This window comes from Natronosalvus sp. KLKA75 (assembly GCF_059736265.1).
Genome location: NZ_JCAQIC010000002.1, coordinates 57672 through 173014, shown reverse-complemented (window position 1 = coordinate 173014; position 115343 = coordinate 57672). Strand labels below are relative to the sequence as shown.

General features: G+C 57.1%; 89 protein-coding genes and 16 pseudogenes (2 of these 105 cut by a window edge). 35 read left to right on the top strand and 70 right to left on the bottom strand.

Annotated elements, in window-relative coordinates:
• A protein-coding gene (locus AC6I65_RS12730; protein ID WP_497903255.1) for an ABC transporter ATP-binding protein crosses the window boundary here: on the top strand, positions 1–232 show its 3' portion. It extends 521 nt beyond the left edge of the window; the window shows 232 of its 753 coding nt (coding positions 522–753); its start codon lies beyond the left edge, outside the window; its stop codon occupies positions 230–232.
• A gap of 43 nt (positions 233–275) precedes the next feature.
• On the opposite strand, the gene AC6I65_RS12725 is transcribed toward AC6I65_RS12730, so the two are convergent.
• Positions 276–1619, bottom strand: a complete 1344-nt coding sequence (locus AC6I65_RS12725) for an aminotransferase family protein (RefSeq protein WP_497903254.1) — start codon at positions 1617–1619, stop codon at positions 276–278.
• A 163-nt stretch (positions 1620–1782) separates the two neighbouring features.
• Positions 1783–3276: an aldehyde dehydrogenase gene (locus AC6I65_RS12720; RefSeq protein WP_497903253.1), complete on the bottom strand. Its 1494-nt coding sequence runs from the start codon at positions 3274–3276 to the stop codon at positions 1783–1785.
• A 166-nt stretch (positions 3277–3442) separates the two neighbouring features.
• Between AC6I65_RS12720 and AC6I65_RS12715 the strand changes: the two genes are divergently transcribed.
• A complete protein-coding gene (locus tag AC6I65_RS12715; protein ID WP_497903252.1) occupies positions 3443–3817 on the top strand; it encodes a cupin domain-containing protein in 375 nt (124 codons plus the stop codon).
• A 148-nt stretch (positions 3818–3965) separates the two neighbouring features.
• Complete coding sequence (locus AC6I65_RS12710) at positions 3966–5249, top strand: ABC transporter substrate-binding protein (RefSeq protein WP_497903251.1); 1284 nt, start codon at positions 3966–3968, stop codon at positions 5247–5249.
• A gap of 254 nt (positions 5250–5503) precedes the next feature.
• Here the strand turns inward: AC6I65_RS12710 and AC6I65_RS12705 are convergent, their stop codons facing one another.
• Together AC6I65_RS12705 and AC6I65_RS12700 are read right to left on the bottom strand one after the other, a co-directional pair.
• Positions 5504–7588 carry an acetate--CoA ligase family protein gene (locus tag AC6I65_RS12705; RefSeq protein ID WP_497903250.1) on the bottom strand — a complete coding sequence of 695 codons (2085 nt, stop codon included), beginning with the start codon at positions 7586–7588 and terminating at the stop codon, positions 5504–5506.
• A complete protein-coding gene (locus AC6I65_RS12700) occupies positions 7575–8693 on the bottom strand; it encodes an acyl-CoA dehydrogenase family protein (RefSeq protein WP_497903249.1) in 1119 nt (372 codons plus the stop codon). Before AC6I65_RS12700 ends, AC6I65_RS12705 begins: the two co-directional genes overlap by 14 nt.
• Positions 8694–8937: 244 nt before the next feature.
• Here AC6I65_RS12700 and AC6I65_RS12695 point away from each other — a divergent pair, with 244 nt between their 5' ends.
• On the top strand, positions 8938–10566 hold the full coding sequence (locus AC6I65_RS12695) for a class I adenylate-forming enzyme family protein (protein ID WP_497903248.1): 1629 nt from the start codon (positions 8938–8940) through the stop codon (positions 10564–10566).
• Between the two features lie 113 nt (positions 10567–10679).
• On the opposite strand, the gene AC6I65_RS12690 is transcribed toward AC6I65_RS12695, so the two are convergent.
• The 4 genes from AC6I65_RS12690 to AC6I65_RS12675 form a co-directional block, all read right to left on the bottom strand.
• Complete coding sequence (locus AC6I65_RS12690; protein ID WP_497903247.1) at positions 10680–12008, bottom strand: LLM class flavin-dependent oxidoreductase; 1329 nt, start codon at positions 12006–12008, stop codon at positions 10680–10682.
• A 717-nt stretch (positions 12009–12725) separates the two neighbouring features.
• Complete coding sequence (locus AC6I65_RS12685; protein ID WP_497903246.1) at positions 12726–13490, bottom strand: IclR family transcriptional regulator; 765 nt, start codon at positions 13488–13490, stop codon at positions 12726–12728.
• A gap of 280 nt (positions 13491–13770) precedes the next feature.
• On the bottom strand, positions 13771–14766 hold the full coding sequence (locus tag AC6I65_RS12680; protein WP_497903245.1) for an LLM class flavin-dependent oxidoreductase: 996 nt from the start codon (positions 14764–14766) through the stop codon (positions 13771–13773).
• 183 nt (positions 14767–14949) lie between these two features.
• Positions 14950–15723, bottom strand: a complete 774-nt coding sequence (locus AC6I65_RS12675; protein WP_497903244.1) for an enoyl-CoA hydratase/isomerase family protein — start codon at positions 15721–15723, stop codon at positions 14950–14952.
• Positions 15724–15858: 135 nt separating this feature from the next.
• Between AC6I65_RS12675 and AC6I65_RS12670 the strand changes: the two genes are divergently transcribed.
• Complete coding sequence (locus AC6I65_RS12670; protein ID WP_497903243.1) at positions 15859–16440, top strand: flavin reductase family protein; 582 nt, start codon at positions 15859–15861, stop codon at positions 16438–16440.
• Between the two features lie 16 nt (positions 16441–16456).
• On the opposite strand, the gene AC6I65_RS12665 is transcribed toward AC6I65_RS12670, so the two are convergent.
• Genes AC6I65_RS12665 through AC6I65_RS12655 form a run of 3 tightly spaced genes read right to left on the bottom strand, consistent with a single transcriptional unit; the run spans position 16457 to position 20480 of the window.
• Positions 16457–16618, bottom strand: coding sequence for a hypothetical protein (locus AC6I65_RS12665; RefSeq protein WP_497903242.1), 162 nt, complete (start codon positions 16616–16618; stop codon positions 16457–16459).
• Positions 16615–18423 (bottom strand): hydantoinase B/oxoprolinase family protein, encoded by a 1809-nt coding sequence (locus AC6I65_RS12660; RefSeq protein WP_497903241.1) that lies wholly within the window; start codon positions 18421–18423, stop codon positions 16615–16617. The genes AC6I65_RS12665 and AC6I65_RS12660 overlap by 4 nt, the downstream gene beginning before the upstream one ends.
• Positions 18420–20480: a hydantoinase/oxoprolinase family protein gene (locus AC6I65_RS12655; RefSeq protein WP_497903240.1), complete on the bottom strand. Its 2061-nt coding sequence runs from the start codon at positions 20478–20480 to the stop codon at positions 18420–18422. The genes AC6I65_RS12660 and AC6I65_RS12655 overlap by 4 nt, the downstream gene beginning before the upstream one ends.
• A 467-nt stretch (positions 20481–20947) precedes the next feature.
• Here AC6I65_RS12655 and tcuA point away from each other — a divergent pair, with 467 nt between their 5' ends.
• A complete protein-coding gene (gene tcuA / locus AC6I65_RS12650; protein WP_497903239.1) occupies positions 20948–22297 on the top strand; it encodes an FAD-dependent tricarballylate dehydrogenase TcuA in 1350 nt (449 codons plus the stop codon).
• Positions 22298–22651: 354 nt separating this feature from the next.
• Positions 22652–23143 (top strand): flavin reductase family protein, encoded by a 492-nt coding sequence (locus tag AC6I65_RS12645; RefSeq protein WP_497903238.1) that lies wholly within the window; start codon positions 22652–22654, stop codon positions 23141–23143.
• 110 nt (positions 23144–23253) lie between these two features.
• Here the strand turns inward: AC6I65_RS12645 and AC6I65_RS12640 are convergent, their stop codons facing one another.
• From AC6I65_RS12640 to AC6I65_RS12625, 4 genes are all read right to left on the bottom strand, one after another.
• On the bottom strand, positions 23254–24012 hold the full coding sequence (locus AC6I65_RS12640; RefSeq protein WP_497903237.1) for a CoA-transferase subunit beta: 759 nt from the start codon (positions 24010–24012) through the stop codon (positions 23254–23256).
• Positions 24012–24923: a CoA transferase subunit A gene (locus AC6I65_RS12635; protein ID WP_497903236.1), complete on the bottom strand. Its 912-nt coding sequence runs from the start codon at positions 24921–24923 to the stop codon at positions 24012–24014. The genes AC6I65_RS12640 and AC6I65_RS12635 overlap by 1 nt, the downstream gene beginning before the upstream one ends.
• 136 nt (positions 24924–25059) lie before the next feature.
• Positions 25060–25749, bottom strand: a complete 690-nt coding sequence (gene ribB, locus AC6I65_RS12630; protein ID WP_497903235.1) for a 3,4-dihydroxy-2-butanone-4-phosphate synthase — start codon at positions 25747–25749, stop codon at positions 25060–25062.
• Positions 25733–26425, bottom strand: a complete 693-nt coding sequence (locus AC6I65_RS12625; RefSeq protein WP_497903234.1) for a DUF120 domain-containing protein — start codon at positions 26423–26425, stop codon at positions 25733–25735. The genes ribB and AC6I65_RS12625 overlap by 17 nt, the downstream gene beginning before the upstream one ends.
• A 279-nt stretch (positions 26426–26704) precedes the next feature.
• On the opposite strand from AC6I65_RS12625, the gene AC6I65_RS12620 reads away from it, so the two are divergent.
• Both AC6I65_RS12620 and AC6I65_RS12615 read left to right on the top strand, forming a co-directional pair.
• On the top strand, positions 26705–27238 hold the full coding sequence (locus AC6I65_RS12620) for an HIT family protein (protein ID WP_497903233.1): 534 nt from the start codon (positions 26705–26707) through the stop codon (positions 27236–27238).
• 141 nt (positions 27239–27379) lie between these two features.
• A pseudogene (locus AC6I65_RS12615) lies at positions 27380–27556 on the top strand (acetyl-CoA C-acyltransferase); the annotation flags it as partial.
• A 49-nt stretch (positions 27557–27605) separates the two neighbouring features.
• On the opposite strand, the gene AC6I65_RS12610 reads toward AC6I65_RS12615, so the two are convergent.
• Entirely contained in the window at positions 27606–29120 is a 1515-nt protein-coding gene (locus AC6I65_RS12610; protein ID WP_497903232.1) for a zinc ribbon domain-containing protein, read from the bottom strand.
• A complete protein-coding gene (locus AC6I65_RS12605) occupies positions 29117–30289 on the bottom strand; it encodes a thiolase domain-containing protein (RefSeq protein ID WP_497903231.1) in 1173 nt (390 codons plus the stop codon). The genes AC6I65_RS12610 and AC6I65_RS12605 overlap by 4 nt, the downstream gene beginning before the upstream one ends.
• Positions 30290–31070: 781 nt before the next feature.
• Between AC6I65_RS12605 and AC6I65_RS12600 the strand changes: the two are divergent.
• Positions 31071–31205 (top strand): annotated as a pseudogene (locus AC6I65_RS12600) (IS5/IS1182 family transposase); the annotation flags it as partial.
• Between the two features lie 540 nt (positions 31206–31745).
• Here AC6I65_RS12600 and AC6I65_RS12595 read toward each other — a convergent pair.
• The 7 genes and pseudogenes from AC6I65_RS12595 to AC6I65_RS12565 form a co-directional block, all read right to left on the bottom strand.
• Positions 31746–32930, bottom strand: a complete 1185-nt coding sequence (locus AC6I65_RS12595; protein WP_497903230.1) for an MFS transporter — start codon at positions 32928–32930, stop codon at positions 31746–31748.
• Between the two features lie 392 nt (positions 32931–33322).
• A pseudogene (locus tag AC6I65_RS12590) lies at positions 33323–33665 on the bottom strand (IS200/IS605 family transposon protein TnpB); the annotation flags it as partial.
• Between the two features lie 131 nt (positions 33666–33796).
• Positions 33797–34999: a Cdc6/Cdc18 family protein gene (locus tag AC6I65_RS12585; protein ID WP_497903229.1), complete on the bottom strand. Its 1203-nt coding sequence runs from the start codon at positions 34997–34999 to the stop codon at positions 33797–33799.
• A gap of 1208 nt (positions 35000–36207) precedes the next feature.
• Positions 36208–36531, bottom strand: a complete 324-nt coding sequence (locus tag AC6I65_RS12580; protein ID WP_497903228.1) for a DUF6788 family protein — start codon at positions 36529–36531, stop codon at positions 36208–36210.
• 679 nt (positions 36532–37210) lie between these two features.
• Positions 37211–37483, bottom strand: a pseudogene (locus tag AC6I65_RS12575) (zinc ribbon domain-containing protein); the annotation flags it as partial.
• Positions 37484–37686: 203 nt separating this feature from the next.
• Positions 37687–39375 carry a DUF8612 domain-containing protein gene (locus AC6I65_RS12570; protein WP_497903227.1) on the bottom strand — a complete coding sequence of 563 codons (1689 nt, stop codon included), beginning with the start codon at positions 39373–39375 and terminating at the stop codon, positions 37687–37689.
• An 87-nt stretch (positions 39376–39462) separates the two neighbouring features.
• Positions 39463–41754, bottom strand: coding sequence for an MBL fold metallo-hydrolase (locus AC6I65_RS12565; protein WP_497903226.1), 2292 nt, complete (start codon positions 41752–41754; stop codon positions 39463–39465).
• Between the two features lie 203 nt (positions 41755–41957).
• On the opposite strand from AC6I65_RS12565, the gene AC6I65_RS12560 reads away from it, so the two are divergent.
• On the top strand, positions 41958–43895 hold the full coding sequence (locus tag AC6I65_RS12560) for a pentapeptide repeat-containing protein (RefSeq protein WP_497903225.1): 1938 nt from the start codon (positions 41958–41960) through the stop codon (positions 43893–43895).
• Positions 43896–44129: 234 nt separating this feature from the next.
• Here the strand turns inward: AC6I65_RS12560 and AC6I65_RS12555 are convergent, their stop codons facing one another.
• Positions 44130–44654, bottom strand: a complete 525-nt coding sequence (locus tag AC6I65_RS12555; RefSeq protein WP_497903224.1) for a hypothetical protein — start codon at positions 44652–44654, stop codon at positions 44130–44132.
• A gap of 411 nt (positions 44655–45065) precedes the next feature.
• On the opposite strand from AC6I65_RS12555, the gene AC6I65_RS12550 reads away from it, so the two are divergent.
• Positions 45066–45446 carry a helix-turn-helix domain-containing protein gene (locus tag AC6I65_RS12550; RefSeq protein WP_497903223.1) on the top strand — a complete coding sequence of 127 codons (381 nt, stop codon included), beginning with the start codon at positions 45066–45068 and terminating at the stop codon, positions 45444–45446.
• A gap of 103 nt (positions 45447–45549) precedes the next feature.
• Here AC6I65_RS12550 and AC6I65_RS12545 read toward each other — a convergent pair.
• The 3 genes and pseudogenes from AC6I65_RS12545 to AC6I65_RS12535 form a co-directional block, all read right to left on the bottom strand.
• Positions 45550–45900: pseudogene (locus AC6I65_RS12545) on the bottom strand (hypothetical protein).
• Between the two features lie 33 nt (positions 45901–45933).
• Positions 45934–46863 carry a M78 family metallopeptidase domain-containing protein gene (locus AC6I65_RS12540; protein WP_497903222.1) on the bottom strand — a complete coding sequence of 310 codons (930 nt, stop codon included), beginning with the start codon at positions 46861–46863 and terminating at the stop codon, positions 45934–45936.
• Positions 46864–46968: 105 nt separating this feature from the next.
• Positions 46969–47301 (bottom strand): annotated as a pseudogene (locus AC6I65_RS12535) (DUF8013 domain-containing protein); the annotation flags it as partial.
• Between the two features lie 216 nt (positions 47302–47517).
• Here AC6I65_RS12535 and AC6I65_RS12530 point away from each other — a divergent pair.
• The 3 genes from AC6I65_RS12530 to AC6I65_RS12520 all read left to right on the top strand — a co-directional run bounded on the left by AC6I65_RS12530 (position 47518) and on the right by AC6I65_RS12520 (position 50209).
• The gene (locus AC6I65_RS12530) at positions 47518–47904 is read left to right on the top strand and encodes a hypothetical protein (protein ID WP_497903221.1); all 387 of its coding nucleotides are present in this window, start codon (positions 47518–47520) and stop codon (positions 47902–47904) included.
• A gap of 432 nt (positions 47905–48336) precedes the next feature.
• A complete protein-coding gene (locus AC6I65_RS12525) occupies positions 48337–49179 on the top strand; it encodes an HFX_2341 family transcriptional regulator domain-containing protein (protein WP_497903220.1) in 843 nt (280 codons plus the stop codon).
• A 535-nt stretch (positions 49180–49714) separates the two neighbouring features.
• Entirely contained in the window at positions 49715–50209 is a 495-nt protein-coding gene (locus AC6I65_RS12520; RefSeq protein ID WP_497903219.1) for a restriction endonuclease, read from the top strand.
• A 167-nt stretch (positions 50210–50376) separates the two neighbouring features.
• Here the strand turns inward: AC6I65_RS12520 and AC6I65_RS12515 are convergent, their stop codons facing one another.
• Together AC6I65_RS12515 and AC6I65_RS12510 are read right to left on the bottom strand one after the other, a co-directional pair.
• Positions 50377–51792: an ATP-binding protein gene (locus AC6I65_RS12515; RefSeq protein ID WP_497903218.1), complete on the bottom strand. Its 1416-nt coding sequence runs from the start codon at positions 51790–51792 to the stop codon at positions 50377–50379.
• A gap of 482 nt (positions 51793–52274) precedes the next feature.
• Entirely contained in the window at positions 52275–52523 is a 249-nt protein-coding gene (locus AC6I65_RS12510; RefSeq protein ID WP_497903217.1) for a HalOD1 output domain-containing protein, read from the bottom strand.
• A 261-nt stretch (positions 52524–52784) separates the two neighbouring features.
• Here AC6I65_RS12510 and AC6I65_RS12505 point away from each other — a divergent pair, with 261 nt between their 5' ends.
• A complete protein-coding gene (locus AC6I65_RS12505) occupies positions 52785–52994 on the top strand; it encodes a DUF7979 domain-containing protein (protein ID WP_497903216.1) in 210 nt (69 codons plus the stop codon).
• On the opposite strand, the gene AC6I65_RS12500 is transcribed toward AC6I65_RS12505, so the two are convergent.
• Positions 52991–53263, bottom strand: a complete 273-nt coding sequence (locus AC6I65_RS12500; RefSeq protein ID WP_497903215.1) for a PadR family transcriptional regulator — start codon at positions 53261–53263, stop codon at positions 52991–52993. The two genes, AC6I65_RS12505 and AC6I65_RS12500, sit on opposite strands and share 4 nt — an antisense overlap.
• A gap of 539 nt (positions 53264–53802) precedes the next feature.
• Entirely contained in the window at positions 53803–53973 is a 171-nt protein-coding gene (locus AC6I65_RS12495; RefSeq protein WP_497903214.1) for a hypothetical protein, read from the bottom strand.
• A gap of 238 nt (positions 53974–54211) precedes the next feature.
• On the opposite strand from AC6I65_RS12495, the gene AC6I65_RS12490 reads away from it, so the two are divergent.
• Positions 54212–55573 (top strand): hypothetical protein, encoded by a 1362-nt coding sequence (locus tag AC6I65_RS12490; RefSeq protein ID WP_497903213.1) that lies wholly within the window; start codon positions 54212–54214, stop codon positions 55571–55573.
• Between the two features lie 119 nt (positions 55574–55692).
• Here AC6I65_RS12490 and AC6I65_RS12485 read toward each other — a convergent pair.
• Positions 55693–56611, bottom strand: a pseudogene (locus AC6I65_RS12485) (transcription initiation factor IIB).
• Positions 56612–56869: 258 nt separating this feature from the next.
• Between AC6I65_RS12485 and AC6I65_RS12480 the strand changes: the two are divergent.
• The gene (locus tag AC6I65_RS12480) at positions 56870–58555 is read left to right on the top strand and encodes a DUF262 domain-containing protein (protein WP_497903212.1); all 1686 of its coding nucleotides are present in this window, start codon (positions 56870–56872) and stop codon (positions 58553–58555) included.
• 54 nt (positions 58556–58609) lie between these two features.
• On the opposite strand, the pseudogene AC6I65_RS12475 reads toward AC6I65_RS12480, so the two are convergent.
• The 3 genes and pseudogenes from AC6I65_RS12475 to AC6I65_RS12465 form a co-directional block, all read right to left on the bottom strand.
• A pseudogene (locus tag AC6I65_RS12475) lies at positions 58610–58807 on the bottom strand (TFIIB-type zinc ribbon-containing protein); the annotation flags it as partial.
• 218 nt (positions 58808–59025) lie between these two features.
• Positions 59026–59133, bottom strand: a pseudogene (locus AC6I65_RS12470) (DNA-binding protein); the annotation flags it as partial.
• Positions 59134–59173: 40 nt separating this feature from the next.
• Positions 59174–59701 (bottom strand): RidA family protein, encoded by a 528-nt coding sequence (locus tag AC6I65_RS12465; protein WP_497903211.1) that lies wholly within the window; start codon positions 59699–59701, stop codon positions 59174–59176.
• A 693-nt stretch (positions 59702–60394) separates the two neighbouring features.
• On the opposite strand from AC6I65_RS12465, the gene AC6I65_RS12460 reads away from it, so the two are divergent.
• Complete coding sequence (locus AC6I65_RS12460) at positions 60395–60877, top strand: hypothetical protein (protein ID WP_497903210.1); 483 nt, start codon at positions 60395–60397, stop codon at positions 60875–60877.
• A gap of 167 nt (positions 60878–61044) precedes the next feature.
• Here the strand turns inward: AC6I65_RS12460 and AC6I65_RS12455 are convergent.
• Both AC6I65_RS12455 and AC6I65_RS12450 read right to left on the bottom strand, forming a co-directional pair.
• Positions 61045–61221: pseudogene (locus tag AC6I65_RS12455) on the bottom strand (DNA-binding protein); the annotation flags it as partial.
• Positions 61222–61554: 333 nt separating this feature from the next.
• A complete protein-coding gene (locus tag AC6I65_RS12450) occupies positions 61555–62550 on the bottom strand; it encodes an HNH endonuclease (protein ID WP_497903209.1) in 996 nt (331 codons plus the stop codon).
• 287 nt (positions 62551–62837) lie between these two features.
• Here AC6I65_RS12450 and AC6I65_RS12445 point away from each other — a divergent pair, with 287 nt between their 5' ends.
• Positions 62838–62978 (top strand): hypothetical protein, encoded by a 141-nt coding sequence (locus AC6I65_RS12445; protein WP_497903208.1) that lies wholly within the window; start codon positions 62838–62840, stop codon positions 62976–62978.
• A gap of 1660 nt (positions 62979–64638) precedes the next feature.
• On the opposite strand, the gene AC6I65_RS12440 is transcribed toward AC6I65_RS12445, so the two are convergent.
• The 11 genes and pseudogenes from AC6I65_RS12440 to AC6I65_RS12390 form a co-directional block, all read right to left on the bottom strand.
• On the bottom strand, positions 64639–65046 hold the full coding sequence (locus AC6I65_RS12440; RefSeq protein WP_497903351.1) for a hypothetical protein: 408 nt from the start codon (positions 65044–65046) through the stop codon (positions 64639–64641).
• A gap of 435 nt (positions 65047–65481) precedes the next feature.
• Positions 65482–66462 carry a homing endonuclease associated repeat-containing protein gene (locus AC6I65_RS12435; protein WP_497903350.1) on the bottom strand — a complete coding sequence of 327 codons (981 nt, stop codon included), beginning with the start codon at positions 66460–66462 and terminating at the stop codon, positions 65482–65484.
• Between the two features lie 223 nt (positions 66463–66685).
• The gene (locus tag AC6I65_RS12430; protein ID WP_497903349.1) at positions 66686–67582 is read right to left on the bottom strand and encodes a DNA-binding protein; all 897 of its coding nucleotides are present in this window, start codon (positions 67580–67582) and stop codon (positions 66686–66688) included.
• A 925-nt stretch (positions 67583–68507) separates the two neighbouring features.
• The gene (locus tag AC6I65_RS12425) at positions 68508–68675 is read right to left on the bottom strand and encodes a hypothetical protein (protein WP_497903348.1); all 168 of its coding nucleotides are present in this window, start codon (positions 68673–68675) and stop codon (positions 68508–68510) included.
• Entirely contained in the window at positions 68675–68905 is a 231-nt protein-coding gene (locus AC6I65_RS12420) for a DUF8150 family protein (protein ID WP_497903347.1), read from the bottom strand. Before AC6I65_RS12420 ends, AC6I65_RS12425 begins: the two co-directional genes overlap by 1 nt.
• A complete protein-coding gene (locus AC6I65_RS12415) occupies positions 68883–69494 on the bottom strand; it encodes a hypothetical protein (protein ID WP_497903346.1) in 612 nt (203 codons plus the stop codon). Before AC6I65_RS12415 ends, AC6I65_RS12420 begins: the two co-directional genes overlap by 23 nt.
• A gap of 69 nt (positions 69495–69563) precedes the next feature.
• Positions 69564–70142 carry a DUF7437 domain-containing protein gene (locus tag AC6I65_RS12410; protein ID WP_497903345.1) on the bottom strand — a complete coding sequence of 193 codons (579 nt, stop codon included), beginning with the start codon at positions 70140–70142 and terminating at the stop codon, positions 69564–69566.
• Positions 70143–70193: 51 nt separating this feature from the next.
• Positions 70194–70530: pseudogene (locus AC6I65_RS12405) on the bottom strand (DUF7558 family protein).
• The gene (locus AC6I65_RS12400) at positions 70530–70820 is read right to left on the bottom strand and encodes a DUF8069 family protein (protein ID WP_497903344.1); all 291 of its coding nucleotides are present in this window, start codon (positions 70818–70820) and stop codon (positions 70530–70532) included. Before AC6I65_RS12400 ends, AC6I65_RS12405 begins: the two are co-directional and overlap by 1 nt.
• A 915-nt stretch (positions 70821–71735) precedes the next feature.
• Positions 71736–71936, bottom strand: coding sequence for a hypothetical protein (locus AC6I65_RS12395; protein WP_497903343.1), 201 nt, complete (start codon positions 71934–71936; stop codon positions 71736–71738).
• Positions 71937–72253: 317 nt separating this feature from the next.
• Positions 72254–72813: pseudogene (locus AC6I65_RS12390) on the bottom strand (hypothetical protein).
• A 218-nt stretch (positions 72814–73031) separates the two neighbouring features.
• Here AC6I65_RS12390 and AC6I65_RS12385 point away from each other — a divergent pair.
• From AC6I65_RS12385 to AC6I65_RS12375, 3 genes are all read left to right on the top strand, one after another.
• Positions 73032–73295 (top strand): hypothetical protein, encoded by a 264-nt coding sequence (locus tag AC6I65_RS12385; RefSeq protein WP_497903342.1) that lies wholly within the window; start codon positions 73032–73034, stop codon positions 73293–73295.
• Positions 73296–73414: 119 nt separating this feature from the next.
• On the top strand, positions 73415–73918 hold the full coding sequence (locus AC6I65_RS12380; protein WP_497903355.1) for an MOSC domain-containing protein: 504 nt from the start codon (positions 73415–73417) through the stop codon (positions 73916–73918).
• 99 nt (positions 73919–74017) lie between these two features.
• On the top strand, positions 74018–74410 hold the full coding sequence (locus AC6I65_RS12375; protein ID WP_497903341.1) for a MaoC/PaaZ C-terminal domain-containing protein: 393 nt from the start codon (positions 74018–74020) through the stop codon (positions 74408–74410).
• Between the two features lie 17 nt (positions 74411–74427).
• Here AC6I65_RS12375 and AC6I65_RS12370 read toward each other — a convergent pair whose 3' ends face one another.
• The 4 genes and pseudogenes from AC6I65_RS12370 to AC6I65_RS12355 form a co-directional block, all read right to left on the bottom strand.
• Positions 74428–74862: a toxin-antitoxin system TumE family protein gene (locus AC6I65_RS12370; protein WP_497903340.1), complete on the bottom strand. Its 435-nt coding sequence runs from the start codon at positions 74860–74862 to the stop codon at positions 74428–74430.
• 8 nt (positions 74863–74870) lie between these two features.
• On the bottom strand, positions 74871–75404 hold the full coding sequence (locus tag AC6I65_RS12365; RefSeq protein ID WP_497903339.1) for a DUF7342 family protein: 534 nt from the start codon (positions 75402–75404) through the stop codon (positions 74871–74873).
• A 657-nt stretch (positions 75405–76061) separates the two neighbouring features.
• On the bottom strand, positions 76062–77705 hold the full coding sequence (locus AC6I65_RS12360; RefSeq protein WP_497903338.1) for a restriction endonuclease: 1644 nt from the start codon (positions 77703–77705) through the stop codon (positions 76062–76064).
• A 273-nt stretch (positions 77706–77978) separates the two neighbouring features.
• Positions 77979–78291 (bottom strand): annotated as a pseudogene (locus AC6I65_RS12355) (hypothetical protein); the annotation flags it as partial.
• A 244-nt stretch (positions 78292–78535) separates the two neighbouring features.
• On the opposite strand from AC6I65_RS12355, the gene AC6I65_RS12350 reads away from it, so the two are divergent.
• Positions 78536–78856 (top strand): hypothetical protein, encoded by a 321-nt coding sequence (locus AC6I65_RS12350; RefSeq protein WP_497903337.1) that lies wholly within the window; start codon positions 78536–78538, stop codon positions 78854–78856.
• Between the two features lie 31 nt (positions 78857–78887).
• Here the strand turns inward: AC6I65_RS12350 and AC6I65_RS12345 are convergent, their stop codons facing one another.
• Positions 78888–79397: a hypothetical protein gene (locus AC6I65_RS12345; protein WP_497903336.1), complete on the bottom strand. Its 510-nt coding sequence runs from the start codon at positions 79395–79397 to the stop codon at positions 78888–78890.
• Positions 79398–80024: 627 nt separating this feature from the next.
• Here AC6I65_RS12345 and AC6I65_RS12340 point away from each other — a divergent pair.
• The 5 genes and pseudogenes from AC6I65_RS12340 to AC6I65_RS12320 all read left to right on the top strand — a co-directional run bounded on the left by AC6I65_RS12340 (position 80025) and on the right by AC6I65_RS12320 (position 87964).
• Positions 80025–80150 carry a hypothetical protein gene (locus tag AC6I65_RS12340; RefSeq protein WP_497903335.1) on the top strand — a complete coding sequence of 42 codons (126 nt, stop codon included), beginning with the start codon at positions 80025–80027 and terminating at the stop codon, positions 80148–80150.
• 86 nt (positions 80151–80236) lie between these two features.
• Positions 80237–81856 (top strand): annotated as a pseudogene (locus AC6I65_RS12335) (PD-(D/E)XK nuclease family protein); the annotation flags it as partial.
• Positions 81849–84728 carry a UvrD-helicase domain-containing protein gene (locus AC6I65_RS12330; RefSeq protein ID WP_497903334.1) on the top strand — a complete coding sequence of 960 codons (2880 nt, stop codon included), beginning with the start codon at positions 81849–81851 and terminating at the stop codon, positions 84726–84728. The pseudogene AC6I65_RS12335 and the gene AC6I65_RS12330, both read left to right, overlap by 8 nt.
• Before the next feature lie 149 nt (positions 84729–84877).
• Positions 84878–87367 carry a UvrD-helicase domain-containing protein gene (locus tag AC6I65_RS12325; protein WP_497903333.1) on the top strand — a complete coding sequence of 830 codons (2490 nt, stop codon included), beginning with the start codon at positions 84878–84880 and terminating at the stop codon, positions 87365–87367.
• Positions 87368–87406: 39 nt separating this feature from the next.
• Entirely contained in the window at positions 87407–87964 is a 558-nt protein-coding gene (locus AC6I65_RS12320) for a hypothetical protein (RefSeq protein ID WP_497903332.1), read from the top strand.
• A gap of 43 nt (positions 87965–88007) precedes the next feature.
• On the opposite strand, the gene AC6I65_RS12315 is transcribed toward AC6I65_RS12320, so the two are convergent.
• Positions 88008–88484: an ArsR family transcriptional regulator gene (locus AC6I65_RS12315; protein WP_497903331.1), complete on the bottom strand. Its 477-nt coding sequence runs from the start codon at positions 88482–88484 to the stop codon at positions 88008–88010.
• Between the two features lie 67 nt (positions 88485–88551).
• Here AC6I65_RS12315 and AC6I65_RS12310 point away from each other — a divergent pair, with 67 nt between their 5' ends.
• Positions 88552–88674: a DUF8170 family protein gene (locus AC6I65_RS12310; RefSeq protein WP_497903354.1), complete on the top strand. Its 123-nt coding sequence runs from the start codon at positions 88552–88554 to the stop codon at positions 88672–88674.
• Positions 88675–88808: 134 nt separating this feature from the next.
• Here the strand turns inward: AC6I65_RS12310 and AC6I65_RS12305 are convergent, their stop codons facing one another.
• From AC6I65_RS12305 to AC6I65_RS12290, 4 genes are all read right to left on the bottom strand, one after another.
• A complete protein-coding gene (locus tag AC6I65_RS12305; protein ID WP_497903330.1) occupies positions 88809–93731 on the bottom strand; it encodes a PDDEXK-like endonuclease domain-containing protein in 4923 nt (1640 codons plus the stop codon).
• 549 nt (positions 93732–94280) lie between these two features.
• Positions 94281–95624, bottom strand: a complete 1344-nt coding sequence (locus AC6I65_RS12300) for a HEAT repeat domain-containing protein (protein ID WP_497903329.1) — start codon at positions 95622–95624, stop codon at positions 94281–94283.
• Complete coding sequence (locus tag AC6I65_RS12295; RefSeq protein WP_497903328.1) at positions 95621–96055, bottom strand: adaptin protein; 435 nt, start codon at positions 96053–96055, stop codon at positions 95621–95623. The genes AC6I65_RS12300 and AC6I65_RS12295 overlap by 4 nt, the downstream gene beginning before the upstream one ends.
• The gene (locus AC6I65_RS12290) at positions 96055–98130 is read right to left on the bottom strand and encodes a vWA domain-containing protein (protein WP_497903327.1); all 2076 of its coding nucleotides are present in this window, start codon (positions 98128–98130) and stop codon (positions 96055–96057) included. The genes AC6I65_RS12295 and AC6I65_RS12290 overlap by 1 nt, the downstream gene beginning before the upstream one ends.
• A gap of 328 nt (positions 98131–98458) precedes the next feature.
• On the opposite strand from AC6I65_RS12290, the gene AC6I65_RS12285 reads away from it, so the two are divergent.
• Positions 98459–100024 (top strand): ATP-binding protein, encoded by a 1566-nt coding sequence (locus AC6I65_RS12285; protein ID WP_497903326.1) that lies wholly within the window; start codon positions 98459–98461, stop codon positions 100022–100024.
• Positions 100025–100228: 204 nt separating this feature from the next.
• Here AC6I65_RS12285 and AC6I65_RS12280 read toward each other — a convergent pair whose 3' ends face one another.
• The 6 genes and pseudogenes from AC6I65_RS12280 to AC6I65_RS12255 form a co-directional block, all read right to left on the bottom strand.
• On the bottom strand, positions 100229–101563 hold the full coding sequence (locus tag AC6I65_RS12280; RefSeq protein WP_497903325.1) for a DUF8159 domain-containing protein: 1335 nt from the start codon (positions 101561–101563) through the stop codon (positions 100229–100231).
• A gap of 56 nt (positions 101564–101619) precedes the next feature.
• The gene (locus AC6I65_RS12275; RefSeq protein WP_497903324.1) at positions 101620–102141 is read right to left on the bottom strand and encodes a hypothetical protein; all 522 of its coding nucleotides are present in this window, start codon (positions 102139–102141) and stop codon (positions 101620–101622) included.
• A gap of 508 nt (positions 102142–102649) precedes the next feature.
• A complete protein-coding gene (locus AC6I65_RS12270; RefSeq protein WP_497903353.1) occupies positions 102650–103741 on the bottom strand; it encodes a BREX system ATP-binding domain-containing protein in 1092 nt (363 codons plus the stop codon).
• A gap of 63 nt (positions 103742–103804) precedes the next feature.
• A pseudogene (locus AC6I65_RS12265) lies at positions 103805–104026 on the bottom strand (DNA-directed RNA polymerase subunit H); the annotation flags it as partial.
• A 215-nt stretch (positions 104027–104241) separates the two neighbouring features.
• On the bottom strand, positions 104242–105354 hold the full coding sequence (locus AC6I65_RS12260) for a BREX system ATP-binding domain-containing protein (RefSeq protein WP_497903323.1): 1113 nt from the start codon (positions 105352–105354) through the stop codon (positions 104242–104244).
• Positions 105355–105450: 96 nt separating this feature from the next.
• Positions 105451–107616, bottom strand: a complete 2166-nt coding sequence (locus tag AC6I65_RS12255) for a hypothetical protein (protein WP_497903322.1) — start codon at positions 107614–107616, stop codon at positions 105451–105453.
• 412 nt (positions 107617–108028) lie between these two features.
• On the opposite strand from AC6I65_RS12255, the gene AC6I65_RS12250 reads away from it, so the two are divergent.
• From AC6I65_RS12250 to AC6I65_RS12240, 3 genes are all read left to right on the top strand, one after another.
• Positions 108029–108265, top strand: coding sequence for a hypothetical protein (locus AC6I65_RS12250; protein ID WP_497903321.1), 237 nt, complete (start codon positions 108029–108031; stop codon positions 108263–108265).
• A 569-nt stretch (positions 108266–108834) separates the two neighbouring features.
• A complete protein-coding gene (locus AC6I65_RS12245) occupies positions 108835–109080 on the top strand; it encodes a hypothetical protein (protein WP_497903320.1) in 246 nt (81 codons plus the stop codon).
• Positions 109077–109751: a hypothetical protein gene (locus AC6I65_RS12240; RefSeq protein ID WP_497903319.1), complete on the top strand. Its 675-nt coding sequence runs from the start codon at positions 109077–109079 to the stop codon at positions 109749–109751. Before AC6I65_RS12245 ends, AC6I65_RS12240 begins: the two co-directional genes overlap by 4 nt.
• 414 nt (positions 109752–110165) lie before the next feature.
• Here AC6I65_RS12240 and AC6I65_RS12235 read toward each other — a convergent pair whose 3' ends face one another.
• From AC6I65_RS12235 to AC6I65_RS12215, 5 genes and pseudogenes are all read right to left on the bottom strand, one after another.
• Positions 110166–111299: a hypothetical protein gene (locus AC6I65_RS12235; protein ID WP_497903318.1), complete on the bottom strand. Its 1134-nt coding sequence runs from the start codon at positions 111297–111299 to the stop codon at positions 110166–110168.
• A 164-nt stretch (positions 111300–111463) separates the two neighbouring features.
• Positions 111464–113185, bottom strand: coding sequence for a HEAT repeat domain-containing protein (locus AC6I65_RS12230; protein WP_497903317.1), 1722 nt, complete (start codon positions 113183–113185; stop codon positions 111464–111466).
• Positions 113185–114093: an ADP-ribosylglycohydrolase family protein gene (locus tag AC6I65_RS12225; RefSeq protein ID WP_497903316.1), complete on the bottom strand. Its 909-nt coding sequence runs from the start codon at positions 114091–114093 to the stop codon at positions 113185–113187. Before AC6I65_RS12225 ends, AC6I65_RS12230 begins: the two co-directional genes overlap by 1 nt.
• A 43-nt stretch (positions 114094–114136) precedes the next feature.
• Entirely contained in the window at positions 114137–114406 is a 270-nt protein-coding gene (locus AC6I65_RS12220; protein WP_497903315.1) for a DUF8110 family protein, read from the bottom strand.
• A gap of 62 nt (positions 114407–114468) precedes the next feature.
• Positions 114469–114816: pseudogene (locus AC6I65_RS12215) on the bottom strand (DUF8165 family protein); the annotation flags it as partial.
• A gap of 112 nt (positions 114817–114928) precedes the next feature.
• On the opposite strand from AC6I65_RS12215, the gene AC6I65_RS12210 reads away from it, so the two are divergent.
• Positions 114929–115343 carry the 5' portion of a GTP pyrophosphokinase gene (locus AC6I65_RS12210; protein WP_497903314.1) on the top strand. The gene runs 155 nt beyond the window's last position, so only the first 415 of its 570 coding nucleotides appear in the window; the start codon lies at positions 114929–114931; its stop codon lies beyond the right edge, outside the window.

Here is a 115343-nt window from a genome sequence, read left to right as displayed (position 1 = left end):
CGACGAGCCGACGATTGGTCTGGCACCGGTCATCATCGACGACATTAGCGACACCATTGAGGAGATCCTTGACCGCGGGATCACGATCCTATTGGCGGAACAGAACGTGACGTTCGCGATGGACCACGCCGACAGGATCTACCTCCTCGAAAACGGGACGGTCCAACGTGAGGGTGATCCAGAGTCGTTCGAAGGCGACGAGGAAATTCAGGAGGTCTATCTGGGCGGTTAGGTCGGTCCGTAACGGACGCCTTTTTTCGTTTTTCGAACCCTCGTCAGGAGAGGTCGTCGTAGACGGTTCGTACGGCGTCGTCAACGACCGACGCAATTCGATCGATGGCCTCGTCGCTTGTCGGTAACGGCGGCGCGAGCATACAATGGTCGCCTGCGACTCCGTTGACTGATCCGGTGCCGGGGTAGGTGTAGACGCCGTCGGCCAGCGCCTCCCGAAAGACGCGTTTGGCCACTTTTCGATCGGGATCGAACGGTCGTTTCGTCTTGCGATCCGCGACGAACTCGAGACCGAGCATAAGGCCGCAGCGCCGGAAATCGCCGACCATCGGATGATCTGCGAGTGGCGCAAGCGCCGCCTCGAGACGCCGCCCGTTCGCCCGCCCCGCTTCGAGCACGTCGTCCGTGTACTGTTCGAGGACGTACAACGCAGCAGCAGCGGAAATTGGGTGGCCGGAGTAAGTGTGACCGTGATCGAACGACCCGTCGGCCGCGGCGTCGAAGACGGATGCGACGTGCTCCCGGACGACCGACGCGCTGATTGCTGCGGTTCCGGCGGAGAGTCCCTTCCCGACGACGAGGATGTCCGGCACGACGTCGTAATGCTCGCAGGCGAACATCGGACCGGTCCTGCCGAAGCCGGTCATGACTTCGTCGGCGACGAAGAGGACGTCGTACTCGTCGCAGATACGCCGAACCTCCTCATAGTACGTGGGATGGGGTCGGGCGGCTGGAATGCTGGCACCCGAAACCGGTTCGGCGATAAACGCAGAGACGTGCTCTTCGCCCTCCTGAACGATCGTTCGTTCCAGTTCCCGCGCAGCGGCCCGCGCCTGTTCCTCGGGCGTTCCCTCGTACTCCCAGCGATAGGGGTAGGCTGGCGTGATCTTCGGCCAGTCCTGCAGCAGCGGCCGGTAGGGCGTCCGTCGAGTCGTGTTCCCGCCAGCGGAGAGCGCGCCGAGCGTGGCGCCGTGGTAGGATTGCCACCTGGAGATAACGACGTGTTTGTCCGGATTCCCCGTGTTCCGGTGGTATTCCCGGGCGAGTTTGATCGCGGATTCGACGGCCTCGCTCCCCGATCCGGTGAAGAAGGCTGCCGACAGATCGCCGGGAGTTCGGTCCACGAGTTGGTCGGCAAGTCGCTCGGTCGTCTCGTGACTGAAGTACGACATCGAGACGTAGTCGACGGACTCAGCCTGTTCGGCGAGCACGTCGGGCAGCCCCTCAATGTTGTGACCGAGGTTGGCCACTGCGGCCCCTGCAGCGGCGTCGATTATCCGGTCGCCGGACTCGGTCGTGAGGTACTCGTCTTCGGCGTCGACGATTCGCGGGTGATCGGGATCGATTCCACCGCCCCATTTGTAGAACATACTGTCGGTGTTCGTCATACAAACCACCACGAATCGAGTAGTGTTGAATATTTGGGTGTCAGAGGCCGCGAGTCGAAATTCGAAGTCGCAGTCGTGGCGAAAACGGCGTTTCGTACCGTGCTGAAAAACGAAGACGCATAGTACGTCGAAAAACTAAATCGCGTCGGACCCGAGCCGTTTCTCAGATGAACTTGAACGGATCGGAGACCTCGCCTTCGGTCTCGATCCAGACGCTTTTCGTCTGGAGGTATTCCTCGATCCCTTCGACCCCCTTCTCGCGGCCGATTCCGCTCTTCTTGTAGCCGCCTGATGGCGTCGTGAACGAGGATTTTCGGTAGGTGTTGACCCAGACGACGCCCGCCTTGATTGCCTCGGTCATGCGCATGGCCCGCCTGAGATCGTTCGTCCAGACGCCCGCAGCCAGTCCATACTCAGAGTCGTTGGCCATCTCGACGAGTTCGCTTTCGTCTTCAAACGGAATGACCGAGAGAACCGGTCCGAATACCTCCTCTTGGGCGATCCGCATATCGTTGGAAACGTCGGTCAGGACCGTCGGCGGATAGAAGAGGCCGCCAGGGAGGTCGTCTCGTGGCTCGCCGCCGGTGACAACGGTAGCCCCCTCCTCGCGGGCGATGTTGACGTACTGATCGATCTTTTCGAACTGGTCCTCGAAGGCGATCGGGCCCATCTCAATATCTGGATCGATCGGATCGCCGAGTTCGATCGCCTCGGCACGCTCAACGAGCGCGTCGACGAACTCATCGTGTATGGGCTCGTGGAGGAACAGCCGGGAACCGGCGATACAGCTCTGTCCCGCGGCCGCGAAGATCCCCTTCACTGCGCCGGTTACGGCCTCGTCGAAATCGGCGTCCTCAAACACGATGTTCGGACTCTTGCCGCCGAGTTCGAGCGTCACGGGGACGATCCGCTCGCCGCCCGTTTGTGCGACTTTCGATCCGGTCTCCAGGCCACCGGTGAACGAAATTTTGTCGACGTCGGCGTGGTTAGTCAGGGCTGCTCCGGGCTCCCCGAAGCCGGTGACGACGTTGAGTGCGCCGTCGGGCAGGCCTGCCTCACTGGCGAGTTCGACGAGTCGGATCGTCGACACCGGCGACACCTCCGAGGGCTTGAGCACGACCGTGTTCCCCGCCGCGATTGCGGGCGCGATCTTGTAGAGGGCGAGTGTGAGCGGCGAATTCCAGGGCGTGATCGCACCGACCACGCCATACGGTTCTCGCCTGGTGAACGTGAACATCCGTTGCTGCTCGATCGGGATGGTCTTTCCGTGTACCTTGTCTGCCAGCCCAGCGAAGTAGCGAAACCAGTCCGGAAGCCCCTCCGCCTGCCCTTGCATCTCGCGGAGCAGTTTCCCGTTTCCGTGGGTATCGAGCGTCGCCAGTTCCTCGCTATGTTCCTCGATTGTATCGGCGAAATCGTGGAGTAACTTGCCACGATCGGTAGCCGACAGTGACTGCCACTCGTCGCTCTCGAAACATCGACGCGCGGCGGCAACCGCTCGATCGATGTCCTCGGCCGTCCCGTTGGGGACAGTCGCCCACACTTCTCGCGTATACGGGTACTCGATCTCGAATCGTTCGCCGGACGACGACGTGACGGACTCACCGTCGATGACCATGTCGTACGCAGCCGGCTCGCCGGAAGTTAGCTCCGTCATGTGTGTTAGCGTTTGGCGAATGCTACAATAACTCTTGCGTCTCGGCGAGTGACCGTGTCTGATCGTCAATCGTCCTCGGATCGAACCACGTGAGCGTTCCGGAGCGGTAGTGGCTCAGCGTAAAAACCACAATCGATTTGGCGCGATATGTTCATGGTTCCCACGTATGCCTTCGAACTACGCGTTCCTCAATCCATCGGAAGTCGACCCGACCCCCTCGGCAGTGTCCGGAACGCCCCAAATTGACGTCGCGGGCGAACTCGGCTGTGAGAAAATGCGGCCGCGATTGTGGTACGTCGGACCTGGCGACGAGATGAGCCATCACCGCCAGACCGAGCAAGAGGAGGTCTACTTCGTCGTTCAAGGTCCGGGTCGGATCTCGATCGACGGCACTGATCGCGACGTTCCCGAGGGGACGCTATTACGGATCCCGCCAGAGACGCCGCGCCAGATATTCAACGACACGGCGGACGAGCACGTCTGGTACGTCGTCGGCGCGCCGGCCGTCGAAGACGACGGTCGACCCCCGTACGACGAATGAGGCCGCGAGTGGGAGGTATAACGATCAAAATACCGATATTTAGGGATCCAGGCGGTCCCATTAGTGATCGTGTGTTATAAATCCACGAACGTGTTCTGTGACCAAATACCATACTTTTTTGTTAAGGAGATACGTACGATTGTCTGGAATGCCATCACATAGCAGTAATTGGCGGAGGCGCCAGTTCCTGAAAACGACCTCCGTAGGTATCGGTGCTGGGACACTCGCAGGGTGCCTTGGTGGAGACGACGACGAAGGAGTCGGCGACCAGGTCACGATCGGCGCAGTCGCGCCACTCGACGACCCAATCGGACAGAACATCGAGACAGCAGCCGAGATCGCAGCTGAGGAGCTCAACGAAAACGGTGGAATCGCCGGTGCTGATGTCGAAATCGACATCAGAAACAGCAATTACGAAGTACAGGGGACGCGGTCCCGGTATCAGGAATTGATCCAGGAAGCCGGGGCAGCTATGACAATGGGCCCGTACGTGAGCGAGAATCAGCTCGCCATCATGGACAATATCGCTGACAGCCAAACGATCCATATGGGAGTCGCGTCGGGTACGCCCGGGACGACGGAGCTTCTCGCGGACGACTACGAACGGTACAAGTACTACTTCCGCGTCGGACCGCTGAACGGCTACTTCCGCGGTGAAGAACTACTCAAATTTGCCGAAAACCACATTAGCGACCTTGGCTGGGAGCGAATCGCCATCCTGGTCGAAGACTACGAGTGGACAACGCCAATCTCCGAGGTGATCGACGGGCAGATCGGCGAGGTAACCGACGCAGAGGTCGTCATGAACACACGGTTCTCGGGTGACACCGAGGACTTCTCGCCGCTGTTTGACGAGGCCGAGAGCGCGGACGCAGACGGCATCCTGACGGCGATCGCCCACATCGGAACGGACATGATCGTTCAGTGGTACGATCAAGAGCGGCCGATGGGGTTGGCCGGTACGACCGTACCGGCCGAGGATCCGAACTACTGGGACGACCTTGACGGGTCATGTGCGTTCGTCGCCGGGAGCCTCTTTGGCGGAGTCCAGGGCGCATACCTCACCGAACGCGGCGAAGAGTTCGCCCAGACGTTCGCAGAAGCCGACGGCCCCGGCGTCTCGCCGATGTACCCCGCTTTCCACACGTACGACGCGATGTACATATTCGCCGAAGCGGTCGAAGAGGCCGACGACTCGCTCGACCCTGAGGATCTGATCCCGGTCCTCGAGGAAACATCACACGACGGCTCGGCGGGAACCATCGAGTTCTACGGCCAGGATCACGAGTTTCCGCACGACGTCAAACATGGCGACGACCTCCTGCGCGAAATGCAGTACCAGTGGCAGCCCGATGGCGATGGCGGAGAGCAGGTCGGTATCGCGCCGGAAGAAATTGCGACCGGTGAGTATCAGCAGCCGGACTGGATTTGAACGAATAGGCCCACACGATTCAAGCCGTTCAAGTCGTCGGCGACCGGTCCAATCACCATCAGCGATTTTTCACGCTGCGTCGGTGCCGCTGTAGCTATTGGCTTCTGCCGCAATTGATCGTCGCCGAGCGTTCCCGTCGATCGAGCGCTACAGCTCGACACGCGTGAGTAGACAGCGTCGAATAGTCCGCTACGGACAAGAAATCGGAACGTCGAGGTTCGCCACTCGACGCCGACATTGTCTACGGAGGGCTGTTACTCGACGACGATATCGACCACGAGGGGGCCGTCCTCCGTCACGATGATCGGATTGAACTCAAGTTCCGTGACGTCGTGTTCCGTATACACCCGAGAGACGTTCGATATGACGCGGGCGAGCGCCTCTTTGTCTCCCGCGGGGTACGATCGGTAGCCCTCCAAGAGCCGTCCGGCGGCGGTCTCTTCGATCATCTCCATCGCCATCGACTCAGTGACGGGCAGCGCCCGGTAGGCGAAGTCGTCGAAGAGTTCGACGAAGACGCCACCGGGTCCGAACAGCATGATCGGCCCGAAGTCCGGGTCGTCCGTGAGGCCGATCAGAAACTCAGAACCAGTGACCATTTTCTGGACGAGCACCGATGAGTTTCCGTCAATCGCCGCCAGTTCGTCGAAGGCGTGACGGACAGCGTCCGGAGAATCGAGATCGGGTTTGACGCCTCCGACGTCTGATTTGTGCGCGGTCTGGAGAGGATTGAGTTTGCAGACGACCGGATAACCGATCTCGTCAGCCGCGTCAACGGCCGCCGCCGCGTTGTCGACGATCCGAGTCGGGGCGAACGGAATATCGTATTCGGTGAGTCGTGAGACGGTTTCCTCCCAGCCCTCATCCAATCCCGGCGCCGCCGCGGGTCGCGGCGACGGGAGCGACGGAAGGTCCGCCGCGAGGTACTCCCCGCGCGTCGCAAGATTGTCTAGCGTCTCGACAGCGCGGACAGGATCCCGGAACAGCAGGATGCCTGCGTCTTCAAGGTACGACTGCGTTTCGGCACTCGGCTCGCTTCCGGTGAAGACCATGGCGATCGTCGCGTCCGTATCCCAAGCGACCGCGGCTAGTTGCTCCTCGATTGCCTCGGCCACGGAACCTCCGGTGTTGCCGAACTGGACAATGAGTCCGGATACGTCGTCCTCTAGGACGGCCTGGATACAGCCGACGAAGACGTCGGGATCCCGCAGCGCTGAGGCGGTCAGATCGATCGGATTCGTCTCAGATCCGTACGGCGGGATCTCCTCGGCGATCCGATCACGGGTAGATTCGGAAAGGGAGGCGAGTGGGAGGTCCGATCGTTCACAGGCGTCGGCGATCACCACGGCTGCCCCACCAGAGATGCTGACGACGCCGATCCCGTCTTCCCGGGTTGGATATGCGCTCGACGAAACCCGGGTTGAGGCCTCGACCACGTCGACCAGTTCGTCGACGCTGAAAACGCGGGTGATGCCCGCCTGCTCGAAGACGGCATCATAGATCTCGTCGTCCGTTGCGATGCTTCCAGTATGAGACGCGGCCGCCTCCTCACCTGTGGGTGACGCGCCCGCCCGGATCGCAATGATATCGGTGTCTGTCTCGGCAGCGCGTCGACCGAGTTCGAGCAGTCTCCGTCCCTGTTGGAGTCCTTCGACGTACGTGACGATCGTCTTCGTGTCGGGATCCTCAACGAAGTACTCGAGGAAGTCGATCGCCGTCAGGTCGAGCTCGTTTCCGGTGGAGATCCACTTGCTCGTCCCGATCCCCAGATTCTGCGAGAGCTGGAAGATTGCGCCGCCAAACGCGCCGCTTTGGGTGACGAAGCCGACCGGTCCAGGTTCCAAATCGTCACGTTTCAGGATCGACGAGAACGAGAGCGGTACCGTGTCGCTCAGATTCACGAATCCCTCGGAGTTCGGCCCGACGAGCCTGACACCCGCTTCACGAGCCGCCGTTTCGAGCTCCGCCTCCAGTGATTCACCCTCTGCGCCCGTCTCGGAGAAACCTGACGCGATTACGACCGCATAGGGAATCCCTCGTTCGCCACACTCCCGGATCACCGACGGGGTGAACTTCGCCGGCAACAGCACCATCGCTAGGTCAACGGCCGCCGGGAGATCTGAGACGCTGTCATAGCAGGGTTGGCCGTCGATCTCGTCCGTGTTTGGATTGACGAGATATACGCCTCCGGGGTAGCCGTACTCGTCTAGAAACCGGTACGGTCGCCCGGAGAGTTTGTCCGGATCGGAGGAGGCGCCGACGAGAGCGATCGACTCTGGCGCGAACAATCGGTTGAGCGGGGCATCGGCCGCCTGTTCGAGTGACTCAGTCGAATCCATATTTCTTAAGCTGTGACGCGATCGTATTCTGCTGTACTTCGACCGTTCCACCGGCGATCCTCCAACCGCGGACGAGGCGGTAGAGATATTCGAGCGGTGACTCCTTCATGTAGCCACTCGCCCCATGAATCTGGAGTGATTCGTCGACGGCCATCTGACCGGCCTCGTTGGCTTTGACTTTGGCGATCGAGGTCTCCATTCGCGTCGGTTGCGCCTTGCTCGCGGCCCGGTAGATGAGGAGACGAGCGGCGTCGAGTTCTATAGCCATCCGTGCCAGCTTCCACTCAATCCCCTGGAACTCGGCAATCGGCTGGCCGAACTGGACGCGCTCTTTCCCGTGATCGAGCGCCTTATCGAGCGCATTGAGGCCGCACGCTACGCACATCATCGAGTTGTGACAGCGCTCAACGTTGAACTCCTGGAGTAGTTCCTTGAACGCCTCGGTGCCGTGAGCGAGGACGTGCTCTTTGGGGACGCGACAATCGTCGAGGAACAGATCAGTCTGGATGTGACCGGCCATGTTCTCGTAGCCGTCGCCGACGGTCATGCCCGGTGCGTCGGCGTCAACCATCACGGCGCCAATGTTGTCGTCCTCGAAGCGAGCGTAGACGAGAAATCCGTCGGCGATCAATCCCTTGGTGATCCACGCCTTGCGACCGTTCAACACGACCTCACCGTTCTCGCGGCGCGCGGTCGTGGACATGTTCGAGGCGTCAGTTCCGGCCTCTGGTTCCGAGATCGCGACAGAGAGCACCGCATCACCGTCACAGACACGTTCCAAGTATCGCTCCTTGAGGTAGTCGTTGCCTAGTTCGGCGATAACCCGCGGCGGTCCCATCGAGGAGCGCGAGAGCACGTGTGCCGTGTCGGGGCAGACGCGCCCGACTGCCTCCTGAGCCAGCACGACTTCTAGGGGAGAAAATCCGCCACCACCGTACTCTTCGGGAAGTGCGATCCCGAGCAGTCCGTTTTCAGCCAGCGTTTCCACGTTCGATTCGGGGAACTCGTCGTTCCAGGTGAAGGCGTCGTCAGCGAACTCTCGTTCGGCGATTTCCGACGCCGTTTTCCGAATCATCTGCTGTGTCTCGTCGAATTCGAAGTCCATAGTTCGAGTCTATTGTGTGAGTTAGTCTGATATGCACGGCCCGCCCTGCGAACGAACCGTGCATCTACCAGCATCTACTCGCCGATGCATGCTAACCATTTCGTTATAAGCGACTACATTGACTTATAGTTTCTTTCTATCGTCGGTCGAGCGTCGGAATCCATCCGGTAGCGTCTGGCGATGGAACCAGGTGCACAGCGAGATGAGCCGAACTATTATATCAGGCATGATCCTATTCCGATCCATGGACGCGTGGTTCGATACGACGATATACCTCGGTCTCGCCGCGATAGCCGACAAACGCGGAGACCGACCCGCCTTGATCGCCGGCGACGACGAGATCACGTACGACGACCTATGCGGGGAAGCCCGACGATTGGCCGCCGGGCTGTCCGAACTCGGGGTTTCAACCGGTGACACAATCGGTCTCTGGCTCTCGAACCGCCGCGAGTGGATCGCGACGCAGCTCGCCGCCTCGTGCCTCGGGGTTAGCGTCGTCGCCGTCAACACTCGGTATCGCGCCCACGAGCTCGAGTATATGCTTCGTGATGCGAACTGCGCGGCGCTCGTGACCGAGTCGACCTTCCTGGACATCGATTTCCTCGAGATACTGTCGTCGGTCGTTCCGTCGGTAGGCGAGGTCGATCCCGAATCGTTCGATCCGGACTCGTTCCCCGCGCTCGAACACGTGATCACCGTCGACGAGGGGGACGGGCACCCAGCGACACGCGAATACGCGGACGTCCTGGACGGGGGAATCGATCGCGACGCGATCGAACCCGAGACCGATCCCATGGCCGTCGCAAGCATCTTTTACACGAGCGGTACGACGAGCGATCCGAAGGGATGTCAGCAGACGAACCGATCGCTGATTGCTCACTCCCACGCCGTTGGGGAACATCTCGGTCTGACCGGCGACGACGTCAGTATCGGCGCGCTCCCCTTCTGTGGCGTCCTCGGCTACAACGCGCTGTTTAGCGCACTAACCAGCGGGACGCCGGTCGTCCTGCAGAGTCACTTCGATCCGGCTGAGACGATCAGGCTGATTGACGCCCACGACGTGACCTTTCTGAACGCGATCGGCGCGATGTACTCCCGGATGATCGACGATGACGGGTTCGACTCGGACGCGATGTCGTCGCTCCGTCGGGCCGTGGTCACGTTCATGAACGGGTTCGACGCGACGGAATTCGATCGAATTGAGGACGCGATCGGCGCGCCCCTCGTCCAGCCGTACGGTCTTTCCGAGGCGAACAGCCAGGTGTTCGTGGGCGATCCGACCGACCCGCGTGAACAGCGCAAGCAGGTCGGGGGGCCGCTCGTCGATCCGGGGCGACAGGACGCGCGCATCGTCGACCCCTCGACGGGTTCCGAACTGCCGGCGGGCGAGCGAGGAGAATTACAGCTGAACGGGTACAATGTGATGACCGGCTATCTGAACAAACCGGATCAGACCCAAGCGGCGTTCACGGAGGACGGCTGGCTCCGGACCGGAGATCTCTGTCACCGCGACGAACAGGGATACTTCTACTACCACTCGCGAATGGACGATACGATCCGCGTGCGGGGATTCCTGGTCTCGCCGGCCGAAATCGAAAGCGCCATCCAAGATCACGACGCCGTCGTTGAGGCGCAAGTCGTCGGCGCCGACCACCCCCACCACGGACAGGTACCGGTCGCGTTCGTCGTGTCGAGGACGGAGGATTTCGACGTAAGCGATCTAGAAACGTACCTTGTCGATCGAATCGCAGACTACAAGCGTCCCGCTGCAATCGAGTTCGTTGACGAGTTCCCGCGGACCGAGAGTCCACACGGCGAGAAGGTGCAGAAAGGAAAGTTACGCGAACGGGCGGGATCGGTACTCGGCAGCTGAGAAGCCCGGGAACGAATTACCGTTGTCCCACTCGCCGTTCGGGTGGTGCGTCGAACTACGTCGATATGGTGCCTCTGATTCGATGGGTGACGCCGAGGGAACGACTCTCTTGCTTATAGTTCTTCGTGGAGGTACGGGAGCACGTCCTCGCCGAAGGCCCGGAGTTGCTCGTTCGCTTCTTCGGCGGTGATGCCGGGCACTTCGAACGAAATGTCGATGCTGTAATCTTCGAATCCGAGATCCTCCTTCGTCCGGGAGATCTGATCGATCAGTTCTTCCGAATCGCCGACGAGGACGATGTCCCGCTCAATGAACGTCTCGATGTCGAGGGGAACGTCGGCCGGATCCTCCCCGGGTTTGGCGACCGCCTTGGCGAAGCCGAACGGTCCGAAGAAGTCCCAGCGCTGCTCGACGCCGTCCTTCCAACGCTCGAAGACGTCCGCATCGGAGGCCCCAGTGTTGAAGACGAACCGGCGAAGGGAGAGACCCCGCTTTCGCTCCTCGTCCCAGCCGTAGCGGAAGGGTTCGCCGTCGTACTCGGGTCGGTGATCGGGCCATCCCGCTTCTTCCGACGCCTCGTAGTAGACGTCGGCAATTCGCTCAAGAATCTCGGTCGTCCCGGTCGTCAGATAGCCGTTGATCGCGTTCCGCGCGGCGAACTTGGTTGATCGGGGAGAGGTGACGGGTTCCCAGACCTGTGGATGGGGCTGCTGTTGCGGCTGTGGGAAGACTGGAAGCTTCTTGAGCGTCGAACCACCCTTCAGTACCGGATTGTCGCCCGGATCCGGATCGGCGTCTTCGTCCCAATCTATGAGATCCTCGACTTGGTACTCGGTCACGTCGTCGTTCAGGTAGCCGTAGTCCTGTTCGTGATGCCAGCGCGTGTACGACGGTGGAACGGTGTGAAACTCGCCTTCGTAAGAGAGGACGTCCTCCGTCCAGGCCTTCTTCAGCAATTCGAACTTTTCTTCGAAGCTCCGGCGATTTCGTTCTTCGTCCTGTATCGTTCCACTCCAGTATTGGCCGAGCGTCTCGTTTTCACGGGGCTGGTAGCCGCGACCCACGCCAATTTCTGCCCGCCCATCGCTGATAATGTCGAGCATCGCGGTCTGTTCGGCCAGACGGACCGGGTCGTGCCACGAGAGAATGTTCGCCACCTGGCAGAGAGTAATCTGCTCGGTCCGGGAAGCTACGGCTGTCTGGGCCAGGATCGGGCTCGGGCTGTGTTCGGAGCCGGTGAGTTCGAAGTGGTGCTCAGTGAACACCGCGCGATCAAACCCGTACTCGTCCGCGAGTACGGCGTGTTCAATCTGGTCTCTCGTCACCTGTTTCAGGTCTTCGTGCATTTCTCGAACCGAACCATCGGCAATTATTGATCCGTTCTCGGCGCGCTTGAGCGGGATATTCGTTCCCCCATTGTGGAATACACCAACGTCTGTCATGGTACTGTGTGTGGATGGCACAGAGACAATATTAAACCTTTCCTCTGAGCGGCGTCAGGGCAGCGGTTTCGCAGGCACCGGAACGGCAACCTTTGGTGACCACCCGTGGGGAAGCACTACGACGGAAACGTAATCGTGTGACCGTGATCGTCTAGCGTTCGCCCCTCCCGAATTTTATATTTCCTCCATTTCGACTACGCCGATCAGTCCGTCGAATTCATCCCCTGGAAGGTCAAGATGGCGGTTCGGTTGAGGCTACGGAACTTCGAATCAACGTGCTGTTCTACGGCTCAATAGGCGCATTCATCTGTGGTGAATATTTTAAGTTATTACGGGTGTTGAATCCCGTCTCCCAGTCGTTCGCTGTAGCGTTGTGGGTTATCATGATATCCCACTATCGTTTACATCATTACATATGTAATTGTCCGGTGCGAGAGATTTACCTCCGTGCAATTAGAATATAGTATTTCTACCAATTACAAACATAATTTTGTAATGAAGAACTTCGGTGCTCGTTCTTACCTATAACGTAATACTCAGTAATGCTCATAAATCCGTGAGGCGGCCAATAGCGTCGATATGAGCAAGAGGATGTACTACGGTCATCAGTCCGAGAGGCTGGTATCTCGGTCGTCGATTCGATTCTGATGGATGCAGGTGCGATGGGGCGACGCAGGCCCGGTGTCAACGCGAACCGATGAGCGGACGACAATGGGGTCAGGAGTACATAATGTTCAGTTCCAGTTCGTTGGACGTCGCCAGGAGCATATTCGGCAGTTCTTCTTCGTACCAGTCGCCTTTCATCCGATGGACAGGACCGGAGACGCTGAACGCGCCGACCACGCGATCGTCCGGTCCGAGTACGGGTGCACCGATGGCGTTGACGCCTTTAATGTGTTCCTCCCGATTGAACGCGTAGCCACGCTCGCGGATCTCCGCTAGTTCGTCGAACAGGGCATCGGGATCGGTGATCGTGTGCTCGGTTTCCTGCTCCAGGCCACATTCGTCAATTATCTCTTCAACCCGCTGTTCGGGAATGAATGCCAGAATGGACTTCCCGGCCGCGGCGACGTGGAGATTGACCCGTTTACCGACGCTCGAGTACGCTTTCACGGCTTTCTCCCCTGTACTCGTGTACAGGTAAACGCCCCGGCCGTGCTCCTCTACGACGAAGTGGGCTCGCCCGCCGGTTTCTTCGGCGAGTTGCTTCACCTTAGGCTTGGCGTGGATGTACGACTCAGAGTTGTTGCGGACGTACTCGCCCAGGGTCAGGAACCGGAGACCGAGGTAGTAGATGTCTCCCCGCTTAACGACGAATTCGTTCTGTTCGAGCGTCGCGAGATGGCCGTGAACCGTGCTGGGCGCCATATCAAGCTCCGAAGCCAGCTGCGTCACGCGAGCACCGTCCAATGCCTTGAGTGCGTTGATGATTCGCAGGGACGTTTCGGTCGTTTGCAGCCCGCCTTTGGGTTCAGTTGCCATGGTCAATGTTTACACGAGACCCCTTATAAAATTCACTATGGCGGAATCTCTATTCGGCACGCGACATCAATACATTGTTCCAGCCGAATTTTCGGCCTAGCGGTTGAACGGTGGTTTCGTCGGGCTGTTACTCCGCATCTTGTCATCATTTAGCGTGGGCCATCGTGGCGTGTTATCACGTGTTTAGCGAAACATTTGCCGTGTCAACGCCGGACCGGTATAACATTCGCCAGCATCGAAAGAGCGAGTTTCGGCTGCGGCGATTGGATCGGGCGCTCTCCTATGATGAGATTTGCGGTATGACCTCGCTTCCCACTGTCTCGACCGCAGACGCGAGGACGTCGTAGGAGAGGCCCGGGTGGTCCATCCGTAGGATAATGTGATCTTCGGCACCTAACAGGTCGTCAAACTCGAGGAGCTGGCGCACAAGCTCGTCGGGAGAACCATAGAGGGCCTCCTCGCGCCACTTGGCTTCGGGATCGTCTGCGCGCGAGAACTCGTCGGAAGATTCGGCGAACCACTTCGCGTAGACGCCCTTAGTGTGAGCCAGCCCGTCAACCATCTTCTCCCAGGCGTCCTCGGCGGAGTCGCCCACGAATGCGTCCCGGAGGAGGTAGGTCGGGAACGACTCGTCAGCCTCATCCGCGATCCAGCCGAACTGCCGTTCGACGACGTCCTTGCTGTCGCCCCCAGCGATGTAGCCGTCGGCGATCCGGGCTGCGCGTCGTACGCCTGGTTCAGCATACGAACCGATGAGGATTGGGAGATCGGTTCCCTGTACCGGCGTCGGCGTAACGATCGCGTCCTCGTATTCGAAGATGTTGCCGTCGTAGGAGAACGGTTTGCCGGTCCAGGCGTGATTGCAGACGCGAACGCAGTCGACTAGACGGGCAACACGCTCCTCCTTCGGCACGCTGAAGGTCTCGAATTCAGGGTCTCGGTATCCAATCCCCAAACCGAGTTGGAAGCGGCCGCCAGAGAGCAGGTCAACGACGGCAGCGTCCTCGGCGAGCCTGATCGGATCGTAGAACGGTGCCAGTGCGAGCGACGTCCCGATCGTTATCGTGTTCGTTGCCTCGGCGAGCGCCCCGCACATCGGAAACACCGACGGAAGGTACTCGTCGTCGGTGCCGTGATGCTCGGATACCCACGCCGAGTGGAATCCCTCGCGTTCGGCGAGTCGAACGAGGTCCACCGTCTGTCGATAGCGCTGGCGCGTCGATCGCGCATCTTCTTGCGGTCGCTGCGTCGTGAACAGGCCAATTCCTACGCGCATACGACTATCGTTCGCATGGGAGAGTAAAAGGTTTGTTCCGCGAGCGGTCGAACCGTCATCGCCGTCGAGGCACCGGTCGGCAGGAGCACACCGCCTCCGTCGACAGATACAATCTGAAGGCGATTCGCAGGTCCAGCCACGATCGATCGGCAAGCGCAATTAGGGGTCGGACCGCGGTCGAGATCAGGGTTCGTACTCGGCTGGACCGAACTCCGGATCGCGATCCTCTAGGAACGCGGCCGCGGCTTCTTGCGTGTTCGGTACCTGCCGGAGTTCGGCGATGTGATCACGCTCGAGCCGGTACTCCTCGATCGGTTCCGCTGGCTGGCACTCCCGGACGACCGCTCGCGCCGCATTGACGGCGTCGGGACTCTTCGACGCAATATTGGTAGCCAGATTGACGGCACGCTCGCGCGGATCTTCGACGAGTTCCGAGACCATCCCCAGATCGTACGCCCGGTCGGCCGGGAGGGGGTTGCCGGTGTAGAGCATGTGCCTCGCGACGCCGTCGGGGAGGAGTCGCCGCAGCGGGCCGTAGCCACCGACGATTCCGACGGTGATCTCCGGGATCGCGAACGACGCGCCCGCCGAGGCGACACGGAGGTCGCACAGCGACGCGATGATGGCCGCGGCGCCGACGGCTGGTCCGTCGACGCCGACCACGATCGGTAGAGGGTGGTCGTAGACCGTTTCGAGCAAATTCATGTAGACCTCGTCGCGGTACGAGGCGGCGTCGGGATCGTACTCGCGAAACTCCGTGACGTCGTGGCCTGCAGAGAAGGTCCGGTCGCCCCCAGTGGTCAGCGCGATAACGCGCTCGTCCTCCCGCGGGAGCGAGTCGAGCAGGTCGGTCAGCGCTTCGAGATCCTGGTACCTGAGCGCGTTGACCGGCGGTCGATCGATTGTGACGACGCCGACGGCGTCGTCGACTTCGTACGACAGGATTTCCTTGCTCATCGTTGATCGTCCTCCTGGAGTGGATGTATGCAGTCGTCCATACCGTTCCATTTCGGCACCGCCAGCATCAATCTAGTGGTCGAATCGCGATCGATCCGTACCTTCTTAGCTGAGTACTCCCAACGAGGGGTCGTCATGGAAGCCACGCCGGACGAACTGTCCACCTACCGAACGCTTTCGGGGGCCGTCGTTCCGCGGCCGATCGCCTGGACGTCGAGTCGCGACGCCGACGGACGAGACAACCTCGCGCCGTACAGTTTCTTCACCATCGCGTGCGTCGATCCACCGATTCTGGCCGTGTGTCCGATGAACTTCGAACCCGACCTGAAGGATACGCCCGCGAACGCGATCGAGACCGGTGAGTTCGCGATCAACGTGGTCACCGCGCCACACGCGAAGGTGATGAATGAATCTAGCGAGGCGATCTCGTCTGGGGAGAACGAGTTCGATCACGTCGGCGTCGAAGCGGCGGAGTGTACGGTCGTCGACGCGCCGCGTGTCGCGGACGCGCCGGTGACGTTCGAGTGTCGGCTGTACGACGCCGTCGAGTTACCGACGTCGATCCTGCTCCTCGGCGAGGTCGTCAACGTCCACCTCGACGAGTCCGTGCTGGTCGACGGAAAACTTGACGTCGAGAAGATCGACGCGATCGGTCGTCTCGCGGGCGGCTACTACGCGTACACGAGGGATCGCTTCCACATGGAGCGACCGGGGTGACTCGCCCAAACCACGTTTAGTCGGAGAGCCGGTTCTTCCGATAGTAGTCGGCACACCAGTCCGAACAGACCTCGCTTCCCTCGACGGACTGAGTCTCGTCTGGATCATCGAGGAGGAGTTTGCCGCAGTTCTCGCACTTGCGGTTGACGCGACCGAGGAACGGTTCGATCCAGGTCACGCACTCTCACCCCCGTTGCGGCCCGATCGATCGGGATCGCCGTCCGTCGATCCCTCGTCGTCGGTTCCGCCGTCCGAGACGACCCGTTCGCCGTGTTCGACGTCGACGCCGTAGACTTGCTGTGCGCGTTCCGGGGAGACGTAGCCGCGTTCGACGTCGCGGAGCACCGCGTCGATGTCCCTGTCGGTCGGGTCGCCGTATCCGCCACCGCCCGCGGTGCGGATCGAAACGACGTCGCCCTCGGAAAGCGCCACGTTCGAGAACTTCGACGGGGAGACGGCGTCCTCGCGCTCGTCGACAGGAGCGGCGTCGTCGTCCTCGCTGCGCTGCAGGAGGATCTCGTTGGGTGCCGCTGAATCGCCGCCGTGGACGCCCCACGGCGGACGGGTCACGCGGTCGGCGAGCGCGTTGACCGACATCTCGCCCTCGGCGAGTTCCATCTCCCAGACCACGCCGAGACCGCCGCGGTACTCGCCGGGCCCTTCCGAATCTTCGCGCAGGCCGTACCGCCGCATCAGGAACGGGTACTTCCGTTCCAGGATCTCGATCGGCTGGTTTTTCGTATTCGATATTTGCGATTTTGCGGCGCTGATACCGTCGTGGGTCGATCGACCACCCCAGCCACCCTCAATGAACATATAGAAGGCAAAGTTGCCGTGCGTCTCGGTTGATCCGCCGCCGGTGAAGTTGAGACTGGTTCCGATGTTCGCGCCGGTGACTCGTTCGGGCAGCGCGTCAGCGAACGCACGGATGATCGCGTCGATGACGCGCTTTGACGTCTCCGTGTTACCGCCGAACGTGGCCGCTGGGTGATTCGCGTTCAGCACCGTCCCCGGCGGAACGAGGATGTGGACGGGACGGAAACAGCCCTCGTTGAACGTGATGTTCGGGTCGGTGAGATGGTAGAGTGCGATGTAGACGCCCCCAGCGGTCACCGTCCACGGACAGTTGATCGGCCCGTCCGTCTGTTCGTCCGTCCCCTCGAAGTCGAAGATGATCTCGGAGCCGTCGACGGTGACTTCGACCTCGATCCGGACAGAGTTGTCCGTGATCCCGTCGTCGTCCATGTAGTCGACGCCGCGGTAGGTGCCATCCGGGATCTCCTCGATCTCGCTGCGCATCAATCGTTCAGAGTGGTCCCGGAGAGCGGCGCAGGCGTCCTCGAACGTCTCCCTGTCGTACCGATCGATCAGTTCGTAGATGCGCCGCTCGCCGGTCAGGTTCGAAGCGATCTGGGCGCGCATGTCGCCATGAGTCGACTTCGGGATTCTGACGTTCGAAAGCATGAACTTCCAGAGGTCGCGACGCTCCTCGCCGCCTTCCCAGATCTTCACCGGTGGGACGCGGATTCCTTCCTGATAGGCATCCGTCGCGTCGCCGGCGAATCCGCCCGCACTCATCCCGCCGAGGTCGATTTGGTGGGCCCGGTTGGCCGTGAACGCGATCAGATCCTCCGTCTCGCGATCGAAGACGGGCCTGATGACCGTGTGGTCCGCGATGTGGGTTCCCCCGCGGAACGGATCGTTGTGCATCAGCATGTCGCCGGGTTCTAGGTTCTCCCGACCGATCTCCTCGACTGCCCACTCGACGGAGTACTGCATCGATGCGATGTGGATCGGCACATAGTCGGCCTGACCGACGATGTTGGCGTCGGCGTCGAAGACGCCCGTCGAGAAGTCTTTCGCGATGAGGATCGACGAATAGGCTGTCCGCATCATCGTCACCCCCATCTCGTTGGCCGTCGATCGTAGGTAGTTCCCGACGACCTCCTGGGTCACCGGATCCACGTCGTATTTGTCACTCATTTCGATCCCTCCTCAATGACGACGTTCCCGATTCTGTCGACGTGTGCCTGCTGTCCGGGCGGCACGACAGTTGTCCCCTGGGGTTCTTCGATCACGAACGGTCCCGCGAGTTCGTGACCCGATTCGAGTCCCGTTCGTTCGTAGACTTGCGTCTCGTACTCGCCGTCGTCGAAGACGATCGGCCGCACCTCCGCGAGTGCGTCGTCGAGCGAACCGGGATCGGTTTCGTCGGTGCTCTCGACGGATAACGCGTCCGGGACGGGCCGGAAGCCGACGATGTCGACAAGCACGTTGACGATTTCGACCGGATCACTCTCGCTGCTATGACCGTACAGTTGCTCGTGGCGGTCGTGGAACCGAGTTTCCGCACGATTGAGGACGTCGCGATCGATCGGCGGTTCCGTTTCGAGGGGAACCGTAACCTCGTAGGCCTGTTCCCGGTAGCGCAGGTCGACCGAGAGTCGTGCGGCCACCTCCGTGACGTATTCGTTCTGGTCGTCGATGACCGCAATTCCGTCTGTGATCATCTCCTCGAAGACGGCGTCCAGTTCCGATAACGTCTCGCCGCGTACCTCGTCGAGCGGGTGGAGGAACGACTGGAGCTGGTCGTACTTGAAGTCCGTCGTCACCATCCCTGCGGCTGAGAGCACGCCCGCGTTGGGCGGCACGATGGTCCGGGGGATGTTTGCAACGCCCATCACGCCCGGGGCGTGCATCGGTCCCGCGCCGCCGAACGCGACGAGCGCGAACTCCCGGGGATCGTACCCTCGTTCGACCGTTACCGTCCGGATTGCCTGTGTGAGCGTGTTCATCCCGATCTCGAGGATGCCGAGCGCGGTCTCGCGGACGCCCATATCCAGTTCCCCACCCAAATCGGCGATTGCCTCGCGTGCTGCCTCGACGTCGAGGTTCATCTCGCCGCCGATGAACTTGTCCGGGTTGAGTCGACCGAGGACGAGGTTCGCATCTGTGATCGTCGGTTCGGTGCCCCCTTGGCCGTAACAGACCGGCCCCGGGTCCGCCCCGGCCGATCGCGGGCCGACCTTGAGGAGGCCGCCGTCGTCGATCCACGCGATCGATCCGCCGCCAGCGCCGACGGCTTCGATGTCGATCTGCGGGAACTGGACGGGGATGCCCCACTCAATCTCCCCTTCCGTCGAGGTGATGGGCTCGCCGTCGACGATCAGCGAGACGTCACAGGAGGTCCCGCCCATATCCATCGTGATGAGGTTCGGTGAGTCGGCGCTGCCGTAGTGGTTCGCCCCAGATACGCCGCCCGCTGGACCCGAAAAGAGCGTCTTGGCGGGGACGCGAGAGACGTCTTCGACCGGGAGTAATCCCCCGTTCGATTGCATGATGTTGATCGGGACGTCGATACCCAGGTTCTCGAGGTCCCGCTCCAGTCGCTCGACGTACCGGCCGGTCTTCGGTTTGACGTACGCGTTAGCGATCACCGTGCTCGCGCGCTCGTATTCCTTGGCCTGCGGGAACACGTTGTGGGAGGTGCTGACGGCCGCTTCGGGGTGGTGCTCGTCGATCAGTTCGGCGAGTCGTCGCTCGTGGGACGGATCGAGGAACGAGTACAGCATCGAAACGGCGTACGAGACGTCCTCGTCCAGCGCTGCGTAGGAACGGATAACGTCGACGGCTACCTCCTCATCCAGCGGTTCGTGCTCGGTGCCGTTAGCACGAATTCGACCGGGAATCCCGTGACGGTCCTGCCGGGGAACCAGTGGCTCCGGCTTCGTCCACTGTCGATCGTACTGATTCTCCCTGTCGGTGCGCATGATCTCGGGGATGTCCTCGAACCCGTCGTTCGTGAGAAACGCGATTCGCGTCCCCGGATTTCGTTCGATCGCGATATTCGTCGCGACGGTCGTTCCGTGGTCGAAAGCGTCGATAGCGCCGGGATTGACGGACGAACTGATGAGCGCGTCGATCGCCCCTTCCGACGGATCGTTCGGCGTCGACGGAACCTTGAGAGTCTCCACCTTTCCGTCGTTCGCGACGACGAGATCGGTGAAGGTGCCACCGATATCTATGCCTACACGTGCCATGCAATGCGCTTTGTTCCCCTCTGGCATGAATATGCTGGGTTCGGTGGAGCTAACGGACGTCGGTTCAGTCGGCTAACGATTTGGTAAACGAACTTTGTCTTTTTGGTGACGACGTTCGTCGGAGGTAGTTGGATAGCAATCAGGCGTCAAATCGATTTCGTATCAGTCTCGTGAATGCTCTCTCAATGGTGAACCATGTGTGTCGCTTGGTGTTGGCGGACCGCCGGAATCGAACGATTCTGCGGTCCGTACCAAGGATAGTACACTACTCCGCTAACAACTCGTAGTCCAAGGGCTCGAGAATCGGCTTCCCGTCATCAACTACTACCGTTAGGGCCCGTATCCGGTATGAGCGTGACGAACTCGTCCGATCGATAGAAATTTACGGTCGGCCCCGTATTCAAAACCTATACGGGACTGAAATTATGGCCGAAGAAACGTACGACATTGTGATCGTTGGGTGCGGAATGGCAGGTCTCGCCGCCGGATTGAGAGCGACGGAACTTGGCGAATCGGTGTGTATCCTGGAGAAGTCGCCGAAGAAACATCGCGGCGGCCACACGCGGTTCACCGAGTCGTTTCGGATTCCAACGGCAGACATCGACCTCGATGCCGAGTTCAACGTCGAGGACTACACGTCGGCGGACTTCTATTCGGACATCATGAATGTGACGCACTACCGGGCCGACAGCGACCTGGCCAAGCGCGTTGCAAACGACGCCGCCGAGACGTTTGAGTGGCTAACCAACCTCGGAATCGAGTGGGAATATCGGGCGCCTCACCCAGGATACACCGCGGGCCGAGTGTGGCTCCACGGCGAGGACTTCATCGACGAACTCGTCGAGATACTCGAGGAGCGAGACGCGACCTTCTACTACGAGACGACGGCTCAGGGAATCGTCCGGAACGACGACGGCGACGTGGTCGGCGTCGATGCCCGTGTCGAGGGCGTAAAGACGACGTTCACGGGCGACGCAGTCATCCTCGCGGCCGGCGACTACGGATCAAGCAAGGAGAAACGCACGCGCTACTACGGTCGCGGATACGGGAACATGAAGGTCCGCGGGAGCAGGTACAACACGGGTGAGGCCGTCGAGGCGACGATCGACATCGGCGCCAAGACCGAAGGTGAGTGGGGCGACGCCCACATGGCCCTTATCGATGCGCAGTCGCCTGACTTCGAGGGAGGAATTACCCGAATCGACGGCTACCAGTACGGGCTGATCGTCAACCACGACGGCGAACGATTCGTCGACGAGGGCGAGGATGCACGGGCCCACACGTACGCCAAATTCGGCCAGCGGATCTTCGAACAGCCCTACCACGAGGCGTTCATCCTCGTCGACTCGAAAGTCGTCGACGACGTCGCGCACATGGGTCCGTCGAACCCGATCACCGCTGACAGCATCGAATCCCTCGCGAACCGACTCGGCATCGAAAACGTCGACCAGACGGCTGAAACGGTCGAGGCGTACAACGCAGCGAGCGATCCGGGCGATTACAAACCGAACGAACTGGACGGCAATGAGGCGACCAGCATTGAACCGCCGAAGTCGAACTGGGCACTTCCGCTCGACGAACCGCCGTACACCGGCTATGCGGTCACCGGTGGCATGACATTCGGCTTCGGCGGAGTTGCGATCACCCCGGACGCGAAGGTGCTCGATACGTGTGATCGACCGATCCCGAACCTTTACGCGGCGGGTAACAGTACCGGCGGACTCTTTTACCACAACTATCCCGGTGGGACCGGCCTGACGAACGCGGCGGTCTACGGGAAGATTGCGGCTGAAACGGCCGTCGAGGAGCTGGACTAGCGGTTCGCTCTCTGCTCAGACTGCCAAGCGGTTTCGTTCGCGATTGCCGCCGGGTGGCGGCCGACAGCCGAAACCGGCCCGTTCGATGTCCCGGTATCCCCGCATTCGGAGGCGCAGTAGAGTCAGTAACTAAAATAGGATCGACGAAACGGGAACCGTCAGCGTCGAAACGTAACTACTAGCGGAAGTAGCGCTTTCAGTGGCGACTACCGACCAGTAGCGCATCCTGCGTGCGGTCGGTTCTCGCACAGGCAAAAGCGCATTACTACCGATATCGATCCATCGTATTCGAACGGTGGTGCTCATTCTGACCGGAAGAATAAATAGGAGATCAAACGAACCTCTACAGTGTCAATGAAGTCGCAGAAATTTCGCCAGCTACTCGGCACCTTCGCCACGGGGTGTACCGTCGTCACGATGGAATCGGAGACGCCGCACGGACTCACGGCGAACGCGTTTTCGAGCGTCTCGGTTGATCCGCCACTGATCCTGATCTGTGTCGATCACGGCACGAACAGCTATGAACTCCTCTCTAGCGGGGACGTTGATGGTTTCTGCGTCAACATCCTCTCCCGGTCCCAACAGGATCTCGGCGAGTACTTTGCTAACATGACCGACCTGGAGGAAGACCCATTCGAGACACGAACCGTCGACGAGTACGACACCCATGCGCCGGTGTTCGAGGGAGACCTCGCCTTCCTTGACTGTGATCTCTACGAGAGTCAGCGCGCCGGCGACCACACAATCTACCTCGGCGAAGTACAACAGGGAGAGATCCTCAACCCTGAGGCTGCACCACTGGCGTTCTACGGCGGCGAGTGGGGTTCAATCGTTCTCGACAAATGATGGGTCGCGATCGACGAGCGCAGCGCCGACTGTAACGCAATTTCCTGCTTCTGGCCCGAATCGATCGAATTTCCCCTGGCGAAAAATATAATTGATCGAAATCGCCCTTCTCAGTCGCCCGTGTAGATACCGTCGGGATCAAGCTGCTCGCGGAGCAGTCGGAGTTCGTCGGTCGTCGGTACGGGCGTCTCGGTGAGATCGTCCGAGACGGTGATCTTCCACCCGGTCGACGACTGGACGTCGTCGACGCTGACGCCGGGATGGAGGCTCTCGACGAGCATTTCGCCCGACTCGTCGAAGCCCAAGATCGCCTTGTCCGTGATGACCGTATCCGGTCCACCGCGAAGTCCGAGTTCCTCACGGTCCGTGTCGGGGTCGAGGTAACCCGGGCTCGTGACGAAGTCGACCCGTTCGGGGAAACGTCGGCGACGGTGCGGCGAGATGATGATGGTCCGGTGGGCATTGCTGGCGATTTCGCAGGCGCCGCCACTGCCGGGAAGCCTGACATCGGGATCATCGTACTCACCGATCACAGTGGTGTTGATGTTCCCGTACCGATCGACCTGCGCGCCGCTAAGGAATCCGACGTCAATACGGCCGCCCTGCAGGTAGTAGGAGAATCCGTTCATCATCGACTCCACGTTGAGCGCTCCCGAGGCAAGCACCGGATCGCCGATCGAAAGTGGCAGCGAGCTCGGATCCGAGCCGATCGTCCCGGACTCGTAAATCAGTTCGAGTTCGGGTGCGTGGCTCCGTTTGGCGAGGTTGCACGCGAGGTTTGGAACCCCGATCCCGACCAGAGCCGACTCGTCGTTTTCGAGTTCGTTCGCCGCCGCCGTCACCATCAGTTCCGTATCGGTATACTCCATCAGTACTCACCCATGTCGATCGGGGTCGCGTACTTCGAGTCAACCTGCAACTCGAGCAATCTATTCGCCCCGAGTTTTTCGAGGTACTCTCGTCGATCGGCCACCCCATACACCCACTCGTCGAGCCACTCGCGGAGCCTGTCGTTCGAAGCAGACACCTCGTTCCACTCAAGGTAGGCCTCGTTGTCGCGATCGTAGTAACCTTGTGCGTACGACGGGTGGCAACCGTAGGGGACGCGGACGACGTGATCGACGGCGTCGCCCGTCAGGAGAGTTCTGTTCGGATCACTGCGGATGATCTCGGTCGAACACAACTCCTCAACGCAGAGGACGACCGTGTCGGCGGCCAGCGCTGCCTCCTTTTGTTCCCCGCTGATGCCCCAGAGGTGGGCGTTGCCGTCCTCGTCTGCCCGCTGTGCACAGACGATGGCGGCGTCCGGATTGAGCGGCGGGACGACGCAAACCTCGCCGTCGCCATAGGGATTCGAAACCGTTCGGATCGCGTCATTGTGGTCGGCGAGATCCGACCCAACGAACGTTCGAACGGGCATGAACGGCAGCGCGCTCGCTCCCGCGTGGAGCCGCGCGGTCAGCCCGTAATGTGTGTACTCCTCGATGTCGAGTTCGACGGGGACCCCATCTTCGACGGCACGCCTAAACGCTCGCAGACTTCCGACGCCAGGATTTCCGGCCCATGAGAACGTCACCTTCGACGCACACTCCGCAGCAATCAGTTGATCGTACACCAGGTCGGGCGTCAACCGTATGAGTTCGAGATTGCTGTACCCCTGTCTGATTATCTCGTGGCCGGCCGCGAAGGGAATCAGGTGGGTGAAGCCTGCGAGATAGAGGCTGTCACCATCGTTGATGGCCTTCCGTACGGCGGCCTGCATCGGTTTCACTTTGCTCATCGGACTCGTATAGTGCTACCACAGGAAAGCACTCATATAAATCCACCTCCGAATAATCGAGTGAGAGATCGGTTCGCGGTGGCGTATCGGACTCTGATCGTACGGTCAACCTGACGATTGGCCGGATTACGGGCGCTCAGTCGAGCCCAAAGTAGTCGACGATCAATCGCCCCTCTATATAGGGAACCTCGTGTTCGTCGGCGTACGCCCGGGCGTTGATTGGCGCAAGCGCATTACCGGTCTCGTCGTCGAGCATCTCACAGACGACGACCGCAGGAGAGAGGGATGCGGCCCGTGCGAGGGACAGTCCGAGTTCGGTATGCCCTTTACGCTGGGCTAACAGGCCAGGCGCTCCTCGCAGGAGGTGTACGTGGCCGGGAACGCGAAACTCGGCCGCGAAGTCGGTCGCCGTCGGTGTCGCGGCCAAATCCCCGATCGCACGAATTGTCGTCGATCGATCGTCGTCGGTGATCCCAGTATAGGTGTCGCGGTGGTTGACGGTGAGCGAGAATGACGACCGCTCGCCGTATCCGAGTTCCTCGTTCGAGACGGCGGGGTGGTCGATTTCGTCGGCAAGGAAGGGAAGGTCGAACGCGTCGGCGATCTCGTGGCCGAGCGCGACGCAGATCAACCCGCCGGCATCGTTCCGGAGACGCGTAACTGCATTCGGTACCACTGACGCCGCGTGGTAGATCAGGTCAACTTCTCCCTCGCGGTCGGCCGCATCGTGTACCAGTACGGGCTCTCCGCCGCGGAGGGAGTTAATCGCCTGGTCGATCGCCCCGCCAGGGGCCCATCGACTCGAAATATCAGTTCCCTTTGACATGGATGGTGAGGGAATCGCCATCGTCCACCTCGAGATCGTCGCGGAGTTTCACCGGAGCGATCACCTCAAGCTGGTTGTCGTCGTGGTGCGTCCGTTTCGGAACGATAGCGTGTGCGTTTTCGTACGTTGCTCCGCCGGCAGTTTCGATCGCCACCGGATGGCACGCTGCCGGCCCATACGTCCGTTCCTCATCCTCCCAGCCATCGATCTGAACCGGATCGAGCGAGGAGAGAATGCTCCGTCGCCGTTGACTCTCCTGTGTCAGGTCGACGTTCAGCGTGCCGGGAAACGGTTCATACCCGAGCCGGTTTCGGAATTGTCGAGCGTATCCCGGTAGCGAGATGTAGTGTTTCCCTTCGTTCATCCCGCTCGTGGCGGTGCCCACCAGCGTGACGGGTGATTCGTCGAAAATCTGTTGATACTCCTCGTACTCGGTCTGGAGGACCCGACCACCGCGTTCGGTGATCGCGACCCACTGGCCGTCGCTCGTCGTCTCCCGTTCCACGAAACCTTCCTCTTCGAGGCGCTGCAATCGGCGAGAGGCAGTCTGACTGGACGCGTCGAGGTCCTTAGCAAGTCCAGAACACGAGACTTTGATCTCACCACGGAGCGCACCATCGAGGGCGAGTAATTTGAGGACAGTGAACTCTCCCGGCCCCATGTCAGTGAGTGTCATTACCACAGAATAGCTTCTCTCTGTCTCTACTAAAGTGTACCGGAGAGGCTGTTACGCCACTGGTTCGATCCATCCTCGAACTGCTCTACGGATCAACTCCGCGATTGTATCGATCGTCGGTTTTTGCCAGCGGTTGCCTGCAGCTCTCGGTAACATCAACTCTGCCGAGACGATGGATGATACGCTAGTCGCAGCCGGACGTTCCAGAATCGGTTACTGCAGATACCAGAGTGTGAGTCAGTAACAATGTATTTGTATACCCTTCGGTTATTGTCCCCCATGGACAGGGTTTTTGCCCCGTGGCGGATGGACTGGATTACCAGAGACGACGAGGACTTCGACGGCTGCGTGTTCTGCAATCTCCCCGATCAAGACGCTGACAGAGAGAACCGAATCGTCGCTCGCTCCAGCGATGCTTACGCTGTCCTCAACAAATCGCCGTACACGCCGGGACATCTGCTCGTCCTCCCGTTTTCCCACACCGGTGAGATAGAAAATATCAAACTAGACGATTTTTTCGATGTTTTCAAACTGGTACAGCTCTCGGTTCGGGCCGTCAAAACCGCCCTCGCACCCGATGGGTTCAATATCGGCATGAACATCGGTGAAGCCGGTGGCGCGTCAATCACCGATCACGTTCACGTCCACGTCGTCCCGCGGTGGAACGGCGACACGACATTCATGCCCACAACGGCGAATTCGAAAGTAGTTGCGGAGGCCCTTGACGAAACGTACTCTCGCCTGCGCGAGGCGTTCACCGAATTAAATTGCGGCACGGAGACAGACCCTGATTCAGCGATTCTAGTTTCGTAGGTTGCCGCCCGAACCGATCACTCACGATATCAGCGTGGGACTACTCGAACGAGGTTCCGTCCTGTTGAGATACATCAATTGTGTTCGGCGTGCGTCTGCTGCATGTTCGGCAACCGTCTCCAGGATATTCGGCGTTGTACTGACAAACTGAACGTCAACGGCGGTGCTATCGCGCTCGGGCACCCGCTGGGCTGTTCCGGCGCCCAAATTACGACGACCTCGCTCCACGAACTCGCCCGTCGCGACGGCCACTACGGCCTCGCGACGATGTGCGTCGGGTTCGGCCAGGGCGTCGCCGTCGTCTTCGAGCGGGAGTGAGCCGGCTCGAGCGTGCTATTTTGTCGAGACGAAAATCCAGTTCGCGCGATCAGGACTCGAGCAGCTGCATCTTGAAACCGTACCGGGTCACGCCCTCCTGGGTGTAGATTCGCCGGATCGTCGCGTCGACGCTGTCGCCGACCGACACGGACGCCGTGTCGGGCGTCAGCACCTGCGTGGGGGTCGAGACGGGCTCGTCGTCGGGTTCGGGGCCGTCGAGTGCCACGACGGCGCTGACGAACGCCCCTTCGCGGGCCTGCTGCTCGACGAACTCCGGTGGGGCGCCGCCCTGGCCGATCACGGTCGCCGCTTCGACAGTTCCCGTCCCGGGGAGGGCGACGTCGTCGTACTCGTCGAGCGTTCCGCACTCCCGACATGCACCGGCGGGCGGGAACGCGAGTCGCCCGCACTCTCGGCACCGGCCCGCGACGAGGCGGTGGCGCTGGGCCATCGTCCGTTTCCAGCTGGGGACGCTGACGTAGGCGCCGCCGCCGTCGGGTTCGCCCGGCGTCACGTCGCCGCGAATGCGGAGGTACTCGCCGTAGGAGAGCGTTCGGTCGCCCTCGAGGGCGGTTTCGACGGGGACGCTTTGGCTTGAACTCGAGTCGTCGCCCGCGTCGCTCTCGCCCACCTCGAGGCGCATCGTAATCGCGCCGCCGCCCGACCCGTACGCGACCAGGCCGAGCGAGCGGTGGCCAGCCTCGAGCGCCTTCGCGAGCCCGAGGAGGGTGCTCGCGGCGCCCGTGTCCCCGAGGTCGTGGACGGTCGTCCCCGCCTGGATCTGCTCGGTGTCGACGCCCAGCGCGCTCGCGGCGCGATAGGGCAGTTTGCCGTTCGGCGACTGGAGGCAGGCGGCGTCGACGTCCTCGAGGGAGGACTCGAGCCTGTCCGCAGCCGATGCGACGGCGTCGGTGTAGGCGTCCCGGTCGTACTGCGTGATACCGAGGCCATTCGTCTCCCTCGATCCCGCCTCTCGATACCTAATTCCGGGAACGGCGTCGACGTACTCTCCGGCATCCGTTACCCGCCCGGGACCGTCGGGCGTCAAGACGAGCGCGGCGGCGCCCGCTCCACCCGCGTGCTCGTGTTCGTCCGAGTGGGCGCCACGTGGGGTGTCGCTGGCGACGACCAGGACGGCGCCGTCGGTCGCGGTTTCGAGGCCCGTCCGGAGTGCGTCGGCGCCGACGCGGGTGCTCCCGGTGAACTGGCGGCTCTCGATCGACGACTCGAGTCCGAGGAAGCTGGCCAGGCGCGGCCCCAGGGCCTCCTCCTCGTAGGGCGGTGTAGTCGTTCCGAGAAAGAGGTGCGTGACGGTCTCGAGGTCGGTTCCCGCCGCCTCGAGGGCCCGCGTGGCGGCCTCGTAGGCCATCGTCAGTCCGTCCTCGTCCCCCGCCGGGACAGCCGTCTCCGAGATGCCGGCGGCGTGGAACTGGCCCCAGGCCTCGGTGACGGCCTCCGCGGTGAGTCGGTAGTCGGGGGCGTAGGCGCCGACCCCGGCAATGCCGAGGCGGTTCGTTTCTTCGCCCGCCTCGGCCGTCTCGTCGTCTGCTCGAGAGACGGTCATCGCGCCACCTCCTGCTCGAATATATGGACCACCGTCGCGCCGCCGCTCCCGCCTACGTTGTGGGTGAGGCCGTAACGCGGGTCCTCGAGTTGGCGGTCACCCGCGTTCACGGTCAGCTGGTCGAAGACCTCGACGACCTGGCCCGTGCCGGTCGCACCGATGGGGTGGCCCTTCGACTTGAGGCCGCCGGAGGTGTTCACGGGGAGGTCGCCGTCCGGGTCGGTGACGCCCTCGCGGAGGAGTCGCGGCGCCTCCCCGGGTTCGCAGAAGCCCAGGTCCTCGTAGGCGATGAGTTCCGCGATGGCGAAGCAGTCGTGGACCTCGGCGAAGTCGAGGTCGTCGGGGCCGATTCCCGCGCGCTCGTAGGCTCGTCTGCCGGCTTCCTGGGAGGCCGAGATGCTCGTGTAGCTGTCGCGTTCCGCGAGGCCGACCCGCTCGCTGGCCGCACCGACGCCCGCGACGCGAACGCGCTCGTCGGTGTACTCGGCCACGACGTCCTCGCTGGCGAGGAGGACCGCGGCGGCGCCGTCGGAGGTCGGACAGCAGTGGTAGAGATTGAGGGGGTCGGCGACCGCCGGCGCCGCGACGACGTCCTCGAGCGAGCACTCGAAGTCGAGGTGGGCCTTCGGATTCTTCGCGCCGTTGGCGTGGTTCTTGACGGCGACTCGCGAGAGGTCCTCGGGGGTCGCGTCGTAGGCGTCCAGGTAGGCGCTGGCCATCTGGGCGTACACACCGGAGAAAGTGGTGCCGGTGAGGCGTTCCCACTCGGTCTCTCCGGAGACGCCGAGCCAGTACTTCGTGGTGTCGCCGGACATGTCGGTCATGACCTCGAAGCCGCCCGCGAGGACGACGTCGGCCATGCCGCTCCTGATCGCCTGGACGCCCTGGCGGACGGCGAAGCCGCCGGCGCCGCAGGCGTTCTCGATCCGCGAGCAGGGCACGTTGTGGAGGCCGACGTGTTCCGTGACGGCCGGCCCCGAGAGGCCGATCTGGCGGCCGCCGACGCCGAGGGTGGCGACGACCGCCTCGTCGACGTCGTCCGTGTCCAGGCCGTGGTCGACCCGATCTCTGGCGGCCGCGTACGCCTCCGCGAACAGGTCCCGGTAGCCTCGCTCCGGGAACGAACCGAAGGCGGTCTGTCCAGCACCGATGACGTAGACATTTCTCATGATCGTCGATTTATCACAGGAGACTATATAGATATACCATATCATTATTTCTTGTAGTTGACGAAGGTTCCGTCAAGTGTTCATCGTCTATCCCCACACAACTGGGTATTCGCTTCGAGAGATACAGGTAATTCTTCACGTGCTCAGTGTTAAACGGTCGCAACAAGCCAACTAGCAAAGAGGGTGGCAATATTGATGGAATTTTTATAATATAGCCAGGCGTTGGTATTGGGAATATATTGCAATTAATCCCGATCCGAGATTGATCCTTAATGTGCAGTTTTCAGACGACGCGGCACCAGTCCTGCCATTGCATTTCTCCAGGTGTTATTGAAAACCACGAGCTCTCCTGGAAAGTACTTTCCTCCAACGGTAAGGCTATCTGGCTACCCTCTCTCGGATCGAATGGAACAGTCAGATCAACTATATCGAACGAAAACTCAACGAAAATGGTTTCACACTCAAAATTTGGATTGGCATCTTCCATAACTCGAGGACGGGCAGACAGGTGAGTATTGGGAATAGTCTTGAATTATTATCACATTACTATAACACTCAACAACCTCATTAGTTACTAAATTGATGGTTGATAGCAGAGGCAAACTAGACGGTATCCGCTTCAACATTGTGTTTGCCTTTCGGATCATCGCCGAGATCAAAGTGGAGCATCCCTGGGCATATTCGTGAGTGAATATGTATATAATTTCTGAGATTGAGTGGAAAAGCAATGCATACTACATAGATCCTAAGTTCAACCTACTCAGCGTCTTTACGGCGATTAGAGTTCTCCTCACTTCAGAAAGCGTGGAGTGCTCGGTTGGATACTGAACTCTACGGCCAGCGGAGTCAGAGCGAGACGGTGAACTCTCAACTCAAGCGGAAGTACGGTGCGTTCGTCCGTTCACGACGCTGGTGAAAGCAGTTTCATGAACTCACTCTTGCGTGTCTTGTCCACAATCTTGACCGAACCCTCTAACAATCAATACAGGAGATGGACTCAGCAATCTCCTTTTAAGTGCTTGATCGTACTTTAACTCTACGTCGCACGTACACGGCTGGCGGATACGGTTTGAATAAGTGGGCCAAATTGGCGTCATTAATCATCCAGAGGTATTTAACGCAGTCCAACATGACGTCAAACCTCTTAATCAATACCAGCAACCCATACCACCGACTTATCCCTGACGACAGAATCGCGTTACCGATCATTCACGCGAAAGCCGACTGTACCAAAGAAATCGAACACAGCGATCTCGTAGAGATCCTGGTATCGGAGGATCATCCATTACATTCGAGGACGCTGGCTATGTCGATGAAACCCCCGTATTCACCGCCGCCCAGAAACAGTCAACGATTGATTTCGTAAACGGTACGTCGATCGACATCCCCAATGATCTTCGGAAAGCGCTGGAACCGTACGCTGACAAGTGACACCGCCCCATTCAGGAGCGGCTCCTCAGTCACCCTCAGTCCCAGCCGCGACCGTCCAGATCCCTCCCACGGTCGTGAGGAATGTGATGGCAATGACTGCGAGGAACGACCCAGTGTGGGCGAGAATTCCGATAACCAGCGGCGGACTGATGAGCGCGACGATCCCAATGGCGACGTTGGCGAGCCCGATGATGATCGTGTCGCTCTCGTGCTCGTAGGTCTGCGTGAGCAGCGGAACGTACAGCGTCGCGGTCCCGCCGAGTCCGATCCCGATCAGAAATATCGCCACCACGAGCACCGTGAACTGTGGCGCCACAAGCAAGCTGACCCCGGCAGCACAACACCCAAGGGAGACCAGGAACCCCCGCCTGGATCCGGCCACGTCGGCGATGTAGCCGCCACCGAGTCGCGAGACGATACTCACGCCACCGATAGCGCCGAACGCCGTCGCCGCCGCTGCTTCGGTCATGCCGCGGTGGGTAAACAGCTCGATCGCGTATGCTGTAACCATGTGGAACCACGCGAACGTAAGGGCGACGCCGGTAAACGTTAGCTTGAACGTTCTGGTGCGGACGAGCCGCCCGAACCATTCGATGACCTCCCTGGCGGTCATGGTGGTCGGCTTGACCCACCGTGGGCGTCGACAGGCGACGCCCGTAAGTGCGAACCCGACCGCGGTCGCCGCCATGATGAGCAAGAACCCATCACGGACACCGACTCGTTCGAATGCGAGCTGCCAGGCCGGCGGAAGCAGGAATAGGCCAAGTCCGTTGCCGGCGAAGATGAGTCCCGTCGCAGCGCCGCGGCGCTCCTCGAACCACTGTGGGACGACCGCCGCCATCAGGATGAACGCTGTTCCGAGCGTGAGTCCGAGGATCACGAAGACGACGAACAGCCCGAGGTACCCCTCAACGACGTACAGCGCGGGGGCGATCAGGGCAGCCGCTACCGCACATGCGAGTAGCACCGCGCGTGCGGACACGCGGGCGGCGAAGATGGTCACGACTCCGGCGCCGATAAAGAACATAAACAGCATCGCGGAGAAGACTGTCGAGAGGGCGACCGGCCGGATGCCGAACGTCTCGGTAAACGGGTTCAGAAAGACCCCGTAGGAGAACGCTGTCCCGAACGTGAACACCATGCCAATCGCTCCGGCTGCCGCGACCACCCAACTCCGGCGCCCGTCGGGTTCCTCTCCGGTGGATCCCACAGACGACGTGGTACAACGAGCGTAGAAAACGTTTGGGAACCGGAACGGAACGCTCGGAAGCCGAACGATCGTAGTGACCGACGTCAGCATTCAGTTCAGGGTGCGAACAAGTGGCGCTGACCGACAAGGCCGACGGGTGGAGAGTTGAACGATTTCCCAGCGACGGGCGATGGATCAAATAACGCGGGACAGGGCGTTTTCGAATGGAAATCACTGCTCTTTGCTCTGGCGATGCCAGGATCGAGCAGAGGTCTCGACAGACCAGATCAGTCGGTTCTCATAGAACAGGATTCTGGATGGTATCAGATTCGACAGGTTGATCGATAAGCAGGTGTAGTGTACAATAGCTTCACGAAAATAAATATCCAAAGAAGAGGATTTCGACAGAGCCGTTCGAGTCGCCCTTGTTCGACATTCCATTTTGGGTCACCCGAGACTTCGAGCCTAAGGCGTTCCCTGTATCCAAATCCGTATCCGTCTTTGAGTTCGGGACCATCGGAACTTCGAGCCGGGAACGTTCCTCGAAATTGATGGTGTACTGGTCGTTACGTACGTAGGTGCGAAGCACTCGCCGTCTTCCTCGTTGCCCCAGTACCCCGACGGCGACGGTTTCTCATTGAGGTTTTCGGCGTAATACTTCTCGTTGAGTTTGAAAAACGACCGTCATGCCTCCGAGTTCTTCCGAATGATTTGCTGGGTAACCGAACTGCTGAGAATGCCTTTGTATTTACCTTTGAGTTTGTAAACCAGGAACAGAAGCGCTTAAAGCCGCTATCAAAACTACGCTATGAGATCAACAAAGTGCTACACAAGAGCGTTGAGAATAAATGCGCGAGTACACGGATCTGAGCCCAATCAGCCTACATCTAACGACTCGACTCCTCACAGGCTGCGATAATCACATCAGGATCGTCGACGAGACGATTTTCCATGTAATTCCCCTTTCCTTTCCCAGCCCACTTGCGCTCTTGCTCGATAATAGAGAGGAACTCGAGTTCTGAGAGGATATCGCGAACACGCCGGAGTTTCAAATGCGAAGAGTCATCACGTTCACACAGGCGTTTGTAGAGATCGTAGACTTCCGTCGTCTGCACCGCGTCGTCGGTTCGATCGGGTTGTTTGACGAGCAAAGCCATCGCCTCGAGGACGAGCTTCGCGTGGCTGGGCGACTTCGAGATTAGCTCTGCTAGCCGACTCGTCTCCTCACGCTCGTGTGCGAGGTTGACACAGGTTTCAGAGACGATCTCGAGGTCCTGTTCCTCGGCTATTTCGCCGGCAAATCGGAGGATGTCGATCGCTTTGCGTGCGTCACCGTGTTCTCGTGCAGCTAGTGCAGCAACTCGAGGAACGACACCGTCTTCCAGGACGCCGTCGTGAAACGCGTCCGATCTCGAATGGAGGATCTCCTGAATCTGGGTCGCATCGTACGGAGGGAAGACGTACTCGCGTTCACAGAGACTCGATTTGATGCGTTCGTCGAGCGATTCCTTGTATCGGATCTTGTTCGAGATACCGATCGTCCCGATGGTACTGGAGGAGAGCTTTCCGGATTCAACCGCTCGGGAGAGCTGCATGAGAATGTCGTCCGATTCCATTTTGTCGACTTCGTCGAGGATGACGAGTGCGGCATCGAACTGTAGGTCGATTATCTGCCACAGACGTCGGTAGTATTCCGACGTGCTCAAGCCAGAGTGGGGGATCGACATACCAGTTGTATCTTTATCGTTGAGTTGATGACCGAGTGACTGGACAGCCTGTGTCTCAGTCGACTCCTGCAGACAGTCGACGTAAGCTACACCGATCGTAACACCATTGTCCGAGGCTCGGGAGATTGCCTGGTTCGTGATGAACTTCGAACAGAGAGACTTTCCAGTACCGGTTTTTCCGTACACGAGCACGTTGTTCGGCGTATTTCCGGTAAGCGCGGGCTGAATTGCGCCGGCGAGATTCGTGAGTTCTTGTTCGCGACCGATGATTCGATCACCATCGGGAAGGTGGGAGACCTGTAAGAGATCTTTGTTCCGGAAGATCTCGTTTTCTCGAGTGAAGTAGTCGCGGGAATCGGGCATTCTCTTAGAGATGTATTCTCAGAGAGAGGCTTAACTCTTTCCACCAGGTTGCCGCTGTATGGGAAGAATATTGGTCACACAACGGCTCAGGAAGCTCATACCCACACCAGAATGCCGCTGTAATCAACGATACTCACCCCTCATTTCCGCTGTATAGTCCAGTAAATTGAATCAGAATGTCAAGGATGGTAGAATGAAATTCGCAAGCACATTGGAGACCCCACCCCTCATTGCCGCTGTATGCCGAATGTCAGACGCCCCTCTGTATGCGGTTATCGGAACCACATTGCTGCTGTATAGTGGAGAAAATATCGAGAGAAAGAGAGAGAAGTAAGATGAAGACCCCGGAGTGCCGCTGTAACAGAACACACACACCCCACGTTGCCGCTGTATAGATACCGAAAGAGACTCCAAGAGAAACGAGGCGAAGAGGATGTTCACACGAGACGATTCTTAGGTATCAGCGTCGAAACTCCATAGGACTGGCAGAACGAGATCAAGAGCTGGCTCGATGGCGATTTCTCCTGGAGAGAAAAACTGTTCGATACCAATCGAATCTCCTGTTCGATGTACTTAATGAACTGTTCGCACTCATAGTACTTATAGTTAGCTAACTCTGTGTTTGTGATATCAGTTTGAATTAGCAACATCATCGCGTCTCTGATCTGGAACTTACCCACTCCTCTATCCTCACCCATCATCTGGATCTATACAGCGGCAATGAGGGGTGTGTCTCTTAGCACCTCTCTTCGAAACGGTTCCGTTCACCTCAACTGGTCCACGACACCGTCCTAATCAGGGGATCTCTAAAGTGGTGAACCAACACTCCATCCTCTGGCGTCTCTGTTTGTTAAATATTTGCATGGAGAGGACTCGAATGTGAGAAAGCATCTGTACGGCTAGCGCTCTATCGCAGCATATTCTTCGCCGGAATCGGGAAGAATTCGGTGATACTCCGGTAGACGCCGCATTCATACGAGATAATTGAGCGGCGTTGACGCAACACAAAGCGTCTCGTTTGCGCATGAGGGCATCTCTCTTGTGACCACTCTCCCTGCTCGAGTCTTTAGTGTTCGCTGAGAAGGGTATTAGTGCCTATTATCGGTAATCTCGGTAGCTCCGGCCTGGTGGTCGTGAAAGTGAAGAACCATAGGATTCCAGTACTCCTTCTGAAACACCGGCTCCTTGTTCTACTGACTCAAACAGAACTAGTTCCCCGAATCGACTGGACCTTTGTACTTGGAACGCACCTTTTCTCCATCTCGCCACTGCCAGTAGTAGTAGCGGTTGTCGTTGATCTCCTTGATCGTGATAGTCGCCTTCGAGGGGACGTCGTCCGGAAGGTTCTCTGGCCGCTCCTCAACCTGGTTGTTCTCTTCGCTTTCCGATAGTCGTGTCTCTCGCTCACGGTATTCGGCGAGTTCCTCGGCATAGCGGGCAACGTGCCGGAGCAGCTCGGGCGAGTAGTCGCCGAGTGTGTCGACGACGTCGGTGGGGAGGTCCGCTGGGGGCGTCGGTGGCTCGTAGGACATGGGCCAATCTCTGTTAACCAACACAGACGCGAGGACCATAGTTTTGTTGGTTAAATCCAGTGTCGCGTTCCGTCAGCCTCCTACAGCCTGTAACACCACTCAAAACCTCTTCATATATAATTTACACAACCTCTTGGATCGTAGATTCATCCAAACAGGTCGGTCTATTCTCTCAACTTCCACCCCATCTCTGAAGCTGACACGTCGTGTTCTCGGAGAAATCGCTTTTTCCGATCGAGTGGCCACGAGTCACCATACCGTTTTGCGTACTTCATTCGTTTACTCTCCTTTGGCGTCTCTTGGTTTGAACTGGGCTCCTTGCGCTTCCTTTTCCTCTCCTCGGCTTTTTCGCCTTTATTGCTCTTTTCCCGGTGTGAGTTTCTAGAGCCACTAATCCCGAGATATTGGTTGGCTTCAGCTTCTGACATGGTCTCTTTAGCGTCAGGATCAAACGTTGGCCCGCCACCCATGCGATCGTGGTGAGTCCCTTGGCTATCTCCTACTGTTCCTGGTGAAGAGTCACCAATATCGTGGGCTTTGTCTTTTCGACGACGATTATATCTCGACACGAGTGGAATGTACACACAACTCACAGATAACGATTTCCCAAAGAAAGTACATGAGTTGGATCTCGATTTCGGCTGAGCATATGCTCCGTCTCTAGTGAACTACCCCCCCTATCACTCACGGCTTGCGCCGTTCGCTCCTCGAGGGTGGGGCTTCCTGTTTCCACGACGCGCTTTGCAGATACGGGTGTATCCGTAGGGAGCGCAGTCTCCACAGGCGTTAATTCGGAGTGAACTACTCCTACATCTGCCAGTCCGCGAGAGCGGATATTCCACGCCGCGTTCGCGTCTCTATCCGCCTCGAAACCGCAAGCAGGACACGAATGTTCACGAACCCACAGCGGCTTGTCCGTCTTGACACTGCAGGACGCGCATTCTTTCGTCGTAGTTGCGATTTCATGGGTCTGTGGGTCGAGCGTCGAACGTGTCCGAGAACTGTGCGGCGCTGTATCCCCTCCCTACTGCGCTACTCGGTCGCTCTGCTCCCTGCGTTGCTCCTTGAGGAAGGAGACTTAGCGCCTAATTCTGGTTAAAAGGCAATGTTCGAATTAGCTGACATCGGTAGTGTGCGAAGCTCTGTACCCCTCTTTCAGCAAATAAGCAAGAAGAGCCAGTATGGAACGTAGCAGATGTCGAAATCGCTACGAGATACTCGGAGCGACCCTTGCTCGAGTACACCCTTCGGGAGGCTATCGGTGATGATGAATCGACAGGGGGCTTTGTAGTCGTACTCTCGCAACTCTTCACTATCTGGTTTCGTGTGTTGACCGGCACTAGGATCGAATTCGGTCACAACTTGCTCAGCAGCGTTCGTGTAAGGGTGGTACGAAAGCAAGAACGGGAGAACGCGTCCCGCACGGTGCAGGACGTAATCAACCAGTCCAGAGTCTGTCTCGCAGTATTCGACGTCGTCACCTCCCACAGTAAATGCGAGACGCTTTGCGTGGTCGAACGCGACTGTTCTTGCTAATTTGTACTCGAACTCGTGATTGAGCGTGTTTCGTTGGCTGTAGTCTTCGAATCCGTAGTGTTCCTGACGCTGTGAGAGCAGTACAGCGTGCCGTGGATTGCGAAGATACAGGCGAGTTCGTCGATACCGACGAAGCGAATAGTCGTGAGACTCGGATACTGCAATCCCATCGTTCAGCACTTCGAGATATCGATCGACCGTTCGTCGATCGACACCGATCCGGTCGCTGATGTCTGTGTACCGTAACTCTTCGCCAGCCTGGCTCGCCGCAATCGAACTGAGTTTGTGCAGGTTCTCGGGCTTTTGGATGGATTCGTGGTTCGCTAACTCCTTGTATAGATACAACAGGAAGTGTGATTTCGTGAGTTCATTTCGGACCGACGCATCGCTAGTGCGGTGAACTATCCCACCAACTCGTAAGTACTCCCGTGACGCGTCGTGGAGATCATCGCGCTCGCTCGGTGAGAATCGTTCGAAGTAGAGTTCGTCGAGAGCCGAAATCGCTTCGTCAATGCTCCCTCTCTCGTCTCTCAGATCGAGTGATTCTCGAACGCGTTTGATCGGTGCTGGTCCAGCTAGGCTTTCCGACTGGTATGCTTCGAGTTGCTCACGAAAATCTGCATCGAAGTTCGCCTGAAGCCCTCCCTCCGCAACACGATGCTGAACTGAATCGACGAACTTCATCGGCAACATAGGGTTGGGGCCTTCGAACGAGTCTATTTCAGTAGCACTCGATGACGTCTGCAGGTCGACTTGCGAGGCAACGATCCCTGTGAGAAAGAGATAGGTTCGCTGGTCGACGAGCTCTAAGAACTTGCTCCGTACGTCTTCCTCGAGGTTGAGAGCCCCGACATCGTCCAGCAGTATGTACTTTCGACCTTGACGGGGAGCAACGTGTGAGTAAAAGTAATCGACGACCTGTTGTAATCGAGTAACAGCATCTTCCGGCCGTTCTAAGTGATAGAGAGACGATTCCAGCGGTAGGTACAGAACCTGCCGTGACGAAACCGACCCAGATATCTCGTAGTTCCGGCCATCTTCTGGAAAGGCAGTCGAGTCGAGCAGTGCTGCAATGAGTTGCTGAAAGAGTGTCGTCTTTCCGATTCCAGTCTGACCATATATCTGATAGACCAGGTTGTCCGTCCCCTTCTGTCGAGCGTTGTCGACCTTTTTGAGAAGTTGGTAGAAATCAGAACGCGGTGTGAGTGAGGTAGCTTCCGTGATTGTGGCCGGTTGCTCCTCGCTCCACCACTCGTTGTGACGCTCGGCGTCGGCGATGAACTCCTCTTCACTGCCTGCGTCGGTCATTGTCGCTCGTTTTTCGATGTCGTCATAGATATTCGTACATCCCGATGTCGTTATCCCGTTTTCCCCTGTCGACTGTACTAGTCTCCATTACAAGACACGCCACTCGAGGGCTGCTTGGACGACGTCGTCCGTTGTTTCGTGGGGGCAGTCCTCGTTCTCGGTCGTTGCGATGATGAGCTCGTCTAATCCGTGCAGGGTACCAGCTGGAAGATCACGATCGTCCGTGTCGAGCCCGATGGCATCACAGAGCGTTTGAAGAACGAAATCGTCCACGTCGGCTGCCTTCCCGTTTGTAACAGCTGCCTCGATGAGTTGCTCGAGTGCTGGATCGGTGTCGATTGTGAGTTCTCGTTCGGTGACCCCTGCCGTCTCGGACCACGGCTCGTGACCACTCAGTATCTCCGCGAGATACGTTCTGACTACTGACTCGACGAACGCTTCGGTCGATGACCCCTCCTCCTTGGCTCGATGTACGGCGAGCGTTCGAATCGCAGGATCGATCTGAACGGTTTCTGTCTCTGGTTCGTCGGCTACCGTTGCTGCCGTCTCTTCGGTCGTGTTTTCACTCGTAGCCATCTCTGATTGTGCTGTGGTGTCCTCGTCTACCTCGCTCTCAGGTCGATCTGAAGACGCTAGCTCGTCTGTCTCGGCGGTAATCTCTGCCGGAGTGGTGGATTCGTCCTCCTCTTTGCCGTCGCTGTTGTCACTGACTTTCGTCTTACCACTGCTCGATGACTGCTCGGTGGATGCTGCGCCCGATGCAGTGTCGATCTCTGATGGGACTCCATCGACTAACACGTCGACAACAGTCGGCGTAGCGAGTTCGTCGGTTCCATCTGCCGTAGTCGGAATACTGCCTTCGGGGTCGGTCGACGACTGACCGACGGTTCGATACAGCCCTCCGTCGGTCGCGTACGTTGCACTGCTGCCTGTGTTTTGTGGGCTAGCGATTCGATCCGATTTGGAGCCTCCAGCAGTAGTGGCCACTGTCGGCTCGTCGGCCCGAGATCCAAGATGGAGTTTCGCGCGGAGCCGACCGACGTCTATCCCTTCTCGTTCGAGAACAGCCCGTTCTTGACGTTCGAGTTCTGGTACACTCACAGCCGCTTGCAATACCCCGTCTCCGATGTCGATCGTACTCCGTTGTTCGTTACGGTTGCGGACGCGTTGCTTCGCAGCGGTGCCGATCCAGCTCGGGGGGCAGATGCTCCCATTTTGGTACAGTCGTTCCGAACCAGAGCTTCCAGTTGCCCACGTGTATGCATCCCACTTGTCCTTGTAAGGTTCCAGAGATCGGCCCCGTTGGTGGGTGACGATTACGTGCGTCGGAGAGATCGTCTCGACGACCTCGTCGAGAACTGCTTCCGACGGATGATTCGAGAACGGGAACGAGAACACGGTCCCAGCGAAATCGCCGGCGTCTTTCGCAGTCGTGGAACCTCCCTGTACCTGTACTAGGGTTGCGTTTCCATCGTCACTGATTGCGTCGAACAGTCGTTCACTACTACCTTCGGTTGGAACTTCTGGCCCAGCGATAGTGACGGTCCCAGCTGCGAGACAATCACGAGTAACTGCAAACTCCGGGATTGTCTCGACGTTGGGATAGTCGTATTCCAGCGCCTCGTAGAGCTTTGCGACGTGCCCCACGAGAGTCACCGGAATCGAATACTCGAGTTCGTCTTCGATTGCCCCGAGAAGCGTCGCCAGGTGAACGCCCGTCAATCCGCTTGCCGTACAGAGCGTTTTCGAACCGGCGTTTGCACGAGAGGCGAGTGTTTCGACGATGTCGGTGGTTGACTCACTAATACCGTCGTTCGTCGATGCCGTGAGAAACAGCGCGTCGACCTCGAGGAAGTCCTCCGGATCGAAACCAACGTATCCACCGGCGTCGCGTTGCGTGAAGTCGCCAGTAGCCAGCGCGTGAAACCGTTCTGTCCCGTCACGAGCACGGATCGCAAACCCACACGCGCCTGGTGTGTGTCCTGCTGGAACAGGTGCTACGCTGATCTCATCACCAACGATATCGACCCAGTCGTCGATCGCTTCGACACGTTCGAGTATCGACTCCGGATCTGACATCGAGTGGTGGCGAACACCTTCTGCTAAGACGTCCTCGAGGATTGCCGCTGTCCCAGGAGCCGTGAGGATTGGTGCACCATCACGATGGGCTTCATCCAGCGATTGATAGTGATCCAGGTGCGCGTGTGTGAGAAGAATTGCTGCTAGGTAGTCATCGTCGTTGAGTAGTGCTGATATGTCAACACCATCCCCAGCATCGATAAGAATGCAGGGAGTCTGTCGACTAGACTCTTGCCGAATCCGAAGAAGAATCGATTCGTTGCCCGCCTTCGGATTCGCATGTTCGTAAGAAATCTCCATAGTAGTGGTTATAGCCCCTACACATATAGTCGTTCTGATTAGGAACAATGAAAACACGCTAAGTACTGATTAGGAGGTAAACGTGCCCAACCTCTTTGACATCCTCCTACGCCTGAAGACTCGGCTAGGCGTCAAACTGTACATGCTGGTCCGCTGGAGAGATGATATCCGAAACAGTTACTAATCAAACGTGAGAGTTCGAAATGATAACTACCGGGGGATTTACAACGATCTCGATGACCTCAAATGGCGGTACCGGAACCTGCGAGTACGTGGCGTATAGGGACCGACCAGAGACGTGGCATGGGGAGAACCCGGAAGATTGGTATCCGGGACACTATGCCGACAACTACTGGATCAAGGGGGATTCGTGGTCGTGCCCGCACGACGCGTACGAGGGGAATGACGAGAATTATTGTGTATTTCACACAGAACCCGAAGACGTGCCCGAGGACATCAACGAAGGTAAGCTGTTGATATCGGTCATCGAGGAGGCGATCGAGGCCGAGGAAGGAAACGAGGCTCGACGAAAGGCGGAGTTCGTGGGTGCGACGTTCGGAGAGTTGATGTTCAACGAATTGCCATCGAGCGAAGAGAAACGGTGGCTCCGGTTCGATCATGCCATATTTCGAGGGGCAGTGACGAGCAGTACCACTGTTCACCAACCGGTAAGTTTCTTTGACACCGAGTTTGAATTTGGTGCAGTATTCGAAAATGTACTCTTCGAACAGGAGGCGTGGCTTGTAGGAGCGACGTTCGAAGGGTATGCAGGGTTCAAGCAGGTGACGTTCGAGGAGTATACGTGGTTCGGGGAGACGACGTTCAAGGGAAAGGCTTGGTTCTCGGAGGCGACGTTCAAGAGGAGCGCGCGATTCGGAGAAGCAGCGTTCAAGGGGCAGGCTGGGTTCTCCGAGGCGATGTTCAAGGGGAAGGCGTGGTTCACGGGAGTGACGTTTGAGGAGTACGCGTGGTTCGAGAGGGCGACGTTCAATGGGCAGGCAGAGTTCAATAAGGCGGCGTTCAAGGAGCCCCCGAGGTTCGCTGATTCCGACTTTGTTGGTGGAGGACTGTCAGGACAACCAGAATGGCCTTCGACTACCTCGTTCGAAAAGGCCAATTTCACAGACGCAGACCTCACGAACGCGTCGCTTGCCGGTACCGACCTCACGGGGGCGCAGTTCTCTCGGGCGACCCTCTACGGAACGAGTTTTAACGACGCGAAACTCGACGGAACGATCTTCGGAGAGGCACAAATCAACGAGCGGACAAACTTTGGTCAGTTTGCTCCCAGCACTGATGGACCGACCGAAGACCGAGCATCAGATGCAACGGACGGGAACGACGATAGTGCGAGGACCCGAGGCGACGAAGATGCACGAGAGGGAGACGAGGACTTGATAGCCGATCAAACTGATGACCAAGCGGCCGAGCGTTCACTCCGGGTCGTCTACGATCCCTTCGGGGGGCCGAAATATACCGCCAGCGAAATGGAAGACGGCCTCGTCCACCGCTTCAAACGATTGATGAACCGGTACCATTACTGGCACATGACGAAGTGGTTGAACGAGGTCGACGGCAACTCGAGCGAGGAGGAACGAGTCGAGTCGGATTCCGAACGTGCCACGACGTGGGCGGCCCCCCACGCCGACACCCATCTCCGAAAGGCTGCTACTACCTACCACCTCATCGAGAACCTGGCACGGCACAACTCGCTGCCGCACCTCCAGTCGCAGGCGTTTGTCCGTCGCCAAGAGATGCACCGCCTGCAGTACGCGAAGAAACGACAGTTCAGCAAGTGGCTCCGCGCGTCTGCCGCGCGAGCGACCCTCCTTTATGGGGAGAGTCCGTGGCGAGTGATCGGTGCCTCGCTGTTGGTCATATTCCTCTGTGGAATGCTCTACCCGCTCGGCGGATTCAGGGAACCCGGCTCGGGCGAAGTCGTGCAGGTCAGCTCCGTTGGCGAGTGGGTTGCGACGCTACCCGACGGCATCTACTTCAGCACGCTCACGTTCACGACGCTCGGGTTCGGCGATTTCCAGCCTGTCGCGTGGGGGAAGTGGCTCGCCACAATGGAGACGGCGCTCGGAGCGACCCTGATCGCTTTGCTCGTGTTCGTCCTCGGGCGGCGGGCAGCGCGTTGAAGGATCGTTCCGTAAGTACTGCGGCCTCGTCGCTTCTCGATTTCTAACTCCTACCGTTGCTGAGGTGTTCGTAACTCCTCGGCCACATCACTATTTGACTCCATCAATCACTCGTAGCAATACCATGCTCGCCACATTCGTTAGAAGCTTCGTCCAAAACACCCTACATCTATAGAGAATTGAGGAGAATACTGTTGGCTTTAGTCTTCAGGATTGTGAGAACGTTTCAGGACGCTATTGGTGTCTATCGCTGACTGCTTTCGAAACGGACCATGCAAACTCCAGATAGTCGTCTTTGAGTGTGAACGAAGTTGCTGTCTGGCCTTCTCGAGTCTGAAGTGATACTGTGACAGTTCCGTCCTCAGTTTTGTAAGCGTCAAGGAGCATGAGAACGCCAACTACAGCTGCGGCCAGTCCAGCTATTACGAGAATCGCCTCGCTGGATCCGTCAGCAACGCCCAATGCCCCGAACGAAATCATTCCGAGGATCACTAAGAGAATCCCGACCACGATTGCTTGCTGATCTGGTCCCTTCGATGGTTTATGATCGATAGTGAGTCCTCCGAGAGAGTCAAAAAAGGTCGAGTCGACAGTTCCAGATTTACCACGAGAGTCTAACGTCACCAACCGGCCATCTGTCACTAAGTACGTCTCCATGCTGACCTGGTTCGGACCTACCGTTCTCGTATGAACATCGATCGCGGTTTCTCCTTTCGAAATATGTTTCTCGAGAATATCCTTCTCTTCCTGTGATGCCATTTATTAATCTTGATATCTAACCAATGGGTTGTTACTGTTTCTAAAGAGAACAGCGAGAGTTCCACGGGTTACCTGACCTGTGGGTGAATCGCGTTCACTTCCTCCATAAGCCATAGTTTCAAGTCATTATGGAACCATATTTACGGTACGGAAATCACGTTATCTGCCTTGCAAAATCCACGCACTGAAACAGGATAAGACGTGGTACTCCTTCGGCGTGAGTGAGGCCTCGTGAAGATACTCGTCCGCATTCTCGGCAAGTTCGTTGACAGTAACCGGTTCCTCACTCATCTAGCCGAGATTCTCCGGTACCTTGCTTTGATGTGGCGACCGCATCAGCAACTGTATCGTCTCAGACCGATTCGCATTTAAGCGAACCGCTTTTGCACGCACCACTCGAACGACGGGGTAATGGGTACGTCCGATCACCCGCCAAGCGACCTAGAGTCCGTACGGGAGCGGCTCAACGTCGTCACCCAGGAGACCCGGTTCGCGCTCCTCCAGGACATCCTCGGGCATCCGTCGGAACTGCCGACGCTGAAGGAACTCGACTTCGTCAACCCGAGCAAGAGCCAGACGACGATTCATCAGCACCTCCAGCAGCTCGTCGACGCTGGCATCGTCGAGGAAGTGCTCCTGCCCGGAGACCGTCGGCAGAACGACCTACCGTACAAGTTCTACGGGATCAGTGAGAGCGGCCGGCAGTTCCTCGAGGAGTACAAGCTCCTCCGAGCGCAGGAGACACTCCGAGAGATTCACGATCGAGTGGAGAAGACCGACGCCATCAGATGATACGAGACCGCTCCGCGACCCGAACGCTAACAGCGTCTGTCTTTCACTTCGCAGACGGGGTGCCCTCCGAACAACTGGGCATCCGACTGAGGGGTTAGTTTGGCTACTCGTCTGGATCCACTGGAGATTTGTACTTTGACTTGATGCGATCTCCATCCCGCCACTGTCAGTAATAGTAGCGGTTGTCGTCGATCTCCTCGATCGTGAGTGTCGCTTTCGAGGGGACGTCATCGGGAAGATCGTCGGGCCGCTCGTTGAGCTCGTCTTCCTCGTCCACTGCGGCAAGGCGGGCCTCGCGCTCACGATACTCGGCGTACTGAGCGACGTACTGGAGCAGCTCGGGCGAGTAGTCGTCGAGTGTGTCGACGACGTCGGTTGGGAGGTCCGTCGGGGGCGTCGGTGGCTCGTAGGACGTGGACCGATTTGTGTTAACCAACACAGACGCGAGGAGCATAGTTTTGTTGGTTAACTGACGGAGACGGTGTCTTCAGCCTTCGGCGACCGTCTCGATAATCTCCTGGGCGGTCGAACTGATCCGCCCGAGTCGGTCCTGAATCACCTCAGGGTCATCGCCGTGCCACGCAGCGAGGTAGAACGCCGATCCGCTCGTATCCAACCCAAAATACCGACCGACGATGTACGCGACGGCCTCCGCTTCGACCTCGCGTTTCGACCGTTCGTCCTCGTCGTCGACGTCGAAATGGAGCAGCGCGTGAGCGAACTCGTGAATCAGCGTGACTGCGAGGTCGGCCTGGTTCGGACGGGCTTTCGCCTCCACGATCGGCGTGAAATCGTGGATATCCCGCTGTTTACAGACGCCTTTCGCGTCGCCGTGCGCCCACTCGTCAGCATCGACGATACGAACCGTCACGCCGAGTTCATCCGCAGCCTCTGTGAGTGCGAGCACCAGGTCCTCGGCGTCGCCCGTCGCCTCCGTTTCTAGCTCGGGAAGCGGTTCTCCTTCGGTCTGCGAGAGATCGAAGACAGCGGCCGGTTTGAATCCCACGAGCCCTTTCGACCACTCCTCGGGTGGCCTCTCCTCGTAATCACAGCTGATTTTCTCGTGGTAGCTGGGCGAGTTCTCGCAGTCCGGGCACTGCTTCGTGATGATCGGTGCCCAGATCCAGATCGCCTGTTCGCCTTCCTGCACGTGCCGGTCGAACTCGTTCCGCCAGGTGTTGAAGCCGGCGACCTTCGTCGCATCGGGACACTGGAGTTTGACGAGCAGCGTGTTGCGATGGGAGTAGTCGTGGAACCGACTCTGGACGTCGAGCCACTCCTGGAACTCATCACTGGCCTGTGCCGCATCGACGTCGTCAACGAGTTCGTCGATCCATGCTTCGATCGTACTGTGCATCTCGTCCTTTCGCGTGTCGGACTCCTCGAAGGAGACCGACGAGTTACTGGTCGTAGCCATAATTCTCGAGAATTCGCATTACTGCGATCGCTCCAATTCAGCCTGCGCCGCACCCTTCCGGGGCGTACAAAAACAACTCGTAGCGGCGGCTACTGGGGGAGCAGCTTTCTCATCAGCGAGGCCGACTGTGACGAGGTACTCGAGGAACACGTCGAACTGGTCGAAGTCACTGGGCGTGTCGGTCGCGAGGTGGCGTACCCACTCGATGGCCCACCGGAACGCGGGGTCGGTTCTGCCCTTTCCGTGGATGTACCACCAGCGGGCTGCCTTCAGGACGACGAGCGGATTCGTCGGTGGCTGCTCACTCGCAAGCTCCCGGGTGAGCGATGTGATCTCCTCGGGCACTTCGGCGGGATCTACCTCTCCTGATTGAGTGTTCGTTACGTCGACTGGAATAGCATCGATCGAGACGTTGGTCGAACTGTGTTGCTTACTCACGGAAAACCACCGTCTTGGAGGGTTCTCTGGATCGAGCCCTCGCCCTCTCTGTGGGGCGTGAAAAACGGTCTACTGTGTTACACTGGCGGACAAGAGGATCCTCTGTCAGTCGATCACACCCTCATGAATGGAAAGCTGGGCTAGAGACACGATCTCTAACCCTTCACCAGTAATAGCGAAATTGGTAAGTCATTAAATCGATGAAATACATGTTAGATGACCGCCTCGAAGGCTACTCTGTGGGCTACCTGGGTTGAAGAAACCCTTCTCGAAGATATCCACGCACCGGATCAGCCAGATCCAGTACCGTTCTTGACCACGGACGATGAGGGCCTCACTACTACAGACGCGCTTGACCGCTATCGGTACGGCAAGAACGACGGCGAATACCTGTATCTCATCTACGTAGCCGACGAGCCAATCAACACCGCCTCAGATATCACTCCTGTGTACGTCGGTGAATCCCGGAATATCGGGTCTCGGATCTTTTCGACAGTACCAGTGACGGCGGCGTCTCGGAGCTGCACCGCGGTCTGCTTCGTCGGGCGGCTCTGGGTGATAAACTGGACTATCTCGTCGCTTTCGTCGACGTACCAGTCGTAGACGTCGTCCACCTCGGTGACGACTTCGTCGAGGCGGTTGACCAGCGGGGTGCAGATGGTGGACATGGGATATCGTGGGTAAGTGGTGAGTCTGGATTCCGGGTTGGCGTCGCCAAGGCGACCCACGCTTCGATAGTACGAGTTGGATGATGGACACCCCAGTCGGCACTATGTCCGTGATGCAACGGGCGTTTTCGAGTGCTATCAGGCGCTGAAAGTGCGATTGAGAGGAACAGAAGCCTGGAAACAGTACACTCGGTGAGCCGTGGTGGCGACGACGCAAACAGTCGGGGCCGTAAGATTAGTAAGATACCATCTCTTTCACTCTCTCGACTTGAATAGTCAATCAAACGGACACACCGGATCTAATCCATCGTCTTCGAATCGTGTGTTCCACGATTGCTAGAAAATAGCGGAGAACTCAATCCAACCCATGAAAAATTTCGTCGAAATTCACATTGTGCCTGTCTGGAACGAATATGAAGCCGTTCTCGACCCCATCGAACACCACCAGCCTGACATCGTCTACCTCCTGGAGGACGAAAACACCGACCACCCTGCCTACCAGGACGATCTCCGACGGGGGATCACGGAGACGGGCGCGACGCTCAACACGGTCTCCGTTGACCTCTTCGACATGTTCGCCGTAATGGGGTCGGTGACTACACTTGCAGACCGCCACTCGGGACAAGTCGTTCGTGTAAATGTCACGAGCGGGACCAAGCACGCCGCCATCGGCGCCACCATGGCGTGCATGGATGCGGAAACCGTTGCGCAACCGTATTCCATCAAACCCGAAACTCCCGCCGTTACCGAGACACGACCTGTCTCGGAACCCCTGACCGAAGCAACCGAACTGGAGATCTATCCCATTGATTCACCGACTCGTGACCAACTCGCCGCACTTGCGGTCATCGATGCGTGCAACACGGACACGCGGCGTACCAAATTCCGCAATATAATTGACGAGGGTGTCCGTCTCGACTTCGACTGTTTCCGTGACAGCACCGAGGGTAAAGCCCGCTACGGAAAACTCCGTCAGTACATCATCGAACCACTGCAAGAGAAGGGTTACATCGATGTTGATGCAGCCTCGAGCAAGTCAAAATACGTGACCGTTGAGGAGTCGGGTCGACAGACGCTCCGAGCGTTCCGTCACCGCATCGAAGACATCATCGACACGTTGGAGAGTAGCAGCAACCCGAACGTCCAATTCGAGTTGGACGATCCTACGGAATCAGTAAAACGATGGGAGGAATCATCGGTTAAACCCTGAACCATGGAGAGACGTCGTGGACTGCACGTGGAGTTCACGTGTACGATTCCGGAGAGTTTGGGTCTGGAGGTACCAAGCGGCGGTGGCTCAACTCCGGGAAGCCACTCGTTGATGGCGACGAGTTCGTGACCATCGAGGCGGGCGACGTCCTCTGGGTAGCTGCGACCCCGGCCACTCGTGTCCATCTGGTCGGATTGGTCGTTTCGAGGCGGTTCGTTCCGGAGTGGCTGATCTGTACTCATCATTGATCTCGAGGCACGCTGGTTCGCACCCCCCCCCCTCAGAAGCGAACAAACGAGTTCCCGACGGGTGATCGATAGGGAGAGCGAGGGCTGACCGGGATGGAAGTCACTCATTCGAGAGCGATCTTCGAATCGGTTAGTTGCCTGCGTAGGCGGTTCTACTCACCCAAGGAAGTATTCGCGAGCGACTCGAAAGACACAGGTACGAAGACGGGACGGAATCGACGTTGGATAAGGGTAAACGACTCACCATTATCCTAATTACTATAACTTTCTACTCATATCTTCATCCGATGGTATACATAAAGGACGTGTTACAAGAGATGGACGATTATGCATTTGAACATTTCGTTGCTGACCTCTGGACCCGCATGGGGTATGAGACAAGCGTAACTTCTGCAAGTCAAGACGCAGGTGTGGATGTCCTCGCTAAGGACCCCGCTTCCGGAGGAATTCTTGTTATACAGGCAAAACGATATTCTCAGTCTACCACAGTTGGGGGGCCTGATATCCAACAGTACTCTGCTCTCCAGTATCAAGTTCCAAATGCATTCGGAGTTGCTGTGGTAACGACTTCGAGATTCACTCAGCCAGCAGTCGACCGTTCACGTCAATTAAATGTCCAGTTGATCGATGGCGACACTTTGGTTCAGCTTGTTTCCGAGTACAACGCCAAAGATCTAGTTGAACACTACATAGGGGTTAATGCTGCAGACCTCAAGACATGGTCATACGCCGAAATACTGGCTACTTTGATTAAAATTTACAAGCGGATCAAGAGGTTGTGAATTATTGTGGGAGTTTTGATTTGGCAATTAGGCTCAGCCCGAAACGCAGGTCGTACTCGAGGAAACCAGCGGTGAGACAGAACCTGCGAACTCCTCGGAAGACGTGGGCCTAACCCTCAGTGAGGGAAGTCCACGACTTCAGTCGTGGGAGTAGTCACCCTCCGGCGTTAATGGGCGATTCCACTCTCGAGAACGGCAACGATATCGGACAGATCGAAGAGGTGGAGGTCGTCACGTTCGTCTGCAGCTTCCTCGACGGAGCGTTTGAACCCAGAGCGACTGAACAAGGCGAATTCGTACGTCGGTTCACCACCACCGGTGGGCGTCCAGTCGATATGGGGGACGTCGTCTTCGAGATCCGAGAGCACGTCATAGCCGAGGGGGGTGTTGGTGAATTTCGCTTCGCCAGCGATCAGCGTCGACTCGTCGGTTGGTGCGACGACATCTACCTCCCGGCCCTTGTACCACCACTGGCTCGGCACCTGTGTGAGCTGGTAGTCTGCATAGAGCGCCGGTACCGCCTGGTGACAGAGCGATTTGAACGTTTCGCTGACGAAGTCGGGCAATTCCGGTTCGATGAGATCCGCGTAGGCGTTCTCGCCGTAGAGTTCGTACTGCCCCCCGCGGCCGTAGAGATACCGGAAGTAAAACCGGAATACGGGATCTCGAATCAGGTACCGTGTCCGCTTGCTGCGCGCCGGATCGGCGAGTGCCGGATGGTGTTTCTCGATGATCTGGAGCGTTTCCAGCCGGTCGAAGTAGTACGACGTGTTGGTGCTCTCGATGCCGGCTCCCTGGGCGATCTCGTTCCGACTGCGGTTCCCGCTGGCCATCGACTCGAGAATCGAAAAGTACGTGTTCACCTCGTTGAGTTCCATCTGGAGGACGGTTTCGGGCTCGTCGTGGAGTGGGCCATCCGGATCGCACAGCAGCCGCGTGATGTTCTCTCCGAGGCTCTGTGATGGATCGAGAGGGCTGAGATATCGGGGTGTGCCACCGAAGACGCCATAGACGAACACCCGTTCTTCGGGATCGTACGTCGGCACGAACTCTTGGATGGAGCGAAACGGCAGCTGGGTGAGTTCGACGCGGCCATTCGGCGTCTGGGACACCCGGCCGTAGAGTGGCGCACCGCCATCTAGGACGTGGGTATGAATCATGCCGATTGCAGAGCCTGTGAGTACGAGCGTTGCCTGACTCTCCTCGATAGCTGTATCCCACAGGTGTTGAATGACCGACGGAAGTCCCTCGTTCGATTCGATGAGGTACGGAAATTCGTCGATGACGATGATGGCGTCTCTGTCGGTGAGGTACGTTAAGAGCGGTTCCCACTCCTCTTTGACGGCCGTGATGTCTGGATAAGTCGTCGCTGCGGCCTCGACGAATCGCCTGAGCTGTGTCGTCGCTGTTCCTTGGACTGCCTGATAGTACACGGTATCGTCGCGGTCGGCAATCGATTGGCGGACGAGTTCGCTCTTGCCGATCTGGCGGCGCCCATAGATAATTGCGAGCTCTGCAGCGTCACTCTCATAGAGGGTCTGCAACCGCTCGAGTTCTTCGATACGATCGACGAACTGGTCCATACCTCCATTCGTTGTGGGAGATACATATGTGCCCCGAAGTTAGGAACAAGACTATAATAGTCTGAACTATAATACCCTGGTCCCTAACACGGTAGATCAATCATTCGATCTTTCATCCGCTTATGTGTTTGAGTAAGCCGTACTCGTGGCGAAAACTGGAGTTGGATTGGGGTCTCTGTCAACAAAAAGCAACCCTGCGCCACGCAAGGCTTGCTCTCCCGCGAGGGAGGAGGGGCGATGGCACGCCCCGTGCGGTGCAAGCGGATACCCAAGTACATCACACGCCTCTTCCGAGGCCCGACGCATACGCGCACAAACCAGAGTACCACCATCACGGTGGGAATATCGCTTCCGGGGACTCAGGAACGACCTGCTGTCCTATGGAAGGAATCCCACGACTTCAGTCGTGGGTGGATGTCAATTCCTGTGCGGTTCGATTTCAGTGACGGCTACTATAGATAGTGTCGAAGTTTTAGTTGCTCTCACTCGATCCTAACAACCGGCTCTTCCTCAACTTCCATAGTAATCGTGTGCCCTGCGTATGGAAATTCTACTCGACCAACCCGGGTAGTCCCACCAAGGGTTGTAGAAAAGATCGACTCCAGTGCGTCAGGTTCGACGGCGTCATAGAGTGGAGGAAGCTCTAGTGGGTCCGTGTCCTCGAGGGCTGCTACTTCGTCTACGATCTGTTCGTGTATCTCATTGTTCCCGTCCGCAAGAGACTGAGCCATTGACACTGTCTGACACACCGTCGCGGTAATACTTTTCGATACTATTGTTACCAGCAGTCATTGGTCTTGGAGTGAATCCACTTTGAGTGGTGTTGGCGCGTGATCTGTCGAAAGTAATCCGCTAACTCGATTTGTTTCAGTTGTAGTTCTTTCCCGTTGTGGATGATTATCTAATTATCAGCTTCAGAGAGGGTCAATTATGAACGGTCATCGATTAACATCGTAAAAATATTGAAGAGGTTGCGGTTGGTATAGAATAGCATGACACCACACATCAGGCTCAAGCCAGTTGACGATGTTCCCACCGACTCCTGCGTTTGTCACTATGACGAGTTAGGCGAAGGTGCAAAGGAGGAGTTTCCAACTCTTACAGAATCGACTGGTGTTTCTGTCGATCGTTCAGTCGCAGATGGACTCCAGGGATGTGACCTCGTGAAATACACAACCTACTACGAGGTCTCCGTCAGCTAATCAACGTACTGTGATTCCCACTCTCGTCGCTCCTCAATTGCTCGCTCCCCGGATTCCGTGATCGTGTAGTAATTCGTCCTTCGGTCTAGCTGCCCCTTTTCGACTAACTCCTTGTTGACTATCGTATCGAGGTTGGGATACAGCCGTCCATGGTTGATGTCGATGCTGTAGTACTGCTCCACCTCTTCTTTGACATCCTGTCCAGACGGTTGATCGGCACCGGCAATGACGTATAGGAGGTCTCGTTGGAACCCTGTGAGGTCGTCCATCTCGAGAGACAGTCCAACACGTGATATGTTTGTTATACCCGTCGTATGTGCTGTTAGGAAAACTAATCGCCTTTCTCAGTAAGTGTTTGGTGGGCTTAACCGTACATCACACTTCCAGCACTTCATTACGTATTCATCGACTGCGGTACCACAATGTGGGCATTTGATTCCGAAACTCATCTCTGAGGGAATTTAGCTCTGGTTCCATCATTGGTTAATCGGTAAGCTCGTCTCTGCGCTACTCGGGAGCGGGCCCGTAGCGAGCTGTTCCACACACCTGGCACTCCCAAATCGGTTACCCCGTCCACGCCTCATCAGGGATCGATTCGTGGGTCTTGAACCGATGGTCAGTTGCTCTCCCACAGCTCTATCAGTCGAGGTACGCCGTCGTTGGTACCGACGGACGTTGGCTATCCGACTCACCCCCGTCAACTGTCTCGGTAATACGGTGACTACGTGGTTGCGAGTCGCCGCTCAACACTCAAAACTGGGAGACAAATGTTCTCGCAGAATCAGTCCACGTCGCGTTGTTCGATCGGTTACTCCGCGTCCTCCCCGTCCTCGTTATCTCCGCTTATCGGTCCTCGAGTGAATTTCTTATCGTCCTTGTCGCGGTATCGCTCAGATTCCCGGTTGTACTCTTCGTTTGTGATTTTCCGAAGGAGTTTGTCCGCTCCCTTTTTCACCTTGTTTGAAGTCTTCTCCGGCATACCCTCTACATGAGGTTCCACATACATATATTTTCCTTACTTATTAGTAAGATAATCAATCTTCGCGTTACAAGTGACGGCGCGTATCCTCGCGCTAAAGCGGGAGGTTTGCGCCTGTTCGTTCCATAAATCGATCCGGAACCATCGACTCCATTTGTAACGTTTTCCGCGACATTCTTCAAATCACAACCGTAAGCCAAGCCAACACCTTTTTCCATCGGTTACGCTTCGGACGTGTATGACGTGTCATTCCCTCGGACCTCGACGAGTAGCGTTATTGGAGGCGTGGGCCGATCATGTCCAGAGCGCAAATTCCGGACCGGGATTCGATCTCACCGACGAGAACCGGACACGACGTACCCAAGAGCGCGTCGAATCCTTCCTGAACGATCCGACCGAGGACCGATTTCGCGAACTCTGGTCGTACGAGACGCTCGCCGACGCTGTCGTGGGCGGTCCCGATCTCGTACTGAACCAATGTGACGATGTCGAACGCATCGCGGAAACGATCGAGGAGATCCGAGCTGCGACAGGCTACGATCCGGCTTGGGAGTCCACTTTCCCTATCGACACCGCAGTTTGGGAGCTGTACGGCCGCTTGCACCCCGAAATGGCGCCCATTCTGTACAGCGAGTGTACTCGCGGTCTGAAGGACCTGGGATTCTCGAGCCCGAGCTCGTACGCAGAAGGCGGAGATACCTGGCGAGAATTCGAACGCACGTACGACGAGTACGTCGGCCACGCCACACTGGGAACCGACCACGAGGTACCCCGCAACCACGAGATGAGCGAATTCTTGGGGTTCGTCGCGACGCAGGACGACGAGGTGATCGAAGAGACGCTCCTCAACGACGAGTATCGACCGATCCGAGGCTGGTGGGACGCGTGGCCCGTCGAATCCGGCATCTCACTCTCGGGGTACGAGTCCCACGTCGAGGACTACGCCGAGGCGAAGGAGAAAGACGGCCTCGAGCGGGGCGGACCGGATGACTTGTGGAACAAAGGTCACGTCGAGGTGTGGAAGGACGAGTACCGAGAGCACGTCGAGACGGTTGTCAAGCCGAAATACGAACTAACCGCGATCGAGCCCGATGAGATCGAGCCGTTACTAGACGACCTGACGGAGTCGATGTCGGCGTCGAGTCCCGTTCCAGCCTACATGCTCGGCGGGCGCCAAGGTGGCATCCTCTGGAGTGGGTTCAAGGATCGATCGCTCGAAGATCCCGAGGAGGCCGCTGCAGTGCTGTCGTACCTGTTCGACGACGGGGACCACGTCAGCCTGCGACTGGACCGGTTCGCCACCTTCTATGGCCATCTGGACGACGGCGGCGGCCAGCTACTGAGCCTCGCGACGATCCTGCTCACCTTCGTCTACCCGCGCGAGTACGTCCTTTACCGGTGGAGGTTGATGTCCACGTTCTTCGGCGACTTCGCGGACTACAAGGTACAAACTAAGTTCAACACCACTCAGTACTGGAAGCTCAACGTCGCGTGTAAGCGCCAGCTCCTCGCCGAGCTGGATCACCACCTCGACGACGCCACTATGCTCGATGTCCACACAGTTATGTACGTGTACCACAGGAAGTACGCTGATGATTAGATGTGGAATCTTGTCAGTTGAGCACTGCCGACGAGTAGAGCGATATCAACCGTTCAATCCACGTGATCCGAAATGAGACCCCACACTCAGTACAGACTGAACATTTCGAGTTAGACCCTTCAGAGGGCCAGTTCAGCGAGTACGTCCTGATGCGACCGGATGGTCGGAGTGGTGACGTTCGCGGCCTCCGCGACCTCCGTCTGCGTCAACCACCGGCCTTCGTCGCGCCCGGCGTTGTAGAGACAGGCCGCTGCAAATCCTGATGGCCGGACGCCCGTTGTGACACTTGTTGATTCAGTTTCTTGGGCCAACCGTCAAGCTCGCTGCCGAATCGAGTCAGAGACGTCGAGTTCCCAAGTAAGTCGGGGAACGAATTCACTCGGACGAACGGGCTGGGCCGGGAGTCCGAGTTCTCTGTTTAGCGTCTTGTAGGCACTCTTGACTCTCGAATGTTCGACTCGTGCCGCATCGGCGATGTCCTCGGGCGTTCGTGAGAGACCGTTACAGCGGCAGGCTCCGTAGACGCTCGCTGCCGCCATCGCCTCGATCGATCGGCCTCGAAGCAGGTCTTCGTTCTGTACACTCCGGAACAGCTGACACGCCTGGTCGCGAACCGACTCTACAAACTCGAGAACGCTCGCGATTCTTCGGACCTCGCCCAGGCTCTGTGCGAGATTTCGCTTGGCTTGCGACTGGAACAGCCCACGAGACTGCTCACGGCGCATTCGGGCTAGCCGCTGGTGGTTTTGCCCAGAGAGCTCGTTCCCGTTCGCATCGGTCCTCCGACCGATCTCCGTCGACAACCCTCGGTCGTGACGTGCCGCAGTCAGTGGAGCCCCGTCCGCTTTCGCTGGTCCTGATCGTGAGGTCTCCATTCCGGACCGTGATCGATCCGATGTTCGTCGATAACGAGCCCACAGACCTCACAGATAGTTTCACGCTGTTCGTTCTCACCTGGCCCTTACACTCGGGACACGGTGTGTTGTCGTTCGATACGTCTTCGTCGAAGTCAGTGTCGTAGATGTGTCTCGTCGCCATCGGTAGTTTGCAAGATGCCTCGGTTTGCACCCTGCACCCCTCACAGGGGGAATAAACACCCGCAGACTGGCTGGTGTGGATCGATCGATGCGTTGAATCTTCGACGACACCTACACCGCACTCCTCAAATGCGATTCGGGAATTCAATCCCGAGCAGTTAACGTCGATATAGGGAATTCTGAGCTTTCAGCAGGTCGGAATTAGTGTTGAGAATTTTGTGGAAATGACTAAAGGACTGTAGTTTGATTCAGTCGTATAATGCAGCATAGTTTCAATCCGGATCCGGTGAAGTGCCGAGACTTGTTCGATGGGGAGGACGATCTTTATCAGATTCCTCGGTACCAGCGGCCGTATAGCTGGGAGAGATCGCATATTGAGCAGTTGGTCGATGACCTCTACGAATCGTGGAATGAGGACCGTGACAGCCCCTATTATCTCGGCTCTGTCATCTTGGTGAAGGAGGATAGTGATTCACGTTATGATATACTGGATGGACAGCAGAGGATGACCTCTCTCATAATTCTCTATGCGATTTTCAACGACCATTTCTACGACCACTTGAGCGATAGGAACAAGAGACGGGTCAGGGGAAGAGTCCACGAACAGGCGTTGGAGAAACCGCGGTTGAGAACCAGTAAGCAAACTGATCTCGAACAGTCAGTACTCAAATCGATTGACTTGGATGAGAAAAACAGGTACACCGAGGCTGCCGAAACCCTCATAGATTGTCTGGATGACAAAATTGGAGACAGACACGAAAATCTCGACGACTTCTTCGAGTTCATCGATCAGAATATCGAACTGATTAGAATCATCAGCGATGATCTCGCACATGCTGTCAGGCTTTTCCAGACCATCAATACTCGTGGGAAGGATTTGACGGTCTCTGATCTCACCAAGAGCTATCTGCTTAGCAATCTGGAGGATGACGAAGACAAGGACGATGTAATCGATGTCTGGAAGGAAATCACTACGAAGGTCGATGATGACTATGATACCTTGGACAGCATCCTTGGGATGTATCGGCTGTATCTCCAGCAGTCTAAGGCACAGGAAACGAGGTATCAGGAGCTGAAATCCGAGTTTGAAGGGCAGAATCCTAAGAAGATTGTCAATGACATCCGGGACTTCGTGGACAACTACAACCAGATCGAAAACTCAGGTTCGAAAGAGATCTTCGTCCTGGAAAATCTGTCACATACTCTGTATTGGAAGACGATCCTTATTGCCGCTAAGAAGGACGGTATTGATTACTTCGACGAGTTGCGTGATGAGCTAATCGGGTTCTACTATTCGTACTGGATCGGAGACTATACCAGTGAGAAAATCAAGATACCCTCGATCAATATCTTGACTCTGCTTCGCGACGAGGCCAGTTTGGAGGAGATCCAGGAGTATATCGAGAGTAAGAGAAAACGTGATAATATACCGGAACGGGTTCGAGACGGCCTGTATTCTGATAATGTATATGGAGACGAGAAGTGGCACAAGAGCCTGCTGATTGCTATTGAATACAGTCTAAGTGACTCGCAGAAGGTTGAGCAGATTGAGAAGAGAGGCGGTGGAATGCACATAGAACACGTGCTTCCCAAGTCGTACGGTTCTGCGATGGAAAAATACGATTACTGGAAAGACAATTTCAGTAGAGAGGAGGCAAGTCAGCTGAGAAACACGCTTGGAAATTTGATTCCTCTACAGTACGATCTCAACGCAAAGGCGGCTCAGAAGCCATTCGGTGAGAAAGCTGCTATCTATCAGGGGGAGCGGGGGAAACCGCGTTCAAGTTTCGACCTGGCACTGCGAGTAGCTCGCGGAGACTATGGTGATTGGTCTCCAGAAGCGATCGAGACACACCGCGATTACTTGATTGAGGAGTCTGCTTATCTGTTGAACCTGCCTACCGATTCGATCCTTATCGAGGGAGATTCAGAGGGATCAGAGTAGGCGTCCACTCAACTTTCGTCTCTACGAGAAAACGCGAAGACGCGAATCGAATTAGCGATCGTCCTCGTCGTATGCTCGCCATTCGGGACCGTGGCTGATCCGTTGCTCGTCGGTGACGAGTCCACAGTCCTCACAGACAGTTTCGATAGCGTTTGTGGTGACCCGACCATTGCACTCGGGGCACTGATTCGATTCGGTCTCAGTCTGGACGTCTTCGTCGAACGCCGTCGCGTAACTCTCTCTGATTGCCACGATGCTCACGAGGGGACGATGCGTTGCTCGGGACGCCCCTCAGCCACTCTGGGGCGAACAAACACCACACGATACGGCGGTAGCATGGACCTATGGGGTGGCGAAAGCCCGGCAGCACAACGGCCATTGGCCGTGAGCAGCCCGGACCGTGGAGGTGGTGGGAGGTGGCGGTGACCGCTACACGTCAGCAAAAAAGGGGCGTCGCCCCGGCTTTTCCCACCACCGACTGCACTCATCAGGTCGTTCCCACCGACGACGGCCTCGGCCAGCCGCCGGCTGATCGCCGCTCGCGACTAGCCATCCTGCTTTTCGGCCAGCCGCATCGACATCAGCTCTCGACTTCAAAAGCGAGTAACTATCTCTAATTTAGTCCTCAACCGGAACTTCGACCTCGAGTTCGACGAGTAACCCGTCCTGCGCGAGCTGCTGTGGTCCGAGGAGCGTGAGACACGGATACGGTGGATCGGCGAATACGTCGTTCCACACTTCGAAGAACGCGTCCCGGTTCGTTTGTAGCTCGACGACGTGTGCGGTCACTTTCGTCACGTCAGTCAACGATCGATCGATGTCTTCGAGGAGTATCTCGACGTTCTCGAAGGCCTCGAGCGTCTGGCTCGTAATATCTTCCCCCGCGAGTTCGAATTCCTCGTTCCAACCGACTTGCCCGGACATAAAGAGGGTGCCGTCTACGACGATGCCGTGACTGTAGCCGATGCTCGAGGCGTCGATGAGCCCGTCTGGAGCGATCTGTTTCCGTGCCATGACATGGCAGACAGTGTGGAACTCGAAGTATATGCCGATCGATGTATCGTCGATCGGTTCGGAAACGTAGGGCGCGTTGACGTCAGCGCTCGCGGGCGTGATGTACTCCGCTCTGGTGTTGCGGTTGATCACCAGGACTTCGTTGGTCTTGAGCCGTGAGTTCGGAAGGGTGAGAGAATGGTCCAAGGTGGTGGTGGTAGTGGTGTCCCTCAGGCTTGTCTGGGAAGGTTGGACCTGTTTCAGTCTTTTCTTGTCGATGTAATGAAGAGATCGGTTCCCCCAGTATGTCGTGTTCGTAAGCGTCCGTGGCGTCGGCTTTAAGATTCGTGAACGCTGTCCGGAACCCGTCGGGACGGGCGTTGCGTCGGGAGTCCTCCGGTGAGAGGTGGCGGTTCAGGACACAGGCGGCGTCCTAGGACGTCTTGACGAGAGTGTAAGTCGTTGCGACAACCCCGACAGTCGGCCGGAGTCCGAGAGAGGACGCGCCGGCGGGTTTCGTTGTAGGTAAATTAATCGGGTTCCGAGCGGACGTCGATCACAACGCCGAACTTGCGAGCGTCCTCGTGGCCTTTCTTGGGTGATTCGAGACGGTCACAAAGCGGGTCCTCTAGTTTGTGAACGGCGGTTCGATACCATCGGTGTCGCCGAAGTGCGGGAGAAGACCGCTGCCCGTCAGCGGGTCCTAAAAACCAAACCGTGTCGCAAGTGTTCAGAGAACGGTAGAGAGAATAAGACCCTTCAGTTATTTCTGTCTTGTATTGAGTTGGAGAGTGCTCAGAGAGCGTTTGGTTTATAGCATTTTAGATTGATTGTCAGTTTGTTCGTATGACAAACGTGTTTTTAGCACCGTGTGACTCGCCGAACTTCGACGACACTGTAAAGTCCACCGTCGATCTCAACGAGTATCCAGATCACCCAGAAGCATTGAACGGGATGGAAGAGGTACGGTTCTGGGGAGCGCGTACAGGAGCACGAAATGAAGGAAACTTCGAGAAAATGCAAAGCGGAGATCTCGTACTATTCTACCAGGAAGGGAACTATGTGGGTACAGCATGGGTTGAATCCAAATTCGAGGATGAAGAGGGCTGGGCTAGCACCACATTTTGGCGAGGTGGCGAATCAAACCTAGTCTATACATTGGCGGATTTCGAGTCAATAGCTATTCCTCGAGAGAAAGTAAATGCGCTTTTCAACTACACAGCCGGGTACTACCCGCAGGGACTGATGCGTGTAAGTGACGACAACGTGAACAAGCGACCGGCGTCGATCAAGTTAGCACTGGAACGCTATAGTGAGAAAAACAACTAATAATTCACTCACTTCGTGGTTAGAGACACGGAATCGGGTTTCCTGCTAGAGAACGAACCAGCGAAAGCCCGGCAGCGTAACGGCCTATGGCTGTGAGCAGCTCGAAACGTGGAGGTGGGGTGGGTAGTAGGTGATCGGGCACCAGCAACAAAGAGTCCGCTACTGGCCTACTCCCACCAGGGTTCGTGCTCTGGGAACACGATTTCCGACCAGTGAGTCAGCGCAATCGAACATCGTCCATTGTACCAGCTCTTCGCCGCCGCCCTGAATCGTACTCGCTCACCCTCACGGACCATCGTTTGTCTGGATCGCGCCCAAATCGTGGACTTCGTTCGACCAGTCTCGAACGGAGTCGTATGGTAATAGCACGATGCGTCTCCTGTGGCAACAAGTTTGGACACTACCGCTGTTCCAGCTGCAGTGGCAATGTGTGCGGTGGGTGTGTTACTCGGGAAAAGTTTCGGGCAAGAATTTGTTGCGTAACCTCTGTAAGGGCTGTGCTGGCGGAGCTCACGGAGGGACCGCCTTCGCTCTATTAAGGAATGATCACACTGTTTCTACGGGAGAGCGATGAAGAAATGTAAAACCTGGACTGTGGTTGATGCGTGATCTTAGCGACCGGATACGGTACGTAGTCCCAGTATCAACATGAAATTTGGTGAAGTTCCACACAGATCTCAGTGGTCAATACCGACATCGGATAAGCTGTCTTCAAGCATTTTCCTGATATCTTGATTCATTTTCTCTCCGTGGTTGCTGTGATGGATTTCCTTGTGACAAGTCGGACAGACCGCTATCACTTTATCAGGATGATCGGAGCCACCCTCACCAAGTTCATCCACATGGTGGACCTCAAGATACGGTTCTCCGTCAGGTGTTTCGAACGGAGCCGGTTCACCGCAATACTCACAGTCGCCAGCCGCCCGGGCTTTCGCGTATACCTTGATGGCTGGCGCCCGACTATACCGTGATCCGACTGTCATCGACGTATCCCTCACAGGATCCTCGTCTGCAGCCTCCTCAGCCTTCTTCCGCAACTCCTTCAACTCAGGCGAATTACTGGGAACGGACTCTGTATCTTGGTCGGAAGCCTCAGTCTCTTGACCCTCTAACTTTCGTTGTGTGATTCGAGAATCAGATTCCGGAGCCATCTCCTCATCTTCGTCCTTCAATTCAGCAAGAACACTCTGATCAGCATCTCTAACGTCTGCAAGCCAGTCCTCGTAACCATCATCTCTCGCTTCCTCTGATATACACACACCACGCTGATGATCAACCATCATTACTGTCACTTCTTCTCCGACGAACTCATCTTTGACAGGTCCAATATTGATTCGATGTCTTCCTACCTGAATACTCCCCTTCCCACTATTGCTGACCTTGTCAATTATATCAGAAAAATGCCCTCCGGGACTTGGGACGTACATTGGATCCACGGAAGGCGGATATTTTGCTGGAGTCCTCCGATATTCCAGATCTAGACATTTAGCAAAGGTATCATCAATCATTTTTGCCCGGATAGTCTCACCTTCCGCGCTTTCCACCATCGGCCCAAGATTTATCGTACGATTGTCGATACACGCCACCCCATCCATCACCCTGTTCAAATAACTGACTGTAACTTCAAATTCTGCCCCTGGGGGTGGTACTTCCTTTAGCTCATCTTCGCTCATCCCGCTTTGACACCCCATTGACTATTGAATCAGCTGCTATTCAAGATTCAGGCTCGCAAACGCCATAATATTTTCCTCCTATTATATTTCCAGAATATGGATGGCATACTCTGAGATGCCTGAGAACGGCAATATAGTCTGTGAGGGGTAGTCTGAAGGATCTCGCCTTTCTCCACCTGCTCTTCGAGGATCTTGGTTCATTCCTCGAGAACGATATGTTTGACCCGTTTCCGTGGGATACCCGGTTTTCGTTCAAAGAATACGATTTTCAGGGGAGAGGCGAGCAAATGGCGTGGTTGAGTGAGGAGGACGGCCGTCTCGAGCAGTATCAACCAGAACAAATCGAGACAGGGGAGCAGATTCCGATCGATCATTGGCGAGAGCGGCCGGACGTCGACGGGCAGACTGAGTGGGGTGACTGGCTATGAACCGTGGCCGATCATGGAACAGCGGTACTACTATTTTTTAAGCCGCTGATGGGGACTGAGAAGGTCAGGACGTAGACAACCTTTTTCCGGGAGAACGGAGAATCGATTAAAACGACGACATAGCCGAGATTCTTCCGTTTAAGTACAAAATCCGGCTTGATTTCGAGGGGTGATCAGAATAGTGATATATCTCCGGACACCCCCTCTTTGGTACCCCTCCAATTGGCGCGCGAGTCGCCCGCGTACGCGCGCGCCAGCTGCGAAACGCGCGGACGATTGGGACCCTCAACAGAACACATTCAATTTATATTCTTTCAAATAGCTTCTGTGCATTTGCGGTTCAGGCGTTCTATCGTGGGTTTACGGAGTCTTAACTGTGTTACCAACCATTGGTGAAATGGAGACATGTCCACAACTCCATCACCCAAAAACGGCTGCACAGACATCGAGAACGTCACGATCAAAAACACCGGGACATGGTGGGAAGGCGTCGTCCACGATCATGATCCGGACACGTACGCACGTCGGGTCAGGCTCGTTCGGCGAACCTGTGACTCCCATGATTCCCAGTGGCGGAACGTTCACTCGTGGCGGATTCGTCCCGAGTACTGGCAGGAGGAACGACGGGCCGTCGCTCGGTTTGAGCGCGGTGCAGGACAGACCAACCCGCCGCCGACACCGGTTCATCCTCGGTACACGGTCACCCGATATCTCGAGGTGCGGAAGGATACAGATCGATGGGTTGCCGTGGTTGAACTTGATCGCCCGGATTGTCCCTCGTGCACGCGCCTGTATCACTGGCGAATGCCGGACGAATCCACCTGCCAAAAGTGGACGGTGGGAACGCACTGGCACGATGCCAAGAACCTGGCTACGCGGGAACTGTCGAAGATCCTCTAGCTAGGTTTGCGGCCAGCTGAACGTGATTGCACCGGAAGCAGAGATACATCGCCACCGACCACACCATGACGTACACACTGGATTTTACCCGATCCGCGACCGCAGCAGTACAGGCACTGGAACAGCGAGAACAGGAATACCTTCGGAACAAGCTGGTAGAGATCGCAACGTCTGAGTTCCGGCATCCGCGGCAATGGGATTTCAAGCCGTTACCGGGCCAGGTAGATGGTCGGTTTCGCGTCGGTCATCTCCGTGTGTTTGCCGTGATCGATGATCGGTCCGGCGTGATTTGCGTCCAGGATGTAGGCCGTCGGGAGAATCTGTACGCGTAGCTGTCGTCTCTCCCTCTATTTTTGGAGCACGTCACGTGCGTCCTCGCCGACTCCTGGTCCAGAGAAATGAAACAGGTGCGCTGATGTCCTCCGCCAAGTCCTGCATCAGACTTAACCAACAAATTTGGCATCTACGTTCCTTGTTGGTTAAGGTATTGTTCTGCTGAGTATCTCAGCGAGGAGTTGGTCCGTGACGAGGCAACTGACATCCCTGGCACTCCCACACCGGCTGGCCAGATTACGTCTCATCTGGGAGAGACTCGAACTCCTGGAACAGATGCATTCCGAAGGATAACAAGAGGTTCAATATCCAATAAGAGTCACTCCGAATGGAAGATCCATTTGTGATGATTCAGCCAGCGCTTTAATGGATATCTCGGCACGATTGAAGTGATATGCAGTCCGGTTGTTGCCGTGCTTGTACTCATTTAGTACAGCGATGATGAGACAGTTGATATCCTCCATGGCCATCGTTCGAACCAGATTTCGATAGACTGCATTAGATTCTCCTCCTCTTCCCCCTCAACTTCCAAGACGCACCTCTTTCCTTTATGAAAACCATCGACTTCGGCAGCTTTCTTCGGCTCTCCATGTTTACCTTTGAGAATTGCTCGATAGATTCTGCCCTGTTCTCCTCCTTCTACCTGAAAGCCCAGTTTTTCCAATCCCGGCCGGACCATCTCAAGTACCTCATTACTCTTTGGCCGGTCCTCCTGTGACAACTCTATTGTCGAGAGGTTCGATTCATATTGTCTGAAAATATCCGCTACATCTTTAGCGATTCTTGGTATCTCCTCAGAACCAGGATAATACTCGATTTGAATACTTGAGGTCACTTCATCACTATTCATCCTCACTTAGCAAAAATATGCCCTCAGCTATCGGTCAGTGATTTGTATGGGCATAGATAGCACTGTTTTCATGACGTCGACTCACATTTGTGTTGTTGAATCTGCTCTGACAATCCGACTTTCCCACAGATCGGGCACTCCTGTAACGGCGTTAGCGGCAGGTCGTCCCAGACGTCCAATGCGGCCGTCAACTGTGCCTCGACGACGGGAGAGGTGGTCGCTCGTTTCGCCTCTTAAAGGTGGATTCGGAGTCGCTCACGGGTTGTAAGAGTAGTTTCCTTGGACATACTTCGTTGAGGACACGCTATCGCTATGCCCTCCACTCCTCGAGGGGCAGAAAAACCCATTTCCCATGGTGATGTTGAACCACCGACGTTCACCAGTAGGCCCCTCGCGAACGCCGGAACTGATTTACTCATTTTAGTCCCGAGGCGATCGGTTTGTATCTGGTCTAAGTGGGGCAGCTCGTTCCCACAGGCGATGATGCTGAACGCACACCGTCACGAGATTCTCAAGCCGATTGGCCCGCTCGAAGTCCACATCGTCGTCCCTGTCCTCGAATGAACTGAGCGGCTGGATATGGTGACCGTGCAGTCCCCTCCCGAACGCCCCCCGATGGGCAGTATGTGACCAGTCACACCCCGGCGTTTGACATACGTAGCTGTCTCGCTCAAGCGCCTTCGCCCGCTGTGCCTTCCAGTTCGGCCCGTAGTATCGTCGCTCATCCTTTGAGTCCGCTTTCCAGTTGCCGTTGGCAGGTCCTGATGGACGACCAACTGGCTCGTGGCCAACAGATCGAACTGCGGCCTGCCAGCCGTCCCATCGATCAAAATAGCACCGACAAGAAAAACGACCGTACTCATCCATATCGGTCGCTGTTGGGACCTTCCCCAGTGCCTCGACGAGCGTCCGGATTTCATCGAGGGGACCATCGTCGGGGATTCGATGTTCGCACTGCGGCTCAAACCCAGCAGCTGCTAGTGCCTCATTCCAACTCCCAAACAAATTTTGCGCAAGGCTAACGGAGAAATCCCCTCGTTCACGGTACTCTGGCGATGTCGGTGGACGTCCAAGTTTTGTTGCGATTGTTCTGATGTCCTCTTTGACTTCCGATGACGGAATGTCGTATCTGATGTTCGGTGATAATCCAATTTCTTGTAGTGCATCTCCCCACGTACCGAACCGTTGCCTTATACAAGCCGCAGAATACGCACCCTGTTCGTCCATCATCTTCATTGTCGGTGCCCGCCCTGAGACATTCGCCAACCGTCGGAGTTCAGCTAGTAATTCTTCGCGGCTGATCTTGAGCTGATGCGCTCGTTTGTGACCGCCCTTTGCTCCTGGTGTTTTGAAGTCGGCTCCACAGATCTCACAGATATACAATCGTTTCTCTGATTCCATCGAAGATCAGGACACCGACGAAAGGTCAACGCCTCACCGCTTCAGGCGCGGAAAAACTCCCTCTCGTCGACCTTTCGACAGGGGCCTCCGCGAGTTCTTGACCTGTGTAACAATGGTCGTGGCTGCACGCGCAGCGACCAGCGGGAGCGAGCACGGAGCGGAGGGTAGGGTGGTGGGGTCTGGGTCGGTCCGGCACGTAGCAAAAAAGAGCTGTTGCGACCGGTTACTCCCACCACCGACCGCGCTCTGGGAAATGCACGGTGCTCCACCCGGTCAGGGCCACGGAGACGCGCCCGTTGTACCAGTTCTTCGCCGCGCCGTGGATGCGAACGCGCTCGCCTTCTTCGATCCAGGGTTGGTCGCTCGCAACCCACGACGTCAGCTTCGTACGCCCGCTCTCGTCTTCGATGAGACCCACCTGGGAAATGGCTGCACTCGATGGCTCCCACAGCTGCGTCACCGTCCCTTCGATACTCACCTCTTTGCGACCGACCTCCTCGAGTTTCCCGATTGGGACCACCTGTCCCGGCGCCGTCTCCAGCTCCTCGAACACGCTGACGACTGCGCTCATCAGGTCGTTCCCACCGACGACGGCCTCGGCCAACCGCCGCCCGATCGCCGCTCGAGACCAGCCGTCCAGCTTCTCGGCCAGCCGTATCGACTGTCTGTTCACCGCCGCCAGCTGCTCCTGGGTGAGCTCTGCACGGGGATCCTCTCGCTCCGGATCTGCCAGCGGATCTACGCTCGCCGCCCGCTTCTGGAACGCAGCACGCCGCTCAGCGCTCCGCTTCGCCGCAATGTCTCGCGTGCGCTGCTCGCGACCGTCCTGCGTTCCAAGATTGGCTTGGGCACTGATGCGCTCCAGTTCGGCTTCCCGCGCCTGAATGCGCTCTTCCTGTTCGAGGGTCACACCTCGAATCCGTTCGTCACTGGTGTCGACCATCCCGTCCGGGTGGTTGGCATCGACCTTCGCCTGCACCTCCATCTGCACCGTCACCTGGAATTTCGGCGTCTCGTCGACGACCTCGAAGCCGTCCTCATCGACCTTCGTTTCGTCCGCTTTTTCGAATGCCTGTTCATCGACCGAAACTACATTACTGGTAACGTTCTTACTTGACATTGGAATCACTCACAGGTGATTTCCGACGAAGGCGCTCACGCGCCGCCACCGCGATGCTGCTATATCGCGTTTTTCCGACGACACCGACCGACAGAACCATCTGCGCGCTCTCGCTCGCGCCTTCGCGAGCGTCCCCTGGGGCGCGAGCGAGAGCGGGCCAAGGGAGGCCACCCAACCAGCACCGCGCGCCGGCCCGTCCGGAGCGAGCGGCCAGCTGTAAGCCGTTTCTCGTGTCCGGCCCGGACGGCGGGTCCGTGTCCAGGGCGACGGTCGTGAGCACGGCGAGTCGTAGGGTGACTCGCCGCGCGGAACGGCCCAAAGCGCTGGAACGCGAAAGCCCGCGAGGGGCGCAACCGAAAACGCGCTTAATGCTGGCGTCGAGACCAGATTCATTTTAGCCCGGCAGCCCGCCCGCTACCGCAGGCAGGCAGCCCGGAATGTTCGGTCGCGAGCGACGCGGAGGGCGGCACGCGGCGAGCGGGGCGGGCCGTTCTGTACCACTGGTCGATCGGCTTCATCACTCAGCGAACCAATCACCGTCCTGGTGGACTCAGAAAGGGCGAGGCCGGCTCGGTCGTCCCCCGACCCCGTAAGCACCGCAAGAATGAGGCGCGCAGCGTGGGTTGCGGGATGCCGAGCGGCCGAGGGCTTTCATGAGGAACTCGAGTACTCAACAGCTGAACTACAGGAGATTGTGAACCGTCTCAAAGAGAAAGACGCTGTCAAAGAAACTAATGATCGCATTGAGCGTCTTTCGACAACGGTCTGACGGCAGGGAGTACAGGAGTCTATGAGTAACGCCTACGAGATGTCACTGGATTCTGAAGACCCACAGATATGTATCGAGGACTTTAGACTCCAACCCGTACACCCGCACGGATGTCTCCTCACGCCCCTTTTGACGACCTGATCGAGATTATTCGAATCACTCGTCCTCGAGTGCCGCGTAGATCTCGGCGTGGCGGCGTCCGTCGAGCTTCCCCATCTCGAGGGCGATCTGGTGGCGTTCCTCGTCGCTCTCGGCCACCTGATAGCGCTCGTACAGCTGGTGGACTTCGTCGTCGACTGACTCCGAATGAGTAGTGTCGGACATCACCGATCGCGCAACCGGTCTCGAGCGGCTGCAAACCGAACGGGATCCGTGTCGCCAGCAGCAGCCATCTCATTGGCTGACTGGAGCTGGGAGTCGATAAGCCGATTCTGCTGGCGTGACCACTCACGATCGTCGTGCGTCCGAACGTACTCGGCCCAGCGCTTGATCATCGCACGGCGTTGCTCCGTATTCCGGCGTTGATCGTCCTCAAACTCCTGTGAGTTCAGCATAGTAGTCTTCCACTCCAAGCTCTTTGACGTACGTTTCGAGTTGCTCCGTGTTAAATCGTTCCTCGAAAGTCAAGTACAGGTGAAGTGCATCTTCGAAATCCTTCCCGGTGAGGCTGTCTGCAGCTTGCGCGAGCCGGAGTTTGTATGCAATTTGGAGTTCGAGCGGACTGATCTCGATCTGCCCCTCGTCGAACGTAACCGTGAGAGGATTCGAGAGGGCCTCGCGCTCAACGTCGTTCGAGACGAACCACGTCTCGAAGTTCGGATACATCTCTCCGTCCTCGGCAATCCGGATTCGGCTGCCTTCGTTCAACATCGAATACATCTCATCGAGCGGCATCGCCATCCCCCAGTATCCCCTATCTTTGAGTTCAGCGACCAACTGCTCGGTCTCCGTTTTGGACAGCGACTCCAGAATGACGTCGATATCCTCTGTCGATCTCGATCGCCCAGTAAGGATCGCGACGTACCCACTGACGATGACGTAGTCAACCCCGCAGGCGTCGAGGATCCGTGTGAACGCGAGTACGTCTTTGTCGAGTTCTGAAAGTTCCCGTGAAACCGTGAGCGTGTCGTCACTGAGTTCCATCAGTCCCCTCCATGGAACACCGATAAACTAAGCGCTGCGTCACTTGTGTCCGTTCTTTTGTTACGATACTCATTCATTGCTCTCCTCTTCGGTACCGTGACGTACGTCCTCTCCGATATCGAAGTGCTCGTGGACAATGGGCCGAAGCGCCTGGAGGACAATCTCGGCCGCGAGCGGGGAGATATCGAGATCACGAGCCATCAGCCGGTGGGTGACCTCCCCCCGCTCTCGATCCACGGTGTAGATCAGTGCTGTCGCGAGGCCGGCGATTCCGTGCCGATCGATGTATGTATCGATGTCATCGTCGGCCGTGCGGCGTCCAACGGCATCGATGAGCGCTGGCGTGATCGTGTATTCTCGGGTCCCGTCGGCAGCGGTGACGGTCAGGTCGATGTCGCGAGCGACATATCTTCGTGGTTGCTCGTCAGTCGTCGCCTCGAGGACACCAGCATCGACCAACCGGTTCACGTAGGTGTATGCTGTTCCCTGCGCGAGGTCGAGAGTGTCCATCACCTCCTGGACGGTCACTTCCTCCTCGTGATCGATATACGCGTACAGTTGAGCGAGCTGTGGCTCCTCGAGAAGATCCGCGACTGAGAGGAAGTCGCGGATGACGTCGCCGTTGGCTCGGTGTGACGTACGTGACACGGCTTTGGCCTCGATTACAGTTTACAGCAAAGCAGTAAAGAGTGTTTGGGGTCACTCCGCCGGCGGCGTGACGAGGTGCTCCTCGAGGTCACGCGTCCAGTACGTCGCGGGGCCACCGGGGCTACAGCGAGCACACAGCTGTAACGGCCCTTCGAGATGCCCGAGTTCGACACGGAATCGTGTGAGTGCAGCGAGCGTGTCGACGACGAGCCCACAGCTATTACAGGCGTGGTGATCACGCTCGTCGAGATCGGGATGCTCCTGGACGGCACAGTCGACGCAGATCTAGTGGGTGACTCGCTCGTCTTCCCCCCCACGTGTACGCCGTGCCTGCCGCAGACCCGGGTACTGCCTCACAGAAGGTACACCCGGAGAGCGTCTGCTGCATCATTCTGCTGACTCGCAAGCGTTACGGGCCGCCGACCAGCCGCGATGGAAGATGACTAACTGCCGATTCGAGTCGAAGGCTTCGCCGCTTGGCTCGTGGACCAGCACTCGCTGTTCGGCGACTGCCGTCACGACACCGTCGTCGACGAGGTCACTGACGAGGTGTCGCGCCGTCGTCTCGTCGACGTCCGCTGTCGATACCCGGGCTGCATCCCGATCCTGTGCGAGAAGTTCGGTTTCGAATCGCTCGTGATCGTCTGATCTGTCGTCGAGGATGTCTGAATCAGTCATGGAAACTCACATCCTGGCACGCTCTCGAGCGTGCCTCGCGCCTCACGGCGCCGACAGACTCATCGTGGGGAACAGGTGAGGAGGGTGAATCAGGACTCTGAACTCGAGAGCTTAACCAACGGCTTGGGATCCTCACTCGGGACTTGTTGGTTAAACCAGTCACCCCGTCTGCAGAACTGCAGAAGAGGACACAAACCCCGAAATACAGGATTATTGAATTATCATCGAGTGATAAACTTGAACAGCTGTGCTGAATACAGAGAGTTAGTTCTGCAAACTACAGTCTATTCGCAATCAATCTCATCTTCTACATTCGTCTAGATCATCAGCTGCTTGCATCAAAGCCCGAGCAAATTGTCGTGTTTGTTCGGGGGTCATCCTGAGTTCAGCTTCTGCTTTTATATCTTCTGATTGATGATTCAAATGAAATGACACAGAGAGCCTTTGAGGTCTTCCCCGTCCAATAAAACCGAACTTTACATCTTTATTACATCTATCAGCGACGGTTAGACTTCCAATTTTTGTGTCTGTCTTTATTTGGTGAACCATTCGGGAACTTTTATGAGACATACCAAGAGGATGCTCATACAATTAGCTTAAACCCATGGCCATGGGTTGGAATCCGGGCGACGCCCGACCTCCTTAGATGGAGATTTGGCGTCTTGATTATCCGAATCCCATTAGTTAACTGAGTACGGTAAATATGAATCTTCGTGAATTTTCTCGGACTCTTCGAGTGATATGCGCCTGTATTCAACACGCAGTTGTTGCTAGGGCTGAAGGATTTCAACAAAACCGAAAGACAGGAATCTTCCTCCACCGAGCGGCTGCGCTGAGTACCGTGTTTAGCCGTCGCCATCTCGACACTCAGTTCGGTCGAACGCAGGGACGTCCTGTGGGCCAGGCTTCTTGGCGTCATCGATCGAGTAACTCGACGTCGGGCTTCGCCCCGGCTAACCCATCGACCGCTTTCGCCCGCTCGAGTTCGCGGCGTTCTCGCTGGGCCTGTCGTTCGAGGGCAGCTGCCCGCCGACGACGAACGGAGAATCGATCGTCGTCGACGTCGTCGTCTTCGATCGTGAAGCGCTTGCCTCGATGGTCGATTTGCTCGAGCATCAGTACGCGTCCTCCCGAACTGCGTCTCGCGCGGCCGCCTGCAGATGCTCGTAGCGGACTTCACAGCGGTCCGAACAGAACCGGCCAGCGTATCCGGCCCGATCGCGGGTGCGTCTCGTACAGGTTGGTACTCGACACTCGGTACACCTGGTCATCTGGCGATCCCTCGCTTCAGGAGCCCTATCGTTGCAGCGTCTGGCGACGCTGGTGCTACGTTGTTTGCTCGCATGGATTGCTGCGGTGGCCTTCAGTCGAGCCCCCGCACCCCTCCCGGGGCCGATAAACTATCTCGAGCGGACGACCTGGCCACCTCTCAGTCACCGGTTGAACGTCCCATCCGGGGCGGGGGAGATCCCAATCCGAATCTCGAGATCGACGCGTCTGAGGTGTTTACAGCCACAGGCGGGCTGGCGTTGTTCACAATCCGGACAGGTGCACGTCTCCGCCTCGACATCGACCGTGTATGTGTTCCCGCTCTCGCTGACGACCTCGTAGGTTGGGCACACGCTGGCGAAGCGGACGTCCATATCCTCGCTCAGTGCTCGACGGGTTCGTGGTTCGTCGATCGAGTAGCCGCCTGCCTCGAGTGGAGTCGGTGGCTGTGGATCCGCACAGGGCTGGTGAATTCGTTGCGACGGTTTCGTTCTTGCCCACATTTTCTGCAGCGCCAGTAGCGTGTGCGGTATTCGGACCCCTCTGTGAGGTCGATCTCGTATGGAGAAGGTTCGGCGCCGGGAAGCCACTCGTCGATGGCGACGAGCTCGTGTCCGTTAAGACGGGCAACGTCGCCTGGGTAGCTGCGATCTCGGTCACTCGTCTTCGTCTGGGATTGGTCGTCTCGATGCGATTCGCTCGGGAGTGGCTGATCTGTACTCATCAGTGATCTCGAGGCACACGTGGTCGCGCCTCACCCTTCAGGCGCGAAAAACGAGTTCCGGGCGGGTGATCGATAGGGAGAGCAAGGCTGACTGGAATGAAAGTCACTCATTCGAAAGCGCTCTTTGAGTCGGTTAGTTTCCCCCACGAATCTGCTCTACTCCCCCAAGGAGGTATTCTTAAACGACTCGATACGAAAGAGACGGGCACGAAGACGAGATGAACGACAGCACCGATCCACGACCGCCACTGTCGGAGTGGATTCTTGATGCGTACGACGTCCTTTGTACGCACAGTCTCAATTCGGACGATCAGGAAGACGTACAGTCGGTCCCTCGAGAGCGAGCACTCGAGATCCTTCTCAGAACCGATGAACTGACCCTTGAACCTGAAGACGCGAACTACGCGCTCACCCGGCTACTCGAGCGAGGCTACTTCTACGAGGTCGACGATGAACTCCGTGTGACGGCGCCGGAAAACTGACATTGATAGTTGCGGTCTGAGACGTATTGTCCACGACACGTGCGGACATACCGCTGAGTCATCTGGCCGACAATACCTACACCCTGGCGTTTATCTTTCTATCGAACAGCATAGCACGTATGACCGGAAGTGGAACTGTCGAACGGATCTTTATTGCACCGAAAGCCGAAGCGGAGATGGAAGAACAGACCGATATTGAAGCGGTCGCCGGGAGAGGGCTCCGAGGAGATCGTTATTTTAGCGAGATTGAGACAGGGACCTTCGTCGAATGGGAATCAGATGAAGAACGTCACGAGGGGTACGACCTCACGTTGATCGAGCAGGAGGCCGTTACAGCGATCGAACGTGAAGCGGGAATCGAACTCGCCCCGGGAGAACACCGTCGGAACATCGAAACTCGTGATGTCGCGCTCAACCATCTCGTTGGACAACGCTTCCGAGTCGGTGAGGCAATCTGTCGAGGGGATCGTCTGTGTGAACCGTGTACCCACCTTCAGCGCATCACACAAGACGGCGTACTGCAGGCACTCACTCACCGAGGAGGGCTACGGACTGATATTCTCGAAGGTGGAACGATTCGCCCCGAAGACGTCATCGAACCGCTCGAATTAGATCATCAATAGCGCTGGTTCAGATGTTCTTCGCTAGAACCTAGCCGACTTTTGGATGTCCCGTACCGCAGAATTATACTGGTTTGCTGGAATAGGAAATGTAGAGTATTCATGCCCGGACCATATTCACCAGAAGAAGGCGAGGTTCACACCTACGAGCGGACGTTTACGAAAGCGGATGTCCACCAATTTGGTGAGGTCTCAGGAGATCAGCAAGCGATCCACACCGAACCTGACGAAGCAGGCCGCTTAGTCGTCCAGGGGTTACTCACCGCTACCCTCCCGACGAAAATCGGTGGGGATCTGAGCTATATCGCGAAGACGATGGAATTCGACTTCCTCCAACCAGTGTATACCGGGGACACAATCCGGTGTGAATTGACAACCGAAACAGTCGAAGAACGCGACGATCGCTATTCGCTCTCGAATTCTGTCGTGTGCACCAATGAGAACGATGAAACGGTGATGGAGGCACACATCGACGGTCTCATCTGGAAAGACTAGGATCCCAACGGCGCTTCTTACTTGTCCCACAGCTCCGCAATCCAGTCTTCGATCTCGTCGAGGACAAGCGCAACTACGTCGCGATAATCGGCTGGCCACGCGGCGTCCTCGCCGGCCGTCGGGGCGGTCGGTGGAGGATGAAAGTGGTCTCGCGTATTACGGGGGTTCGGGTGGCGGTCCCACCGGCACTCCCAGGCGCTCTCGGGATGCACCGCTCGATAGTGGATTTTGAAGTCGTCGTTCGTGTACCAGCGGACAGTCAGGGTCGTCTCGTTGACGGTCGCTGGATAGTACGGCGATGCGAACGAGACGTGAAGTTCGAGATGGCCGCTGGCGTCTGTGATGGTCGCCTGTTCGACTTGGTTCGTGGCCTGGAGACGTGTCTGTAGAAACTCGAGGATTGGACGGTCGATAGGAGCAGGGCTGTCTCCATCGCCTGCTGGCGGCACCATCGCTGGTCTTACCCGGAGGCTTGTTCGCCGTCGGCGCCGGCACGTTGCTGGCGGGCGCGTTCGTAGCGCTCGCGCTCCTCGCGGGCGGTCGACCAGTCGGCGAGGTCGCTGTACACGTCGTCGATGGTCCGCTCGTCACTCGTCTCCGCCACGGCGACGGCGTCGACTGCGGCCGGTGACGCGGCGTCGTACGTCGCCTCGTAGTCGGTGATGCGCGTCGTCAGCTCACGAACGCGTTCCTGCAGGTCCTCGACGGAGTGGTCTGCGGCGAGCTGGTTGATGCGTCGCCACTCGAAGTACGCGTCGTTGCGCTCGTAGGTGGCCGGATGGCCATCATGCCGGGTGACGATCCCCAGATCGTCGAACCACCCCAGATACTTCCGGGCCGTCTTGGGATCACAGTTGGCGGTGTCGGCGATCGCACTCGCTGTCGTTGGCTCACGGGTTTGGAGGATGGTGCCGTAGATGCGCTGTTCAACGTCGTCGCCGAGAAACGCGTCCTCGAAGGGTGGTGGGCCGTCGGGGGCGTGTGTCTCTGACATACCTGGATTTGCATGGTTACGGATATAGTTCTTGCTTCGAGGAATAGTTTCCCGCACAATTGGCCTAAGGATGGTTTCAGCATCGAAGGAAAGGAGTATCATGTTAACCAACAATCTCCAAATTCGTGAACTGTTGTTGGTTAATTAGGTGCGACAGAAGCAAGCCTTTTGCTCAGAAGTCCTATGAAAATATGAGACCCGCCCTAATCATCAAATTCGGGACAGCGATACTCCAGATAATTCCCAATTCCGGACCCCCGATCACCTCCAATGAGGAAACTGCGCTCGGTAACTTGAAGCAGTATTTCGACACAACAGAGGATGGCAACCTCTTACACAAGGGGACGCTATCGATTATCTTACGGATCAGGGTATCGAACGTGTTGATACGCGAACGCACGTCGAGCAGTTGCCTCTGAAAGGCTATCTCTATGAAGTCGATGACGAAGTGCGATTGCCATCGCGTCCCTTAACTCAGTGTGTATCTCCATTTACTGCAGTGCTTCTGCAAGTCTCATTTATAAAACCATGTCGCCGACTCAGAGGGTGAATCAGCTATCGGCAATTCCATGAATGAGAGTTGAAACAGTCGGTAGATAGGTATACAACTCATCCATCTCGACAACTACGCACAGATTGATGGACGGCCGAGTAGGGCTAAATACTATCCCTACAATTCAATTCATTTCTGATATACCTAGCTGCAGGCTCAAGATCAGATATATAAGTCCTCATTCCGAGGAATTCATATGTCTCTCCATCAACAGTATTGAACTGGAGATTAGGTATGGAAGACTCTGATGAAGCAGTAACATCCAAAACCCGTTCATATTTGATGCTTCGTTTCTCATCGTGATCGTCCACGCCCGCTATATGCAGAACCCTCTGGTTGGTGATTAGTAAGAAGCAGGAGCCACCTTGTAATGCATCGTGATAGGGGGTTTCTTCTGTTCCATCAGAAAAAACGATTTTGAACCCCCTCCTCGGAAGTTTGAACACGAATTCAAGCTTCTCAGTATCATCAATATGTCCAATTAAATCATTGTCGAATAATCCGCTATTCCCAGTGAGAAGCCCCGTACTGAATGAACCAGTTGCATCCTCAGCGGCTTTGGGTACCTTCAGGTGTTCCTCAAACGAATCAAGTTTGGAGGAAATCTCAGATTCAAGTTCTGAAAGAGAAAAGTCCTCAGGGGGCCCCCGGTGATTCTCAATGACTGCGTCGTCGTATTCTGAAACCAATCCCTGATAAATTTCTAATGTCTCATGTAGGTCTTCAAGCTCATTCTTTGCTTGTTCATACTCCAAATGACCTTCCTCAACTTTTCCAGTTCGTCGTATTTGGTCGCCCACTTCGATATGATCTCTAATATCATTCATATATTGACAGACCTCAGTTACTAGTAAGTCCAGACCTTTTATTCGTTCAGCAATTCGGAAAGCTTCCTGGGAATGATTATTAATTCTCTCTGTAATCAGGGTTAGTTCTGCAGTAAACGTCTCAGTAGGGGTTAGGTGAGCGATAGTGGTATTATCAATATAAGTAAGTCCGGCATCGTACCGGACAATGCTCTGTTTCAATTCTTCTCGTTGTCGATTTACTTCTTCATACTCATCTACTGCGTCGAAGTATCGCTCTTTGTAGAACGCTTCCTCAGCACTGTCGAGTTTGGACTGGAGGACCTGGAGATTATTGGCGATCTCTCTTCGAAGTATTATGAGGCTTGGGAGAAGCTTTGGGACATCATAGGGGTGCGTGTCCTCATCAAACTCAGTTATCGATTGAGAGTTCCCCACCGCATCCGCATTTCGCAGTGGCGTATTAGTGGTGACGCCCTCAACGTCGGTTAGGGCAGTTCCGTTCCGGTTGGATTCCGGGTCAATATATGACTGGGCGAGTTGAAACGCATCGAGCGCGTCAATAAGGTTATAGAGTTGAGAGCCGTCGATGAGTTTCACATTGAGCCTCTTTGCCACCTCCTTTGCACCATCGGTGAATCGACCGGTAGTCACTACGACTACCGTGTCTACGTCAGTTTGTTCTTGTCGGATGCTTGCATACTGCTGTATATCCGGTCTTCCGACCGAATTCGACGGCCTGTATCGCTTGACCTGAATTACTTGTTTCTTCGGGAACGGTGTTGACTGTTCGGCAATAACATCAACCCCGCCGTCATTCGCACCTTTTGTGACATACGTATCCCAGTTTTGCAACTCCCAAAGTTCTCCGACAAACTGCTCAAACTTGTAGGAATCAATGTCCTGGAGTTGCTCAAGGAATTCATTCTGTGAAAATTCCATACTACTCGTATATACCTATATGTCATAATAAGCCACCGCTCGACATCTGTGAGTTCAGGCTCTTACCGGTCCATCTCACTTCTGTTGAATATACGCCCTATCTCTTGCAGAGATTCGATGTACTACCGAGCTAGTGTTAGAAGGAGCGTGCAAGATCCAGAGGATAGATGCAGTACGGTGTCGTCGAACTATTTGATCGGGAGGGGCGGCTGTATCGCTGGCAAACTGAGGAGGATCTCGTCGACGAGACTGGCGAGTTACCGTGAGCTTGGTTCAGCGTAGTCTCGTTAACCAACGATTCGGAGACTGAGTCCGTCGTTGTTGGTTACTATGGGTACTCCTTCGACTGGGGAGCCGACCATCAGACTGGAGGATACGTCTTGCTTGATCTCATGATCCACTCGACGCAAATGCTTGCAGCCACTCTCAGGTTTCGCTATTGCCAGTCGAAACAAGTACACGACTCCCCGATGACGTCTACTTTGTATCGGTCCCCTGACACCGACTGCACCTCGCAGCAACCATCTTTTGAGAACAACGAGACGTCCATCGCTTCGTTGACGGCGCGTTCGGTACGTGGCTTGACGCCAACCACGATGATCTGGAGTGGATTCACCTAGTCTGGCGGTGGCGGTGTGGGCACAAGGTTGAAGCTATAATATCGTGGGCGTGGTGCTACCCTCTCCATGTTCACAGCGAAACCCTGGATGCGAGAAACCTCGAGACCAAGACCAAATTGTAACGACAACGGCCGTCCGGCGATATCGCTGTTATTGGACAGACCTGCCCGACCACAACGAAGGTCATCGTCGGTGGCGAGGTGGTGAATAATGGAGATCAACCGTGCCGAACTCCATTATCAGAACACCGCCGATAAACGTGTGAAGGACTGCCTTGATCGATTTGAGGATGCCTCCACATTTTGCGAGGGCATTAGCTCGGACACGGAGATTGTCCACTCGTTACCGATCGAGGAGGTTCTCGAGGCGCTCGTCGCAGCGGAAATGGACCTCAATGGTGGGCTCATCTACGGGCCACGCGACCCCGAGGCCTGCGGGAATTGCGGGGAAGTCGTTTCCCAAGACGAGATGTACTTCATGCCCGACGGGTCGATCGTTGCATGTACCTACTGTGTTGACCAGATTGAGTAGGTACACCACGATTTCGAACGCTAGCCGCGTCTCAGATGCTCCGCATCACGTCTGCTTTTTTCTTGTCGTAAGGGCTGTAGTACTTCCCATTCCCGGACTTTCGACGTTGGGACGTTGTGCCGCTTGAGGAGTCGTCATCGCCCCCCGAGTCATCGGTGCCGTGGTCGTCCCCTTCGTCTGTCTCACTATCGTAGTTGACGCCCCATTGCCAGTCGTAGAAGTTACTGAAGTAACGAATCTCAGATCGTAGCGCCTCCACTTTGTTCGTATCTTGCGGGGAGTAGTCGCCCGTGATCTCCGACCCGATAACCACCTTGATTGCCAGCTCGATGTCGCCCATCCAGTGAATCATCATCCCCTCGAGGCTCAGTCGAGATGCATCGCGGGGCTTGTCTAGTGCGTCGACGACCGCCCATCTGAATTTCGATGGATGCGCCTTCAGCCGAATTCGGTTGCAGATGAAGTTGATCTCGTCTTCGGTCAGGTTGTTGTTCTGCTGTTCAAGAATGTTCTCGATCGCTTTGATAGTGTTGTCACTCATGATTTGATCTACCTCGATTATCGAATCGGCCCACTCCGGGCCTCGCTGTTAGAAATCCGACGTCACGGCGGGGAGATGACTCTCCCTTAACAATCCCTCTAGTCTAGCTTCTAGAAGACTAGTATCTAGACTTGCAGCTAGTACTAGGCTGATTGAGCTAGTAGTAATACTAACAACTGTGCTGAAATACGATTTTTGTAGGAGTATGGCTTGGGTCGAGCGTAAGCGAGGCCCAAGCCTTACCCTACAAAAATCGTTGGCGGTAAGGAAGGAGGAGACTCTAGAGGTGGATGGTTATTAAGCTAGTGGTCTAGTCTAGAAGGGGAATTGTTAAGGGGGATGAAATGACCGGTCTCGCCGACCGGGACTGATGAGTGCTTCGCGATAGCCCCTCATCACACATGACATCGACACACCGGATGTGTGAGTTCTCGGGCGTTCGTAGGGCCGCACAGGGACTCCGGCGCGATCCACGACACCTTATCGTGTTTCAACAGTCGACCTTCACACGGCGAACTGAGGCGCTTGAGGCGGTCGGCCTCGTGAACAGGTCGCGGTTAGAGAGTTCTATCGTCGTCGGTGGGGGAAGAACATTCGATAAGCTTCCGCGGCCTCGTGCACATGTCGATGGTCTCGTGCAGTCGAGTTCGGGTCGCAGCAGCACTCCTCGCGGACTCCGCACACCACTCCAAGATGTACGATGGAGACGACGGGCTCCTCGGGATTCTCAAATATCTCGGCATCGACGAGTGAGACGACGGCCAGTGACAATCTTGTACCAGACAGAGATAGTGTTGCGCGCAGTTTCAGAACGGTTGGCCGAGGGAGCGAATGAGTTACAACTCGAGGTGCTCGGAATCGCGACCGACGCAGTCACCAGACAGGGCATCGATCGGCTCGAATTCTACCTCCAGAGCTACGAAGTCCCCGTCGACCGCGAGCATAAAGGGGTTCTCCTGGCCGACGCAAAATCCGCGGCCTACGTGGACCGCCCCGTCGTATTCTATCTCGGCCTCGACGAAACGTGGACTCACTCGCCACCTCGTCGCCCGTGGGTCGACCGTGACGCCGAATTCACTCGGAACCTGACGCAGTTTCAGCTTCTCCTCCAGAACGGCACCGAACAGTATTATCTCGTTCAGGATACCATCGGTGGCTCGCCCGCGACGCCGTGTCTCTACTTCGAGGATCTCCTCGAGGACGACTTCGAACGCTTCAGCGATCTCGCCTCAGTGACTCACGGACGGACCTTCGGTGTGACCCGAGACGGGTTCGAGAAGGAATCACTCGACGTCTCAACGACGCAGATCGACACCGTCAGCCAGTCCAGTCTGAGTACGTACGTCAACAGCCCCCGTGATTACCTCTTCAGCCGGCTCGTCGACGGCCCTGATAAGGACTACTTCAAAGAGGGGAATCTCTTCCACGACTTCGCCGAGTTCTACGTCAACCATCCCGACCTGATCGACGAGGAGACCATCGAAGACCTAGTGGACGTGATGCTCGAGGAGGCGGCATCGTTCGTACGGCGCGTCGACCGTCCAACGCGCCGTACCAAGTACCGGATCGGACTCGCAACCATCGTCGAGCTACTCGACGAACGCACTCCGGAGGGTGACGACCTCCTCACACCGAACAGCGGGTGGGGGCAGAATTTCTTCGCGGACCACTTTGGTAGAGAAGTCGACTCCCCGTTCACGGAGCGCTGGTTCGAGAACGAAGATCTCGGACTGAAGGGTAAGATCGACCTCGTCCACGGCCCGACTCACCTCCTCGACTACAAGAGTGGGCGTCGGAAACGGGCGTCCCGCGTCGTCAAGAACTCCGCGCTCGATCCGCCGAACGATACGCCGAACTTCCAGGCACTTCTCTATCTCGCTCACCGCCGTAGCGAGCGTCCGGGCGAGCGCCTGCAGTTCACGTTCTTCCACTTTCTCGAGACGCTCGACGACGTCGTCGCCGGTGAGGCGGACTTAGACGAGACACTGACCACTATCGAGTATCACCCGACCCCGTTCGAGGAGCACGCCCGGTCACGGGCCACGTTCGAAGCGCTTCGCGATGACGGGGCGAAGAACTGCCAGAAGACGCTCTCGAAGATCGAGTACGCTGATTACCAGTCCGCGTTCGAGACGGCCCCGCTACCGGCGACACGCGACAGTGACGAACTCATCGACTCCGAGTTCGGGCAGGCGATGCAAACCCGACTGCAGGAGTGTGTCGGCGAGTACAAATACGTCTCGTCGGGCTGTAAACAGCTGCTTCGCCAGCTGGCACGAGTTCGGAGTCAGAACTACTTCGAAGAGGATCTCGACGCCTTCGAGACGTTCGTCACCGAGCGTATAACTGAACTGAATCAGCGACGGGCTGGCGAAGAACGCTTCCCTGTGAACGGGCTCGCCGGTGAACCGAACTACCGTCGCGTGGACAACCGCGACCTCCTTCTCGACCATGACTGAACCGAATACACGACAGCAGGACCTCATCGACAGCACCGACGGTTTATACCTCGTCGACGCTGGCGCGGGAACGGGCAAGACGTTCACCATCACGCGCCGCTATGCGAACATCGTCGACGAAGACGACGTCGCCCCCGAGGACGTGCTGCTGGTGACGTTCACGAACAACGCTGCAACCGAGATGAAGGATCGGATCGTCGGCCACTGCGAGTACGGGATGCGGGATCTCGCGGACGCGCCGATCCAGACGTTTCACGCGCTCTGTCACGATCTCCTCCAGGAGCACGGCTACGACGCTCCGACGCACCTCGGGCTCGACGACCGCATCACGGGCTCGACACGCATCGTCGAGAACGACCTCGTCGAGGAAGCCCTGTTCGGGGAGTTCGTCGACCGGTTCAGCGACGACCATCCCGAGTACGATGACTACTTCCGTATCGTCTCGAATCCGACTGAACTCCTCGGTCTCATCTCACAACTCGCCTCGAAGGGCGTGTTCCCGACAGCCGACGGCTGGTATCGGAACGGCGAACGGTATCTCGATGGGGATTTCGAGGCGTTCAAATCGCTGTTCGACGAGGTAAATGAGCCACAGAATGGCGGCAGCAAGCAGTCACGCCTTCGCTCGAAGCTCAACAGCTATGGGAAGAACAAATGCTACCTGCCAGATGCCCCCGAGAAGACCGAGATTCGCGGACAGGGCACGAAGAGCGTTCCCGATGCTGTCGCTCGGTTGGTGTTCGACGCTGACCGCGAGGGACTCGAGGCATTCGTCCACGACGTCTACTACGAGTACCTCGAATTCGCGCTCGGCCGGAACTACCTCAACTTCGGATTCCTCCAGCTGTTCGCGTTCGTTCTGCTCTGTGAGGACCACGCGCTTCGTGAGTCCATTGCGTTCGACTACGCGATGGTCGACGAGTTCCAGGACTCCAGCGAGATCCAGTTCAAGCTGACGCTGCTACTCGCGGGCACGAACAACCTCTGTGTCGTCGGCGACTGGAAGCAGAGTATCTACGGCTTCCAGTACGCCGAAGTCGAGAACATCACTGCCTTCGAGGACCGCCTCAATCGGTTCGTCGACGAACTGAACGCCGACCACGAACGGGTCACCTTCGACACCCGGCCGATTCACACCATCGAACTCGTCGAGAACTATCGCTCCACCCAGGAGATCCTCGACTTCTCGGAGCACGGGCTACTCGTCCCGGCGGCGAACCGGGACGACGTCGATGTCGAGACTGTCCGCGACCGAATCGTCTCACTCTTGACCAACGCCGAGCACGAGAACACCCAGATCGAAGCGATCGCGAGCCCGGAGGAACACGAGTCGGTGGTCGCGAAGATCCAGGAGATCGTCGACAACGACGCCTACCAGGTTGAGGCCGATGACGGGTCGCTCCGGACACCCGAGTATCGAGACGTCGCTGTTCTCACGCGAACACGAGAGTTCGGCCGCGATCTGCTGCAGACCGCTGAGGAGTACGGACTGCCGATGGCGTACGAGGGTGGGATCGAGCTGTTCCGCACGCCTCAGGCGAAACTCCTGCTCGCGTGGCTCCGCATCCTCGAATCCGACGCCGACCGCGGCTGGGCGGTCGTCCTCGAGGAAGCAGGCTACACACTCGACGAGATCGAGCACGTCCTGGAGACCGAAGCGTATCCAGAGAACATGCGCTCGTTCCGTGAGCAGCTGGCAGAACTGGAAACACTCGGCGGGGTGGCAGAACGCGTCTTCTCGCGATACGGGTACGACGGTGCCACGGCCGACGTCGTCCTCCACACGATTCAGTCAGTACACACCGCGACGACGCTGACCCGGGGAGACCTCGTCCGGTTCATCGAGCGCGGCATCGAAGCCGGGAGCACCCACGACGTCCACGCGAACGCCGGTGCGAACTCGGTGACGGTCCAGACGATTCACGCAGCGAAGGGGCTCGAACATCCGATCGTCGTACTCGCGAACATGAACAGCGGGCGATTCCCGCCATCGGGGGGAGGGAGTGGAACGATCACGTTTCAGGATCCGGTCGGACTCCGACAGCGGAAACGCTACGCCGATGCTGATGGCCTCCCCCACGTGTACGATGACTGGCGGACTGACGTCCTCCGTCGGTGTCTCCCTCGAGAGTACGACGAAGAGCGCCGACTGCTCTACGTGGCGATTACGCGCGCTGAGAGCCACGTGATACTCTCGGCCGGGGAGGATCCGAACACGTTCCTCGAGGAACTCCCGGTCGAGATCGAAGCGTGGGACACCGAACCCGAGACAGATACTATCGACGAAACCGAGCAGACAGAGTTGTTGATTACGGTACCGACACCAGAGGGACCAATCGGACACTCACCGCATTCACTGATGCGTGAAGACGTCTTCGAGGACGTCGATGATGGTATGGGGAAGGCGTTCGGCACCGACGTCCACGACTTCACGGAAGCGTACGCGCGAGGCGAGGAAGTCGAACTGGAACCTGACGACCCCGGATGGGACGACAAACAGCACGTCGTATCGTTCCTCGACGGGCTGTCAGGTGACCTGCTCGTCGAGGAAGACGCCTATCTCCCACTCGATGTCGACGGGACTCGCGTGATGATCTCCGGGATCATCGACCTCGTCCACGTTCGGCCTGACCGCGTCGAAGTGGTCGATTACAAGACTGATCGTGGTCGACACGCGGAAGCCGAGTATCGAAAACAACTCAGTGTCTACTATCACGTGCTCCGGGAGCTGTATCCTGAGCGTGAGATATCGGCGTCGATCTTCTACACTGCCGACGGCGTCCGTGAAGAGATTGACCCTCTCTCACGAGACGCTCTGACCGATATCGTGAAGGCTGTTTCTGGCTCGGGATCCGCTCCGACCGTTCAGTAACAGTTTTCTACTCAAGTCAGAGCGCAGTTCCGGCTATTGTTTGTATCATAGGACTACTCGTCGGTTAGAAAGAGGACGCTACGCCATGCCCGAAAAGTCAGTAATGTAATATAGTAGGAATGCAAACCAGATCAAAGAACTATCTAGGTATGACATCTGAAGTTGGTTTTCCTCCACACGATATTCGACGACAAGGGGATTTCAGCCGAGTGGTTGGTTTGTTAGCCGGCATTACGGTCATCATCCCAATCAGTGGGGTATTTTTCGGTTCCACATTCCCACACACGATCAAAGTCGTTGGACTCGCACTCGGGGTTGCATTTACCGCTGGTACAGTTCTCTTGACCGGAGTCATCGTCTATCAGGATACGAACTCCATTATAGCGAAGACGGACTGGAAAACAAAACCTGGTCGCTGGGGTGTTCTCTCGGCGGTCGTGCCTCTCGTTGGGCCAGTACTATATCTGCGTAAGCGAAATCGCGCAGTTACTGGAGCTCGACAGCGGCAGTTCTACGAACGCTGTGTAGAATACGACCAGAAGCTCTCGGGCCTCGAGGCACGAATGCAGCCGTATTTTGATATCGCATCCTATCTCACGTATCACGCGCACAAAGACCTAAAGAGTACCCACGAAAGGCTCGTCGAAGACCACCAGCAGATCGCGGAAACAACTGCCAACACGCAAGGGATCGACACGAATGGTCGATTAGACGAATTCGAATCTCGGCTCGAGGAGATACAGGACGTTTTGGCCAACCGTCAGACCTACAATGACAATTTTGTCGACAAGGAACTGATTCGACGACAAGCGTTTTTCTCTGACATCGGTGCGAAGGGCTACTCGCTGAATCGGCGTCAGCAGGAAGCGGTTGTTCGAAATGACACGTACAACCGGGTTATCGCGGGTGCCGGAACGGGAAAGACGCTTGTGCTCACCACTCGCGTGGCGTATCTCATCAAGCATCGGGGCGTTCCGCCTGAGGAGATACTCGTTGCGACGTTCACGGGGAACGCCACCAAGGAGATGGAACAGCGCCTCCAGCGGGATTTTGATATTTCCGGTGTCGAAGTCACGACACTGCACTCGTTTGGCTATAACGTCCTCGAGCAGACTCAAGAAGACCGCCCTGACGTCTTTAATGGAAGCGACCGGGAGCATTTTGTCCGAGACGCGGTCGACCGTGGGATGAAACAAGTTCCTGATCAGTTCTACGACCATCTCACCTGGTTTCTATTGTATCGCGACGTCCCGCCTATTGAGGAAACGGACTTCGAGACGCGAGAAGAGTACGTCGAAACACTTCGACAGAAATCCTATGAGACGCTCCGTGGCGAGAAGGTTAAATCTCGTGCGGAGAAGGTCATCGCTGATTTTCTCCACATTCACCAGGTCGATTATCGATACGAGCAGCGGGTTGAACCGATCAATGCTCAATTACGGTCCGACGATCGCCAGCCTTCGTTCGAACTAGACGAAAGTCGAAGTGACGATACAGACAAAGATGCCTATCGACCGGACTTTTACATCCCGGCAGCGGATCTCTATCTCGAACATTTCGGTATCGACGAGGCAGGAGAGGTTGCGGACTATTTTGAGACGACGACAGATGAATACGTCGAGAAAATCCACTGGGCTCGCGATCAGTTCGCGGAGATCGATGCGACGCTCGTTGAGACCTATCAATTCGAATTCGACGTCGGACGGCTCCGAAAAGCGTTGGAACATCGGCTCACACATCACGGCGTGTCCCTGAACCGGATGTCGTACACGGAACTCGTTGACGAGACCTATGAGATGCACGAGCAGGCCATTCCCGTATGGCAACAGTTGAGCCGCTTTATCGAACTCGCCCGAACGTTCCTAATTCCGCCCTCAGAGATACCCTCTCGGTTATCGATGTCCCGGCCAGCTCAGTATCACTTCGGGATGTGTGGTGGCCTACTTCTATACATGTACGAACAGAGGTTGACCAACACCCGGAGTGTTGATTTCCCCGGTATGATTCACGATGCGACGCAAGCCTACGAAGAGAAGTCGAGGCTCGCACCACAGTTCGAGCACGTCCTCGTCGACGAATTCCAGGATATTGGACAGGACCAACTCCATCTCGTCGAAGCTCTGTCCGGGCCGGACGACGCTCGGCTCTTCGCAGTTGGCGACGACTGGCAGAGTATCTACTCATTCCAGGGGGCCATCGTTAACCTCTTCGTCGACTTCGAGGAGCACTTTGGTCCAGCCGCGACTTCGACCCTCGAAATCAATTATCGGTCCCCATCACAGCTTGTCAGCGCCGGTGCTTCACTCGTCCAGCACAATGACAATCAACTGGAAAAGGCGATTAGTGCCGATTCAGATGTCGAGGCCTCGGTCGTGAAGCATTTGTTAGGTGGCTATACCGAGCGAGATCACATCGAGTATACAGCCAAACTTGCGGTCCACCTCGTCACTTCCTACCTTGAAAATGGATGCGACCCCGACGATATTATGGTCCTGTGTCGCTACGATAATGCGGTCCCCTATCTCGATGCTGTCCGTCGACGGCTCCTAGAACACGGAATTCCGTTTACAAATGCTAGAGGTTCACGATCCAATGACGAAGAAGATGAGAATGCCGTTATTGTAAAGTCGGTCCATTAGGTCAAGGGACAGGAAGCAGACCACGTAATAGTCACACACGTGTCCGAAGATGGGCTAGGATTCCCGGCTACTGACCGGGATTCGAACCTCATGGAGCCTGTACAGGAAGTAGAAATGAACACGATGGCAGAAGAGCGCCGACTGTTCTACGTCGCAATTTCGCGCTCAATCCGGACCCTGGATATCATTACGAAGACGGATAGTGAGTCACGTTTTATCGACGAAATCAACAAATACGTCGATCAAGCAGTTGATGCAAGTAATCTGGTTAACCTTGACGCCGAGAGTGATATCAACGAAGTTAACGCGAAAGTTGCCAAGCTGTGGGATGAGACGCATCCAACAATACATCAAGCCGGTATTTTGGAAGATCAGACGGACTCCATACGATTCGTCTCTTGGGCCAACGCGGAACCCCCGACGCTGGATGAAGACGTGTGGTATCGCCTCAAGGGGATTCATGTGAACGAATACAAGGGCGAACCACAGGTCCAAATCAAGCGATGGACAAAAATATCGGAGATTTTGCCGGAGGACGCCCGTATGAGCATTGAGGACCTTCATCAGCACCTTTCAGAAGTTAACACTCCCGCATAATTACACCAAGACTAACTGATTGGTGAACAGACTCGGTCGTCCGTTATATTGCGTCAAGTGTCTCGGGCTCGGGCTCATCAAACTCGAGGGCTTCAGTGACGGCCTCGGGAAGGTCTGGTCGCGGTGCGGCCTCGTGGCGCCGTACCCGTTCAGATTTTTGCGTCTCTTCGTAGACCGCCCTTGCGATCGGGACACCCCGCAGGAAATTGTGCTCGTAGAGGATCTCGATACCGCGTTCGGTCGGCCCCCAGAACTTCGAAGGAAGATTCCGTGTCGACGCGTTCGGTTCGTGCACGTAGACGTCGAGGATACCAGTGTCTCGCAGTGTCTCGAGTTGGTCGAGGATGGCGGCCTCGTTCTTCGGAATCATGTAGTCGAGCTCAGCCAGCGACACGAGATGGGCCGGGTGGCCGAGGATCAACTGGATGATGAGGTGCCGAGTTTCCTGTGAGAGCAGCTCACGCATCCGTTGCTGCTCTGCAAAGGAATCCTCGAACCCCTCCGGAGCCGTATCGCTCATATCTCGAGGTAGCACTCTCGACTGCATAATGACTTGGGTCAAATGAATCAATGGAATCGGTGTTTGACTGAACGACTTCCGTCTCTTCGAGCTTCACGGACGATGCTACCCGTGGACGACGGAGGAGGAGTTACTCGACGCAACAGACGAGCTTCCGGGGTCGCCCAGACCGGATTGGGAACGACAGTAGGAATTCACTTCAGAGCCAGTGAGCTGATTCCGGCCATTTCCCAGAACCTACGTGCTCCAGATAGACTCAGACCACCACACTGGACGAACTCACTCATCGCCTCCCTACGTCGACAGCGGTTACCTGATGGCACGTCATCTGCGTGGAGTGAGAACGTCGTCGATGTCTATCTCGACCGCAGACACGTGATCGTCGGATTGACGCATTGCCCCGGACCGCTCGAGCAGGGAGATAGCCGAATCGACCTGCTCTTTGATCCGTTTGCCCGTTCGAGAGTAACCGAACAGCCTCGCTGTCTCCAAGACGAGATCCGATCGCGTCATCGATCCACCTTCGTCCAGGATGATGTATGCTGCCTTCGCAATTTCCTGTGGCGGGATCTGATCGATTTTCCGGCTCGCGTGACCTGTATTCGTTCGAACGTACACTGTATCCGTACCAGTCGGCCAGAGGAACCCAGTTTTGAGGCGGAGATTGTCTCTGTGCTGTTCGCGACGGCGGTACCGTTCTAATCGACTCCGGATGTTCTTGCCCAGTCGCGAGACGTCCCATCCAGCGACAACTATCCGATACGCGTTCTCCTCTTCTATCGGTCCATATCGTTCGACAACTTCAGTCAAGTCGTTACAGACGTGCCGTCTACTTGCCTCGTCGAACTCTCCCCAGTGTGAGGAGACTGCATCTGGCTCCTCGTAGTCAATTATCTCGTCCTGATAGCCACCAAGCTCTGCACTCGACATTGGCTCGGGGACTACAGGTTCGACCGCTTCGCTATGGGCTGATTCCGTAACGCCTCCATCAGCTCGACTCGGTGTCTCTGCAAATTCCAGCAACGTCTCGACCTTCTCGTCGATTGCGTCCAGCTGTCCGTTTCGATTCGCCGTCCAGTCCGGTGACCATATCCGATGGATTTCCCATCCGAGGTCTTCGAGGACGGCCTGACGAGTCCGGTCACGGTCCCGAGCGGTCTTCGAGGAGTGATAGGCAGCCCCGTCACACTCGATCCCCAGTATATATTTTCCTGGGTGGTTGGGGTGTTTGAGTCCCAAGTCGATGCTGTACCCCGCGCTCTGGACCTGGGTCTCGACGTCGTATCCCCGGGCACGCAAGGCGTCACAGACGGCTTCCTCGAATCCAGAGTCGAAGTGGTCGACCCCTGTCGACGACGTCTCCTTTCGGAGCGCACTCTCACCAACCTCCGCGTACTCGAGGTAGTGCTTGAAGTCCTCGACACCGCGGCTGTTGGACTTCGTGAGATCGATATCGGAGTGTCGGATCGAGGAGACTACCGTGATTTGGTCGCGAGCCCGTGTCACGGCGACGTTCAGTCGACGTTCCCCACCGCTGTTGTTGAGTGGGCCGAAGTTCATCGTGATCCGGCCTTCGCTATCGGGCCCGTAGCCGATACTGAAGACGAGTCGGTCGCGCTCGTCACCCTGAACGTTCTCCAAACTTTTGACGAAGAATCCCTCCAGTGCATCGTCGGCGTCGATGAAGCTCGCGACCGCTGGCGAACTGTCGCGACGTCGCTCGAGTTCGTCGCGGATCGCTTGCGACTGTGCCTGACTGAAAGCGACTACGCCGAGGCTATCGCTGGGTCGTTCTTCGACGTGTGTCTCGACGAGGTCGACGACACGTCTGGCCTCCGGCTCGTTCGTGCTCGATCCGCCACGGTCGTAGAGGCCATCTTCGACGTACTCGAAGTCGACACCGAGTTCCTCGTCGTCACCAGCGTTCTCGGGGAACGTTTTCAATCGGTTGTCGTAGTACTTCTGGTTGGAGAAATCGATCAGCCGGTTCGTGTTACTCCGGTAGTGCCAGAGCAGGCGTTTTTCGGGGAGAACTGACGCCGCCTCGTCGAGCACGCTTTCGAGATCCTCCACAATGCCGTCGGCGCTGTCGACGCCGGCGTTGAAAAACGAGGTCGGCGGGAGCTGTTTCGTGTCCCCGGCAATGATCGTCTGGTTGGCCCGGATGAGGCTACTGACCGCATCTTGTGGCATGATCTGCGATGCCTCGTCGAAAATGACGGCGTCGAACCCGATGGTTCCGTGCTCGATGTACTGCGCAACCGAGAGCGGACTCATCATGAGACACGGCTTGAGCGTGCTGATCAACGACGGAGCGTTACGGAAGAGCGTCCGAAGCGGCTTGTGTCGTTGACTCTTGTTCATCTCCCTGCGGAGGAATACCTGCTCGGAACTCTTTGCGTGCTCCAGTTCGATCTGTGGATACTGCTTCGTTACCTCGTGTTGGATTGCGACCTTGGCGTACTCTTGCTGTTGCTTATCGAGAGTGCGGAAACGCGAGAGCTGGCCTTTGATTTCGGTCGCGCTGAACGATCCCAGGTCAGTGCGGTCGTAAACAGCGTTCAACCACGCAGTGAAGAAGGCCTTCTCGAAGCCCGCTGGGAGGACATCGGCGTCGTGCTTGCCGCCGAGGAACTGTTCGAGATAGGTGGCGACTGCAGGACCCGACCCACGAGCCTCATCGAGACGCTGTGAGAACTCGACCCATCGCTTGAGTTCGTCGATCGAATCACCGAGCGTGACGAGGCGGTCTTTCAGTGCTGTGAACGGAGCCTGGTCGAGGGACGCTCCCTGGATGCTGAATTCGTCGACGTCGATGATAGCTTCGAGCTTCTGTCTGGTCGTAGACAGCGCGTCTATCCCTTCAGTTGCTCCGGTACGGACGGGCGAGCCAGGTTCATCGAACCGACCCCTGGTGATCGCCTCTTCGATGTGATCCGTATCGAAGCCGTCCAGGGCACGGAACGCGTCGACCCACTCGTAGACCTCCCAGACGAGATCCCAGTCTGTCTCTGCCCCTTCGTAGAGGAACCCAAGCTGGGTACGGATGGCGTCGTACTCCGAGCGCTCCGCTTCCAGAGTTTCGAGCTCCATCAGGGTACGTGCGTCCTCGAGGAGGTCCTCGTACCCTGGATCGTACTCGTCTTTCGTGTGGTCGAGCAGTCGTCCACGCAACGAGCGGTACGAGGGTCGAACGATCTTGAAGAATCCATACCCCGATAGCTCTGCGTAGAGTTTGTCGCCATCTTCTGCGAAGAAGCTCTGCTCGTAGTTGGCCGCGAGCTGTTGGCGAAGCTCGAGGATTTCTGTTTCGTGCTCCTGGAACCGTTCCAGGCGTGATTCTCGAGCGTAGAACGATTGTTCGAAGAACCGTCCCTCCAGAGTAATGTCTGGCAAGTCATCGAGGAGCCTGACCAGCTCGGCCGCTTGTTCGAACTCGCTCACTGTCGTGACCGAGACGTTTAGAAAATCAGCCACGGTGGACGACGCTTCCTGTACCACCTCGAGAGACGTCACGGCGACCTCGAGATCTCGTTCGACAGTCTCGGCAGTATCGATTCGCCAAGAGTCGATCGCCGTCGATCTCCAGGGGTGGTTCGTGTAGTTCGTCACCTCGTATTCGTACTCGGACAGGCGCTGAAGGACGTCGAGCATCTCGTCGACGTCTGTATCGTCGTACTCGAGGGGAGCCTCGAGATCGAGCGAGAACGAAGGTGCATCCGGGTGCTGTGCGACACGGCCCATCGCGTCGTAGACGGTCGTCTCTCCGCCTCCCGGGCGGGTAAAGAGGAGATCACCGTACTGGTTCAACTCACGTCGAACCGACGCCAGGTTGGACGTGACGTCGTCACGGTCAGATGGATACCGAATGGGGTTCGACCGAAGCTCCGATGCGAGACTTTGGAGGACCGCTTCTTTGTTCGCCTTCTCACCGTGGGCTTCCAAACAAAATCGGCCGAGACCGATGTCGTCCAGTCGGCTCTTCACGACGTCCAGTGCCGCCTGTTTCTCACTCACGAAGAGTACGGTCTCCCCTGCGGCCAGCTTTTCAGCGATGATGTTCGAGATCGTCTGGCTCTTCCCAGTCCCGGGTGGCCCTTGCAAGACGAAATCGACTCCCCGTTTGGCTGCCTCGATCGCCTCCTGTTGGCTCGAGTCAGCTTCGAGGACCTGGAAGACGTTTTTGGGTGGAACCGCTTCGTCGAGTTCCTCAGCCCGTGGGGATTCCGGTGGATCGCGGAGTGCTGACGGATCTCCGTTGATTGCCTTGATTAACGGATGTGCTTTGACGGCCTCACGATTCTTCTCGAGATCCTCGTAGAGCGTGTACTTCGTGAAGTCGAAGATACCGAGCAGGACCTCGCCGTCGATTCGCCACCGGTCGAAGCCCGAAATCGCCTCGTCGACGAGTTTGACCGACGCGGCGAGATGTTCGAGCGAGTACGCCTCGTCCGACGGAAGCGCCAACCCGCGTTCGTGTTCGAGCTTTTTTCGAAGCGCCGGGTTCAGCTTGAGCTCGAAATCAGCGACCGAGAGTTCGTAGTCGTGTCGCTCAGAATCGTTCGACGTCTCTCGTTCCAAGTCCACTGAGAGGAGAAAGAGTGGAGAACGGAGCGGTTCGTCGCTGTGTTCGACTTCGAACCATCGGAGCGTACAGAAGCTGATGAACAGAGCGTTGACACCCTTCTCTTCCATCGCCCGTTTCTGTTTCAGGCGAAGGTTCTGGAGTGAACGGGCCGTGCTCTCTTCGGACCGTGTCGACGCGATTTCGTTTGACTGGATCTCACTCTCGTCCGGTGGAGCTCCACCGTGATCACTGTGAGCGGATTTCCGGATGTAGAGTGGCTTCTCCGCCATCAGTGTCTCTGCGATCGCGAGCGCATCAGCTCTGTATAGTGGAAGGGACTTCGTTTTCGTCGGGGAAAAATCGACGAGCTTGTTCCGCTTCGTGAGGTCCAGTAGCTGTTCTTTCCAGCTATCGATTCGTCGGTCGAGTGCGTCAGCTCCCGTGGACTGTTCGGTGGTCTGTGATGGCTCCAGATCTGCTGCAGAGAGATCGAGGGCTTTGGTCGATGCCCCCTCCCAAAAACGCTCTGCTGGCCGGTCTAGGTTTACCACTGAGTCCCGACCCGTGTTATTGCTGGTGCCGTCGGTCGGTTCCTGCGTATTGACTTCCCCGTCAGCATCGTTGGTATCGCTCGAGCTAGTGCATTCGTTGCATACCTGGCCTGCTTCTCCGTCTTGCATCCACTGCGGTAACGTTCGTCCACAATCTGTACACGAAAATGTCGCAGACTCACTCATTGCTACTGTCTGTTCTATTACGAGATGGTTCCCACAGGCCGAGTATACGGAGTCTGTTCATTGATTATCTCCTGAAGAAGTCCGAACGTACTTATCAATTCCGGCGGAATACCGCTGGACAACGTTGCCACTTGCCTCGAGTTCGTGCTCATCGTCGTGAGCCACGCACCGACCATTCTCACCGACCTCCGGACATCGCAGAGCTCGCTTGCCATCGTTCGTATTCGATCCCGGGATGGCGAACGGCTACCCGTCGGAGCGATTCGTACACGACGTAGAGTTCGCCGACCATCGTGTGGGCGCTGTCACGGATAGCTGCGAGTTGGTCATCTGGATTGGCGTCCGTCGACGACAGGTGGTGGTGCGGAGACCAGAGCTGGGTGACGTGACTACTCCCACGACTGAAGTCGTGGGCTTTCTCCTCGGATCTATGTAAATCGATACCTGTGACCCCCTCTGATTGGCATAGTGACTGGTGTACAGCGCTCTGTGTCACGTTTCGATCTGGGCGAGGGCCCACGACGCCCTTTCACGGACGTCCGCGTTCTCGTCGTCGTGTGCTCGCTCCTCGAGCGTCGAGACTGCGTCTCGAGCGGAGAGATACCCGAGTCCCCAGCAGGCGTTCTCACGGACGAGGGGGCTTTCGTCCGACAGTAACTCGAGAAACGTCGGTGTGAGGTGGTCGACTGAATCGGGAAAGTCCTCGGCCACCCGACTGAGAGCACCGCTCGCATTGATTCGCGTGTAGGTATCGTCGACGGTCAGCAATGTAGCGATTGTCTCGGTATGTGGCTCGACCACGTCGGTGTGGATAATCGCCACGTCACCGACCAGGCCGATCGCGTTGTTCCGAAGTTTGGGGTTGGCAGCATCGAACAAGGTCGCCACGTCGTCGACGATGTCGACACCGACACTCGGATATACACCAGCGATGCGACCGAGCGCGGCGCTCGCGCTCAATCGAACCCCGTCGCATAGTGCATCGTCGAGGATAATCGTCCCCAGTGTCTCCGCAACTGGTTTGACCGCTTCCGGATACGTACAGGTGATTCCCGAAAGCGCGTACACGGCGTACTGATATCCATCGGCTCGATCCTCGACGATCGTTGCCAACGCGGGAACTGCACCCACGACGTCGTCAGGAGATTCGTCGGCAATCGCGGCGATACACCTGGTCGCTTCACGTCGAACGGAGACGACGTTCGAATCCAGGTGTGACACGAGTTCCACTGTGAGCGGCGCGATCGAGCCTGGGTCGGTCTCGCCGATAGCTCGAAGAGCGATCAGCGCATCAGCCCGCCCGACAAGTGTCTCACGAGCCAGTAGTGATCGGAGGATCGGGATCGCTGGCGTACACTCCGCTGGACGTACCTCGGCCACTCGACGCAGTGCTTGTAGTGCGACCTGTTCCCGAAAGGGGTTCTCGTCTTCACGATCCAGGAGCGTGAAGAGCGACGAGAGCTGGACCGCATCGGGATTCGCCTCGGCTAATCGGCGTAGCCCAGTTGCTTCCTCGGCAGATGTCTCTGCACGTGCCGTGTACAGTTTCGCTGGTGGCTCGACGACAGCGAGCAAGTCGATCGCGTCGACGCCGACGGTGAACTGATCACGTTGTGGCTCGACTGGTGTACACTGAATTGCCGGCGCGGCTGATAGCCGTTCGAGCGCTACCGCAGCGAGCGAGACGCTGTGACACAGTTCCCGTCGCTCGGATCCATCGGCCGTATACGTGAGTTCGAATCCGGGCGCATCCCTGTGGTCGTTGAGGAACGTCGACAACATCGAGGGGTTGGCTGGCGTAATCCCAGCGGAGGATGGCAGATCACTATCCGTCATCGGCTGTCGTTCCATGGAAGGCCGGGATGGATCTCGCCTCGTTCGACCGCTGGAACGAACTCCCACGCGTGGTAGTGGTCCCACTCATCGACGTCGTTCAGGTCGAGATCGTCGACGACGATATAGCCGTCCGCTTCCGGGTGTAAATCGGCGATCAGCGACAGCCGTTCCCGGCGAAGTGGGAATTTCTCGTACCGGCCATTGGGTTGTTTCTTGCCGAGCCAGTACTCCCAGTCGTCGGGGTGGCGGCCGACGATATCGACGACACCAGGAATCGCGGCCTCCTCGGCGAGGGTCTGATTACCGATGGCGTACACGGCGTGGGGCGTCTCGTGGGCGAGGTGGCGCACCCAGTCCAGTGGGACGGCCTCGTGACGCGGGTGAGGATTCACGTCGACGGTCCAGTCACGGTCGAACGCGAACACGAGCATCAGTCAGTCACCTCCTGTGGCGTCGCGGGCGCTTCCTGGCATAACGTCTCGAGGAGGTCCACCTCTTGTTGCATCGTTTCGTCGTCCACGGCTTCTATCTCGGTTTCGAGGTATCGTCGAAGCTGATCGAACCGATCGGCGTAGCGGTCAGGGACGACCAACGGGACTGACTCGCGTTCGTGTTGGCCGCGTTGATCGGGGAGCAACCAGTCGTCGACACCGGTCGCCGTCTCCGCTCGGTCGTGGAGATCCGCTGCCCACGCACGGAGTTCACGAGCGTACCTCGTCAGCGCGACGGCCTTCCGAACGCCACCGTGGTCGTACGTTCCGGGTTCGTCGGGAACGTCGACGGCTACGCGTTCGGAGTGCTCGTCACCATCTCGTTCCGTCCACGATGCGACCAACTCGAGGTCGGCGTCCGGGTCCGTCTGTTCGAGCCGAACGAGGATCACGCCACCGCGAGCCTCGCCGTCTTGCTTGGCAGATGGGAATAGCGTCCCGACGTGCATGAGTCGGTCCGTCGCAGTGTCGGCAGACGGCGAGCCGTAGACCGCTTCGACGGTGTAGCCGCTGGCGTCGAGCTCGAGGTGGAGGTCGTAGACCAGGGGCGTAACCATGTAGTCGAATTCCTCACCGAGTCGGCGCTCGAACTCGCTGGCCGAGTGGATGAAGTAGTGGTTCGCCCCGCGGATGCCCGACAGCGTGTCCGCCAGTTTTGCGTTTGCATCGAGCCCCATCCCGATGAACGTCGTGTGGATTCCGTCGACGGCGGCGTCCGCGAACAGGCTGGTGAGTTCGTCCTCCTCGGTCGTTCCCGTGTTGGGCATCATGTCGGTCATGAAGACGACGCGTCGCTCGACGGCGGGATCAGAGATTCCGTCCTGTAGCATGTCGACGGCCGCTTCGAAGCCATCTTCGAGATTCGTACTCCCATCCGCGGAGATCTCCTGGATGTGGCGGCGAATCGCCCGCATATCCGTTGTTCCGACGTCGCGGAGGGGCTTTGCGACGTGAGCGCGATGATTGTAGAGGACGACACCCAGCCGGTCCTCGTCGTGTAGTTGTTCGGTGAGCGCGCACAGTGACTGTGTCGCCGCCTCGAGTTTCGTCGCTGCGTCGTTCTCGGCCTCGTGCTCGCGACCCTGTTCGTCGTAGTAGTACGCGTCGAACGGACTGGACATGGACCCAGAGACGTCGAGGACGGCCACGAGGTCGAGCCGTGGCCGTTCGAACTCGTCGATCGAGAGCGTCGAGTCCAGCCCGACCGACAGGTACCGCTCGGTCTCACTGCTGAGAGGATGGTCGCTCACGGCAGCCGCGTACCGTGGCGCGAACAGTGCGTCCGATGCCGACCGATCACTCGTCTCGAAGTGATAGTCGTAGAACAGTCCCTCGTCACTGATAGCCTCTGGCTGTGGGGTGTACCCGTGCTCGACGTTCTCTCGGAAGTTGTCGACGTCTTTCGCCCCACCAGTGGCGAGTCCAACCGTCTCCGGACTTGCCATGTTTGCACTGAGTGGGGCCGGTGACGCGTTCTCGACATTCTCGAGTACTGGCCCGTCCTCGAGTTCGTACGCATCGACGTACCGACCGCAGGACTCACAGACGTAATCGGGAGGCGCAACCTGCCCCTCGGTATCCATCGGTGTCCAGTCGTTGACGCGCCCGGAACTGCCGTGTACGCGACGAATGGTCGCCCTGGCATCGAGAATCCCGAACGGCTCGTCGATAGAGAACTGCGACGCAGCTTGGGTGACGACTGACCCAGCAGTGTCGACGACCTGTCCCGGCCGTAGCGCCCCGTCACAGGTGGGGCACTCGGAATCAATATTCTCTGATGTGGTGATTGGGGAGGCACCCAGCAGATCGGTGAGCCGATGCGTTCCTCCCGTCTTTAGATCCAGGAGTGGTTCGCTATCGGGCGTTGTGAGGACCGTGAATTGCTTTCCGGAGGTGTCAACGACCAGCAACCGGTGGACGCGTTTCCCGTCACACTCGACGACTCGTCGGGTGATGAATTCGACCTCGATGTCGAGCCGTTTCCCATCCGCTATGTCCGCATACCTTGTATCCATGTGTTTGTTTCGACTGTCGTTCCCCGGACAGTCAGCGGGTGATCGACGACGATCTGGTCGCGTTCTCGATCGGGAAACCAACACTACGATGTACCTTTTTCCACCTTCACACTCAATAGTGTGTCCCAAGAGATGATAAATCCTTCGGAGGTAAGCAAGCTATAGTAGATAGTAGCGAGAAAAGATACATCCCGATGTATCTATCCGCGGTTAGGGAGAGTAGATCGCGTTAGAGGAGGGAATGCAGCTAGATAATCGACTCTATACTGTATAGTTTCACGTCGAAACAATCATTGTGACGGACGTTCTACAGGGTGACAACAAGACCATGCCTATCGATGCCAGTGACGCACTCGTGCGAGCCCTCCACGATCACAACCCGTGGTGGGATCAGGGGACAGAGGCGTTCTCACTCCCTGCTCGCCAGAAAAGCGACTTCTATCATCTCGCTCGTCCCGACGGCTCCAGCAGCCAGTTCGAAGATCAACCGCTTTTCGGGCTCGTTGGGCGACGCGGTGTCGGGAAAACGACTCTCCTCCACCAGTTCGTCCATCATCGAATCTCCGCTGGTGACGCCCCGGAGCGATTTCTCTACCTTCCGTTCGACGCAGACCCGCTCTATCAACTCCAGTCGGACGACCAGCTTCGACGGGCCGTTCGGTACTACCAGAGCCGAATTCTGGGCCCAATCGCGCCGGGCCACCCACACTTCATCCTGCTCGACGACGTTCACCAGATCGAGCACCCGAACAAACCGACTATCGATGGATGGGGCGTCCCCGTCGTGGAACTGCTCGAGGACGTCCCGGGCCGACACGTCGCTGTGACTGCGAGCGCCGGCATCCAGATCGAACGAGAACTCGAGAGCGTCGGAATGCCAACCGACGACTACGATATTCAGCCGATCCTCCCCGAGAAATTTCGGGACTATCTGTTCACGCTGTATCCAGACCTCGAGGAAGGAGAGACGCGCGTGAGCCCCACCTCACTGCGGACTGGAGCGAACAGCTTGCCAGCTGCTCTCCAGAGTGGCGATGTCGGTCCGTTCGTCGAGGAACTTCGACAGAAATACGAGCAAGTTGCGGACGTCGAGCGACGCATTCAGTCACAGGTCGTCGACTACCTCGCGATGGGTGGCACCATCAGCTACGACCTCGACGGAGCGGCGGAGTCGGCGGCGGATCTAACGCCGAGTGACTACGCACGGCTTCGCGAGGACGTTCGTGACGCCCTGTACCAGGAAGTCCCCGGCTTCGAATCGATTCAGACGATTGCGGACCTCGAGCGTCTCTGTGCGCTCGCAGCTCGGAACCGTGGAGCCGAACCGTTCCGCTATCAAGAACTCGTGGAACTGTTCGACGTCGACCGGCGGACGATCGCCGATAGCTACCTCCCCGCACTGGCAGAACTGTACCTGCTTACCGGCATCACTGAGTACGACAACAGTCGGCCTCGAGCAGTGCGGCTCTACCTCCGTGACACGGGCTTGGTGACCGCGCTAGCTGATGGTGACGCGACGACCGTCCGCAACGATTTCGACCGTGAAGCTGACCTCGCCCGCGTCGCGGCGTTCGATCACACGATGCGGTTCGCCTACGGCACTAATGCCATGCAAGACAACGACGTGACTCCATCCGTTCAGTACTGGCGCGGACGAGACGGGGAGGTCGACTTCGTCTTCGAAGTGGGTGGTACGCCCGTTCCGATTGGACTAGCGTATCAGTCACGCGAGCGCGAATCGACGCTTGCAGCAGTTCGAGAGTTTAAAGAAGCGTACGACGTACCTCTTGGGTTCCTTCTTGCAGGGGACACAGTTCGTGGTAGACAACCCATCGAAAATCTCGGTGAGGGAATTATACAGCTTCCGTACTGGTTGTACTTGCTCATCTGTTAGATCGTTATCTAAGGGCACTCTGAGTAGTCTACACGCATCTTTAGACGAGAAATTCAAGCGACCTGATCGTTCTCCAAACAGGCTTACTCCCTTCCCGAACTGGTACTGGCTGCTGTCTTCTCCGATCGGTAACTCCACTGGGTCGAGAATCGCAACTACACGCCGATCAATGGGCTAACCAGAGTACAGAAGCCTCTCTCGAGTTCACTCGTAGCCGAACGTCTCCAGAATCAACTGGGCATACTCTTCTGCCGAGAGCTCACCTGCCGCGAACGCGCTCGCCCACTCGGCGTCAATTATGTAGCCGCCGAGGTCGCGATTTTCCTCGTCGAGAAAGATCACGTGCGCCAGCTCGGCTGGATACCCTGCGGCGATGAGACTCGCGTATGCCCCAGCGACGGTCGTCAACTCGTCTAACTTTTGCCATCCAGCAGGGTTTCGTGTCTGATAGTCCAGATAGAGCCGATTCTCGACCAACTGTAGATACGTGACGGTCATGCCACGTGTCTCGAGCGACTCGCCGAACGACTCGAGTGACTCGATCGACTCGTCCAGCTCGATCGTAAACTCGTAGAACGTCCACGGCTGGACTTCGACCATGGCGTTGTTACGATCGAAAATCCACGCATAGACATCGCACGTATGACAGCCACCGTCGATCTCGACGGCCGCTGCATCCTCGTGGCCGTCGATCTCCGACACCCCAACGAGACGATCCCACTGGTGGACCCACCAGACGACTCGATCGAGGGCGGCATCACGGCTCTCGACGTCGAGTTCGAAGGCGTGGGTACGATCGGGAGTCGTCGCGACCATCCCGGTGTCCGGACGGCGTTGCGTAGCCGTTGGTGGGGCATCCCCCGTCGTATCGACCGTTACTTCCCAGTTCGCTCGATAATTCGACCCTGTCGTGGCGACCGCCCCGAGCACGTCGTACGTTCCCTCGGCGTCGAACACGTGCAGCCAGTAGCTGGTTTCGAGTTCGTCCGTATAGGCAGCCGTCCACGGCCCGTCCGGTGCATACTGATGGACATCGTTGAGGAACCAGTTGGTTTCAACGACGTCGTGATCATCGTCGAGCCTCTCGGGAACTTCGAACATCACCGTCGTTCCCGGCTGGACGGTCAGTGTCGGCGCTGGTCGCTGTAACTCACTGTCGAGGTCGTCGATGCCAGCCACTTCGACCAGTTGCTCGTCTGAGTCTCCGCCAATAGCGACGGTGACCGTGAATTCGACGTCTTGCCGGACGGGGTAGGTCGGATACGTCAACGTCATCTCGTTCTCACCCGGGTCGAAGAGACGAGAGCGACCGCCTCCGACTGGCTCATCACCGATCAGGAACTCGACGTCCGCGCGAGTTTCTGTAGAACCCGGATTGGTGACACCGACCCGTACTTCGAGAACATCGCCTGCCTCGATCGGTGCGTTCGTTCCGAGAATACGAATCGTGAGCGGAGCCGTCGCGCCACGAGTGATCGGCTGAAGGACAGACGCACTGAATCCTGCTCCCAGTCCCGAAAGATAGCCGCGGCGATTCATACCCATCTCCTCTCGAGTGGTGGATGATCGCTGTGAGGTGTCGTGGAGTACATCGGTTAACACGGATGAGCATACTGCTCGGAGCGCTGGCTGATCCCGATATTGACGTCTCCATCTTCGGCGTCAAGCTGGCGAATGGAGCCACTGAAGAAGTAGGTCTGCCGGTCACCGCCGGAGACGTACGTGGAGAGATGGGAGTCGAACGCGTCGGTCTCTCCTTGTGGGGCACAGGGCGTAGCTGCAAGTTTCCCCGACACGGCGATCTCGACGTGTCGCTTGCATGGTGAGCAGTTGTGGATGGTGATTGCGCCGGGCGCCCACGGCGCATGACACTCTCGACACGTGATGAACTCCTTCGAGTGCTCACCACATTTGAGCGTGAGTACCCGCCCGTCTTTCTCGTAGACCGACTTGGCTGGTATCTGGTCCTTTGTCGTGATCGTGTCAGTCTTGGAAGTCCCCTTCTCACATTCAGTATCATGATCGGCAGTAGTGGTTGGGACAATCGCTCCAATCCCGACAGCCCCCGTAGCGGCGAGTAACGTCCGCCGAAGGTAGGTACGGTGTTTCTCGTCCATGTCATCTCACACCACAATACCTACTCAGGCGCGAATAATGAAACCCAGTTCACATGATCTGATCAGTCACTGCATGTGTTCAGGATTACTGTCTCTCCGAAGTGGGAAGTCGACTGTCTATTCATGTTCTCACTGCGTCAGAAGGGGCTTTCCGTTTATCGAGAGTTCCGTGAAGTCGTTCTGATGTGTGCCGTCTACAACATCAAACGTGCTGTGAGCTGTGTGAATCAACCGCGTACGACGATTTACCACCGCTAATTCCTTTGTATGTCCGTGCAGTGACGGACGGCATCACGTGGACACAGAACTGTCGGTGACGAATTGAGGATTAAGCGACTTGTCTCACGGACATTAACCAACGACGAAGGGACATTTACTTCGCCTCAAACGCGAACTCGAGACCAAGACTGTCGACGTTCGAGCCGCAGGTCCGATTGATACGTCTTAGTGAGTTCGAGTTGGGTACCTAGTCTTCTCAACGCTCGCACTACGAGCGTCGTCGAAGCTATCACTCTCGAAGGTACTGAACGTAACCCCGGAAGGTTAGGGTCGGTGGTTCTACCTCGTCGAGGTACGAGTCCACCGCCGAAGTAGCACCTCCGAGCGACGAAACTCGATCGTGGTACCTCTCGGTACCAACTGACGTGATTCGTTCACACTCGAGCAATCTCTCTGTGAACGACTCGAGATCGTCTCGCGTAGGGGCATCGAGAGACACCAGGTGATCAGAACTCAACTCGTACAGTGGAGAGTAGGTACCCCGAATTGCGACTTGCTCGCCACCACCATCTAGTAACTCTGGCGTTCCCGTAACGAACAGTGTAGTGTTGGCTGGCAGGTCTCGGATGAACTCGTGAATTGCTTCGAAGTGAGCTCGTGTTCGATTCGCCTTCTCTAATTCGTCGACAGCGATGACTAGTCGATAGCCGCTGAATCGAGCGAGCTCAGCGAACAGGTGTAGTACGTCCTGTGCGTTCTCGTCTGTAATCTCGGTGTCGGGGAACTCCTTACTGAAACTCCGGCTTCGACTGCCTGTCAGGTTCGCTTCTCCGATATCGACGAGCTGTTCTGAGAGTGATTGCGGGATAGCGAGGTTATCGACGATCGTCCGTAGGACTGATAGAATGTTGGGTTTGACTCGGTCTTCTGTCGTCTCAAACCCGCGACTTTCCAAATGGTCGAGAGACTGTGTCTCGATCGTGTGGAGGAACGTTGCCCAAAGCTCGTCGACGCCGTTTGCGAACTGATCTGTTTCGAGTGTTCGCGGGGTCTGTAGTCCGCTCCGAATCGCGCTGACGAGAGTACCCTGATCGAGGAAAGTCGTTTCGTCGTCGAGATCGATGATACTGACTGCAGAGGCTGGTGCGAGCTCGTCCCGGAGCCACTGGAGGAAAAACGACTTTCCAAATCCTAGTTCTCCCTCGATGAACACGTACGAGGTTTCGCGATCGAGATGCTCCATGGCGATAGCCAACTCCTCCTCCCTATCCACCGCAATCTGTGAACAGGCCCCGGGCTCGGTCGGAGGCATACTCGCTCCGAGATTCGAGAGGACGTGACGTGCTAATCCTTCGGTGAGCTCGTCCGGAGGTGAGAAAATCTCGTCTGGCAGGCTCGTCTGTGGTTCCCACTCACTAAAAGTGGATTTGCCATCTAATGGAGCTACAAGCCGGTAAACGCGTGCCGTATCCGTCGTTCTGCTATCGCGTACTACCTCGATTACGTCCCCCTTCCGAACTGGGAGTCCCTCGAGCCCTGGATCCGAATTTTTTATTTTAGGAAGGTGTGTTTTATCTATATCGTACTCGTCGAAAACAGATTGTGCTTCGGTTTTGGAGATGAGTCTGTGTTCAGGAACTAGTCTATGGCGGGTCTGTCCATCGATTCCCGAAGCCGTGCTGATAGCGAGCCACGAATCCTCGATAGGTCTGAGCGCCGTTAGACACTCCGGACAGATGTACGCACCCTTAACTACCTCTCTACTACAAGAGGGGCAATTATCCATACTCGTTGAAGAATCTCCCACTACTATACGTTTTTGTCTGACGTCTATCTACAGATGAGCGAGGCGAGTTCCTCGGGGCTCGACCCCGAGGCGGTTCACTTGTACCGGCGTACGACAGTGATCAAGTTGGGCCCGTCTTGACCTTCAGGTTCCAGAAGTAATCGTCGTGGGCTGAGTGCACTCACCGATTCCCCGCCGTGAGCTCTAATCGCAGTATCGACCATTTCTGATGCTTCGGACGCGTTGATATTGATCTCGACATCGTCGGCGGTCGAGACCAGCCAGGCGACTTTGTGTATCAAGTTCTCGTAATCCGACTTCGTCAGCGGACTCAACTCGAGTTTCTTCGCGTTGTATCGATCGGTGAGGGCCCCGTGTCCCGTCTCTTCGATTAACGAATCCCACTTCGGAGCGTTGCCCACGAAGACGAACATCATCCGCGAGAATTGATCTTTCTGATAGCTCTTGTTGAAGAGGTCGATCAACCGCTGTGTAGTCGCATCGTCTGGGTTCCAGTCCATCTCTTCGGCGACCTCGTCGATTAACACGACGAATCCCTCGTACCCCAGTTCGACGATGAGCGATCGGATGTGTTTGAGGTATTCGTACTCGTCCTCTCCGTCGTTACCGATCCGGTCGTAGCCCTTCTTTCCTATCGCGTGTTTCTCTGGAAGTGCAATGTTTTTGCCTTCCAAATAGCCGATCGCCCCCGACAGAACGTTCCGGAACTCCAACTCTTGTTCGTCCCGTTCGACGTATACGCTCCCGTTGTCACGGACTTGCAGAAGATCGTCGAGTATCGTGTATATGCTGTGACCCAGGAATCCTCGACGAGCGGCGGTTTCTTCTAATCTGTCTCGGTCGAACTCGTCACAAAATTTCCTGAGAACCTGCGCTAGTCCCGATCCTCGCTCGTCGGGAAGTCGCACGTTCTGGACGGCTTTTTTGTAAAATTCTGTTTTATCCGAGAGGTTTCCGACGTCGGGGATATCAAGTTCAGATCGAGCGAGGTTCTTCTCGAACGCGTTCTCTGCGATCAAGTTGATGAAAAACGATTTGCCGTATCCGAAATCGCCGAGGACGAAGAATATCTGTCCGTTCCCGTACCGGAGACTCTCCATCCCTTCTATCCCATCCTCACAAATTTCGTGTTCTTCGGCTTCTCTACCAACCCGCACGTACTCGATGTGTTCAGGTTCGGGCGGCATTCCGTTACTGATACGGTTTAGGATGTTACTCGCGGTACGTCGATCCAAGTCGGGCCGGTCGTCTCCTGACGGACTGCTAGAGGCCATACCAACTAACTACATATCACTTACTTGTAATTCTACCGCAATGTACCGGTCGTTGCCTACTTTGACTCCGGTGTACGGATCCGTCCCTTTACGGTGATAGGTACTACCCGTTCGCTCTAACCGTCGTTTCAATTTCTGACTGCCTAACGCTCGACGAAGTCCCTCGCTAGCTTCCTGTTTTGTGCCTCTGAAGAGAGTTGGTACACCAGGGAGGGTGAGGCAGAACTCAATCAAGTCGTCGAAGTATACGAGACTCCGATCGTCATCGGCTCGGGTCTCTCCGTACAGAACTATTAGATCGTACAGTAGATCCACGTCATCGTCGACAGATTCGGAGACTTGTGGGCTAATTAACCCCGCGAGTGAGACGAGTACCTCGTCGGCGGAATTGCTGATAGTCGGGCGTGAGACCTGTCGTTCGTTGACCCGAACGTCACGGTACGGCATGTATATTTTGACGTCAACTGTTTCCTCTAGATCCAGTCTAATGTTTCGAGCCTGCATTTCGAGCGTCGAACCCGATTCGTCACGTGATTCTGAAACCTCGAGGACGATGTCGGCGGTCAGTCCCTTCTTGATTGCATCTACTAATGTACTCGAGTAATGATCCCACGCGCGCTCTACGTCACGTTCGAGTTTCGCGTACAACGCCGTTGTTGCTGGTCCTTCGTCTCTGAGTTCCTCCATCAAATCTTGTTTATCTTTGATCAACCGGAGTCCCGCTTGACTCGTTACTCGGTGAGTCGAGAGAATTGCTCGCCAGTGCTCTCGATACCACTCCGGATCACGGGCATCGGAAGAGTGTTCGATCTCCGGTGTACTGGAGGAGCTGGTATCGGCTATTTGAGATGGAGGGAGGAAGCCCTGATAGAGGAGCATTCGCTCGGCAAGTTCGTGAGATGAGACCTCTGTTACGTTGGACAAGCGCTCTTCTACGAGTTTAATCAGCTCGAACCATCGTTCCTCGTCGATCTGATCGGCATCGAGGAAGGTTTCGATGGTATCGACGAGTACTTCGCTCGGATCACCATCGACTGGAACGCCATTTAGATGAAGATCGAGGAGTGCCCCCTCGTGGTGGAGGACGAACTCGCGGATTGCATCGTCTTTCCGTGCTACCCGAACACGAGGGAACGAACTACGCTGGGACCTATATCGGTCGTATTTTGGATGGGGTTTGACTGTATTATCCCACAGCTCCTCGAACTGGTTCCTGGGAGCACCCTTGAGTTTCTGCTCTGAATACTGGTTCTGTAAGCCGTGTTCGATTGCGTCGACGAAGTGGGTTGCGTATTCGTGCTCGGGAGAATCGAGGTGTCTCAAGTCGAATGCCGTCGCTGTGGCTGTACGAGCGACGTCCTGTCTAACTGTTCCTGAATCGACATCGTAGCAGAGTCGCTCGTACCACGAATCGAGCCACGACTCGATCTCCTGAGAGACGGTGATCCTGCGTGAGTCTAATTCGCGGAGATCGAATCGACTGATACTTCGGAAAAACTCTTCGATGTGTTCTACTTCGTCTGTTCCAGTATCCGGGCCTGTCATCACGACAGACAAATTCATGAGTAGCAACTCTTGGACAGTACGAGAGAGATAGGAGAGTTGTCGAGATTTGGTTACCTCAGAGAGTGGATCTGTGAACTCGATCAGAACCGTTCCTACTGACGGACGATTGATTTCACGAGTATCAGCTGTATAGCCGACTGCAGCAGCAAAATCTTCCCGGTTGAAAGTCGTATTTGGTGCCCTGATTTCGTTCAACTGTTTGGAGACTTCTGCCTCGAGATTGAGTCCGAGAGAGAGCGGTTCTCCGATGAGGGCAGACTCGTAGGGGTCGGCATCGTACTTCGAGAATTGTGCAGCGAGTTCGTCTTCGAGAACGGATTCGTCGACAGAGTTCACCATCGAAGCGACGAACTCCCGATAGTAGTCTAAGATATCCTTTCCCCACCTCGATCCAACTTTCGTCTCTCGAAGGAGGTAACCAAATAACTCGTCTTCTGTCTTCGCGTGTTCGAGAAGACTATCTGACGTGATACGGGCCTGAATCCCGACTCGGTCGTCACACTCTTCTATCACTTCACCCCCTACCTCTCGGACACGCTCAGATGTCGGAACGAGGAAGTAGACTGCCGAAGGAGTAGAGTCAAACCAGTCCCGAAGTTCAGCTGCCATTGTATTGACTTCTCATCTCCAGAAGTAAAACCGTTCAGGTTTGTGGAATTCACCAGGCTAATACTCGTTGATCATAGCTATAGTTCGATAAATACTGGATTGCCAACTCGCCAATAGTTACGCAAGATTAACAGTACTGCTATACTGATCAGTCTCAACGATGGAGTTCTGTGACAATTGCGGGACACTCGTTCCAGCAAATAAGGATATCACTGGATGCCAGGGCTGCGGAACATCGCTCGAGCGATCTGGAGACGAGTCTGCACAGACTGACGGGAGTTCCTCGACTCGAACTCCGTCGACAGAGTTAGAGCGGCTACCGACGACCAAAAGTGGAAACGTCAAGAAAAAAGATGCCATGAAATGGTTAGAAAATCGGGATCGCCCATCAGGAGCTGAGCTCCGTCGAGCGATGGTCGAGAAGCCGAACGATTTCACCGGGAGTACGTTTCCAACAGATATCTCGACAATTCGAATCACAGGCGATCCCCAGTTTATCGAGACCATCGCGGGACTCTTCTCCTGGATCGTCGGTATGGAAGACTACAGCCGGCGTGTCGAAATCAACCTCCAAACGGCAGAAGACAAAGAAACAGGGGAACAAACCGAAAACTACGCACTGTATCTGTCTGTCGCCGAACGCGGATAATAGAGACCGTTCGGAATGGAGTACAGGTACCAACCCACCCCCAATTCCTAACTGAGACGAAGCAGTCGCTTACGAAGTTCGAGAACTGGTTCGACAGAAGTGGTCGAACCTCGTCCCTGGTCACTCGAGCCTATGGCGGCGGAATATATAAATATTAGGAATAACCCTGCGGTGTATTTCACCCGATCGTTAGATCAGCCCAGCAAGCCCTGTAGTTGCATTTTACACCCCAATTTTGACTGATTATATAGCCCCGGAAACGCCGATTTCGACCCCTATGAGCGCTGTGAAGCAGTAATTCGATGGAAAGTATTATATGGTCTTCCACTGTGGATGAATGTACGGCAGGACACTACCCACGAACCTCGTCCCTGGTCGGACGGTTGGTGTCGGTACTGTTCTCCGTGAGACGAATCTATGTTAGCCGATACCGCACGAGCGGCAGGGCAGCGACAGCTCTGTCCCACGATCGCACGACGTATCATGTTCGCGGCGTCACCCGCTGCGACGAACACTGCACAAGACGGTAACGCAGATTGCACCGCCTGGAACAGACTGGAGGGAGGTCGATGAGCGTCCGCTCGATTCCGCAGCCGAGTTCTCACGCCAAGCTTCGGTTCATGCAGCGGACTGGTATCGTAGAGTTCTCGCTCCGCCAGGCCTGGCAGAGCGGGTTGCCGGTCGACGTCGACGGCCAAGACTACCATCAAGCACGGTACGATGAGCTGCTCGACGTCGTTCTGCTGGCTCGCGATGGTGTTCTCACGACCGTTCTGAATGCAACGCACCTCGAGGTCACGGAGGGATCGCGATGACGCGTAAACTGACGGTCGCCGCAGAGTTCGAGCAGGGGACGTTGATCGAAGCGACGACCACGGAAGAGTACATTGTCGGGGAGAACCACGCGTACTACGTCCCAGACAAGGCGCGACTAGACGCGGGTATGCAGAAGGTTCGTGCTACCGAGACGATAGATGCTTACCGTAACGGGGAAACCGGATTCGATTGGGACGGTATCCGTGACACAGTGAGTGCGATCGATATCGTTGAACTGGCCGAGCAGGATACCATCAACCGCACCGACGGGGATATCGGTGACGCTCGACGACGTGGTATTCGATGGTCACCTCGCGGCGCCGACGAGCACGTGACGGTTCCTGCCGGTGTCGTTAAGTTCGCTGACCCCGACGCCGACCGAGAGTGTGGTGCAACGCGCGACCCCGTCGAACGCGGACTCATGTGGGGCGCGCTGAAAGACCGCGTGCTGACCGATGTACGGGATATCGAACTGCAGTACCACAACGATGTCCAGCAGGGTGGTTTGCGAACGGCCCGAGTCCCGATCGCCGTTTACAAGAAGGGGACTGGAGCCATCATCGCGTATCTAGCCGCCCACGATCAGCCGACGATGTATATCGCCGCCACTCTCGAGGTGGAGCGCGAGGACGTTGTCGCGATGCTCGAGCGATATCGGAACCTCGCGTAACGAGTTCGGGATCACTCGAATTGATTCTCGGATTGCATCCCAAACATGACAGAGACGTGAGTCGAGATTTATGGCAGCGGATACTCGAGGCCGGGCGCCGTCGATCTCGACGACGGACTCACCAATGGCGCCCTGCGATAGCTTCGCCGTCGACTGGCCTCGGACGCGTTCTTCCATAGCCAAAACTGAGTGTTCAGCCGCGAGCTGATAGATACGTCGCCACTCGAAAAAGTGTCGTTTCTCTGGTAGGTGAGTGGATGATCGTCGTGCTGGTAACGATTTCGAAGGCAGCGAACCAGGCCAAGTACTCGCGAGCTGGTTTAGGGCACAATCCACACGGTCGGCGATCTGACTTGCACATCTGGAGAATCGCAACCGAAGTCGTGGGGGTAGTGATTTTCCACGTCCATCGGATTATACATCGAACCCCGCTTCCCGTAATGCCTCCTCGATCCCTCCGAACTCGTCTTCGTACTCGAGGTACCCGAAGTCGGTTTCGGCATCTAACTCTGAGGGGGTTGGCACACGACCGATCTGTTGAACGACCCCGACCAACTGGATCGTCATCTGCCGAGCATCTCGATCACCGCCAGCTGGTCGATTATCCGACTCCGAGCCCGACGAAGTGCTCTCTGGCGCCCACGTCAACCCGACATCACCGCTCCGAATACTCTCGATATCTTCCTCGACGTATCGGCGCTCAGTCCTCACTTCATCAGGTGTTGGTAACGTTCCATCTGGCCCGAACTGGGCACACGACGGGCACACCTGCGAAAAGCCATCGACCTCGATCGCGCTCGGCTCGATATCGTCTTCTAACAGGCACCCACATACATCACAACGATCAGGAGCTGCTGTCGGTTCGTCGAAACCCTGTTCGAACAGAACTTCCACTTCGTCGTAGCGTTCTCTCGCTGCCTCGTACGCTTCGAGCGCACCCTCGTACTCTGATGCTTGAAATGCAGCATTGCCAGTTGCAGTACGCTGACGTGACCTCGTCACGAGGTCTAGTAGCTCACGATGCCAGTCTGAGGATTCGAGATGGTGACGACGTGCCTCCACCCGCCGGAGTCGGTCTTCTATCTTGCTGACGCGGTCGGGCGCTACATCCGAAGCGAGTTCTGTTGCTTCCTTGAGCGACTCGATACTCTCTTCGTACTTGTGAGTCGCAGCTTCCGCGTCTTCCTCGATCGAAAGTTGGTCGCCAGCATCGCACGCGTTCTCTGCCCGATTGACGAGATCGTCGAGTTTTTGCAGGACACGGTCGGTTTCTACGTCTGAGATCGATTCGAAGACTGTGCGACGCCGGGCTTCGATGGATCTATCCACCTCATCTGTGAGTAGGCCTGCCTGCTGTAGGTGCCACAGCGCCTTCTCCAACTTTTCGACAGCTACTCTGTACTGGCCACTGTCTCTCGCCTCCTGAGCCGTCTCCTGCAACCGTTCAGCCGTCTTCACGTGTGACTCGTATTGAAACCGGTCACCGTTCTCGAACCCGAGGACGCCCCAGTTGTGTTGCTCGTCGTTCTCTGCATCGATATGACTCACTACAGCTTTGATTTCGGCTTCGAATGTACATCACACAACTGGGCAACGGTACTTCTCACTCATTTCGGGACTCCTTCGCTGATAAGCTCACAATCTCATCTCGGCAATTCTACAGCGACGATAATAAATCACAGAACCACGCCAACAATGTGGACTACTCGAACTCACTCTAGACGGGTGATCGCCCACGCCGCACGCTTTCGAACTGTCTCGTCCAGGTCGTTTGTTTTCAACTCCTGGAGGGTCTCGATTGGAACTGGTACATTCGCGTTCCCAATCAGCGTGCACACGTTCGCTCGCACTTCCGGGCTCGAATCCTGCAACGCACTCTCCAACTGATCCTGCTGCGCCCTGATCGCACCTGGATCTGCCTCGCCTGCTCGCTGGAGTGCAATCGACGCGTTCACGCGTGCCTGAATGTTGTTGTCTTCGAGTCGGGCAGCGATCTGATCAGCGTACTCGATCACGACGTCGGGGTGTTCTTGTGCGAGATCACCCAGCAACCCGACTGCGTTGTTTCGAACACGCTTCGCATCGGCTTCCAGCAACGCCACCAACTCGTCTACGATTGACTCCGCGGCGTCCGGGTAGTTCGACGCGATCTTCCCGAGTGCCGCTAACGCGTTCGTTTGCGTCGTATCGTCTTCGCTCTGTAACGCCTCGATCAGGGCGCTAACCGCTGGGAATACCTCTTCAGGATACTCCGCTGCAACACAGGAGAGTGCGTAGACTGCGTAGCTCTGTGTCGTCTCGAAGTCAGCTACCACAGCGGCTTCCAACGCTGGTACCGAATCGAGTACACTACCAGGATCGGCTTCGGCTAGCTCCATCAGACAGTGCGTCGCGACCGGCTGGCATACCGATTCCTGGCTCGTGTAACTCGCTAACTCAGACACGTGCCCTTTCAGCGTCAACGGATCGTCCTTCGTCGATTTCCAGAGGGCCTGAAGCGCCGCCCGGTCGAGCGGTGTCGGTTCGTCAGCCAACAACTCGAACACGGTCCCAGTAGCCAACTCGCATCCGTCGTCCCGATATTCCAGTACGCTCATCGCCAGGCGGAGTGCCTCGCGCCGATCCACGCTGGTTGACTCCGACACTGCATCGGCCAACATCGTGCGGATCGTTTCACCGTCTACTGATTCTGGATCCTCCTCGAGTCGTGATCGAACCGCAGCGAACGCCGCCTCTGCGAACGGATCAGCGAGTCGTTCGTACGGAACGGGGTGTAACGATTCGACGGCTGGCAGTCGAACAGAGAACCGATCGTCGATTCCCACGGTCTCGAACCAGAACGCAGGCGGGCCCTTCAACGGCGTCATCGATGGGCGCTCCGGCTCGAAGTGCGTGACTAACTGCGTCTTCGTCTCACCGTCTACCCGATACGTGAGTTCGAACACGTACCCGTCAGCCAGGATCTCTCGCATCTCGTCTGCTGACTCGAGCCCGCCGTCTGGAACCGGATCATTCGAGGCCGGTATAGACAATCCTAGTTCGCCTCTCCGGACGAGATCGACGAAGTCCCACGCGTGGTAGTGATCCCACCCGTCGACGTGACTCAAATCGAGATCGTCGACGACGACGTACTCGTCTGCGTCGGGAAACAACTCAGCGAGAATACGCAGCCGTTCTTCACGCTCCGGCCACCACTCGTAGTATCCGTATTCGCCTTGCTCGCCCAATGCGTCGAGGTGCCCGTCACGCCGCCGAACGGACTCAATCGTCCCTGGAATGTCCGCCTCGTCGACGAGGACTTGATTCCCGACCGCCCAGACCTCGTGGCTGGTCTCGTGGGCCCAGTACTGCACCCACTCGAGCGGTACCGCCTCCCGCCGTGGGTGCGGATTCACGTCGACCGTCCAGTCCCGGTCGAACGCGAGGACGTACATCACTCTACCTCCACGAGTTGCTCCGCCAGTGATTCGATTTCAGCCGTCTCGTCGATCGCGGAGAGCCACCGATCGGGGAGTCGTGACGCCCCGAATCGAGCCCCTGCGATCGCGCCCGTAACGGCGCCAATGGTGTCTGTGTCCCCACCTCGATTGACAGCCGACGTAATCGCCGCTTCAGCGCTTTTGGCCCGGAGACCATCGTGCATCGCCGTTCGAAGCGAGTGGACCACGTACCCGGACGTCTCGAGCGAACCAAGTTCGTCACCGTCACAGATCGGGGTGAGCGCGTTTCGCAACTCTTCTGGCGCGTTGTTGCCGACGTGGTCGATAGCACTGGCTAATGGGTCAGTAGCGTCCTGGAGGAGTCCGGCGATGGTGAGATTCAAGATCGCACATCCATACGTGCAGCGCGGATCAGCGTGCGTAATCTGCGACGAGTGCCGACTGACTCGCTCGAGCGTCTTCGGCTCAGTCGCGTACGGAATGCTGAGTGGCGGACACCGCATGATACTGCCGTTCCCAGCGTTCTTCCCTTCAGGACTGGCTTTCCAGACCTCCTGGCCAGCCTGTTCCCACGATCGACCCGCCTGTACGTTTTCGATCGATCGCCGCGTCATGATCCCGATATCGAACGGTCCCGAGTCGTACCACGCAACGAACCGATCGGCGATATCGTCCGGGTCGAATGCCTGTCGTTCGACGAGGCTGCGTGCGATACACAACGCCTGTTCGGTGTCGTCAGTAATCGTCCCCGCGGGCTGATTCCACGTCCCGTACCCGACCATCTCGTCGAGCCGCCCGTGCTCAGCGGCGATCTCCGAAGCCGATGCGAACTCGACCGGGCGTCCGAGCGCATCCCCACACGCCAACCCCAACAAGACACCGAGAGCTCGATCAGAATCCATACATCTCCCAACGGACACATTCGAGAAGAATGTGTGGTCGCGGTCACTCATTGGGCTTCGTCCCCGTACGGAGATTCTCCCGGTACTCGCCCAACGCTCGATACATCTCCACACGTTCCGCTTCCGTCATCGTCTCGTGTTCCGCGTCGTCGTAGAACGGAAGTTCGTCTTTCTCCGGCACGTCCATCAGGGTGCCAAGCTGGTAGAGTTGCTCGTAGTAGTTCTCCAGCACCCACTCCTCGCCGTGGTCGTCGACCGCTTGCTGGATGTAAGGCGCTGCTTCCGGGTAGTCTTCGTGAAGCTCGTCGGTCATTGGTGATCGGAATTGGCTGCGGTTGGTTTGCTGCTGTGTGTCCAGGGTGACCGACAGCCGCCTGTAAATTCGGCGAGTGAGTGGTTTGGGGTATCTGTGGTCCATTTGCCGACCTGGACGAGTTCGAACGTGTCGATGGGGGCGTCGAGTGCATTGTCCAACTGTGTCCGGACTGGATTGGCGAGACTGTCGACAGGGATGGCGGTGAGGGAGTGCTGAGTGAGGAAGTAGCTGGTCGCCAGACTCGTCGGACCGACGACGATGACGTCGCCCCCATCGACGTCAGCGAGCGCGAGTTGGGCCTCCCGATGCTGGTACAGAACCGCATCGAGCTCCTCGACGGGGAACAGAACATCGGCTCTCCCGTACTCGATACTCGTCTCAGCAGACTCGAAATGTCCTTTGGGCATAATCGCTTCTAAATATATTCCCACTGTGCATTAACTTTGTGGTAGTCTGACTACTCGCCTCGCCAGCAGCCAAGTTCCCTCAATTTACCTGTGCCTACTGCCACCAGTTGACGTGACCCGCCACCTTTACAACTGCACAGCCACCGAACTCGCCACGCACCCCGTCGAATCTCTGCCACACGATCGCGTCGCTGCCAGAATTTATCTATATGGTCGAGGTGCTGGTTTGATTGTGCACCCACTCGAACGTGCGATCGAGATTGCAGCAACTGCTCATGCCGATCAAACGGACAAAGCAGGTGAGACGTACATCCTCCACCCGTTGCGTGTGATGTTTGCCCAGGACTCCGAAGCCGCGATGATTGCAGCAGTCCTCCACGATGTCGTTGAGGATAGTGACTGGACTGTTGCCGAACTTCGAAACGACGACGTCGATTTTCCAGACGAAGCGATCGACGCCGTTGAACTCCTCATGAAATCAGACGACGAGTCGTACGAAAAGTTCGTGGCAGACGCGGCACCCCATC

What these genes read in the sequence shown, in the direction of transcription:
- AC6I65_RS12725 (WP_497903254.1), bottom strand. Translation starts at nt 1,619, where the DNA reads ATGACGAACACCGACAGTATGTTCTACAAATGGGGCGGTGGAATCGAT.
- AC6I65_RS12720 (WP_497903253.1), bottom strand. Translation starts at nt 3,276, where the DNA reads ATGACGGAGCTAACTTCCGGCGAGCCGGCTGCGTACGACATGGTCATC.
- AC6I65_RS12715 (WP_497903252.1), top strand. Translation starts at nt 3,443, where the DNA reads ATGCCTTCGAACTACGCGTTCCTCAATCCATCGGAAGTCGACCCGACC.
- AC6I65_RS12710 (WP_497903251.1), top strand. Translation starts at nt 3,966, where the DNA reads ATGCCATCACATAGCAGTAATTGGCGGAGGCGCCAGTTCCTGAAAACG.
- AC6I65_RS12705 (WP_497903250.1), bottom strand. Translation starts at nt 7,588, where the DNA reads ATGGATTCGACTGAGTCACTCGAACAGGCGGCCGATGCCCCGCTCAAC.
- AC6I65_RS12700 (WP_497903249.1), bottom strand. Translation starts at nt 8,693, where the DNA reads ATGGACTTCGAATTCGACGAGACACAGCAGATGATTCGGAAAACGGCG.
- AC6I65_RS12695 (WP_497903248.1), top strand. Translation starts at nt 8,938, where the DNA reads ATGGACGCGTGGTTCGATACGACGATATACCTCGGTCTCGCCGCGATA.
- AC6I65_RS12690 (WP_497903247.1), bottom strand. Translation starts at nt 12,008, where the DNA reads ATGACAGACGTTGGTGTATTCCACAATGGGGGAACGAATATCCCGCTC.
- AC6I65_RS12685 (WP_497903246.1), bottom strand. Translation starts at nt 13,490, where the DNA reads ATGGCAACTGAACCCAAAGGCGGGCTGCAAACGACCGAAACGTCCCTG.
- AC6I65_RS12680 (WP_497903245.1), bottom strand. Translation starts at nt 14,766, where the DNA reads ATGCGCGTAGGAATTGGCCTGTTCACGACGCAGCGACCGCAAGAAGAT.
- AC6I65_RS12675 (WP_497903244.1), bottom strand. Translation starts at nt 15,723, where the DNA reads ATGAGCAAGGAAATCCTGTCGTACGAAGTCGACGACGCCGTCGGCGTC.
- AC6I65_RS12670 (WP_497903243.1), top strand. Translation starts at nt 15,859, where the DNA reads ATGGAAGCCACGCCGGACGAACTGTCCACCTACCGAACGCTTTCGGGG.
- AC6I65_RS12660 (WP_497903241.1), bottom strand. Translation starts at nt 18,423, where the DNA reads ATGAGTGACAAATACGACGTGGATCCGGTGACCCAGGAGGTCGTCGGG.
- AC6I65_RS12655 (WP_497903240.1), bottom strand. Translation starts at nt 20,480, where the DNA reads ATGGCACGTGTAGGCATAGATATCGGTGGCACCTTCACCGATCTCGTC.
- tcuA (WP_497903239.1), top strand. Translation starts at nt 20,948, where the DNA reads ATGGCAGGTCTCGCCGCCGGATTGAGAGCGACGGAACTTGGCGAATCG.
- AC6I65_RS12645 (WP_497903238.1), top strand. Translation starts at nt 22,652, where the DNA reads ATGAAGTCGCAGAAATTTCGCCAGCTACTCGGCACCTTCGCCACGGGG.
- AC6I65_RS12640 (WP_497903237.1), bottom strand. Translation starts at nt 24,012, where the DNA reads ATGGAGTATACCGATACGGAACTGATGGTGACGGCGGCGGCGAACGAA.
- AC6I65_RS12635 (WP_497903236.1), bottom strand. Translation starts at nt 24,923, where the DNA reads ATGAGCAAAGTGAAACCGATGCAGGCCGCCGTACGGAAGGCCATCAAC.
- ribB (WP_497903235.1), bottom strand. Translation starts at nt 25,749, where the DNA reads ATGTCAAAGGGAACTGATATTTCGAGTCGATGGGCCCCTGGCGGGGCG.
- AC6I65_RS12625 (WP_497903234.1), bottom strand. Translation starts at nt 26,425, where the DNA reads ATGACACTCACTGACATGGGGCCGGGAGAGTTCACTGTCCTCAAATTA.
- AC6I65_RS12620 (WP_497903233.1), top strand. Translation starts at nt 26,705, where the DNA reads ATGGACAGGGTTTTTGCCCCGTGGCGGATGGACTGGATTACCAGAGAC.
- AC6I65_RS12610 (WP_497903232.1), bottom strand. Translation starts at nt 29,120, where the DNA reads ATGACCGTCTCTCGAGCAGACGACGAGACGGCCGAGGCGGGCGAAGAA.
- AC6I65_RS12605 (WP_497903231.1), bottom strand. Translation starts at nt 30,289, where the DNA reads ATGAGAAATGTCTACGTCATCGGTGCTGGACAGACCGCCTTCGGTTCG.
- AC6I65_RS12585 (WP_497903229.1), bottom strand. Translation starts at nt 34,999, where the DNA reads ATGCCCGATTCCCGCGACTACTTCACTCGAGAAAACGAGATCTTCCGG.
- AC6I65_RS12580 (WP_497903228.1), bottom strand. Translation starts at nt 36,531, where the DNA reads ATGTCCTACGAGCCACCGACGCCCCCAGCGGACCTCCCCACCGACGTC.
- AC6I65_RS12570 (WP_497903227.1), bottom strand. Translation starts at nt 39,375, where the DNA reads ATGACCGACGCAGGCAGTGAAGAGGAGTTCATCGCCGACGCCGAGCGT.
- AC6I65_RS12565 (WP_497903226.1), bottom strand. Translation starts at nt 41,754, where the DNA reads ATGGAGATTTCTTACGAACATGCGAATCCGAAGGCGGGCAACGAATCG.
- AC6I65_RS12560 (WP_497903225.1), top strand. Translation starts at nt 41,958, where the DNA reads ATGATAACTACCGGGGGATTTACAACGATCTCGATGACCTCAAATGGC.
- AC6I65_RS12555 (WP_497903224.1), bottom strand. Translation starts at nt 44,654, where the DNA reads ATGGCATCACAGGAAGAGAAGGATATTCTCGAGAAACATATTTCGAAA.
- AC6I65_RS12550 (WP_497903223.1), top strand. Translation starts at nt 45,066, where the DNA reads ATGGGTACGTCCGATCACCCGCCAAGCGACCTAGAGTCCGTACGGGAG.
- AC6I65_RS12540 (WP_497903222.1), bottom strand. Translation starts at nt 46,863, where the DNA reads ATGGCTACGACCAGTAACTCGTCGGTCTCCTTCGAGGAGTCCGACACG.
- AC6I65_RS12530 (WP_497903221.1), top strand. Translation starts at nt 47,518, where the DNA reads ATGACCGCCTCGAAGGCTACTCTGTGGGCTACCTGGGTTGAAGAAACC.
- AC6I65_RS12525 (WP_497903220.1), top strand. Translation starts at nt 48,337, where the DNA reads ATGAAAAATTTCGTCGAAATTCACATTGTGCCTGTCTGGAACGAATAT.
- AC6I65_RS12520 (WP_497903219.1), top strand. Translation starts at nt 49,715, where the DNA reads ATGGTATACATAAAGGACGTGTTACAAGAGATGGACGATTATGCATTT.
- AC6I65_RS12515 (WP_497903218.1), bottom strand. Translation starts at nt 51,792, where the DNA reads ATGGACCAGTTCGTCGATCGTATCGAAGAACTCGAGCGGTTGCAGACC.
- AC6I65_RS12510 (WP_497903217.1), bottom strand. Translation starts at nt 52,523, where the DNA reads ATGGCTCAGTCTCTTGCGGACGGGAACAATGAGATACACGAACAGATC.
- AC6I65_RS12505 (WP_497903216.1), top strand. Translation starts at nt 52,785, where the DNA reads ATGACACCACACATCAGGCTCAAGCCAGTTGACGATGTTCCCACCGAC.
- AC6I65_RS12500 (WP_497903215.1), bottom strand. Translation starts at nt 53,263, where the DNA reads ATGGACGACCTCACAGGGTTCCAACGAGACCTCCTATACGTCATTGCC.
- AC6I65_RS12495 (WP_497903214.1), bottom strand. Translation starts at nt 53,973, where the DNA reads ATGCCGGAGAAGACTTCAAACAAGGTGAAAAAGGGAGCGGACAAACTC.
- AC6I65_RS12490 (WP_497903213.1), top strand. Translation starts at nt 54,212, where the DNA reads ATGACGTGTCATTCCCTCGGACCTCGACGAGTAGCGTTATTGGAGGCG.
- AC6I65_RS12480 (WP_497903212.1), top strand. Translation starts at nt 56,870, where the DNA reads ATGCAGCATAGTTTCAATCCGGATCCGGTGAAGTGCCGAGACTTGTTC.
- AC6I65_RS12460 (WP_497903210.1), top strand. Translation starts at nt 60,395, where the DNA reads ATGACAAACGTGTTTTTAGCACCGTGTGACTCGCCGAACTTCGACGAC.
- AC6I65_RS12450 (WP_497903209.1), bottom strand. Translation starts at nt 62,550, where the DNA reads ATGAGCGAAGATGAGCTAAAGGAAGTACCACCCCCAGGGGCAGAATTT.
- AC6I65_RS12445 (WP_497903208.1), top strand. Translation starts at nt 62,838, where the DNA reads ATGGCGTGGTTGAGTGAGGAGGACGGCCGTCTCGAGCAGTATCAACCA.
- AC6I65_RS12435 (WP_497903350.1), bottom strand. Translation starts at nt 66,462, where the DNA reads ATGGAATCAGAGAAACGATTGTATATCTGTGAGATCTGTGGAGCCGAC.
- AC6I65_RS12430 (WP_497903349.1), bottom strand. Translation starts at nt 67,582, where the DNA reads ATGTCAAGTAAGAACGTTACCAGTAATGTAGTTTCGGTCGATGAACAG.
- AC6I65_RS12425 (WP_497903348.1), bottom strand. Translation starts at nt 68,675, where the DNA reads ATGTCCGACACTACTCATTCGGAGTCAGTCGACGACGAAGTCCACCAG.
- AC6I65_RS12420 (WP_497903347.1), bottom strand. Translation starts at nt 68,905, where the DNA reads ATGCTGAACTCACAGGAGTTTGAGGACGATCAACGCCGGAATACGGAG.
- AC6I65_RS12415 (WP_497903346.1), bottom strand. Translation starts at nt 69,494, where the DNA reads ATGGAACTCAGTGACGACACGCTCACGGTTTCACGGGAACTTTCAGAA.
- AC6I65_RS12400 (WP_497903344.1), bottom strand. Translation starts at nt 70,820, where the DNA reads ATGACTGATTCAGACATCCTCGACGACAGATCAGACGATCACGAGCGA.
- AC6I65_RS12395 (WP_497903343.1), bottom strand. Translation starts at nt 71,936, where the DNA reads ATGCTCGAGCAAATCGACCATCGAGGCAAGCGCTTCACGATCGAAGAC.
- AC6I65_RS12385 (WP_497903342.1), top strand. Translation starts at nt 73,032, where the DNA reads ATGAACGACAGCACCGATCCACGACCGCCACTGTCGGAGTGGATTCTT.
- AC6I65_RS12380 (WP_497903355.1), top strand. Translation starts at nt 73,415, where the DNA reads ATGACCGGAAGTGGAACTGTCGAACGGATCTTTATTGCACCGAAAGCC.
- AC6I65_RS12375 (WP_497903341.1), top strand. Translation starts at nt 74,018, where the DNA reads ATGCCCGGACCATATTCACCAGAAGAAGGCGAGGTTCACACCTACGAG.
- AC6I65_RS12370 (WP_497903340.1), bottom strand. Translation starts at nt 74,862, where the DNA reads ATGGTGCCGCCAGCAGGCGATGGAGACAGCCCTGCTCCTATCGACCGT.
- AC6I65_RS12365 (WP_497903339.1), bottom strand. Translation starts at nt 75,404, where the DNA reads ATGTCAGAGACACACGCCCCCGACGGCCCACCACCCTTCGAGGACGCG.
- AC6I65_RS12360 (WP_497903338.1), bottom strand. Translation starts at nt 77,705, where the DNA reads ATGGAATTTTCACAGAATGAATTCCTTGAGCAACTCCAGGACATTGAT.
- AC6I65_RS12350 (WP_497903337.1), top strand. Translation starts at nt 78,536, where the DNA reads ATGGAGATCAACCGTGCCGAACTCCATTATCAGAACACCGCCGATAAA.
- AC6I65_RS12345 (WP_497903336.1), bottom strand. Translation starts at nt 79,397, where the DNA reads ATGAGTGACAACACTATCAAAGCGATCGAGAACATTCTTGAACAGCAG.
- AC6I65_RS12340 (WP_497903335.1), top strand. Translation starts at nt 80,025, where the DNA reads ATGGTCTCGTGCAGTCGAGTTCGGGTCGCAGCAGCACTCCTCGCGGAC.
- AC6I65_RS12330 (WP_497903334.1), top strand. Translation starts at nt 81,849, where the DNA reads ATGACTGAACCGAATACACGACAGCAGGACCTCATCGACAGCACCGAC.
- AC6I65_RS12325 (WP_497903333.1), top strand. Translation starts at nt 84,878, where the DNA reads ATGACATCTGAAGTTGGTTTTCCTCCACACGATATTCGACGACAAGGG.
- AC6I65_RS12315 (WP_497903331.1), bottom strand. Translation starts at nt 88,484, where the DNA reads ATGAGCGATACGGCTCCGGAGGGGTTCGAGGATTCCTTTGCAGAGCAG.
- AC6I65_RS12305 (WP_497903330.1), bottom strand. Translation starts at nt 93,731, where the DNA reads ATGCAAGACGGAGAAGCAGGCCAGGTATGCAACGAATGCACTAGCTCG.
- AC6I65_RS12300 (WP_497903329.1), bottom strand. Translation starts at nt 95,624, where the DNA reads ATGACGGATAGTGATCTGCCATCCTCCGCTGGGATTACGCCAGCCAAC.
- AC6I65_RS12295 (WP_497903328.1), bottom strand. Translation starts at nt 96,055, where the DNA reads ATGCTCGTGTTCGCGTTCGACCGTGACTGGACCGTCGACGTGAATCCT.
- AC6I65_RS12290 (WP_497903327.1), bottom strand. Translation starts at nt 98,130, where the DNA reads ATGGATACAAGGTATGCGGACATAGCGGATGGGAAACGGCTCGACATC.
- AC6I65_RS12285 (WP_497903326.1), top strand. Translation starts at nt 98,459, where the DNA reads ATGCCTATCGATGCCAGTGACGCACTCGTGCGAGCCCTCCACGATCAC.
- AC6I65_RS12280 (WP_497903325.1), bottom strand. Translation starts at nt 101,563, where the DNA reads ATGAATCGCCGCGGCTATCTTTCGGGACTGGGAGCAGGATTCAGTGCG.
- AC6I65_RS12275 (WP_497903324.1), bottom strand. Translation starts at nt 102,141, where the DNA reads ATGGACGAGAAACACCGTACCTACCTTCGGCGGACGTTACTCGCCGCT.
- AC6I65_RS12260 (WP_497903323.1), bottom strand. Translation starts at nt 105,354, where the DNA reads ATGCCGCCCGAACCTGAACACATCGAGTACGTGCGGGTTGGTAGAGAA.
- AC6I65_RS12255 (WP_497903322.1), bottom strand. Translation starts at nt 107,616, where the DNA reads ATGGCAGCTGAACTTCGGGACTGGTTTGACTCTACTCCTTCGGCAGTC.
- AC6I65_RS12250 (WP_497903321.1), top strand. Translation starts at nt 108,029, where the DNA reads ATGGTCGAGAAGCCGAACGATTTCACCGGGAGTACGTTTCCAACAGAT.
- AC6I65_RS12245 (WP_497903320.1), top strand. Translation starts at nt 108,835, where the DNA reads ATGAGCGTCCGCTCGATTCCGCAGCCGAGTTCTCACGCCAAGCTTCGG.
- AC6I65_RS12240 (WP_497903319.1), top strand. Translation starts at nt 109,077, where the DNA reads ATGACGCGTAAACTGACGGTCGCCGCAGAGTTCGAGCAGGGGACGTTG.
- AC6I65_RS12230 (WP_497903317.1), bottom strand. Translation starts at nt 113,185, where the DNA reads ATGTACGTCCTCGCGTTCGACCGGGACTGGACGGTCGACGTGAATCCG.
- AC6I65_RS12225 (WP_497903316.1), bottom strand. Translation starts at nt 114,093, where the DNA reads ATGGATTCTGATCGAGCTCTCGGTGTCTTGTTGGGGTTGGCGTGTGGG.
- AC6I65_RS12220 (WP_497903315.1), bottom strand. Translation starts at nt 114,406, where the DNA reads ATGACCGACGAGCTTCACGAAGACTACCCGGAAGCAGCGCCTTACATC.